This is a genomic window from Pedobacter sp. Leaf41, assembly GCF_001422545.1.
Taxonomy (GTDB): Bacteria; Bacteroidota; Bacteroidia; order Sphingobacteriales; family Sphingobacteriaceae; genus Pedobacter.
The window spans coordinates 172,802-288,144 of sequence record NZ_LMLE01000007.1 but is presented as its reverse complement, the minus strand read 5'-3'; the positions used below and the strand labels follow the sequence as shown (position 1 = coordinate 288,144).

Sequence of the window (115,343 nt, the reverse complement as noted above, 5' to 3'; positions counted from 1 at the left end):
TAAGTGATAAAACACCTTGGGCAGGAGCAAGAAAAGGAAAATTAGTTCAGCAAACCTGGGGAGTTTTTGATGATATTTTCACCCCAACAGATAATACGTTTACCTTTTTAGAAAATGTGCTGGATGAGGTAATTGCAATTTTCCCTTCCAAATATATCCATATTGGAGGAGATGAAGCACCAAAAACGTATTGGAAAGAATCGCCGTTTTGCCAGGCTTTGATGAAAGAAAAGGGCTTGAAGGATGAACATGAACTACAAAGCTATTTTATACAACGAATTGAAAAATATGTAAATGGCAAAGGACGTTCGATTATTGGCTGGGATGAAATTTTAGAAGGTGGTTTAGCGCCAAATGCAACGGTTATGAGTTGGAGAGGTGAAGCGGGGGGAATTGCGGCGGCTCAGCAAAATCACGATGTAATTATGACTCCAGGTTCGATGGGGCTATACATCGACCATAAACAATCGAATTCTCCTGATGAACCTGTTACCATCGGTGGTTTTGCACCTTACCAAAAAATTTATGCTTACGATCCGATTCCGAAAGTTTTAACAGCCGATCAGCGAAAATACATTAAAGGAGTGCAGGCTAACATGTGGACTGAATACATTAAAACACCCGAAAAAGCAGAAAATCATGCCTTTCCACGCTTATTGGCGCTATCAGAAATTGCCTGGAGTCCGGTTGAACGCAAAGACTTAAAGAATTTCTCGGAGGAGCGTTTACCGAAACATTTAGCTCGTTTAGATAAAATGAATATTAACCTTTGGGTGCCAACACCTATTGGTCAAAGTGATAAACCTCTAACTGGTGGCGATTTTACAATTGATCTAAAAGTTCCGATTACTGGCGGAAAAATTTACTATTCACTAGACGGTTCAAGACCGTCGGAAAATGCATTTTTGTATACTTCGCCAATTAAAGTAACTGTTCCACAAGGCGAAAAACGGGTGTTAACTACAATCGTTGTTGCGCCAAGCGGAAAAAGAAGTGTTACTACAAAAACAATTTTAGACAATGGAGCTCCAGCTGAAAAAGCTGAAGCGAAGAAATAGGGATCTGCGAATTAATAAAGAGTCAGGATTTTAAAACACATCATTGTAGAAGCTTTTAAAGCAGCATCTCTAGCTATTTGCAGAGATGCTGCTTTGTTTTAATATGCTATTTAGTAAATTGCGAAATGCAAGAAAATCGCAAATTCTCAGTAATAGACAGAATTAAAAGCTTTAAATATGCTTTTAATGGATTGCGGTTATTTTTTATTAATGATCATAATGGCAGAATTCATCTATTTGCAGCGCTAATCACCATTGGCTTATCGTTCTACCTACAGCTTTCTGCATCGGAGTGGATTGCAATTTCGGCTGTCATTACTTCGGTAATTGTAGCTGAAATAATCAATGCGTCGATAGAGAAATTAGCCGATGTTGTTTCTCCAGAATATCATCCTAAAATTAAAGTTGTTAAAGATTTAGCCGCTGCTGCGGTGTTAATGGCTGCTTTGTTGGCAGTGGTTGTTGGATTAATCATCTTCCTACCGAAATTATCGCGAATCATTGGCTAGGGTAGCAGCTCGAGATTCGGCCATTTTATCTTCAATAATTTTATCCCAACGTGCCTGCATTTTATGATTGCTACCGTGTTCGGTTTCCTCATCATAATTGCGTTGCATAGTGTCGAAATAATTGCTTAGTTCGTTCGCTAACTGAGAAATTTGAGCCTTATAATTTTTTATTGAATAGTTTCTGTTTTTTAGAACACGCTCCGCCTCTGAAAGTAAAATATATTGAATATTAACATGTCCTTGTTCGTGGTGAAGCAAGCTGGCACTCACATTCGGATCATTAATTTTATCCCACTTTACCCATGAGCGGTCTTTATCAATGCTTATTTCATTTTTAAGATTGATAGCTACTCGATTTCTATAGATGGTAGATTCGTAACTGTATTTCCACGTCATTGCCGTTAATGCAAAAAATGGGGAACGCGTATCAGGCTTTCCTTTAAAATAAGTTTCCCAATCCAGCTGAACGGGCTGGGTAAAATCTTGCTTAAAACCGAAAGTAAACGGTAGTATGAGTATAAGCAGTAAAATTGCAAGACGTGTTTTCATCACAAAATTGAATTGAAAAAACCGTGCCTAAAATGTTATTGCATTGAAATTTGTGCACTTATTCTTTCAAATTTTTCAATTAGTAGAGAGATACGCTCCTTTTCGCGTTTTATAACCGCATTTCTAAGAATTGTAGAGCAGAACAGAATCCAAAGAAATGTGAAACTAACCGCTACAATCGTCATGGTAATACTTAAGTGTGCAAGTATTTCGATGAAATAGAAAATCAGTCCAAGTGAGAGTGCGACAGTATAAAACCAATAAAGGGAATTGTATAGTTTATATCTATTCAACTGATATACTCTTAAATCACTGAGATATTCATTGGGGTGAAGGGTATAATCGCTTTTTGAAATTAACCGATGATCCCGGTATAAAATTAAAATATATACGCCTATCGCTAGCAAAGTAATGCTAATTCCTATATGTGTGGTCCACGATTCGAAATGAAAGAACACCCATAAAACGGCGATTGCAATAAACGATGCAAGCATGCCAAGGATATTTAAAGCAGATTTTAACTTCAAACCATTCACTTCTTTCTTTACTTGCTGTAGCATTTCATCAGCAGAAACCTTAACTTCTACATCGTGTTTTTGCCACAACTCTTGTATTTGATCAAACGCTTGCATACTGGTTATATAGTTCTGTTAATTTTTGTTTAATACGATGAATTTTAACCCTCAAATTGCCTTCACTTATTCCAGAGATGTCGGCAATTTCGTGGTATGGAAGCTCATCAAGCACCATGGTAATAATTAAACGGTCGTTTTCTTCAAGTTTCGATATGCATTTATAAAGCAGGGCTACCTGTTCATTCTTTTCTGAAAACTCTTCAATTTTGTTTTCAATAATGTTCTCTGTCAACTCGTCTTTTGCTTGTCTTTTTTCCGATCTGAGATAGGTAAGGCAAGTGTTGACGGCAATTCTATAAATCCAGGTTGATATTAATGATTTGTTTCTAAACTTGTCCAGATTCTGCCAAACCTTTAAAAAGGTTTCCTGTAGAAGATCATTAGCAGCATCGGTATCGCCCGTGTAACCATAACATAAATGGAAGATCTTTTTGGAATTCGAGTCGAAGATTTCTTTAAATAGCTTGTCTTTTTGTTCCATTTATGGGTTTGTAGATGTTTTTTAGATGGAGGTTATCGTTTTTTGTTACAGCGAAATTAGAAAATTAAATAATTTTTAAACACCCTGGCGATCAAAATTTGTTAGCCACGGTAAATATCGTAGTTTTACCAAATTAACAGAGCCACAAACTTTTTATATTCATGAAGAAAAACAAACTCACGCTGTTCATTTTTATAGCGCTGATTGCCGGAGTTGCATTAGGCTATATTCTGAACGTTAATTCGATTGATGTTTACAATCAGAAAATCCTAAACGCTGATGCGCAGGTAAAAAGCATAGAGGTAGCCATTAAAAAAACTACCGATACAACATCTGCAACTTTTACCCAGCTTAAAGCCGAAAGAAAAGCGAATGCTCAAATTAAAAAGGAGAATGAAGATATCCGGGAAAAGAAGCTTGAATATTTCACGCTTTTGAGTGATATTTTTCTTCGCTTGATAAAAATGATTGTGGCGCCCTTGGTTTTTACAACTTTGGTGGTAGGTGTGGCTAAAGTTGGCGATATTAAAGCTGTAGGCCGCATTGGCGGTAAAACTTTAGGATGGTTCATGGCGATGTCGCTAATGTCTTTAGTACTTGGATTAATTTTAGTTAACCTGTTCGAGCCTGGAAAACACATGCAGTTAACCTTGCCAGATCAAATGGTAAATACCGGCATCCAAAAGGCTGCTATGAGCGTAAAAGATTTTATCGCCCACGTTTTTCCTAAAAGTATTGCCGAATCTATGGCCACCAATGAAATTCTTCAAATCGTTGTATTTTCTTTGTTTTTTGGTGTAGCCACAGCTGCCATTGGCGACTTAGGCCAGGTAGTAATTAAAGCGTTCGACGCCATTGCGCATGTGATTTTGAAAATGACGGGTTATGTGATGAACTTTGCTCCATTAGCAGTTTTTGGTGCGATGACAGCCATAGTAGCCAAGCAAGGACTAAATGTGCTTAATACCTATGCTATTTTTATTGGAGAGTTTTACCTGGGTTTAGGTATTTTATGGGCAATGCTGATTTTTATCGGCTTTTTAATCCTTAAAAAACGAGTTTTCAAGCTAGTAAGCGATATGAAAGAGCCGGCAATTTTGGCTTTCAGTACAGCCAGCAGCGAGGCTGCTTACCCCAAAACCATGATGTTGCTAGAACGTTTTGGCTGCAAAGATAAAATTGTGAGTTTCGTATTGCCGTTGGGCTATTCGTTCAATTTGGATGGCTCCATGATGTACATGACTTTTGCATCGCTTTTTATAGCGCAAGCTTATGGCATTCATTTAGGTTTCGAACAGCAAATTTCAATGTTATTGATTTTAATGTTAACCAGTAAAGGTATTGCGGGTGTACCGAGAGCTTCATTGGTAGTAATTGCAGGAACCATTGCCAGTTTCAATATTCCCGAGGCAGGTTTAGCCCTACTGATTGGTATCGATCCGCTATTGGATATGGGCCGCTCTGCAACTAATGTTGTTGGTAACAGTATCGCAACTGCAGTAGTAAGTAAATGGGAAGGGGAGTTGAAAGATTCGTAATTGCGAGTTCTAGTCATCCATCAGACGTTTTTAGTTTAGTATGTATTTAATAAATGATTTTGGGATGTTTCGATGTTCACTAAATTTTCTAAACTTTGCATCGTTTTGGATTAACTCAAAATTTGATAGTCCAATAATTCAGTCATTCAAAATTCAATAATTAACTCAAGTGTCAAGTAGAGGAAAAAAAATATTCTTAGCCATTACCATCATCGTACCGATGATTATTTACTGCTATATCTATTACAAGCCCATTATTCAGAATGCACCATTTCGCAAGGCTGATTTTGTTTCCATGCAATTTAGCTACGGATTAAAAGATAACTTAGAAAATAAGTATGATTCAAAAACGGGTGTTTATCAATATGTAAACAATAGAGACTCGGTGATTACCAAGAAAGTTTTCTTAAAAAGCGACGATATTTTGTACATGCACAGAAAGGCGAATGAGATTGGTCTTTGGAATTTTCCCGATACGATTGGTCAAAAAAGTGCTAAATCGAAAGCAGTTCCACGTTACGATATCACCTTCAATTACAAAGAAAAATCGAAACATGTAGTGATATATGGCGATTTTGATGGAAACCCAAAGTTGTTGGATGCTGCCGTTCAAATGCGTAAAGTAATTCAGGAAACTTTAAACCAGGCTGAAATAAGATCTGGAAAGTAATTTTATTACAGAAAATATTAAAAGGCTTGATTGTAAACCTAAAATTTAGGGTTGCAATTAAGCCGTTTTTTTTAGGATGATTTCGTATATTTACGATATATTCGTAATTGATGGAGAAATTAACATTACAAGAAGAGGAAGCAATGCTTGCGGTTTGGCAAGTTGGCAAAGGTTTTATCAAAGATTTTATGGACACAATGCCTGAGCCTAAACCTCCGTACACCACATTGGCGTCGACCATCAAAAATCTGGAGAAAAAGGGTTATTTGATTAGTGAGCGCTTCGCCAACGCCAATCGTTACAGCGCAAAAGTAAAAGAGGTTGAGTACAAAAAGCGCTTCATGAATGGTTTTGTAAACAATTATTTTCAAAGTTCGTATAAAGAGCTGGTCGCTTTTTTTGCAAAAGATAAAAAGATAAGTGCCGAAGAATTGAAGGAAATTATCAACTTGATCGAAAACCCTGAAAAGTAATGTCATGCCACAATTTTTCCTTGTACTATTGAAAATTAATCTAGTGCTGATCTTATTTTCTGCTACCTATTATCTTGTGCTTAGAAGATTGACGTTTTATTCCTTAAATCGTGTTTTTCTTGTCTTTGGAATCGTTTTTTCATCAGCCTATCCGTTTATCAATTTAACAGATTTCTTTTCTGGAAAACAACCAATTCCTGGTTTCATTCCACAATTAAATCAAAATCTCAATCAAATTATTCAGGAAGACTCAGTTTCAGTCTTCTGGTATTCTTTAAGTGTACTTTTTTATATAGGCTTTTTTTTGATGGCAATAAGGCTATTGATTCAGTTTGTTTCACTACGCCAGATGCATAAAAAATCTGCTGTTGGTAAACTAAAAGATTTCAATGTTAGGATTTTGAATGAGGAAGTAAGTCCCTTTACTTTTTGGCAGACAATTTATATCAATCCAGCATTACACCAAGCTCAGGATTTGAACAACATTCTAGAGCATGAAAAAGTACACGTTGAGGAATGGCACACTTTGGATATCATTCTTGCAGAAGTTTGCGTGGTTTTTTATTGGTTTAATCCTGGTGTTTGGTTGATGAAAAAGGCTGTTAGAGAGAACATCGAATTCATTACTGATGCCAAAATATTGAAAAAAGGTATTGATAAAAAAGCCTATCAATATAGTTTATTAAATGTGGGTAGCTTACAGCCGTCTATCACGATTGTGAATAATTTTAATCTGTCAGACCTTAAAAAGCGAATTAAGATGATGAATGCTAAACGTTCGTCAAAAGTTGATCTTTCGCGTTATTTATTGGTTCTACCAGTTTTACTTTGCGTTACACTGGCCTTTACCATAGATGAGAAAAATGTTCAGAAAAAGATGGCGCCGCTGACTACAATAATTAAGAATGCTTTGCCAAAGCGTGATATTCAAGTGATCATCGAGAAGCCAGAGAAAATCAAACGAAAGGTTGATATTAAATCTACTCATGAGTTAAAGAAAGGAGTTGACTCCGTTGAAAAAATGACCTTCGTTTTTAAAACGCATTTTGAAACTACCGATACGAGCTATCAATCTATTTCAAGCGAGTTGGGTAGGCTTGTTGGCAAAGTGACTGATCTGCGAGCAACTGAAGGGGCAAAAACAAAAACAATGTTGCAGCATTTCACTTTTAAAGATAGCTCAAGAATTGATCCGAATATAATGGGTGTCTTTTTGCGAGATGTTGATGCACCAAATACTAACAAATCAATAAAAGCCACTGTTAATAAAGTTGTGCTAATAAAAACCCTCAGCAAAGTTTCAAATGTTCAAAATGGAACAGAAATAACGCCCAAATCTGTTGAGGAAACAGATTACTACATTAACGGGGCCAAAGCTACTCATGAAGATTTTAAAGGTATTGACCCCAATAATATTTTAGCTATTAAAGTTTTGAAGGGCAATAACCCGGCAATACAAATTACAACTAAGCCATAAAATTTTAATAAACTTTTCTCATTTTTTATCATGGTGAGTCTGTCTATATGCTTTAGATCAATTTATAATTTTCTTTTTGACAATCTCCATTGATATTTATTCTCCTTGCTAACCATCATTTTTAGCGAGCTCCAAAAAATTTTCGGACTTCTATTAGTTTAGTGATTTTTCCCTGGCTAATTTTGATAGCGATTTATCTAACGGTTAATCTTTTTGATTTAAACCAATTGCATCTATTTAAAAGCTGAATGTCGCTTTTAGCATCGCCACCCTTCCAGGGATAAGAAAAGTTCCTGTAGTTAAAGAATTTGCTGAAAGATAAATAGCGTCGAATCGTTTAATGTTTGCCAAATTCGTTACCCCAAATTCAAAATCTGTTTTAAACTTCATTATTTTGTATTTTACATTCGCATCGGCAAATAAATAATTCAGATTTGGTTGGCTGGCCTGGTGTGTAAATAAATGTTCAGCAGATAAATTCAGGTAAACATTACTAACGGTGGCGATGGCCACCGATGTTTGTTGCCTTAATTGCTGAAAATTGGTAGTGATTGCATTTGCAACCTCAGCTTTGTTATTGGTAACAGAGTAAATAGCATTGTACGACCAGTTCATAAACTTCGTCAACTTAGCTTCAATTCCTGCTTTGTACGATATTGTTTGGGTATTGAATGGTAAAAGTTCATTATTTTGCAGTTGACTATATCTACTTTCTGAATAGTTAAGGCTGGCATTAGCTGTGCTTTTCAAAGCGAAAATATATTTACTTGCGTTTGCAGTAATAAAGAGGTTTTTTACATGATTTTGTAGCGGTAATACCATTCGCTGTTGAATATTATTACTTAAGCTGTAAGAAGAAATTGTATTGAGTTTAGTGTTGTTGTAACCTGCAGAGGCGTTAAAGAAAAACATCTGCATGGCTCTCCTAAAGTTAAATTCGCCACGAAAGCTATGTGTCTCTGCTTCAGAAATGGGTGCGTTATTTGCAAATAACGAGCGATAATTTTTTAAAACTGTGCCACGGTATACGTCATCAATTCCCCCGAGATCGTTTTTATAGAAATAGTTTGCAGAAAAATAGTTTTCGATCCCTGTTTGGTATTTAATATTCAGGGATGGATTTAGAAAAAGTTTAGTCAAACTACTATTCAAGGAATTTACAGGATCGTTGTAATTGATATGGTTATAGCTAACAGGTAAGCTCAATCCCGCCTTTAGTTTATCATTGGTGTATTCGTAAGTGGCATCGGCATATGCTCGGCCTTTAAACCACTTCAAATCATTTACTGTATTCTGCGAAACGAGTTCGGAAGTTTGATCGTTCTGGATACGATAGAGTTCAGAGTTTAAATTCTGCTGCTGGAGATTAAAACCTACCTTGTAAGTTTGAGCGAAACCACCCTTAACAAAAGCAAATGAAAGGTAATTGTTAGTGTACCAAGTGGGCAATTTGACATATTGATTCAATCCAAGATAACTATTTCCATTATTAAGGATGTCGGCATTTAAACCTTGCGAAATATTCAAAGTTTCTGGTTGCGAGGTATTGTTTAAATAGGAGTAAAGGTTAATTACATTTTCGGATTTTAATTTCTTGCGGTAATTGAGCTCATTCGAAATATCGAAGGTTTTTTGCGATAAATATTGGTTCGCAGCCACATTATTGATAGAGAAAGCCGAAGTGGTTTTAAATGGCAGGTAATCTAAAGATAAATTATTGTTGAAGTAATCATTCTCTGCGTTCTTATTCAAATTAAACTGCGCTCTTAATTTCTGTGGGTTAATCTTGTTGTTCTGAAACTCGGTATAACTAATAATTTGATCTTCTAAATAAGTCTCCGAAAATTGATTGTATTGTTGCCTGCGGTTATCGTAGAGGTAAGAAATGTTTGCCCTTAACTGTAAATCCTGATTAAACTTATATAAATTGTTCAGGTTTACAACACCAGCCTTGTTGAACAGATATCTGCTTTGAGGCAATGAAGGCACTCCGGCTGCGCCGGTAGATAGTAAGCCATTTGGTTTGGTATTATCTAAACGCTTCTGGTAGTCAGAAAAATTGTGTGAGGTTAATTCTATACCTGGGTCAATGCCAATGTTGTTGCCCTTAATGTTGTTAATAAACTTCAATCTCTTGTTGAACAACATCGCGGTTAAGTTTTCATCAAAGCGATTCGGTGCTCCAGCACCTACGGTAGCGTCGCCCATTACCCTTAGTTTCGCCTCATCTTTAAGTACGAGGTTTAGTGCAACATCATCACTCATATTATTTTTTCGCATCATTTTAATCGGTTGATCATTTTGGATCACCTGTACTTTATCAACCGCATCTTGCGGGATACTTTTTGTGCCAATGTTATACTTGTCGTCAAGCAAGTTGTCGCCATCTACATACAAATTAGAGATGGATTTGCCATTATAGCTGATTTTTCCATTTTCTGCCACTTCAATACCTGGCATCTTTTTAAGTACATCGCCAATAGTTCGGTCTTGCTTATCCGCAAAATCGGATGTTTTATAGTTTAGTGTATCTCCTTTAGTTGTTAACAGCGGACGGTTTTTGACTGTGACCGTTTCTAAATTAGTTTCGCTTGCTTGTAAAACCAGATCCTGATTCCTATTAATATCTTTAATAGCAATGCTTTGTTTTTTATAGCCGATACTCGATGCTTCAATGCGATAACCAATAATCTGCTCACTTTTAACGGCTAGGTTAAACTCACCGTTTTTATTTGTTCTGGTAAAAATGATTATATTTCCTTCATTATCTTTTAGGTTCACATTTACAGATTCGATAGCCTTGCCTGTATGATCTTTCACACTTCCTTTGATGGTTTTTTGAGCAAAAGCTACTGCTACTCCAGAAAAATACATCAGTGTAATCAAAATGACCGCTCTCATTTTTTGTCAGGGATTTCTATAGGATTATTGATTTCAGCTTTAATTATTGGTTGACCCGTGGGCGTAGATACGCTTTTTTTAAAGGCTCCTTGAATGCCATTTGCAGCCATTTGAGCTTGCATAAATCCTTCAGGGTCCTTGTCGCGGGCCGCCTTTAGTTTGTCAAGTTCCTTTCGCGTTGTTTTTATCGCATTGGCAGGCAGTTTAATTTCCGACCCTAAGTAAGCGGTATTAGTTTCTATTCCTGCAATTCTCAGCGTTCCTGTTGAACCATTCGGCATGGTAATTTTCTGATCTCCATATGAAGCATTTTTCGCATCATCTGCGATTACGTTTTCAAGTCCGGCAAATTCAAATTTTACTTCTTTCTTTTCATCATAAGCCTCAATTATTAAACCTGGTAAACCATTTAGTTTCCACGGACCGCTTTGAAAAGGAATATCAGTAGCGTACCAGGCAATCCAGTTTCTGCCTTTAAAATTAGCCATGGCTTTTTGGCAAGGGATACCCGAAAAACTCATGGTATCTTTTGTTATCTTCCAATCTATTTGTGGCGCCGTTTCTTCAATCAAATAATGATTAAGCAGTTTTTCTTTGCTAAACATTTTACCTTCGTTGGCAAAAAAGAAATAATCTACAGCGGTGGTCGGCGACTTCGTTTCACTTTTGATTTCGATTTTCATGCTATTGCTGCCTGTTTGGTTTTTAATCTGCTCTTCAATTTGCTTTTTCGCATTTAAAGCTTGATTCAGTTTATCATAACTTGTATACACAGAAGCGTTTTTTCCAGTAACCAGTAACATGTTTTCTTTGTGCGGCTTGTCTTTTTGTGTGGTGTCTTGAATATGGGTATAGGTGTATCTCACTCTGGCAAGTGCCTTATCGGGATTTTGAGCAAATGTTGAAACGGCAAATAATGTCATCACTGAGGAAATGAGGGTGCTTTTCATAAATTTTGTGTTGTTAAGTTTTATTTAATTTTCGTAAATCTACGAAACTTTCGTAATAAAGAAAGTGGTTTAACATTTTTTAACTAATAGCAAGTTTTTAGTTTAAGCGTTTGATTTGAAAATGAATGTTTGGTTGTCTATTGCGGTATTCAATCCCGCTTTCACTGCAATCTTTTTAAACAACTTTTTTCATGCTGAGGCACGAAGCATTTGTTTATAGGTTGCAGATGCTTCGTGCCTATCATTGACGTTTTTAACTTTCCGTTATTGCCTGCCTGCGGCAGGCAGGCGATCCCGATTCTTTATCGGAGAAGCAATCTCATTTTTGTATTATTCTATTAAAAGAGATTGCTTCGTGCCTCGCAATGACGACCGTTCTTAACGTCATCTATATTGATTTTTATGAAATAAATTAACCCTCAGCATAACAAAAATATTTAAGGTAATGCAATAAAAAGTATTTTCGTTCAATTGGGTTTATAAACAAAGGCATGTTTTCTATAGCAGCGCATTTAATAAAATTGTTTGTAAAGTTTGAGGGTTGCTAACAACAGTTTGAAATACCGGCCTGGGTAAAATAAACCTAATGGTAATGAAAAGCCCGAAGCGCAGCGAGGACTTGTAATAAACAGCAGGGCAGATGTAACCTAATATATTCAGGTTTTGCTTTCCAAATCGGATCAAAAACATATTGTAACTCGATCTTAAAATCTGGTAATCCTATAAATCTTGGTTCCGGAGGATTATAGTTAAAATATTTTCGATATGTGTTTGTGTGTTAATTGAATTTGTTCTATATTTGCACCTCGTTAAATAAAAATTAAAAAACTAATATTTAAACAATGTACGCAATAGTAAATATAGCAGGGCAGCAATTTAAAGTTGCTAAAGACCAGCACCTTTTTGTACACAGATTGCAAGGAGATGAAGGCGCTAGTATTGAATTTGATAATGTATTGTTGGTTGATAATGGTGGTGCAATCACTGTAGGAGCTCCTGCGGTTAAAGGTGCTAAAGTTTCAGCTACTATCGTATCTCATTTAAAAGGTGATAAAGTAATCGTTTTCCACAAAAAACGTAGAAAAGGTTACAAAAAGAAAAATGGTCACCGCCAGTTTTTCACAAAGATTCAGATTTCTGATATCACGTTATAATTCATTAGTTAACCAATAATTCGCTTCTAGCGAGTTAAAAAATATAAAATCATGGCACACAAAAAAGGAGCCGGTAGTTCGAAAAACGGACGTGAATCGCATAGTAAGCGTTTAGGTATTAAAATTTTCGGTGGTCAGTTAGCTATCGCTGGAAACATTTTAGTACGTCAACGTGGTACAAAACACCATCCAGATAAAAATGTTGGTTTAGGAAAAGACCATACATTATTCGCTTTGATTGATGGTACTGTAGTTTTCAGAAAGAAGCAAGATAACAAATCTTATGTATCTGTTCTTCCTATCTCTGATGCTGAAATCGAAGAAGCATTAGCTAAAAAACCAGCTGTTAAAAAAGAAGTTGCTGCTGTAGAAGTTCCTGCTGAAGCTGCTGCTAAAAAAGCACCTGCTAAAAAAGTTAAAAAAGACGAAGCTACTGAAGAAGCTGCTGTTGCAGAATAATTAGTATTAATCGATATTTGAAGAGTCCTGATGAAAATCAGGACTTTTTCTGTTTATGGGATCATGTACAACTTATCATCTGCTACAATTAATTTTTATGAAATAAGTTAACCCTCAGCCTGACTGCGCATCTTATTACATGAAAGAGCATTTCTGTCTTCTATTCGCATTACGACTCCCGTTTTCACGGGAGTTACGATTTATGAAGTATTATTTTCTCTATTGAAATATAAAATTATTTTGCAATAAGCTCTTTTTAAACGAAGCGTTATATGTGTTAGTATTCTCTAGCCATTAGCTGATTAGTTAATGTGAGCAGATTGTTTTTTTGCTCAGTGCTCACATTAATTTGCTCAAAAAAGTTTAATGCCTTATCCAGGTAGTTATTCATCGTTTGTTTAGCAATATTTTGAATATCCAAAGTATTGTAAACGGAGGTTACTGTTGCGACTTTTTCCTTGATGTCGAAATCTTTATAACCCGTCCAGGTATCTAAAGACTCCTTGATATCACCTTCTGCCAGTTCAAATGCTTTTAGTAGTAAGAATGTCTTCTTGTTTGCGATGATATCGCCACCAACCTGTTTTCCAAACTTCTCAGGATCAGCATAAACATCCAGAATATCATCCTGTAATTGAAAAGCAATTCCGATGTTTTCTCCAAACTGGTAGATCAAATCAGCATCTTTTTCTGAAGCCCCTGCGATGATCGCACCTAACTTTAAAGCGCCACCCAGCAGAACTGCCGTTTTTAACCTGATCATGTTGATGTATTCTTCAATACTTACATCATCACGGCTTTCAAATTCCATATCGAGTTGCTGTCCTTCGCAAACGCCTTGAGCTGTTGCGTTAAAAGTATCTAGAACATCTTTCAGGAAGATTGGATTAACCTTGGCTAGGTTTTTATTTGCCTCAACCATCATCACATCTCCACTTAAAATAGCCGTATTGGTGCTCCATTTCTCATGTACGGTTGCTTTACCCCGGCGCAGAGGTGCATTATCCATTATGTCATCATGCACTAACGTAAAGTTGTGAAAAACTTCAATTGCCATGGCTGCATGGATGGAGTCGTGGGCATCCTTACCAAATAGTTCGGTTGCCATTAAAACCAGAAGTGGCCTAACGCGTTTTCCCCCCAGGTTAATGATATAAGTAATCGGATCGTAAAGCTGTTTAGGCTGATCAGGAAACTTTAAATTTTTTATTGCTGTATCTAAGATTTGTTGTAGTTGTTCTGTTGTATGCATCTTTTACGTAAACACGGTGTCTTTGGGCACGAATGTCTTATTTTAATCAGGAATAAGGGTGAAATCAATTTGGCGTTTAGAAAGGTCGACTTTCTTTACCCGAATCATCACTTCATCACCAAGTTGATATTTTTTCTTTTTTCTTTGGCCAACAATGCAATAATTTTTTTCATCGAGTACATAAAAATCGTCAGAAATATCACGCAAACGAATCATTCCCTCACATTTATTTTCTTCGATCTCAACATACATACCCCATTCGGTAACTCCAGAAATAATCCCTTTGTATTCAGTACCAATATTATTTTCGAGGTATTCGGCTTGTTTGTATTTAATTGATGCTCTTTCTGCATCGGCGGCACGTTTTTCCATTGCAGAAGAATGAGCGCATGCTACTTCGTAAAATTCTGCATCAGCAGATTTACCACCAGCTAAATAGGTTTGGAGCAGCCTGTGTGCCATTACATCGGGGTAACGACGAATTGGCGAGGTAAAGTGGGTGTAGTATTCAAAAGCCAAGCCATAATGACTCGTCTTTTTAGTTGAATAAATTGCTTTAGCCATTGAGCGGATGGCCAGTGAAGTTAATATATTCTGTTCTTTCTTACCTTCTACATCGGCCATTAAATGGTTCAGTGATTTGGCAATTTCCTTATCCGATTTAGTATTGATTTTATAACCGAAACGGGAAGCAAATGTGGCGAAAGAAGTAAGATTTTCCATATTGGGCGAATCGTGAACCCGGTAAACGAAAGTTAGTTTCTTCTCACCCTTTTGCTTTTTAGCCACAAATTCTGCCACTTTTCGGTTGGCTAGAAGCATATAATCTTCAATTAATTTGTGTGCATCTTTCCGCTCTTTTACATAAACTCCAATTGGTTTGCCAGATTCATCAAGCTTAAACTTTACCTCGGTACTTTCAAAACTAATGGCACCATTTTTAAATTTACGATCACGCAAAATATAAGCAAGCTCATTAAGTTTTAGAATTTCTGTGGCGTAATCACCAGCTTTATTTTCTATTACTTGCTGCGCCTCTTCATAGCTAAAACGTCTATCAGAATGAATGATAGTCCGCCCGTACCATTCAGCTTGAATATTGGCCTGCTCATCGAGTTCAAACACTGCAGCAAAACACAATTTGTCTTCATTTGGACGAAGCGAGCAAACACCATTACTTAAACGTTCTGGCAACATCGGGATTACGCGATCAACCAAATATACTGATGTAGCACGGCTATAAGCCTCCTTATCTAAATCGGTTCCCTGAATAACATAATGAGAAACATCAGCAATATGAACCCCAATTTCATGGTTTCCATTCGGAAGTTTCTGATAGGAAATGGCGTCATCGAAATCTTTAGCGTCTGCAGGATCGATGGTGAAAGTAAGTATATTCCTAAAATCTTTACGCTTTGCAATTTCTTCCGCGGGAATTTCCTCAGGGATTGCATTAGCCTCTTTTTCTACCTGCGGTGGAAATTCTAAGGGGAAACCATATTGAGCCAAAATGGCGTTCATTTCGGTGTTGTTTTCACCTTGGTTTCCTAATACATGTTTTACAATACCGATAGGATTCTTAGCGCTTTCCGGCCAATCAGATAAGGTTACCAAAACCCGTTGACCGTTTTTTGCATCCAACGTATCAGCCAATGGTACGAAAATGTCATGCATCATCTTTTTATCGTCAGCGATAACAAATGCAAATCGATCGGATATTTTAATTACACCAGTAAAATCTGACTTGGCCCGTTTCAGGATTTCTACAACCTCGCCTTCGTTTTTTCGTCCACTTTTTTTAGCAAAAACATAAGCTTTGACGGTATCGCCATGTAATGCATTTTTCAATTTTCTAGGAGCTACGAAGACGTCTTTCTCAAATTCGTCTTCCGGAACGATATAGGCAGAACCATCAGCGGTCATATCAACAGTTCCGATTATGAAATTTTGAAGATCTTTAAGCTTGAATTTTCCTTTTTCTGGTTCAAGGAAAATACCGGCGCCTTTGCCTTCTTTTAATATTTCCAGGATGGTTTCTCTTGATTCCTGATCGTTCAGATTTAATTTAGCCGAAACCTGTTTATAGTTAAGAACCTGATTGTTGTTTTTTTCAAATACATCACTAACCAATTGATTTAGAACCAATTTTATATTTGCCGATTTCTTCTTTGCCATACGCTAAAACTGAATTTACCGAAGATACAGAAAAGATATAAACGATGGTTAATGTGTGGTGTAAAATGGATGACGAATGACGTAAATAAACACGAAATTTAAGATAGATTAGGTGGGATTAATAAGGTTACGGTATAGCCGTTATTTATCTCACATCATTACATTTTCCATCTTGAGCCGAGGCAAATGCACTAAGATAATTTTATCTTGCCCAGACAGGCCTTCCACTTTTTCTTGATGAAAAGTGGAGCAAAAAACAAGGCTTGCCATTACTTCGGTAAAAATTCGTCAAACCACAACGAAAATAATCTGAAGCCTGCCTCTGCTTTTATGCCGCCACACGGCTAAAAATTATTTTGGACACTACAGTTTGAACGGTTTTGAAAGTGGTTTCAACGTTTCCTCAAAATAATGGCTAGGCCAATGCGCTTTTGGTTGTTGCAGAGATATTATCTAAGTACATCAATACCTAACGCTCAGTTGTAATACGTTCGCCCCTGCATCAAGAGCCCGGTATCGCCTCAATTAATTTTTTGGTGTAAGCTGCCTTTGGTGCATAGAAGATTTGTTCCGGAAAACCTTCCTCTTCAATTTTACCTTTATTCATTACTAAAATACGATCTGATATATGTTTCACCACCGCTAAATCATGTGAAATGAAAATGTATGTCAAACCGAATTCGCGTTGAAGATCTCTAATTAAGTTCAGTACCTGCGCTTGTACAGAAACATCCAATGCCGAAACGGATTCATCACAAATAATGAATTTTGGTTCTAAAGCCAAAGCTCTTGCAATGACCACACGCTGCCGCTGCCCGCCGCTAAATTCATGCGGGTAACGGTTAAAATGCTCCTCTTTCAAGCCTACCTTACTCAATAGTTCCAGCACTTTTTGCTTTCTTTCTGCATCATTTTTATACAACCGATGTACTTGCAAAGGTTCTAAAATTGATTGGCCAATGCTAAGTTTTGGGTTTAAAGAGGCGTATGGATCCTGAAAAATAATCTGAATATCTTTTCTTAATTTCCTCAATTCAGATCTGCTGATGTTTGTGATATCTTGACCGCTGAATATGATACTTCCTGATGTAGGTTGAATCAATCGTAAAATTGTTCTGCCAAGAGTTGTTTTACCACAACCAGATTCGCCGACCAAGCCTAAAGTTTCTCCGGGAAAAACCTCAAAATTAATCTGGTCTACTGCTTTCACGTAATCGGTGGTTTTGCCAAACAAACCATTGTGAATGGAATACCAGGTGCAAAGTTCTTTAACCTGAAGCAAAGGTTTTTTAGCGTAAAGTAATGCTCTACGTGAGACAATTTCTTCTTCCGTTAACTGGTTAGATGCATTCAAGTGTGCATTTGCATCGGCAATTTTTCCGGTTAAAAAATCGGCTACAACCGGCAGTTTCTTCAATTGCAGGCTAGGAGAAGGGCGACAAGCTAGCAAGCCTTTAGTGTAAGGGTGTTGAGGATTTTCAAATATTGACTTTGCAGGCCCTTGCTCTACAATTTCGCCTTTGTACATTACAGCAACCTCATCGGCGATTTCATTTACCACACCTAAATCATGCGAGATAAAAATCATGCCCATGTGTCGCTCTTCTTTCAGCTTTAAAAGCAGTTGAAGAATGGTTTTTTGAACAGTAACATCGAGTGCAGTTGTAGGTTCATCAGCAATTAAAAGTTTTGGGTTGCAGCTTAAAGCCATCGCAATCATCACCCTTTGTTTTTGTCCACCAGAAATTTGATGCGGGTAACTATCAAATATCTTCTCTGGTCGCGGCAATTGAACCTCATTAAAAAGGTCGATAGTTTTTTCTTTAGCCGTTTGTTTATCAACTTTTTGGTGAAGTATGATGGCTTCTGCCACTTGCTCGCCACAGGTAAAAACAGGATTCAATGAAGTCATGGGTTCCTGGAAAATCATTGAAATTTGATTTCCCCTTATCTGACGGATTTCATTTGAACTTAAGTTGAGCAAACTAACGTCTTCAAAATCAATATCGCCGGTAATTTTAGCTGAACGTTCGTCGTGCAAACGCATAATGGAAAAAGAAGTTACGGATTTGCCCGATCCAGATTCTCCAACAATACCCAAAACAGTTCCTTTTTTAACATTGAAACTGATTGTTTTAACTGCCTTAAACCAGGTTTTTTCTTCTTGATTGTAGAAGTCGATATTTAGATTTTCAACGTTTAGCATCAGGATACAATGGTAATGTTTTCTGCTGAAATAATATCCATTCCTTTAAATTTTAGTAACACTTGAGCGGTAGTCACTACATCTTTTTGACAATAGGTTACAATTCTATCCAGATTTTGCTCTTCATAATAAACCTGCCTAACCTGGCTTCCATCAATGTCGTCTTTTGGCGTAGGGATATTCAAAATTGTCGCTAATAAATTCAAGGAAGTGAAATGTTTATGGTCGCCAAACTTCCACATCTCCATAGTATCCAGGTGGTTAATTTCCCAGGGTTTCTTACCAGAGATATCTAGCTGAGTTGGAATTTCTAAGCCATTGATCAGCAATCGTCTGCAGATATAAGGATAATCAAATTCTTTTCCATTATGGGCGCAAAATGCCAATGTAGGCACTTGCCTGTTAATTAGCTTCGAAAATTCTGTTAAAATTTCTTTTTCGTCATGGCCATAAAATGATTTCAAACGTAAAGAATACGATTTATTTTGATAGCTGAAAATCCCTAAACTGATACAGATGATCTTTCCAAATTCGGCTAAGATGCCAGCTCGTTCGTAAAATTCGTCTGCGCTTTGATCTGTCGTCCGTTGAAAATGTGTTTTCTGCTCCCAAAGCTGTTGTAAATGCGGCGGAACTTCACTGAAGGTTGGATATTGAGGAACTGTTTCAATATCTAATACTACAACCTGACTTAAATCGAGCTTTTTTAGCATGAAACAAGATACTAATTTTATGATTAACCAAAAAGCAATACCGAATTTTCAGTGGGAACATCTTCAATTAATCAATCTAACAATCCGATAATATTTTTTAAGTTTGATTATGGCAAAAGGTAAATTTGAGCAATCGCTAGCAGATGGTGCTCACCAGAAACTAAAAAACATCGTCGGCAGTTGGAAAGGAACTGCCAAAACCTGGTTTGAAAGAGATGTTTTAGCAGATGAGTCTCCTGCCGAAGCTGAAATAACTTCGATTTTGGATGGGCGTTTCATTTCATACGATTATCAAAGTAGTTTAGACGGAAAGCCTTTGGAAGGCAAGATGATTATTGGTTTTGATATTCCATACCAGAAATTTACCTTCAGTTGGATCGATAGCTTCCACATGGGTACACAGATTATGCAAGCAACAGGCCAAGCAACTGAAAAAGGCTTTTCTATTTTAGGCTCATGGGGAAACCCCGAATATGGTGACCAACTTTTTGGCTGGCGTACAGAACTGGAAATTGTTAGTAAAGATGAAATTGTTTTTTCAGCGTATAATATTATGCCAGGAGAAGAAGAGGCGAAAGCAATTGAAGCGGTATACAAACGAGTTTAATACTCTTTCAGGAATGCTGTTTTATACAAGATTTTGTCGAATGATTTCAAGCAAATCATTCGATAAAATCTTAATATATTAGAATAATGTTGGGCCTGGAGTGTTGCCATTTCCCATTGTGGGTATTTTTAAATCTGTTGCTATAGTCTTATTTAGTTTTTCAATAAAATAAGCAGACAATAAAGGCGAAGCTAGTTCGATATTTTGGTGTACAAAGAAATACAAGTTTTGCAAACCTTGTTCTTTCCATTTAGCTATTTTTTCTACCCATTCATCTAACCGGGTATAATCACTTTCATGGTTTGCACCCACATAACGAATAAAAGCGGTTGGCGTTGTCAACCTCATGTGCAGCATGTCTCTTCTACCAGCGGTATCTACAATGATATTGGCCACTCCATTATCTTCGAAAAGTGTAGCAAACTCGCTGGCAATAGTCGGGTTAGAAAACCACTCTGCATTTCTTACTTCAACACCTAACGGAATTACCTTTGGAAACTCTTTCACCACAATTTTCAGTCGCTCAAAATCTTTCGGCTTGAAATTATCATGTAGTTGAAGAAAAGCCATGCCCAGTTTGTCTTCAAAGTTACTGATCGCATCAGCAAATTGTTCAACAGGTTCTTTAACGTTAATTAGCCTTTTGAAATGACTCACCGTATTGGTTAATTTAGGGAAAAATTTAAAGTCAGCAGGTGTTTTTTCCTTCCAGGTAATCACCTGTTCACTGCTTGGCATTCCATAGAATGTAGCGTTTAATTCAATCGAATTGAATTGTGTAGCATAATAGGTTAACTCATCTTTTGTTCCCTTCGGATAAAATCCTTTTAAATCTGCTTTATTCCATTTGGCGCAACCCACATAAGCCTGAAAATTTTGTTGAGGTTTATTTATTGCTAAGATTCCTGCTGTTTCAGGGGCATCTGCGGGGAGGGTGAAATCTATAATCGAAGGGTCGTCTACTTTACCGAATTGCATAATCTGTTGTGGGTTACAAGTTGTGTTTACCAGTTTGGCAATTTGTAAAATTAGAATATCCTTATGAATAAAAAAACTCGAAGCATATTTACTTCGAGTTTTAATTATGAATTTAAGATTTATAACCCGAAACAGGCAACCTATTTAATAACCCAATATTTTCAAAACCTGCTTGCTATTCTGTTCTTCACCAAAAACTTCGAAGTTGAAGCTTTCATCGCGGTTTCTGCGAATAAGCACATGTTTCGGACTAGGCAACAAACAATGATGTATACCGCCGTAACCGCTTAATACCTCTTGATAAGCTCCGGTGTGAAAGAAACCAAGGTATTGCACTTTACGTGTTTTAGGCATGAATACACTGTTCATGTGCGCCTCCTGATTATAATAATCCTGTCCGTCGCAAGTGATGCCGCCTAAGTTAACACGCTCATATTCAGCATCCCAGTTGTTAATTGGAAGCAAAATGTATTTTTGATTCAATGCCCAAACATCCGGTAAATTGGTAATAAAAGAACCATCCAACATCAACCAGCGCTCACGATCATTTTGTTGTTTTCTACCTAAAACTTTGTATAAAATTCCTGATGCTTCTGCAACCGTGTATTTACCAAATTCAGTAATAATATCTGGTTCCATCACATCATGAATGGCACAAATTTCTTTAATCCTTTTTACAATTTCGTTTACCATGTACTCGTAATCGAAATCGAAAACCAATGAATCTTTAAATGGCATACCGCCACCAATATCCAGGGTATCTAAATCAGGATTAATCTTTTTAAACTTACAATAAAGCGTTACGTATTTCTCTAATTCGTTCCAATAATATGGCGAATCCGTGATACCAGAATTAATGAAAAAGTGCAACAACTTCACGCGGAAATTAGGATTATGAACGATTTTGTTGTTATAAAAATCGATAATATCTTCCATCCGCACCCCTAAACGCGAAGTATAAAACTGCGAATCAGGCTGCTCTTCAGCTGCGATACGGATACCAAGATTACATGGCGTATCAATGTCAACCTCATCATCAAATAGGTTAAATTCCTCCTTATTATCTAAAACGGGGATGATATTGGTATAACCATCATGCAACATATCAATAATATATTGCTTGTACTGGTAGGTTTTAAAACCGTTGCAAATAATGGTTGTATCCTTAGTTAAATGACCTTTTTTCTCCAAAGCATCAACCATAGGCATATCAAATGCAGATGAAGTTTCAAGGTGAATATTATTCTTCAATGCCTCCTCTACAATGTGGCGGAAATGCGAACTTTTTGTACAGTAGCAATACTTATAGTCACCACGATAATTGTTTTTTAAAATGGCAGTTTGGAAAAGAATTTTCGCTTGCTGAATCTTCTTAGTTACCATCGGTAAGTAGGTGAAACGTAGGGGAGTACCGTAAGTTTCAATCATTTCCATCAGGTTTAAATCCTGAAAATATAATTCATCATCTATCACATCAAAGCCTTCTTGTGGAAAGCCAACGCTTAGATCGAGAAATTCTGAGTAACTCTGCATTTACTTTTAAATAATTTTTGCAAAAATGTAATTTTAAATCGAGAATTAATCCTTATTAAAAATATTTTTACTGTAGAGAAACGCTTTAGTTTTATACAGAATATTTCGGCAGTGAGTTTTTAAAATATGATTTTGAGAAATGTGTTCGGTTATTTTTCATAAGAGCTAATATTTTCCAGAAGATTGAGAGGATTTACGCAGATTTTAACTCATTTATTTTGCGAGAATTATTTTAAATCTACGTTAGTGAGCTTTTTTTGATTTGGAAAGCAAGACCTGATTTAATTTTAATCTTAGTCCAGCTTTCCGTTTTACTCTTCCGATAGAAGAATCAGGATTCGTGTTCACTTCAATCGGGTTTAGCACCAATCCGATTGTACAACTATTCAACTATGAAGGGGTTTTGCCAAGGAAAATCAAGGTATCAATCTAAGTATTGTACCATATTGTTTTTCCTTTATTTCAGTCTCAGATAAAATTTCGAAATTAAATTTCATCTGATCAGTGCTTATTTTTAGATTCTTGCCATTAATTTTATACGTACCCCTATAAATTACATCCCCACCTGGTGCAATATCAACTACACCATCAGGTTTTAATGTTACTCCCCAACCTCCATCATAAGGATTTGAAGGGGCAGGTTTGAAACCCACTTCCGCAAACCGCTTCTCTTCATTTATTGTTAACTGATCCTTTTTGCAGCCACAGAAGAATATAGATAACGTTAAAATGAAAGCTGCGATGGGCAATATAGTGATTGAGAAAAATTTAGATTTCATGATTTTAGGTTTAATTCATAATTAAAACGATCACTATCGTGTGAATGCTACATTCTTTGTGAGATTAATTTTAAGTGCCATGGAATCAACAAATTGAAATTATTTACATTTATTTTAAAGTAATTCTAATTCTCATTCGTCTCTAATCCTGAAAACCTAAAATTTTACTTAAGAAATTGCCCTATGATCTCGATTTTTAAAACGAATATTCAAACAGGAGTTGAACTCAATAAAATTGCCCAGCATCTAAATAACTTACTCTCTGGAGCAACCTGGAGTGTTGATCTATCAGACGCTGATAAAATCCTTAGAATAGATTCAAGCATTGATAAAATTGGAGATGCGGTGTCTCTACTTACCAAATTCGGTTATGATTGCGAAAACTTGCAAAACTTTTATGCCCCGCCGGTTTGGTAATAATCAATCAGCCATTATTTTTTCCATGTGATCAAATAAGCTGTAATCCATAACCGTTTTACCGGCATCATTGTGGTAATGCATAACCTTAAATTTTGCATTCCATTCAATGTCTTCATCCTGATAGCTGGTACGGGTATGGATTGTTTGCGCAAAAGTATCGTCGAATGCTCTTAAAATCACAAAAATTTCCACTTCGGCTAGTTTTAGTTCATCTAATTTTTTTTCAAAAATGGGGCTGTCTTCATTTATAGGATGTACCAAAGTCCAGTTCAACGAAAGAAAAGCAATTTTACTGCGCTCCAGTTCTAATGGATAAAAGCTACGTTTGAGTTTTCCATCAACGGTTTCATTAAAAGTCATAAACATTTGCGCTTCTACATCTATTAAAGAATTCTTTCTGAGGTTGGCAAGCCGACACATTAAACCTAGACCGTTTTGGTAAGGTGCGATAACCATTTTTTTACTAAAAGTTACTTTCGAAGTAGGCCTACTAAAACGGCCGTAAAGCAATCCGGTAGCCAGTGCGAAAGCCAACAAACCCAACATACTTTCGAAAGCAGCCAGAACGCTGGTAATAAAACCTTGCGGAGAAATATGTCCATAACCGACCGTAGAAATGGTTTGTGCGGAAAAGAAGAAGGCATCAAAGAATTGATCGCGGAGGGTTTTGCCATTTGCTCCATTCAAATTTTCGATTCCAATAACGTTGTAAGCAACAGCGAATAAAGTATTTACAATAAGATAGGCAATGAGTATCACCAGAAAAAAACGAGGCCAACTCATGGTAACTAACCGAGTATACGTATCATCAAATTTAAACCAGGGCAAACCTGTACGTTCAATATTCGGCGTACCATCGGTATTTAGGACGCGTTGATTTTTGATTACGGGGCTCGAGCCAAAACCCAAATCATCATTAAACTGTACTTTTCGCTTAAAAAATGCCATAGATTGTTAAAAAGGTTTTGGAAATATAAAAAAGTATATCAATATTTGTTCTATATAAACATGATAATTAAAAACTTAAATAACAATTGGTGGTGGCATAACGAAATTCGTTAGGCAAATTCTGTTGTTATATATTTTAAAATATTTTATAAACGATAAAAAGGATTGCCCAAAAAGCAATCCTTTTTTTATGGGCTTTCGTCATGCTGAGTTTATTTCAGCATCTGATAAAAAAAGATTCTGAACCAAGTTCAGAATGACGAACGAGGGAAAAAATAAAAAATGAAAAAGATCTTAAATCATTTATTCGACAATAAAAGTTTCAGTAGGGAAGAGGCAAAAAATATACTCATTTCCATTACACAAGGTGAATTTAATTCTTCGCAAATTGCCGCTTTTATTACTGCTTATGCCATGCGTAATATCACGGTTGATGAACTTCAGGGTTTCCGTGATGCCATGTTGGATTTGGGTATTAAAACAGATTTTTCTGAATATGAATTAATTGATCTTTGCGGTACCGGTGGAGATGGAAAAGATACCTTTAACATTTCTACGCTTTCCTCTTTTGTGGTAGCTGGTGCGGGGCATAAAGTAGCAAAACATGGTAATTATGGCGTTTCTTCAGGTTGTGGTTCATCAAACGTAATGGAATATTTGGGCTATAATTTCACCAATAATCAGGATATTTTGAAACGAAATCTTGATGCCGCTGGAATATGTTTTTTACACGCTCCTTTATTTAATCCAGCAATGAAGATTGTGGCACCGATACGGAAAGATTTGGGCATCAAAACCTTCTTTAATATGCTGGGGCCAATGGTTAATCCATCACAACCCAAATATCAAATGGTTGGGGTTTTTAGTTTGGAACTCGCCCGTTTGTATAATTATTTATATCAGGATACTACCAAAAATTACACAATTGTGCATGCGCTTGAGGGATATGACGAGATCTCGCTCACCTGCGATGTGAAAACTTTCAATAACAAAGGTGAAAGTATTTTGACATTAAACGAGATGGGTTTTGAAAAGGTTGCAGTAAATGACATAAAGGGTGGAGATACGGTAGAATCATCTGCAAAAATATTTATGAATGTACTAAATGGTGAGGCTACTGATGTACAAAATAATGTGGTGCTCTGTAATTCGGCATTAGCCATCAAAACAATCAAACCAACCGCCAGCTTTGCAGATTGTTTTTACGAAGCCGAAGAATCATTGTTGAGCAAAAAGGCTTTGGAAAGTTTTAAAAAACTAGTAGCCTGATGAGAAGTTTAAAGCTAAAGGTTTGCGGGATGAAGTTTGCAGCGAACATTGCTTCTGTCGCTGCACTACAACCAGATTATTTGGGCTTCATATTTTATGAGCAGTCGCCGAGATTTATTTCTGATGTATCTGCCGAATTGATAAAATATGTGCCTCCTCAAATTAATACTGTTGGCGTTTTTGTAAACGAAGAACTGGAAATTGTTAAGAAAAAAGTAAATCTTTATCAGTTAAAAGCTGTTCAGTTACATGGCAATGAATCAGCTAAATACTGTGCCGAACTGAAAGAGTCATTTAATAGTTTGGAAGTAATTAAAGCTTTCGGTGTAGAGGAAGAGTTTGATTTTTCTGTTTTGAATGTTTATGAAGATGTAGTCGATTTCTTTTTATTCGATACAAAAACAAAAGCGCATGGTGGTTCAGGGAAAACTTTCGATTGGAAGATTTTGGAGAATTATAAGTTAAATAAGCCTTATTTTTTAAGTGGAGGAATAGATTTAGAACATGCAGCAGCGATATCAAAAATTGAGGATTCGAGATTATATGCTTTAGATATTAATAGTCGGTTTGAGATTGAGGCAGGAGTTAAGGATGTACAGAAGATTGGAGAGTTTTTTGTAAAACTCGGCCATTAGTTTTTCCTTATGCTATCCGTTTGGAGTGGATTGTGTTTTGTCCTAGCCGGACGGGCTCTTTTCTTCTTGATGTCAAAAAGACCTGCGAAGCAAGCTTGAACACCGATAAAAAATATAAAATTGTGAAAAACAAAAAACACCGGCTTAAAATTTTTCTATTAAAGTTAGTGGTTTGGCTCGGATAATGCATTCCGAGAAATTTGTTAGGCCGGATTAGAGTGAAACGGAGATGTAGTGGCAAGGCTTTGCAGGATGGAATAATAAGTGACGAAGAAATAAAAGATTGAAAATTCATTCCGTCGGTTTTAACCGACGCAATATTGATTAAAGATATTATGAAATACAAAGTAAACGAAAAAGGATATTACGGAGATTTTGGTGGAGCATACATTCCGGAAATGCTCTATCCAAACGTGGAAGAATTGCGTCAAAACTACTTGAAAATTATCGATGATGCCGATTTTCAAAAGGAATTTCATCAACTTATGAAGGATTATGTGGGTCGCCCGTCACCATTGTATTTGGCAAATCGTTTATCAGCAAGATATGGGGCGAATATTTTCTTAAAAAGAGAAGACCTGAATCATACTGGTGCACACAAAATCAACAACACCATTGGTCAAATTTTACTGGCCGAAAAGCTTGGAAAGAAGCGAATCATCGCCGAAACAGGTGCTGGTCAGCATGGCGTTGCAACGGCTACTGTATGTGCCCTGCGCAATTTGGAATGTGTAATTTATATGGGCGAAGTCGATATCGAACGTCAGGCACCAAACGTTGCCCGGATGAAAATGTTGGGCGCTAAGGTAGTACCGGCAAGTTCTGGAAGTAAGACACTTAAAGATGCTACTAATGAAGCCATGCGAGACTGGATCAATAATCCGGTTGATACCCATTACATCATTGGCTCGGTGGTTGGGCCACATCCTTACCCGGATATGGTTGCCATTTTCCAGTCTATTATCTCTGAGGAAACTAAAAAACAGTTAATTGAGCAAACCGGAAATGATCAACCAGATTATGTTTTGGCTTGTGTTGGTGGTGGAAGTAATGCAATGGGGATGTTTTATCATTTTATGGATGATGAAAATGTGAAATTAATTGCCGTTGAAGCGGCTGGAAAAGGTGTTTCAAGCGGTTTTTCTGCAGCAACAACCTATCTCGGGAAAGAAGGAGTTTTACATGGAAGCCGGAGTATTTTAATGCAAACAGATGATGGCCAGGTGGTGGAGCCACATTCGGTTTCTGCTGGTTTGGATTATCCAGGTATCGGTCCACAACATGCCCATTTATTCAAAACTGGTCGCGGGAAATACGTCTCCATCACTGATGAGGAAAGTTTGGATGCTGGCTTATTACTAACACAATTGGAAGGCATCATTCCGGCTATTGAGAGTGCCCATGCTTTGGCCTATTTAGAGAAAATGGAATTTAAAGGTGGCGAAAATGTGGTGGTTTGTTTGTCGGGCCGGGGCGATAAGGACTTAGATACTTACATTAAATATTTTAAATTATAAAGTTAAGTCGTCATTTCGAGATACGAAGAAATCTTAATGCTTTGGGTTATAAACCTTACTATCATTTTAGGATTGCTTCGTTCCTCGCAATGACGAAAAGTTGAAAACAATGAACAGAATCAAACAACTCTTCGAAGAGAAAAAAAATATATTGTCAATTTATTATACCGCTGGTTTTCCAAATATTGGCGATACGATTCAAATTGCTGAAGCTTTAGAAAAATCTGGTGCTGATATGCTAGAGATTGGATTCCCGTATTCAGATCCTGTTGCTGATGGTCCGGTAATTCAGGCCAGTAGTAAAAAGTCGCTAGATCAAGGGATGAACTTGAAGCTACTGTTTGAGCAACTTAAGGATTTGCGTAAGAACGTGACTATTCCTGTTTTGTTAATGGGTTATGTAAATCCTGTTTTGCAATTCGGTGTAGAGAACTTTTGTAAAGCTTGTGCTGAAGTAGGAGTAGATGGTTGCATTGTACCCGATTTGCCCATGGTAGAATACGAAGAATTTTACAAAGGCTGTTTCGAAGAACACAATCTGAGCAATGTATTTCTGATTACTCCACAAACTGCTGATGAGCGTATTCATAAAATTGATGGCTTAACAAACGGGTTCATTTATCTGCTTTCTTCGTCAGCAACGACGGGTAAAAATCTTGAAGTAGGCGATACCACGGAAAATTACTTTAGCAGGATTAAAAACATGAATTTAAAAAATCCAACTATGATCGGATTTGGTATTAGCGATAAGCAAACTTTTGATAAAGCCTGTTCTTATGCAAATGGGGCAATAATCGGCACTGCCTTTGTGAAAGCTATCGAGAATGGGGATATCGAAGAGAATGTGAGTGAGTTTATGAAGAAGTTTAAAGGTTAACGTTTTTGACCAATTCTGGTCGTAGCGTCTCGCTACGATCTTTTGTTTTTTTGTCCTGCCAGGACTGGCTTTTTTCTTTTGACCGCAAAAGAAACAAAACTCCCGGCTGAAAATTTTTCTTTTAAAGTTAGTGGTTTGGCTTGGATCTGCTAACCCGAAAAATTTGTTAGGCCGGATTAAAGTAGAACGGGGATGATGTGGTAAGGCTTAGCTGGATGGGAGGATGAGTTGTATAAGCAGATTTTGATAAATAGTCTTTTCGACCACAGGGGAGAAATCTTTCAAATGAGTCGGTGGAAGATTCAAAGATTTCTCAATTGCGCTGTGCTTCACTCGAAATGACGATAAGTTGCTTTCCAAAAAGAAAAACGTCTGCTTGTCACGATTTTTGTGAGCTACTAAAATTCTTCAATAAAATTAATTACTTCTAAAATCCTTGCTTAAACTATCTGCAGGCAATAGTTACCATGTCCAAATTTCATTTGACAATTCAATGATTGTCAATTTCTGAAATGGTTTTACATTTGCTTAACGGTGTTAGATTATTTACACTTAATAAATTCCAGTCATGGGAAGCAAAGAAAGAATTTTACGTTTAAAAGAAGAAACCAGAACCAGTATTCTGGATGCAGCCTTGAACATTGTTCAAACGGAAGGTTGGCAAGCTTTGAGTATGCGTAAAATTGCCGACCAGATTGAATATACAGCGCCGATCATTTATGAATATTTTCCTAATAAAGAAGGTATTTTACTTGAATTAACAAGAAGAGGTTATCAGATTTTGGGTAAAGCGATTCGTGAAGCCCGTGATGATCACGAAAAGCCTGAAGATAAAATGGAAGCCATGTGGGTAGCCTATTGGAACTTCGCTTTTTCTCACAAAGAATTTTACCAGTTAATGTACGGTGTTGATATGGTTTGTTGCACCGTGAAAAATTCCATGCAAGAAGCTGAACAAGTTTCTGCCATGCTAGGCGATGTGATTGAATCTCTATTTAAAAACAAACCAGTAACTGAAGATGATATCTGCATGAAGTATTACACCTATTGGTCAATTATTCACGGCCTAATCTCTATTAACCTTGTGCGCCCAAATGGAAGAACTACAGACGAACTTAACCAACAAATTTTAAAAGACGCCATTAAAGGCATTACGCTATCCATTAATAGCTAAAAATTTTTTAATCTATCATTTAACACTGTTAGATTATTTATACACCTTAAATCCACAATAAATTATATTTCATATGAATGCTATCCATCGCCTATTTATCCTTCTTAACACTGTTAAACAGCTTAATGATGTTAAGTCAATGTTGATTTTATTTACACTATCTGTAGCTTTAGTAAGTTGCAAGTCATCGCCTAATCAAGCTGCAGCTGTACCACCACCCCCTGTTTTGCCTGTAAGCATGGTTAATGAAAGTACCGAAACTACTTTCATCGAATACCCAGCATCTATTCAAGGTGCTGTTGATATTGATGTTAGACCACAAGTTAGTGGCTATTTACAAAGTGTTTTGGTTAACGAAGGCGCCTTTGTTTCTGTTGGGCAAACGCTTTTTAAAATCAATGAAAACCCTTACCGTGAAGCACTAAACAATGCAAAAGCAAGTTTGCATGCAGCGGAAGCTGCCATTCTTAATGCGCAATTGGAAGTTGATAAGCTAACACCACTTGTTCAGAATAAAGTTGTTTCTGATTTCCAATTAAAAACGGCTAAAACGGCTTATAAAATTGCTCAGGCAAATGCCGAGCAAGCTAGAGCAAGCGTTGCTTCAGCCAAAATTAACTTGGGTTACACCAATGTTAAAGCAACTGTGAGTGGTTACATCGGCCGCATACCTAAAAAGCAAGGAAGTTTGGTATCGCCAACCGATCAAACTGCTTTAACACAATTATCTGATATCCACGAAGTACATGTTTACTTCGCCCTTGCAGAAAATGATTTCAACAGTTTCAATACAAATTATCCGGGTAAATCTCCTGCAGATAGAATTAAACATCTGCCAGCAGTTGAGTTGGTTCTTGCCGACAATTCTATCTATCCGATCAAAGGAAAGATTGATATGATTGATGGTCAGTTTGATAAAAATACTGGTGCAATTACCTTAAGAGCAAGTTTTCCAAATGCCAGTGGAACTTTACGTTCGGGCAATACAGGCAAACTTCGCCTCGGTTTGAAACACGATGATGCCATTTTAATCCCCCAGTCGGCTACTGTAGAAATGCAGGATAAAGTTTTCGTGTTCGCTTTGAACAAAGGCAACAAGGTGAGCAAAATGCCTATTACTGTTATCGGTAAGAGTGGAAACAACTACCTGATCAAGGACGGCGTAAAATCTGGCGACCAGATAGTGTTAAGTGGCTTAGATCGTTTGCAGGAAGGACAGGTGATTACCCCTGAAAAAGCTACTGACAAAGCAGCGAGCTTAAAAAAATAGTCTTGAGTCGAAAGGCTTGAGTAGGGAGTTTGGAAGAAAATCTCTTGATTTCGAGACAAAAAACTTAAAGCATACAATAAGAACAAAAAAATAAATAAAAAACAATGTTCAAGATATTTATACAAAGGCCGGTACTGGCAACCGTAATCTCCATTTTATTGGTGATATTAGGTGTACTTGGTCTCACTAAGTTGCCTTTGCAACAATTCCCTGATATTGCGCCGCCATCGGTTTTGGTTACGGCTGTATATCCGGGTGCGAATGCCGAAACGGTTTTGCGTTCGGTTGCACCATCGTTAGAAGAATCTATCAACGGGGTAGAAAACATGACTTATATGAGTTCTACTGCAAGTAACGATGGCTCTTTAGCCATTACCGTTTTCTTTAAATTGGGTACAAATGCAGATCAGGCTGCGGTAAATGTTCAAAACCGTGTGGCCCAGGCTACCAGTCAGTTGCCGACCGAAGTGGTACAACAAGGGGTAACCACCGCAAAACAGCAAAACAGTTTTATCATGGCCATTGGTTTATACACTGATGACGAGAAAAAATATGATCAGACTTTCATTGCCAACTATGCCCAAATCAATATCATTCCTGAGATCAAACGTATCCCTGGGGTAGGTTCGGCCGCTATTTTTGGCGGGGTAAAAGATTATTCGATGCGAGTTTGGTTAAATCCAACCCAAATGGCTACTTATAAAGTTACGCCAAACGAAATTATGAAAGCCATTCAGGATAAAAGTTTAGAGGCAGCTCCAGGAAAATTTGGCGAAAAAAGTAAAGAGGTTTTTGAGTATGTAATAAAGTATAAAGGTAAACTAACTAAACCCGAAGAATATGAAAATATAGCTATACGTGCAAATGCCGATGGTTCTATTTTGCACCTTAAAGATGTAGCGAGGATAGAACTTGGGGCTTATTCTTACAACAGTATTACCCGCATCAACGGTAAAAAAGCGATCGTAATGGGGATTATCCAGTTGGCGGGTTCCAACTCGAACGATATTCAGGTTGCGATTAACAAGCTGATGGATAAACAGGAGAAAAGTTTTCCAGCCGGAATTAAAAAGAATATTTTCTACAGTACTAAAGTTTCTTTAGATCAATCTATTGAGCAGGTAGAGCACACCCTTGTTGAAGCCTTTATATTGGTATTTATCGTGGTATTCCTGTTTCTGCAAGATTTCCGCTCAACCCTGATCCCAGCCATTGCTGTTCCGGTGGCCATTTTAGGTACTTTCTTTTTTATGCAGTTGTTTGGATTCTCCATCAATCTGTTAACCCTTTTCGCCCTCATTCTGGCCATTGGTATTGTGGTTGATGATGCGATTGTAGTGGTGGAAGCGGTGCATGCGAAGATGGAACACAAACATTTAGGGCCGAAGGCGGCTACTCATGAAGCGATGCATGAAATTACTGGTGCCATCATTTCCATTACTTTGGTTATGGCAGCAGTATTTTTGCCGGTCGGTTTTATGGAGGGTTCAACAGGTGTATTTTACAGGCAATTTGCCTTTACCATGGCGATCGCCATTGTAATTTCTGCAGTAAATGCGTTGACGTTAAGTCCGGCATTAGCGGCCTTGTTTCTAAAAGATAATCATTCTAACCATAGTGACAAGCCAGCTGTTAAACTAAACTTTAAGCAAAGGTTTTTCAACGGGTTTAACCACAGTTTTAACTCCTTAACTAACCGTTATGTTGGCGGATTGAAGTTTTTGGTTCGACACAAATGGTTGAGCATGGGCGGTTTAGCGTTAATAACACTTGTAACGGTTTTCATGGTTAAAACTACTCCTGGGGGCTTTATTCCAACAGAAGATCAAGGTTTTATTGCCATTGCAGTGAATACGCCTTCGGGAACATCATTGGATGGAACGCAGAAAGTAATGACACAAGCAGAGGATTTGTTGAGCAAGCTTGACGCCTCAAGAGATGTTACCGCCATTTCCGGCTTCAACCTTTTAACTAATTCTACCAGTCCATCATCGGCTGTAGTGTTTGTACTCTTGAAACCAAATGAAGAACGGGGTGCTGTAAAAAATATTGAAGAGATTATGAACCAGGTTCGTGGTCAATTAGGTGCCATATCTGGTGGAAGTTTCTTTGTATTTAGTTTCCCAACGGTACCAGGATTTAGTAATGTTGAAGCGCTGGATATGGTGCTTCAGGATAAAACAGGCGGTAAACTGGATAAGTTTAGCGGCATTTCGCAAGAGTTTATTGGCGAGTTGATGAAACGTCCGGAGATTGCTGTAGCTTTTACCAGTTTTAAAGCAGATTATCCACAATTACAACTGGATATTAATGATGAAAAAGCTGATCAGTTGGGCGTGAATGTGAAAGATATTCTGCAAACGATGCAAACCTATTTCGGGAGTGCACAGGCATCAGATTTCAACCGTTTTGGTAAGTATTATCGTGTAGTTGTTCAGGCTGATGTTCAGGACAGGGCAGACCCATCGACCATTGACAGGGTATTTGTGAAAAGTAACCGGGGCGAAATGGTACCGATTAACACGCTGGTGAAATTGAGCCGTATTTATGGTTCTGAAACTGCGTCGAGATATAATTTGTTCAACTCTATCTCTATCAATGCCATTCCAAAACCAGGCTTTAGTTCAGGACAAGCGATTAAAGCTATTGAAGAAGTTGCAGAGAAACAATTGCCTGCCGGTTACAGCTATGAATTTTCAGGACAAACCCGTGAAGAGATTTCTTCAGGCGGACAATCTACCGTGATATTCCTGTTGTGTCTGGTATTTATTTACTTCCTGCTTTCAGCACAGTATGAGAGTTATATTTTACCATTGGCGGTAATTTTATCTATTCCTGCCGGAATATTTGGAGTATTTGTTGCGATTGGGTTGACAGGAATCCAAAATAACATTTATGTACAGGTAGCATTGATTATGTTGATTGGATTGCTCGCCAAAAATGCCATTTTAATTGTGGAGTTTGGTGTTCAACGAAGGAGGGCAGGACAGCCATTAGTGGCTGCGGCTTTAGAGGCTGCAAAATCGAGGCTACGTCCGATTATTATGACTTCACTGGCTTTTATTGTTGGTTTAATACCGATGATGGGGGCAACTGGCCCATCGGCGCAGGGTAACCATTCGATTAGTATCGGCGCTGCCGGAGGTATGGTTTCGGGAGTAATCTTAGGTCTGTTTATCATTCCAGTACTCTTCGTCATCTTCCAGGCCATCCAGGAAAAATTTTCAAAAAAATCACAAGAGGAGGTTCCACATTATTATGAAGAAGCTCCTATAAATCATGAATTATATGAAACGGTTTAATATTCTTACCGTCCTGCTCCTTGCTTTAATCTGGAGCGGATGTTCAGTTTCCAAAGATGTTTCCTTGCCAAATGTTGTGCCGGGGTTATTTAGAAACGCCATACAAAAAGACTCTTCCAGCGTCGGAGATTTGCCTTTGAAAAGCTTCATTAACGACCTTACGGTTCAAAATTTAATTGATACTGCTTTGGTTAAAAATGTTGATATGCAACTTGCTTTGAAAAACATCGATGCTGCAGAAGTTTTGTTCAAACAGTCGAAGCTGGGTTATTTACCCGAATTGAAGTTGCAGGTTGCCGCGAGTTCAAGTCGCCCATCTGATAATAGTTTGAACGGATTAAGCTTGAACCAGTTTACCGGCTCAACCCATATTGAAGACTATACGGCCAACCTTGGCGTACTTTGGGAAGCCGATATCTGGGGTAAAATCCGCAATCAAAAAGCTGGCGCTTTAGCCAATTTTTTGCAAACCGAAGAAGCCCGTAAAGCGGTTCAAACCAGATTAGTAGCCAATGTTGCACAAGGCTATTATAATTTGTTGATGTTGGATGCGCAACTGGAAATCGCCAGGAAAAATTTAAAACTAAACGATAGTACTTTGCGGATTATCAATTTACAGTTTGATGCCGGGCAGGTGACTTCACTGGCCATTCAGCAGGCAGAGGCGCAACAGTTAAATGCAGCGCAGCTGATTCCAAGATTGGAGCAAAATGTTACTTTACAGGAGAATGCTTTGAGTGTTTTGATTGGCACCTTGCCAAAGGCGATAGATCGTACGAGCCGTTTGGATAAAATGGCTATTCCACAGGATTTGAATGCGGGCTTTCCATCCTCACTGTTAAGCCGCAGACCCGATATTAAATCTGCTGAGCTGGCGCTGAATGTGGCCAATGCCAAGGTTGGGGTGGCTACTGCGAGCTTATATCCTTCTTTAGTGATCAGCGCAAGTGGTGGGGTGAATTCTTTCAAAGCAAGCAATTGGTTTAGTATGCCGGCATCTTTGTTCGGTTTGGTTTCCGGAGGAATTACACAGCCGATTTTCCAACGGGGACAGCTGAAATCTAACCTGAAACTGGCAAAGATTGATCGCGAAAAAACGGTTATTCAATTCCGCCAGTCGGTCATTATTGCGGTAGGTGAGGTTTCTGATGAGTTAACAAAAGTAGAAAAGCTGAAAGCACAATACAGCATTGCAGCGAAAAGAGCACAAACCCTTCAACAAGCTTCGAAAAATGCGAGCTTATTGTTTAAAAGCGGTATGGCCAACTACCTGGAGGTAATCACCGCCCAGGGAAATTTATTGCAAAGCGAACTGGAGTTGACCACCATTAAAACAGAGCAGTTAAATGCCGTGGTGGGGTTATACAGAAGTTTAGGCGGAGGTTGGAATTAGTCCCCATCCTCCCTGCGGCACCTTCCCCCTGAAAGGGGAAGAATAGCATGATTTAGAACAGTGAGCTAGAGGGATTGTATGTTGATATTGGCTATATCCTAGAAGAAATTAAACACTCTATTTCTCACTTATCAACAAAGAATAAAAGCACAGCGAATGCTGATTATTATGATCAGTTTCTCTGTGCTTTTTTGTAAAATGTAAGTTTCAAGTGTCTCTAATATTTTAAACTGACTTACATTTTTTTAACCAAAGCATTGCTTCATCTGCAGAATGGAAGAATTCAATTTCTGAAGTTTTTTCTTCATTATCCACACTTTTTTGTGCTGATAATTGGCTGAAGACACTGGCAGAGAAGATCCAGGCGAAGAATTCCAAGCCTGCAAGTTCTATTTCTGGCAACCAGGTTTCTGCGGCCCAATCAGATGCTTCAGACCAGGTTCCTAAAACCAGGCGATTGTCGTTAAATACTTTTGAACGGGGATTCGCTTTTAAGTATTCAATCATCAATGCGCCTCCATGTTTAACCGAGCGCATGTCTTGATGGCCCACCCATTCGACGTACATGATGTCATCATTTTCGGGGCAGGAGATGGTCAGGTATTGGTCTTTATAATGATTTGAATTTTTGATTTCCGGTACAATCGGGCGGCCAGGGTCTAAGGGTAATTTAAAGGAGAAAACAGAACCTTTTCCTAGCTCGCTTTCTATCCAAAAACTTCCACCATGACGTTTGATGATTTCTGCAGAAATAAAAAGGCCTAAACCCAAACCATCGAAACGGGCAGAAGAATTGTCGGCCCGATAATAGCGATCGAATAATTTACCCAGGTGTGCTGTTTCGATGCCTATCCCGAAATCGGTTACGGAAACGATCACATTTCCGTCTTTTAAAGCTGTGTTGACCATCACGCGATCTGCATCAGGTGAATATTTTACCGCGTTGGATAGAAAATTCTGTACCACTTGTTCTAAGCGGTAATGATCGCCCTCAAACTGAAGATCGAGCTGGTTATCCAGAATAATCTTGTGATTTGGCGAAAGTTGCTGCATGGCGGTAATGGCTTCCTGCAACATCAGCGAAAAATTGAAACTTTCGATATTCAAGAGCATTTTTCCCGCATTTATTTTACTCACATCCAGCAGATCTTTAATCAATTTTTCAAGTCTGCTCAGCTGCCCTTCGGTACGCAAAAGGTAGGCTTTAATGGCTTCGTCTTCCACTTTGCGAAGCAACATCTGGTTATAACCTTTTATGGAAGTGAGCGGCGTTTTGAGTTCGTGGCTAGCAATAGAAATAAATTCATCCTTGCGGAATTCGATGTTTTTATGGTCTTGTATGTTGGTATTGGTACCCACCCAAATGTTGGCTTTGCCTTCGCGTTTTACCAGTACGGCCCTGGCCAGGTGCCAATAATAGTGGCCATCGGCAAATAGCAAACGGAATTCTGTGGTATATTCTTTTTCTGTTTTGAGCGATTCGTGCCAGATGTGTAAGCTTTCCGGAAGATCTTCGGGATGTAAAAATGATTCCCAACCGCTTTCGATGATGGTAGATTGTGCATGACCAAAATCACGACAAATGGTATCATTTACATAATTGATGATACCCTCGGCATTTGCTGTCCAAACCTGTTGCGGAAGCGCATTCAGGAGCAGCAGTGAAGTGAGGTCGTCCCCATTTGGATTGAAGTTTTCGGGGAATTTTTGCGCCTCATCCGGTATATCACCAATGTTTTTCATCTTCAAATTTAACGAAAGGGCTAAAAATAAATGTTTCTTAATTAAAAAAATATAGTGTGGCTATAAATTACTATTTTAATGAAGGCAGTGTATTTATGCTTCTGATCTGGTTTTGAAAACATGGATCTATTTAATTTCTTCCGCAGGATGCATCTGGTTCATTGAGCGAAAGAGGAGGAGAAAAGCGAAAAAATTACCCTTTACCCACTTTATCTTGTTTAAATAGCTTTATTTTTGCGGTTCGAAAAGGAAACATGAATAATCAAGATACCATTATTGCTTTATCTACCCCATCCGGATCGGGCGCCATTGGCGTAATCCGCTTATCTGGACCGGATGCGATTGAGCTTACCAATGCTGTTTTTGCCGGTAAAAACCTGGCGGAACAGGCTTCGCACACTTTGCATTTTGGTTTAATTAAAGATGGCGATCATATTGTTGATGAGGTGGTAGCTGGGTTATTCGTTGCGCCGAAATCGTATACTAAGGAAAATGTGGTCGAAATATCCTGCCATGGTTCCAATTATATTATTCAGCAAATTATCAACCTCTTGATTGCCAAAGGCGCAAGAGCAGCTAAACCGGGCGAATTCACTTTGCGGGCCTTTTTGAACGGCGCTTTTGATCTAAGTCAGGCAGAAGCCGTAGCCGATTTGATTGCCTCGAATTCGAAAGCTTCACATGATGTGGCCATGCAACAGATGCGTGGTGGTTTTGCCAATGAGTTGAAAGCTTTGCGGGAACAATTGATTCATTTTGCTTCGATGATTGAGCTTGAGCTGGATTTTGCTGAAGAAGATGTAGAATTTGCCAACCGGGAACAGCTTACCACATTGGTCAATAAAATCAACCATGTTCTGAGGCGTTTGATTTCTTCGTTCGAGATGGGGAATGTAATCAAAAACGGTGTTCCGATTGTGATTGCCGGTAAGCCTAATGTAGGCAAATCGACCCTTTTGAATGCCTTATTGAATGAAGAGCGGGCCATCGTTTCGGACATTGCAGGTACTACCCGAGATACTATTGAAGATGAATTGACAATAGGTGGCATTGTTTTCCGCTTTATCGATACTGCCGGCATCCGGGATACTGCCGACATTATTGAGGCTTTGGGCGTAGAAAGGACGCTGGAGAAAATGAAGCAGGCGAAGCTGATTATATATATGGCCGACGCTGCCCAAAGCATTGCAGAAATTGAAGAGCAGGTGAGGGGACTTATCCAATTGGAGATTCCCTATCTGGTTCTGGTTAACAAGGCCGATTTAATCAGCGACGATCAGCGAAAAGGCTATGGGGATATGAATGTTGTTTTTATCTCAGCTAAAGAAAAGCAAGGGATAGACGAGTTGAAAAACACTTTGTTGGAGCAGGTTAATCTGCATCATATCAACACGAGTGAAACTTTAGTGACTAATATCCGCCATGTAGAAGCTTTAAAACAAACTGAAAATGCTTTGCAACGTGTGCTGAACAATGTAGATAATCCGGTTACCTCTGACTTCTTGGCTATGGATATTAAACAGGCTTTACATTATTTAGGAGAAATTACGGGTACGGTTACTACGGATGATTTGCTGGAGAATATTTTTACTAAGTTTTGTATCGGAAAGTAACCATTTTAATTACTTCCTTCATTTTCAAGCCTACCTTCATTTCTTCTTATCCTTTACTTGAATCGTTTTGCGGAGATTAATTTAGTATTCTCCGCAAATTATGCGTAGAACACTAAATTATTTTATGCGGAGAATAGCTTAAATTTGATTTATTTATATCCATCAACTTAACCAGTGGCCTAACTTTGCTTGGGATACGTCGACTTTAGCATTGTTGCTTAGCGAAGTACACCTTAAGCAAGGTAAGTTGTTGGGTTAAATGGAACAGTTAGGTTTCGATCTGCAAAATGAAGCCGTGTTGCAAACACTAACCAAGGATGTAGTCAAAACTAGTGAGATTGAAGGGGAAAAGCTAGATAATGACCAAGTGAGATCCTCTATTGCCAGATGGTTGGGAATTGAGATAGGTGGCTTAAGACCATCTGATCGAAATGTTGACGGTATTGTGGAGATGATGTTTGATGCTACACAAAATTACAATGACAGCACATGTAGCGTTTCCTATTGCGAATAATACATTAAAAAGATGCATTACTTATTATTCTGATTTTATAGAATATTACCCGTTTATCACTATAATGCACTTTCGCATCAAATAAACCGCCTAAACCCTTTCTTTCTTCCGCGTCTTTACGTTGCCCTGCCACATTTACTCCTTATTCTTCTCCGCTACAGGTTCCTGCATTTTTTCCATTTGCGCTGCCTGCATACTGTCAGGCGTGATGTTACCCATGGCTACCGTCATTTTGTTTTTGAAACCTGAAACCACCATATCCTGGCCAGCGAGCAGGGCTTCGTAACCATCTTTTGCCACTTTTGCAGCATCATCTAGATTACCCTCTTGCACAATTTTGGATTCAAGCATGTCGGCTTTGTTGAAGAAATCTGTATCAGTTGGGCCAGGTAGCAATGAAGTAACAGTTACGCCGGTATCTTTTAATTCTCTTCTTATCGATTCACTGAAAGAATGTACAAATGCTTTTGTACCATGATAAACCGCCTGATATGGCCCTGGCGCCTTACTCGCAATTGAGGCTACGTTCAAGATTTTGCCAGTTCCACGGGCAACCATGTCTGTTGCATAATATTTGGTAAGGGTAACCAGCGATGAAATGTTGAGTTGTACAATGTCTAATTCGCGTTCCAGATCATTCTCAATGAACTTTCCATAAACTCCCTGGCCGGCATCATTGACTAATACATCCACCTCATATCCTTTTTGTTTAATTTCTTTGTATAAATCAGTCGCTGCATCTGGATGAAAAAGATCTTTACTAATACTCCAGACTTCGATACCATTTTGTTTTAGGAAGCTTTCAGCTGCGGCTAATTTCTCTTCTTCTCTTCCTACAATAATTAAATTTTGGCCATCTTTGGCAAATAGCTTTGCCAACTCTAAACCGATGCCGCTACTGGCTCCGGTAATTAGTGTGAAAAGTTTTGTGTATTCCATGTCTCGATTGTTGATATTAATTCAACATGGTGAAATAAAAAAAAGTTTTATCGGATTTTTTTGAGGAGATCAATGTCGGTAGCATCCAGCGGTAATCCTTGAACTTGACATTTGATTCAAAATGCATTTAAACCCGCAATTAGGGAGAAAGCTGCAATAAAACTATAATGCTTTAACCACACGGTGTCTGGCAATCATTGATTTTATTTTTGGCCAAATGTTATCGGCTATGATTTGATAACCTGCTGCCAGGGGATGAACCCCGTCAAACATATTGAGGTATTTTTTCCCTTCTACACCTTCCAATAAAAATGGGACCAATTCGCAATTATTTTCCGTTGCAAGTTCCTGATAAATGGTGCGGTAGCCTGGAGCACGGTCCTCCGGAATCCATGCTGGAAGCCTCATCCCTAAAATTAAAATGTCTGTATTGGGGGAGTTAGTTTTTACTTTCGTTAGGATTTGCTGCATATTGCCTTTCAGTATATTGGCTTGGTGACCTCTGAGTAAATCGTTGGCACCAAGCTCTAATATCAAAATGTCGATTTGTTGATTCAATACGGCGTTAATCCGGTTTAAACCGGTGGTGGAGGTATCGCCACTTAGTCCGGCATTGATAACCTGGAAATTCCAGTTTTCTGCGGCAATTTTCTCGCTGATCCGTGCGGGTAAAGATTCCCGCAGCGGATCTTTTAAGCCGTATCCAGCGGTTAAGCTATCGCCAAAAAATAAAATTACAGGCATTGTTTAACGTTTAGATTTATTCAGTAGCATAATTCCAGCAGTAAGGGCCAGTACACCGAGAGAGAGATATTTATGATGGGCTCGTGGTTTACCAGGTATTCCCCAGCCGCCATGTACAGCGTTGCCATATTTTACCGTATTAAAAATATTTCCACTAGTAGCTGGCAGCTCAGCCGCATTTTTTAAATATCTTGATATTACATAACCGGCTATTCCCCTTGTTAATCCTGGGGCGAGTGCATAGGCATAACGCAAAAGAATGGCTGTACTGCCCATCATCGTTGAAGGTTTCGGGTGGCGTGAAATTTTCAAAATGTCTGCAGCAATCCGGTTGGGATCGTACACTGGTGGTGCAGGTTTTAGCTGTCTGCCTGTATAATTTGCGGCATGCTGGATGCCTGGAGTATCAAGAAAGGCAGGGAAGGCATCACATATATGAATGTTTTTGAAAGCAGAAAGTTCCGCTTTCAGTGCGGCGCTAAATCCACGCAGGCCGAATTTACTGGCAGCGTAACCCACCCCATAAGGAACAGGTAAAAATCCACCTATTGAAATATTATTGATCAAGATGCCGTAACCTTGTTTTTTGAAGTAAGGGAGGATGGCATGTGCACCATTCATGTAGCCCAACAAGTTTGTTTTTATCACCTGCTCGGTTACTTCCATTGGAGTTTTATCAAATTCGCCCACGGCAAGCACGCCTGCGTTGTTAATCCAGACGTCAATCGTATCTCCAAAATCGGCCGCTGCCGCTGCCAGATTAATCACATCATGATATTGAGCGGTATCGGTTTGGATACATTTAACTTCGGCCCCAAGGGTTTCACATTCTTCCGCAAGCTCTTGTAAGGCAGCCATATTTCTTGAAGCCAGGATGAGTTGATCGCTATTCGCCGCGAAAGCAAGGGCAATAGCTCTCCCCGCACCAATTGATGCGCCGGTAATGACAACAGTTCTTTTTTTATCAGTCATATTATTACAACCAGTGGCCAATATAAATTGTTTAGAAAATGGCTGCTACGGCATCAAAAAGCAAGAATACTTTGTTTGATTGAAAGCTTTTGATGAGGGGAGATTAGCTTAATCCATCTATAGTGCGAGAAATATTATTGGCATTTTAAAGCAATAGCCCCATACATTTGTTGTCCATTTATGGTGATGCTATCAGAAATATCGAAAACCATCTTAGCTGAGGCGGATAAACGTGGACCAGATAAAAGTACCTGCCCTTCGGAAATTTCCCGGATGCTTTTTGGTGATGACTGGCGAAAGGAGATGGGAAAGGTGCGGGAAGTGGCCATTGGTTTGCATCGGGAAGGTAAGGTAGTGATCACACAGAAAGGAGTACCTATCGATGTGGACCATATCAAAGGGCCTGTACGCATCAAAATTAGCCAGAACGAAAATAGAAGCGACTAATGTTTGTTCGCGATTATTCTCTGCAAAAAGCAAAAGCTTCGTCCTTTCGGAGAAGCCTTTAATGGTTGAAAAACTATAGTAATCGGTTTTTTAATTAAAACCTATTACATTAATTCATCAAAGTGAATAGGTAACTTATAAATTCTTTTGCCAGTCGCATTAAAAATTGCATTTGAAATGGCTGCAGGCATTCCCACCAGACCAATCTCACCCACACCCTTGGTACCGATTTCGTTAATTAATTCATCTTTTTCTTCTACAAAAATCACCTCCAATTGGCCGATATCGGCATGTACAGGAATATGGTATTCGCCGAGATTAGTGTTCATATACTTGCCGAGATTATGGTCCATAAAGGTCTCTTCGTGCAGTGCTTTACTGATGCCCCAAACCATTGATCCAGAAATTTGACTGGCAGCAGTTTTTGGGTTAATTATCTTTCCGGCGGCTACCGCGGTTACCGCTCTGGTTACCATTACGGTGCCAAGATCCTGATCTACCTCTACCTCAACAAAAGAAGCGCTATGGGTAGCCAAACTGTATTTCCGAAGTTTTAACATGTGCGGTTTGCCCATGTTGGTAGTTTTAATGGGTTTGCTATTGTTAAAGGCAATAATGTTTTTTAGGGACACGAACACATTGGGATGATCTTTTAAATGCATGTTTCCTGCACTAAAAAATACCTCCGTATCTTCCAAATTTTTAAACCGAGAATCTGGCATTTTTGCCGCTTTTTTCAACAATTTTTTACGCAGTGCTTTTGCCGCTACCACGATGGCTACTCCCGTAGATGAGGTAATGGACGAACCACCCTGGAACATCGAGAATGGCTTTTGGCTGTCGCCATAGTTGAAATCTACTTCTTCCAGCGAAAGACCAAGCTCATCTGCTGCAATTTGAGTCATCACTGTTAGTGTACCTGTACCAATATCGGTTGTGGCATTGTTTAGCACCATTCTTCCCTCTTTGGTAATCATGGCTTCCACCCGGGCAGGAAACTGAAAGGCATCCCAGATTCCTGTAGCCATCCCATAACCTACCAATTTATTTCCACGCTTCGTAGATCGAGGTTCGGGATTTCGGTTGCTCCATCCAAATTTCTCTGCGGCCTGAAGATAGCAGTCGCGAAGGGCTTTGCTGGTGTAAGGTTTGTTGCTTGATGGATCGATCTCTGAATAATTAATTAAGCGAAGTTCTAAAGGATCAATTTTAAGCTTGTGGGCCAGTTCGTCCATAGTGCATTCGATGGCATGCATGCCTGTGCTTCCACCCGGTGCCCGCATGTCAAGCGGCGTATACACATCAAGGGGAACTACTTTATGATCGAAAAGCGTATTTGGAGCAGGGTAAAGTTTATGGCTCCAGTTGGCAATCGCTTCTGTATAGTCTTCAAAATTGGAGGTTTCAGAAAAAACGCTATGGCCCAGGGCGGTAACGTTACCTTCTACATCACTGGCGAAGCGCAGGTTTTGTTTTACCGGGGGGCGATGGCTAAAAAAGAACATTTGTTTACGCTCTAATACCACACGCACATTTCTTTTAAGGTGAAGGGCAGCCATTACACAAAGGAAAAGCTGGTATTGTGGACGAAGGCCTGAACCAAAACCACCACCAACGAACGGAGCCAATACCCTTACATCTTTATAGTGTAAACCGAAAATGTTGGCCACATAAAGTTGGTTATTGATAGTGCCCTGTGTTTTATCGTAGATCGTTAATTTCCCTTTTCCTTCGTATATCGTTGTTGTGGCAAACAGTTCGATGGGGTTGTGGTGCTCTGTACCATGCTGAAAAGTTGCAGCAACTTTTACAGGTGCCTGTTCAAAAGCAGTCTGGAAATCGCCTGTTGGTGGTGGTGGAGGCGGTTTCAAAGCTGTGGCAAATCCTTTTTTTGCAGAACGGCCATTTGGAATATTGCTTTCCAGATCGGTTTGGAAAGTTTCCTGCTCATACTCAAAAATAACTTGCGTGGAGGCGTATCTAGCCGTTTCGTAGCTCTCGGCCACTACCAAGGCAATAGGTTGTCCGTTGTAAAGAATATTTTCATCGGCAAGTGGCTTAAAAACAGTTCCTGGCGGCGCATCCATATCGGTATATTGCAAATCAAACCAGGCCAGTTTTGTACGGTTTTTATGTGAAAGCACATCTACCACACCGGGGATAGCCATTGCTTGAGTGATATCGATATTGATAATCTTCCCTTTGGTTATCGGGCTGCTCACTACATAACCATGAAGCAAGTTATCTGCTTCATATTCTGCGGCATATTTTGCCTGGCCCGTCACTTTTAGCTTTCCTTCTAAACGGCTAACGGGCTGACCAACATTTTTGTTAAAATCCATTTTTGTTCATTTGTAGTTTAAGCAGATGGTTTTGCTCCTGGAAGCTGCGATTGAGGGTTTAACGCCATGAGGCCATTGCGAATAATCGCTTTTTTAGCGAGGGCGATTTTAAAGTCGTTATGGCCATAACCTTTTGCATCTCGTAAAATAATATCAGCCGCGGCGGCAAAATTGAATTCATTTGCGCTTTTACCCATCAGGAAATTTTCTGCTTCTGTTGAACGCCAGGGTTTATGTGCTACACCACCAAGTGCGATTCTTGCGTCTTTTATCCTATCTCCATCCAATTCTAATGCGGTAGCAACTGAAACGAGAGCAAAGGCATAAGAATGTCTGTCGCGAAGTTTGAGGTAAGAATAGTTTTGAGCAAAACCTTTATCAGGAAGATCTATTGATGTGATGAGTTCGCCAGGTTCGAGGTTATTATCCAAATCCGGCCGATCAGCTGGCAGGCGATGGAAATTTGCGAAAGCAATGGTTCTTTTTCCTTCGGGTCCTTCTACATTAACCAACGCATCTAAGGCGGCGAGCGCTACGCACATATCCGATGGGAAAACCGCAATACAATGATCACTCGTTCCTAATATTGCATGGATTCTGTTGTATCCCTCTTTCGCAGGGCAGCCCGAACCGGGATTTCTTTTGTTACAAGGCACATCAGGATCGTAAAAATAGTAACAACGGGTGCGTTGCAATAAGTTACCACCATTACTTGCCATATTTCTGATTTGAGCAGATGCGCCGGCGAGAATAGCTTTAGAGAGTAGGGGATATTTGTTCTCAATAATGGGATGATAGGCGGTATCTGCATTTTTGAAATTGGCGCCAAGTCTAACTCCTCCATTCGGCAGTTCTTCAATCTCTGCGAGACCGTGAATGCGGTTGATGTCTACCAGTCCGCTTGGGTTGGTGATGTTATATTTCCAGAGGTCGAGTAAATTGGTGCCACCAGCTAAAAACTTTGTATTATCCTGTTTATTGATAAGGTTGACGGCTGTAGCAACATCTTCTGCTTGCTTGTATTCGAAGTTATTCATGGCCGCCTCCTGCTTTTACCTCCATAATGGCATCAATGATCCCAACGTTAGCACCACAGCGACAGAGATTTCCGCTCATCAGCTCTTTTACTTCCTCTCTGGTTTGTGCTTTTCCTTCTTTAATCAGTCCAATAGCGCTGCAAAGTTGGCCGGGAGTACAGTAACCACATTGAAAAGCATCATGATCGATAAATGCCTGTTGTATCGGATGCAAATCATCGCCATGGGCGATCCCTTCCACAGTAGTAATCTCGGAGCCGTTTTTCATTACAGCAAGGGTAAGACAGCTTAAGATTCGCTTATCATCGCATATAATTGTACATGCCCCGCATTGGCCGTGATCACAACCTTTTTTGGTCCCTGTTAAATTTAAATGGTCTCTCAAACCATCCAAAAGGCTTACCCAAGGTTGCACCTGAAGAATTTTTTGTTCACCGTTAACGGTCAGGTTTACCGTACAGTCGCCTTGCTTTAAATGGTTGAGGTTTTGCGTTTCGCTTCGCATCATGCTGAATTGTTAGTGGTAGGTACTCATTTGCTAACATTCAAAAACGCGGATAAGTTTGAGCTTTTTAAGTTTCTTTAACAATTGTATCCTTCCCAGGTAAATTCTTCGTATGAAAAAATTTTTTAAAGCAATTTATCTGGAGTAATCGGAAGTGAACGAACCCGTTTGGCAGTGGCATTAAAAACAGCATTTGCTACAGCAGCGGCTACCCCAACAATGCCCACTTCACCAATTCCTTTTACGCCCATTTTATTTGGAATGAAATCCTTCTCATTGATAAACATAGCGTCGAGATCACCAATATCAAGGTTAGTAGGCACGTGGTAATCGGCAAAAGAACGGGTTGCAAAATTTCCATATCGTGGATCGATGATGGATTCTTCGGTTAATGCCATACCAATCCCCCAAACAATACCGCCAATAATCTGCGATCGGGCAGTTTTAGGGTTCAAAATTTTTCCAGCACCTGTAACGGCTAAGAAACGCGTAACCTTCACCATCCCAGTCACGCTATTTACCCTTACCTCGGCGAAGTTGGCATTAAAGCTATGGGCAGAATACTTTTCTGCTTCGGCTGGTGCTTTTGAGTCTGACCGGGTTTGAAAATCGGCTATATTTTCTGAAATCATCAGCGCTGCTGCTGTCGGTCTTACAAAAAACTGTTTGCCAGATTTCGCCAATAATTCATCGGTAATTTTAGTGCAGGCATCGTTAACAGCGTTTGCAAAACTCGATGCTCCTACAGAACCTACCGATCCTGCTGCGGGCGGCAAATCAGAATCACCAAGTTTCACACTGATTTGCTTTACCGGCAAACCCAATCCATCGGCCGCGGTTTGTGCCAATATGGTATTGGTTCCTGTTCCTAAATCTGAGGCGGCAATTTCTATAGTTGCATACACTAATTTATTTTTTAAACTGAGTTTGATTACGGCTGAGCTATCCCTTTGCCTGGCCGGATAGGTACCGCAGGCTACGCCATAACCGATCAAATCATCACCAATTTTATTTGTACCGGGTTCAGATTTTCTTTTCGCCCATCCAAAGGCTTTTGCACCTTCCTGCAAACATTTTACGGTTGTTCTGGATGACCACGGTTTTCCGTTGGAAGGGTCTTTTGCGGGTTCATTTTTTATTCTCAATTCAATGGGATCCATCTTTAACGTGTACGCCAATTCGTCTATTGCCGATTCGAGCGCAAAGCTTCCTGTCGATTTTCCCGGGCCACGGGTATAAGTGGGCAAGATGAGGTTCATGGGAACCACGCGGTAACTGATTAAGCTGTTCGGAACTTCATACATCACTTTTGTACAATCTCCGCAGGGCTCGATATATTCACTATCTACCGCAGTGTGTGAAATTGTTTCGTGTGCGAGCGTGAGCAGCTTGCCTTCTTTGGTTGCACCTATGCTTAGTTGTTGTATGTTTCTTTGGCGTAAACCTACAGAGTTGAACATTTGTTGCCTGGTAAGCGCCAGTTTTACTGGCCGGCCAACCATTTTAGCGGCTACAGCTGTCAGCACTAAGTTTGCCCATTGTCCGCCTTTCGAACCAAAGCCGCCACCAATAAATGGCGAAATGATTCTTACCTGTTCTGGTTTGATATTTAATGTGGCTGCCGCAGCGGTTTGGGCACCGTTTATAATTTGCGATCCATTGTATAACGTTACTTGGTCGACGTCCCATACCGCCACTGTAGCATGTGGCTCCATCGGATGGTGGTGTTCAATTGGCGTTTCGTAGCTCGCCTCTATTTTAACTTCGGCATCTGCAAGTGCTGATTTTCCTGCCCCCCGTACTAAATCGGCCAATTCCTTCCCCTTAGGCATTTCAGGTTTTTTGGCAAGGTTATCAAAGTCGATTTTATCTTCCTTCTGATTGTATTCTACTGTAATTAAATGAGCAGCTGCAGTAGCCTGTTCAAAAGTTTCGGCTACTACTATTCCGATATGCTGGCCATGAAAAGTAATTTCTGGACTTTGCAACAGCGCACCACCCCGCAACCCTCCTTTGGTATTTAAGGGCAGAATATTCTCATGGGTAATTATTTTGATCACACCAGGATATTTCTGCGCTTTTGTACTCCCGATACTTTTTATTTTACCTGCAGCAATGGTACTTTTAAACAATACCGCGTAGGCCATATTCTTCTTGGGATAATCTGTGGCATAAGTGGCTTTACCTGTAATTTTCAAAATCCCGTCTATGCGGTTTATCCCTTTGCCAATGGATTTGTTGCTGTCTTCCATATTTTACAATTAAATATTTCCTTTGAAAGCTGTTTCCAGCGCATTGATTAAAGCTTTTTTACCCATTTCTATTTTAAACTTGTTGTGTGCTAAAGGCTGTGCCAATGCCATTTCGGCTTCGGCAGCTTTGGCAAAGTTGGCAGCAGTTGCTGCTTTGTCTTTTAAATAGGCTTCCGCATTTAGTGCTCTCCAGGGTTTATGTGCTACGCCACCCATTGCAATACTGGCGGCCTGGATCGTATTCCCATTTAATGTTAAACCTGCAGCAACGGAAACCAAAGCAAAAGCATATGAATTTCGATCGCGTATTTTAATGTAGGCTGAGTGTTCTGCGAAATCATTTTTCGGTAATTCAATAGCTGTAATAAGTTCACCATGTTGGAGGCTATTGTCTTTTTCGGGGTGGGCCCCTGGAAGGATATGAAAATCTTGAAAAGGAATAATGCGTTCCCTTTCACTGCTTAGCACTTTAACATTGGCGTTTAAAGCAGAAAGGGCAATGGACATATCTGAGGGATAGACTGCTACACATTCTCGTGTCCAACCAAAAATGGCATGCATCCTGTTAAATCCTTCAAGCGCAGCACAGCCGCTTCCTGGATTCCTTTTGTTACACGGCGTAGCGATATCATAAAAATAGCTGCAGCGGGTTCTTTGTAATAGATTCCCGCCATTCGTAGCCATATTTCTAATTTGCGCAGAAGCACCAGCGAGTATCGCCTTGCTGAGCATGGGAAAGTTTTTACGGATAAGCGGATGGTTTGCCGTCGCGGTATTTTTGGCTAAAGCACCCAAAGAAATCCCTGAAGCGGTTGCTTTAATTTCTTTTAGCGAGAGGTTTCCAATATCAATAATTTCATTTGGGAGGGCAACATGCTCTTTCATTAAATCGAGCAGATTGGTTCCTCCGCCCAAAAAAGCAGCATCGGTATTTTTGTTGATTAAGGTAATTGCCTCAGCGGGATTATTAACTGCACTAAATTTAAATGATTTCATAACTGCGTCGGATTAATCGGTAAATAGCCAGTTTTGCGGAACATTTTCGCCAGTTTGTGCTTCCTTTATTGCGGCAACAATGTTTGGATACGCACCACATCGGCAAATATTCCCCGACATACGCTCTGCAATTTCCTCGTCGGAGAGTATAATTGATTTTGGATCGGTACTTATATTTTTTGTTGCAAAGCTTGCCTGTCCTTCTTTAGCTTCTTTCATCAATGCTACGGCAGAGCAAATTTGTCCCGGTGTACAAAAGCCACATTGAAAACCATCGTGTTTAAGAAAGGCAGCTTGCATGGGGTTGAGTTCGTTATCTTTTGCAAGGCCTTCAATGGTAATTACGGATTTTCCCTGGCAGGTTGCAGCTAAAGTGAGGCATGACAGAACGCGTTGGCCATCTACAATTACCGTACATGCACCACACTGGCCATGATCGCAGCCTTTTTTTGAGCCGGTTAAACCTATTCGTTCCCGAAGTGTATCCAGCAAGGTCATTCGCGAATCGACAAGCACATTGCGGGCAGTTGAATTAACTTTGAAGTTTACCGTAACGCCATTTTCAATTGCTTCGGGTATCAAGTCAGGAATATCTTCCATTTCTACAGCCCTGGCAAAAAGTTGTTCGGCTCCAAGGGCATAACTTGCCAATAAACCAGCTGTGGCCATGCCCATTAGTTTTACAAAATGACGGCGGTTAAATCCGGAGTGAAGTACATCTTCTAACTCTTCGGGCATAAGGTCGCCAAAAAGTCGGTGCTCTTCGGGGGTTAGCTTTGTTTTGTTGTTTTTCATGTTGCTGTTTTCAGGTTAAAACAGTTGATATAGCGTTGATAAGACAACCCCATTGAAGTTTAAACAGCAGTGTTGGATTATGGTTTTACTTCCGATAAAAAATGTTCAGTACTCTTAAGGCTGAAGTAATGTTGATGCCTAACTCTGTGAAGAAATTAGCTGTGGTGCAAAATGCTGATAATAAGCAAGCAATGTAATGGAATAATATCATGCCATAACGGAATGAAGTTAGGTTTTATTCTTTTTGGATTATGTTATAACAGTTCAAAAAAAAACTCTTCTCACAACCTGGAATTTAACGGTTGCAAGAAGAGGTTCGAAACTTGAAAAGTTTAACTGGCTTTAAGGTTGCCCTCCGCCGCCCATAGCGCCGTAAATTTGGCCAGTCGAGTAACTTGCGCTATTATCAGCCAGCTGAACATAAATTGAAGCAAGCTCCGCTGGTTGCCCAGGTCTGCCCATTGGGGTTGCTTTTCCAAATTCCTTTAATTTTTCGTTGGTGGCGCCGCCTCCAACCTGTAATGGTGTCCATATTGGTCCGGGTGCTACACCATTTACCCGCACGCCTTTTGGAGTTAAAAATTTTGCTAATGAACGTACCGTACTGGTGTTGGCTGCTTTGGTTTGAGCATAGTCAAATAATTCTGGTGATGGATCATTTGCCTGTTCGGAGGTAGTTACGATGATACTTGATCCGGGTTTAAGATGTGGAATTGAAGCTTTAAGCAGCCAGAAAGGACCATAGATATTTGTCTTCATTGTAGCATCAAAATCTTCGGTACTAATATCCAGGATCGATGGTTTTGTTTGTTGGCGGGCGGCATTGCTCACTACAATGTCTAATCCGCCTAAGCGTTTTACACTGTCATCCACTAACTTTTTACAGAAAGATTCTTCTCTTAAATCGCCAGGAATGGCAAATCCTTTCCTGCCAGCTTTAGTAATTAGATCGATTACTTCTTTGGCATCTTCTTCCTCTGCGGGCAAATAATTAATCACTACATCTGCACCTTCGCGGGCAAAAGCAATGGCTGCGGCTCTACCCATCCCCGAATCGCCACCGGTAATGAGTGCTTTTCTTCCTGCTAAACGTCCTGAACCTTTGTATGATTCCTCGCCATGATCTGGCCTTGGATCCATTTTGCTGGCTAAACCTGGAAAAGGTTGCTGTTGTGGTTTAAAAGGCGGACGTGGATACTTTGTCGTCGGATCTTGAAGTGCAGCTGCTGCAGCGCCAGTTAAAGGAACTCCGTCGGCACCAAAGACTGGCGAAACGGCCAGTCCGGCTAAGCCAACGCCAAGACCGGTTACCGCCTGGCGCCTTGTTATTAATTCGTTTTTCATGTGATATGTTTTAGGTAGATGTTTATGTTTTCAAATAGATTTCTGTACACTTAATTTCTAAAATTTCATTGCATTGGATTTTATATTAATGACACCGACTAATTGAAAAAGGTTTTATAAATGAAGCTGTAATTCATTCCTGGTTGGAGTGTAAGGAGCTTTTAGCTATTTGCAGATTCAGATTAGCGTTGATTATTGCAGTGTTGGGAAAGCCTAATTAAAAGGTAAAGGTAATTTTTACGCAAACCATAGGAGGCTTTATTTGTTTGTTACCAAAATTACCTATGAAGAAAATCGACCTACCCAAATGGACAATTGCGCTCCCAATAATTAGTGTCATCGTATATTTATTTAGCGGTAACGATTCAAGTGTCTATCTAAAAGTCGCTTTGGCCGCATTGTTAATAGGTAGTGTTCTAGCATCAGTTCATCATGCAGAAGTAATCGCTCATAAAGTTGGCGAGCCCTTTGGTACCATCATACTTGCCCTGGCCATTACTACCATTGAGGTTGGCTTAATTGTTTCTTTAATGCTTGCCGGTGGCGAACAAACCCGCTCTTTAGCGAGAGATACCGTTTTTGCCGCCGTAATGATTATCCTTACCGCTATCGTGGGCATTTGCTTACTGCGAGGAGGAATCAAATTCAAAGAGCAACTTTACAAATTACAGGGTGTAAATGCCGCTTTAATTACGCTGGCGGCTATTTTAGTGCTCACCTTAATTCTTCCAAATTATACCATTAGTGGTGCAGTAGGAGAGTATACGGTAAGTCAGCTGGTGTTTGTTTCCATTGTTTCGCTCGTTTTATACGGTGGTTTTATTTTTATGCAAACCGTGAGACATCGGGATTATTTTTTACCCAAAAATACCAGCTCGGAAGATGAGCATGTGGAAGCGCCAAATGGGATCACCGCAGGTAGCAGTATGGTTTTACTGGTGATAAGTCTGGTCGCCGTGGTTTTGCTGGCTAAATATTTATCGAAAGATATAGAAGTGATGGTCATTAGTTTAGGCGCTCCTCAATCTGTTGTCGGCGTAATTATTGCGGCAATTGTGCTTTTGCCAGAAGGAATGGCTGCTTATCGGGCAGTAAAATCTGATCGTTTGCAAACCAGTTTAAACCTGGCTTTGGGATCTGCCTTGGCGAGTATTGGCTTGACCATCCCTGCAGTAGCTACCGTTTCTATTGTATTCGGAATGCCCATTACCCTCGGTATCGACATGAGTTCGACGGTTTTACTTTTACTGGCCATGATTACCATTATGTTTTCGTTGGCTACCGGCAAAACCAATGCCCAGCAGGGTGTAGTGCTTTTGGTGATCTTTGCTTCCTATTTATTTTATACCATTGTTCCTTAGTTGTTGCTGTAAATGCATTATATTCATTTAGAGTAGGGATCCGTATTAATCAGGATAGAAATACGCAGAACTTTATCGTTTCCATCATGTTGTAAATCTGACACTAAGAATTTACACCCTTTATGGATTCCATACTTCATCTAAAGTCCGAACTCTGCTTTCCCGAATCTCCAAACCCGTCCTTGCGATTATCTGTAATCGTTCCGGCAAAAAACGAAGCACAATTCATTACTTCTACGCTTCATGCGCTTCGAAAACAATTCGACGATTTTGGAAATCCTGTTTCGCATCAGCTTTATGAAGTTTTGGTGTTGGCTAACAACTGCAGTGACGAAACATTCGAGATTTGCAAAAGGTATCAGCAGGATTTTCCAGGGTTTAATTTATATGTTCAATGCTTAAATTTGGATAAGGATATTGCTCATATTGGTACGGCAAGGCGGCTTCTGATGGATGCTGCATTTTCTCGTTTGAATCAGGTTGTCGGAAAAAAAGGCATCATCGTGTCAACTGATGCCGATAGTGAAGTTGACGGCTGTTGGATACATCATATCCTGACTGAAATGGAGCAAGGAGTAGATGTTGTAGGAGGACGAATTATTCCAAGCGATACACCCAGCTTATCAAAAATTCATCACTTGAGAGATGTAACCTATCGGTTTTTGAAAACGAGGCTGGAGGCAGAAATTGATCCTTGTGTTAAAAATCCCTGGCCAAGGCACTTCCAATGTTATGGTCCGAGCCTTGCCGTTACTTGCGATATTTATGAAAGGGCTGGCAGAATTCCGGCTATTCCCTTTTTGGAAGATGAAGAGTTTAGAAAGGCACTTAAAAATGTAGATGCCATTATGCGCCATTCGCCAAAAGTTCGCGTTTATACTTCTTCACGCTTGCAGGGCAGAGTAGATTTTGGGTTTTCCGTTCAGCTTCAGCAATGGGAAAATATGAGTTTAAAGAGAGAAGAACAAATGGTAGAATCGTTGGAAACGGTTATGACTAAGTTCTCCTTCAAAAAGGAATTAAGGCAATTGTGGGAAAGTGCCAAAGCGGATAGGCAGGTTATCCGTGATATTAATTTAATCGCTTTTAAACTTCATTTCGATAGCGACGCATTACTGGCATTGATTAATGAACATCAATACTTCGAATCACTCTGGGAGCTAATGGAACAGCATTTAACCGAAAATTTTCCCGATTTATTAGTGTTGATCCCGGTATCAGAAGCAATAGCAGATTGCAGAAATTATTTTGCAGCACAAAGCACTGTTGATGGTGAGGAAACTGAACTGAATGATATAGCCATGGCAGTTTAAAATGAGTATATCTGTTTTAACCATAGTAAAGGGCCGAGCCGGTGCGTTGAACAATTTGATTAAAGGATTGGCTGCGAATACCATTTTTCCTGACGAGCTTGTTGTTGTATTTATGAATGAGCCTGAGCGTAACCTTCCAGATGCGCCGTTTATTATTAAGCAGTTTTCTTTTTCACATTGTGAGGATTTGCCTTTGGCCGCGGCCAGAAATTTTGCGGCTAAAAATGCAGTAGGAGATAGGTTGATTTTTTTGGATGTGGATTGTATTCCTTCATCGTTCCTCGTAGAAACGTATCTCAAAAACTTTGAATCGGAATTTTTAGTAAATGGTGAAGTTCGTTATTTACAAAATGGCTTTGATAAGCATACAGATTGGTTTTCGGAGCTTGAGGCAAGCAGTGAACCAGACCCCATAAGGTTTGAAATGGCAATACTACCACACGAACTATTTTGGTCGCTTAATTTTGGATGTTTTGCAGCAGATTACTGGAAAATTGGGGGTTTTGATGAAAGGTTTGCAGGTTATGGAGCAGAAGATACTGACTTCGCCTTTACCGCCCGGGAACAGACAATTGGTATGAAATTAATAGCTGCAGTAGCGTATCACCAATATCATGAGCAGTACAAACCACCGCTTAATCATTTTGATGATATCGCTCGCAACGCAAAAGTATTTTTCGAAAAATGGAAAAAATGGCCCATGGAAGGGTGGCTGCGAAGCTTTGTTGATTTGGGACTCATCACTTGGGATAACGATGAACTTCACATCCTCAGAAAGCCTAATCAAAAAGAAATATTAAACGCTAGAAAAGTTTAAGATTTAAAGAATTTGTTCCCGGTGTTCACAATGGCTTTGGCCATATTATCGATGGCGTTTGGTAAAATTAGATCGCTCCAATCTGGTTCCTCTCGAATAATTTGTTCAAAAATATCCTGCCATTTTGTGCGCCACAAGTCATCTCTACAAACAATATAAATTCCTCGTCGCCCGGCTACTGCTTCTGCTTTTCGTTCTTGTTCTGCAAAAGGCCTCGATTCAGGAATGCCGATAAAGCGTTTATTTAAGGTAGCCACTTCCATCACAGTGTTGTGACCGGTATTGCCAATAATAATACTGACAGATTCCAATAACGTTTGTGGATGATCAACTCTGCCATGCCAGAAAATGTTGGCGTTTTCATCATTATGTATCTCGTCCCCAATAACATGGAAAATAAGAGTCGGAGATTGTTGAGCAATGTGTTTAATGAAATTGGCATTTATAGAAGTGCCGCCAGCCCCGATGAGAATGGCGATTTCATTTTCCTTCAATTCATGTCTTCCATCAGGAATAAACCTGGAAAATCCACCAGTGAAAAATGTTTTATCGTATACCCAATTCCGCTCACCAACATAAAGTGATTCAGAAAAAGGTGCGAGGATCAACGCAGCACTTTGAAATGCCATTAAGTGTGGCAAATCATTTCGGTTTCCATGCTGCGCCATTACGATAGTAGGGATGCCGCACAAACGGGCCAATAAAGTAATTTCTACGGAAACATCCACCACGAGTAGCATCGGTGATTCTCTTTCAAAAATGTTAGCCATTATGGCCATCCTAGTTTTTATACCTGGTACATTCAGTGGCGCATAGTGAAAGGTGTCGGGGATCGTATCTTCAAGCCCTTCGTCAATATTTACATCATTAAAATCTAGCGGTAAATGAATGAGCGTTACGTTTGGTAAACTAGCAAGATCTACCGTTTGTAGAGCGCTTCCAAACAAAATGATTTTATAATTAGGAAGTGCTTTTACAATTTGTAGGGTCCGCATCAAGTGGCCCGAGCCATGATGGTGAACATAAAATGCGATGGTGAAAGGCATTAGTTTAATTTTTTTAACACGTCTAATCGATAATCTTTTGTGGCGCTGTGGTGTAAGCGAGAAAATCCCTGGTCTATAAAGCAATTGTGTACTTCATCTCCAGTTAACGGATAATCGGCCACAAAATGGGTCCAGTGGACCAAAACCAGGATGCCATTCTGATTTAGGGCATTTGATATTTTTGCTCGGGTAAGGAGAAGATCTTCCATAGAGAGATAATAACCTACCTCACTCATTAAGATCAGATCGAAATTCCCTTGTGGAAAAGCTGTAGGGATGCCGCCCAATCGAAATTCGACATTAGAAGCAGATTTAAGGCGTTCTTTTGCTTGAGTTAAAGCCGTATTGCTGATATCAATTGCCACAAGATGGTTGCAGAATGTTGCAATTTTTCCGGTTAAAACACCAATAGAGCAGCCGATTTCTAATGCTTGATTATAATTGCCAACTGGAATAGCTGCAATGGTAGCATTATATTTATATTCTTCATATTTACTTGTTTCAAAATTCCATGGATCCCGATTTTTCGAATACAGCTCTTCAAAATAATTTTCGGATAAGGTGGCTTCCGGATTGATCTTTTTACGCTCCATGAAATACTCTCGCTCCGTTAAAAAATTGTCTATCACTTCTGGTAATAGGATAAAACCATTTGGATCGTCATCGATTAAGTGGCTTACCTGCGATTGGTGCGCATTGATACATTTCACTTTAAGCGGTAAATAATTGCTCACTTCAAGGGCTAATAATTCCCCTTTATCGAGCTTCGGTATGTCTTCCGCAATGGCATGTTCATAAAGCCAAATGGGATATTCCCAAATTCTGGGGCGACCGATTTTCGATTGTTCAAGCGCAGAAATAAGCAGTTGATGCGTTGCTCTATGGTCACAGTGTGGATCCAACTCATAAGGAACCAGGATCAGGTCGGGTTTAATTTGTATTAAATCTGCTCCTAACCGATCAACTAAGTCTACAAATCCGGGCATTCCTTTTCCGGGCATTGATGCATCTTCAGCACCATAGAACCGCCAGTTTTCTTCTTTTGTACCTAATAAATTTAAGGCATTTTTAAGCTCTGATAGCCTAAGTTCAGCCAGTTTTTCTGCTGGATATTTTTGTGAATTTGGATGCGACTTGCTTCCATCTGTGGTGAGTATAACAAAAACTTCAACATTGAGGTTAATCAAGGTAGCAATGAGTCCGGCGCAAGCTAAAGATTCATCATCGGGATGGGGAACCATGACCAGGCAAGTGGTATAGTTTTTTAAATCTTGTGGGGCTATGGAAATGGCAGTTTTCCAAAATTTTTGTTTATCGAACGGTTTATTCATGAAAAGCTGATGGATTATTGATGAAAAATTTTGCAACATTAAGTCGGGTCGCATCTGGTGCTGGCTGCCTTAAATAAAAGGTTAGGTCGCGGAAAATCCGACCTAGATTTCCAGTTTCCATCAAACCCCTTGCCCCAACACATCTGTTGCTGTTATCCATCACGGTGAGGCAAATTTCCTCCATATTTACCCTTGTCATGTTCGCAAAGGCGATCAGGTCTTCATCATGATTACCTTCGTTTACCCAGCTATCGAAATATTTACCAGCTTGCTGCAGCCACAAACGACCCGACATTACCGCTGACATGATGCATGAAAGTCGTAATTGCTGGAAAGGATCGTCGGTTCGATTTAACTCTTTGAGGTAGTTAGTGGTGTATTCCGCGATGGCTTCGGCTCCGCCCAGTTGTACGGCGGCAAAACGAATAGCTCCTCCATTAAAATAAGGCTGTTTTAAATAAACACCGGGTTCGCCCAATAGTTCCGAATCATCTAACTGGTATCCACTAAAATCTACGGTATAACTCCCCGAAGCTTTCATTCCAAGGGGTTTCCAACTCTCTTTATCTATTTGATCCTTGGAAATTCGATCCATATCAATAATAGCCATCTGCCAACCATCTCTTTCAACAGTCTTGATGTTGCCGGTAATAAGTGCTTTATTAACCAGCATTGCACCTGAGCAAAATGTCTTACTGCCTGCTATTTCCAGCTGGCTATTTGTTTCAGCGTACTGGATTCCATTCTGATTTTGCGTATTCCAAATGCCAAAAATATCGCCGTTTTCTATTACTCCGTTAAACCATTTATGGCGCTGCTTAGGAGTTGCATATAAGTGAATAAGGTACAAAGTATTGATATGACCTTCAAAAATTCGACCTACGGACAGGTTTGCTTTGCCAATATCATTTAGCAATTGCAATAAGGCTGGCGTATTTGTACGATTAAAATCCAGGGCATGATCTGGTAAAACCAGCTTCAGTGCACCGCAGTGATGTAACAACTGAAATTCTTTTACAGGGCCGTTGGGGTCATTTTCAGTTTCAGCCGCCATGGCTTCAATTTCGATGAGAACTTGTCTAAACCGTAACCAATCAAAAGTTTTATGTTCTGCTAGGGTATCATTCTCAAATTTCATCCGGCGTATTTTAGGTTTTTCTTTTTATCGGCTACTTTTTCCATAAAGCGCACATAATTTGCTATCATTTTATCGAAACTAAATTTTTCATTGGCATACTCATGAATGTACTTTCTATCTAGCTTCGTCACATTTTTTAGCGCTTCAGCTAATGCCTCAGTATCGCCAAAATCAACTAAAATGCCCGTTTCTGGAGCAACCAACTCAGGCAATGCGCCCATTTTAAAACCGGCAATAGGAGTACCACAGGCCATAGCTTCTGCAACTACAAAACCAAAGGGTTCTTCCCAACATGGCGTAATCAGGCAAGCGCTGGCCTGACAAATTTCTTTACTTAATTGCTCATGATTCAATAGTCCAAGCAATTTAATATCATCACCTAGAAGCGGCTTAATTTCTTTGTCGAAGTATTTTTGATCGGCGATGCCGCCTGCAACATGTAGTGGCATTCCGGCATTTCTCGCTGAGGCAATAGCCAGATGCAATCCCTTATCAGGATGGATTCTTCCGAACCAAAGTGCATGTTTTGCTATGGTGGTGCTCGGATTAAAAGGCCACTCAGTTAACTTAATTCCATTTAATATTACGGCACAGTCTGATACTACATCACTCCAATTTCGGGCATTTTGCTGCGATACGGTGATGTAATCAATTACTGGTTGGCGGCGCTCTGCTTCGATTGCCATTTTCAGTTCGTAAAAAGGTGGCGTGTGTAATACCGTTATCATCGGCGTTTCCAGCGTAGCAGCCATGGTGATGGGAATGTAGTGGAGGCTATTGTTAAAAATAACGTCGAGTTCATAATCATCGATATGCATCATCAGGTTAAAATAAGCGTGGTGTTCTGCTATATATTCTGATGGAAGATCCTTTTGCTTTTTTCTAACTTTAGTTTTTTTATCGTAATGTTCATCAGAATAGATGGGTTCTAAAGGCAAGGTTTGATCTGATGCATCGCTGGCAAAGAGTATAACTTCATGCCCCAGGGCTTGCAGGCTTTTGGTAACTTGATGGGTGAAAACTTCAAGGCCGCCAGCAAAGGGCGCAACAATAGGATGCTTGAGATGCGCAATGATTCCAATTTTCATAAATACAGGACACAGTTAATGTTTTGTATAAAGACTACATGAATAAAGAAAGAAAGTTTTCCATTTGGCACAATATCTTAGATACAAACATTTGAGGAATATATTGAAACTGTTTGTTTGGTATAAGTATCGTGTATTTTACTAACTGCAAATCAATTTTGCCATAAACGATGTTATATCGCTATGATGAACCCGATGATTTCGCAAAATAAACGCAATTTGCAATTTCAACCAGGCTTAGCTATACTTGAAGCGCTTTTTTATCATTACGGAGGTGAAATCAGTTCCATCCGGTTTCAATCGCCTAACCTTATTTCGCTTCATTTCAGATTCCTGATAGCACACGGAGTTGATGAGCACATAAAAAAAATTGTCTTCGACATGCAGTTGAAAGCAACAAATAACTTTACTTTCGCTATTTACCAGGCGGAGGTTTTTCGTTTTCAGTTTTCAATTAATAATTTTGGTGATTCGGTTTATGATTTCGATACTTATCTTCCCAAAACAACTTATTTTTAGGGGAGAAGAATGCGCATGTTAATTGATTCGCCTATTTATCAGTTGGAGAAAGCAGATTGGAATCCAAATTGGGAAAGCACCGTCAATACTGCTCTAAAATCGAGCACCAATAATCCTAAACTCCCCAAAGCCACGGTTGGATTATTGGTTTTTTTTGGCTTACTAAAATTTACGCTTCATGTATTCTTTCTTCCGCGGTACGGATTACATGCCGATGAGTTGTACTACATCCATTTAGGGAAAGATTTTCAATGGGGATTCCCAGATATTTCGCCATTGGTTACCTGGGTAGCGGGCCTATCGGCAAAATTATTTGGCGATAGTGTTGCGGCATGGCGCATTTTTCCCACGTTGTTTTCTAGTTTAACGGTAGTGCTCACTGGTTTAATAGCACATTACTTAGGTGCTAAAAGGCTAGGGATTATTGTCGCTTGTTTGGCAATAATCTGGTCGCCGTCTTTTTTAGCAACCTCTTATCTGTTACAACCCGTAGTTTTTGATGAATTTTTGTGGACGCTTTTTGCGTTTGTGCTTTTACGTTATTTCCAAACCCAAAAACCGACTTACTTATTACTCTCTGGTGCGGTAATTGGCATTGGGATGTTAAATAAGTACACCATCTTCATGTATTTGGTAACGCTTGGCTTAGCCTCACTGATGGTTTTTAAAGGGCGTTTAAAGGTGGGATTTCCTGCTCTGATTGGTGCGGCAATCCTTTTCCTGGTAATGATGATGCCCAATATTTTATGGCAGGCACAACATGGTTTTCCTGTTTTTAATTTTTTAGGCTTAGTTGGTCAACAGGCTTTTGCTTTAAACATCCCTGATTATTTATTTCAGCTCGTATTTTTTCATGGTGCCGGTGTCTCTGTGTGGATGGCGGGTTTTCTATACCTGCTGCTATCCAAAAAGGGTGGGCGGTATTTGTTAATCTGGCCTATATCAACATTGCTTCTTGTACTGGCTTTGGCCTTGTTAAAAGGCAAACTGTATTATGGCTTAGGCATGTTTCCTTTTCTATTTGCTGCGGGTGGATATTGCTGGGAAATCATGCTAACCAAGTTGAGCCGAGTGAAGAAGACCATCTTTTTGTTGATGATCTCATTATTTGGAATATTAAGTTTGCCTTTGGTCATTCCGATCTTATCGATGGGGAATTGCCGAACATATATTAGGCAAATGGTGGCATTAACCAGTTTTTCTCGGCCTATGACTTGGGAAGATGGTTCTCAGGGCTCGATACCACAATTTTTTGCTGACATGTCTGGCTGGGAAATCGCTGCAAATAAAGTAGGTTTAGCCGTAAATGAAATCGAAAATCAACCTGCAAAATATATCCTAACTGATGATTACGCTATTGCAGGCGCCTTGAAACGATATGTAAAGATCAATAACTTGCAGATTATTTCGGCCAGCAATAGTTTCATTTTAGAATCTCCACCCGAGTTGGTTGGCACTTCGTTGATTTACCTTTCTAAAGAACCCATTTCAAAAGTAAAGAAAATGGCCCAGAGGGTTAGTTTTATAGAAGCATTGGATGTGGAGAATTCACATTTGAAAGGGATTAATATTTACGTTCTAACTCGTGTAAACGAAAATTTTAATGAAGTTTACCAGCTGAAAAGAAATCAATTTTATCCTTATGCAGCTGGAAAAAGTACAAGCCTCTATAAGCCCAACCTTGGCTTTTGGTTTACGGTTAACAATTGGTTTACCGACTAATCGATTGTAAGTACCGATAGAGAAGCGTGGCGCAATGGCTCACTGTTGCAGAGATGATTTCTGATTTATTGCCGTCGAATTTTATTCGATCTGCAAAAATGCGCTCCCCCTGAAAACTACCATAGATAAACATGGTGCCTACCGGTTTACTTTCACTTTCGCTCCCACCAGGACAAGTTAGGCCTGTTACCCCAATATGAATGTCGGCTTTGATAATTTTACTTAAGCCATAGGTTATCGCTTTCGTAACCTCCATACTTTCTGGTGTAAATTTTTGAATAAGTTCGTGATCAACATGAAGCATGTCTTCTTTGATGCAGGCATCGTAACAAACTACACCACCTTTTAAAAATTTTCCAGCATCTTCAATTAGAGAAAAATCAGCTGATAATCTTCCGGCAGTGGCGCTTTCAGCAAATGCAATGGTAAAATCATGCGCTATTAACAGTTCGCCAATCTTCTCGTATAAATTTTTATTGTCCATTTTTAAGTCTGAAAATATTCTTTCAAATTAAAAATTAGTATTTCTTAACAGAATCGCGATTATCTAAATTGGTAGGTTTTTTGAACCGAATCTTTCTTAAGCGTATCCTCTGTATCTTTATAGTGATTTCCTTTCTCAGGCTTGTAGTTCGTGCAGGCTGTTAATATTGCTACTAAACACAAAGCTACTGTCGATTTTATTTTCGTTTTCATAGTCGTATAAGTTGTCTTTATAAAATCCCATTGGTTAAAACTTTGTTTTGTTTTTTTAAAATTATTGGATTTTTTGGCACTCAAACTTTAGCGGTTTTTTTCATAGGATGACATCATATCTGCTATCGCAAAAATGAATTAACTAAAACATTCTCTAAAATAGGAGGGTTGTTTTTGAGTAGGATTGATGAAACACCTCAGCTAAAGAAGATCATTTTATGAAACAAGTCATACTCGTTTTTACATTAATCACATCGGTAAATTTCACTTTACTAGCGCAGGTACCTACAGGAACCAGGCAACGAAGCACGAATGATACTTTGATAAAGAAACCTGTGCCTAAAGCAGGTAAGTATAATCCCAAAGCGACGAAGTGGCCAAAACGCGACAGCTTAAAAGCAATAGATAAACGGCAGGACTCTTTGAAACGTAAAGTGGCCAGAAAAGATTCAACTAAAATACGTCCTATTAAAAATTAATGCTGATGAGTGGAGGAAAACATCTTAAACACTTTGTCTTACTAAAATTCACGTCGTTGGTCTGGGCTATTATTTTGCTCTTTGGCGCCTGTAAGCAAGATCACAAAAAAATCTCAGCTGAAGTAGCACCAACATGGTACAGAAACAGTATTATTTACAACTTGGATATAGATATTTTTAAAGATAGTGATGGAAATGGTATTGGAGATTTCAAAGGCCTCACACAAAAGTTGCCTTACCTCGATTCTTTAGGAGTAGAAGTCATTTGGCTTTCGCCATTTCAGCCTACTCCGGATCATGATGATGGCTACGACGTTACAGATTATTATGGAATTGACCCAAGACTTGGTAACATGGCCGATTTTGAAGCTTTTATGGTCGCCGCCAGGCAACGCAATATCAAAATCGTGATGGATATGGTATTGAATCATACTTCAATTGAACATCCCTGGTATATCAAAGCCCGCACCGATAGCACAGGCAATTTTCGATCCAGATATGTATGGTCTGCAACTAAGCCCAAAGATTTTGATAAGGGTATGGTGTTCGAAGGTTTTCAATCTCAAACCTGGACTTATGACGAAATCGCAAAAAAGTACTACTTCCATCGTTTTTATGATTTTCAACCAGATTTAAACTATCAAAATAAGCAGGTTCAACAAGAAGCAATTAAAATTCTTCGCTATTGGTCGGCAAAAGGCATAAAGGGTTTTAGGTTAGATGCCGTACCCTTTATCATCGACGTACCTGAATCTGGGGCAGCAAAGCCAGCAAAAATGTTTGGTGTATTAGATTCGATTGTAACAGCAGCAAAATCTATAGACAAGGAAACGGTATTGTTAGGTGAGGCAAATGTTTCACCTAAAGAAAACATTGAATATTTCGGTGAGAAAGGCGACCGTTTACAAATGATGTTTCATTTTTATGCCAACCAACATTTGTTTTATGCAATGGCCGATGAAAATGTTTCGACGTTTAAAGATGCCTTACATGAAACCCGAATAAAGCCCGAGCCTTCACAATGGGCTTATTTTCTTCGTAATCATGATGAAATTGACTTGGGCAGATTAAGTAAAGCGGAACGGAACAAAGTATATGAAAAATTCGGGCCCGAACCCAACATGCAGCTTTATAACAGAGGCATTCGGCGACGACTGGCGCCAATGCTAGGTAAGCCAGAACAAATAAAAATGGCATATAGTGTATTGTACTCGCTTCCGGGGGCGCCAGTTATCCGCTCGGGAGAAGAGATAGGCATGGGCGATGATCTTACCCTTGCCGAGCGCCTTTCAGTAAGGACACCTATGCAATGGAACGCATTGAAGAATTCAGGATTTAGCACCGCTTCTAAGACAATAAGACCGGTAATTTCCTATGGAGATTATGCCTATCAAAAGGTAAATGTTGAAGATCAATCTAAAGACCCAAACTCGCTTTTAAACTTCATTAGGAATCTCATTTCGTTAAGGCGTTCACTACCCGAAATTGGCACCGCCGATTGGGAACTGTTGGAAGTAAAAAATAATTCGGTGCTGGGCATAAAATATGTTACTCCTGAAAGAGAAATCATTGTTTTACATAATTTCAGCAACAAAGCTCTAACCGCTTCTTTTCCACTAAAAGGCAATGAAAAGGCATTGATTGGTAATTTTAAGGTGGTCAGCAAAGACAAAATTCAATTCGCTCCCTATGCTCAGCTGTGGTTGAAGATAGAACGATAGGGAATTGATCCCTGGGTCAATTCTATTCATAGCCAAAGCTCATTCTAGGCTGTTGGTCGATTGCATAGGATCGAAAATGTAAAAAGTGATCTTTCAATAAAAAGGTTGCATTTATCTGCTTTCGTTTATCTTTGCAAAATCATTTAAAATTATAATTGTGATTAATGTAAATAACATTTCCGTTTCCTTTGGCGGAACAACTCTTTTTAGCGACGTTACTTTTTCTATCAACGAAAACGATAAAATTGCCCTAATGGGTAAAAATGGTGCAGGTAAATCGACCATTTTAAAAATCATTGCCGATGTTTCTAAACCTACTACTGGCAATGTGACTGGCCCGAAAGAAGCGGTAATCGCCTACTTACCACAACATTTGCTTACACAAGATAAGGTAACTGTTTTTGAAGAAACAATGAAAGCCTTTCAAGAGGTAAATCAGATGCAAAAAGAATTGGACGAGCTAAATGAGCAACTCACTATTCGCACCGATTATGAGAGCGATGATTACATGAAGCTTATTGAAAGGGTATCAGAATTAAGCGAAAAATTCTATTCCATTGAAGAGGTTAATTATGATGCGGAAGTAGAGAAAGTTTTAAAAGGATTGGGCTTTGAGCGTAAGGATTTTACGCGGCAAACTTCCGAATTTTCTGGAGGTTGGCGCATGCGGATCGAACTGGCAAAAATACTGTTGAAGAAGCCGGATTTGATTTTGCTTGATGAGCCTACCAATCACATGGATATAGAAAGTATTCAATGGTTGGAAGATTTTTTAATCAATTCGGCCAAAGCGGTAATGGTTATTTCGCACGATAGGGCCTTTGTAGATAACATTGCCAATCGGACCATTGAAGTAACCATGGGCAGGATTTATGATTATAAAGCTAAATATAGTCACTACCTCCAGCTAAGGGCTGATAGAAGGATTCATCAGTTGAAAGCTTATGAAGAACAGCAGCGTTTTATTGCAGATAATCAGGAATTTATTGATCGGTTTAGAGGCACCTATTCAAAAACGCTCCAAGTACAATCAAGGGTTAAAATGCTCGAGAAACTGGATGTTATTGAAATTGATGAGGTAGATACATCAGCTTTGCGATTGAAGTTTCCACCTTCACCGCGTTCAGGCCAATACCCTGTAATGGTAGAAGAGCTGACCAAAAAATATGGTGACCATGTGGTATTTGAAAAAGCATCGATGGTGATTGAAAGAGGCGAAAAGGTAGCTTTTGTAGGAAAGAACGGCGAAGGTAAATCAACCATGATTAAAGCAATTATGGGCGAAATTGATTTTGAAGGTTCTTTAAAAGTTGGGCACAATGCCAAAATCGGTTACTTCGCTCAAAACCAGGCCGCTTTGCTTGATGAAAGCTTAACTGTTTTTGAAACCATTGATCAGATTCCGCTAACGGATGGAACCATTAAAATTAAAGATTTATTGGGCGCATTTATGTTCAGTGGCGATGATACCACTAAAAAAGTAAAAGTGCTTAGTGGTGGGGAAAAAACACGTTTAGCCATGATTAAGTTATTGCTCGAGCCTGTAAATGTGTTAATTCTTGATGAGCCTACCAATCATTTGGATATGAAAACAAAAGACATTATTAAAGATGCTTTGAAAGATTTTGATGGCACTTTAATCTTAGTTTCCCATGATCGTGATTTCTTAGATGGATTGGCGACAAAAGTTTTCGAATTCGGAAATAAGCGGGTAAGAGAGCATTTCGAAGATATCAAAGGATTTTTAGCTAATAAAAAGATGAGCAGCTTGAAAGAAATTGAGCAACGCTAGACATAAGTTTGATTCAATGGGTTAAATTTTTCAAATCCATTGGATCCTCTCTTTAAAACCTCAACATCGTATTTTTGTTGCTCAGATCTTTCCGCCTTATTTATCGAAGTTAATAGAAAGCTGTTCTGTAGCTACGGCCCCATCTTTATAACATTCGTAAAACCAATTTCCTCTTTTCTTGAAAATGATACCCGTTGTGTTAACTGTATTGGCAATAAAAACATCTGTTAAAGAAGTTTTTAACAGGGTAAATATCTTTTTTGATGTGGCATCTAATAAATCGAAGCCAAGCGCATTGGCTTGAGGAATTAGCGTGGCCGCCGACGGTTTGTTTTCTTTGGCTATAGCTGGCGAGGCTTCCTCTTTTACTGCCTTTACAGGTTCCGTTATCACCACTGCTTTTACAGGTTCGGCTGGAGGTGCAGCGGCAATAGGTTGGGCCTCAGTTATTGGCATTTTGCTAAAATCAGGGAGCGATGCAAAAGCTGCGTTCAGCGCCTCAGTGTAAGAAACCTGGTAATCTTTTTCTCTGCTTTTCCCTTGCTTGCTTTTTAAAACTAAAGCGCCTTTACAATCTTTTAGTAAAAGGGTGAGGTTGGTAGAGAACATGCTGTTATTCTCTTCAATATCAATAGTTAAAGCCTTGCATTTATCGCTGGCAATTTCAGTTGGTAACTCTAAATTATCGTAATAAACGGTGAAACCTCGTTCTTCGAACAAGCTTTTCGTAAGTGCATTTAAATTGTATTGATTAACCTTTTTTAAGAAGCTAAACCTTTCAGGCACAATGATATATTTACAATTATTCATGAGGGTTTGTGCCTGCAAGGATAATGTGCTGGCTAAAAAAATGATTAGCAGAAATCTTTTCATAGGTTATAATACTTTAACACTGTTCTCAATTTATGCAAAGCAAATCAGAAAATCAAATTTGATGCATAAAGATTAATTATCCGGAAAATAGATCACTTGAAAGCGTTAATGTTGACCAATGGATTTTAAAAAACAATCAAATGACTACGAATTGTAATCGAAACCCAGCGAATTATAATTGGTGCTAGTTAAAACAGCAGATTATGGATATGTTTAATCCATAATCTATTCCATCATTTTACACAGAATAGCAATATGATAATCTTCGGAACAAGATCAAAAACTTTAACAGGTAGTAGTACCAAGGCGAATTGCCACAATTGTGGATCTACGCAAACTGTGAGCTTAGTTTTTGCGGTTAAATATTTTCACATCTTTTGGATTCCCATGTTTCCATATAGCAAAGTTGGGGCGAGCCAGTGCAGCCATTGCAAACAGGTTTTATATAATAACGAAATGCCTGATGGATTGAAAACGGTTTACGAGCAGGAAAAGTCCCGAGCAAAAACACCATGGGTATACCGCACCGGCTTAATTTTAATTGGTTTGTTTATGGCATTCGTTATTGGCGTTGTTGTTTTTGGTGGGGCTAGCAAAGCTGATATTGAAACACCCATTGTTAATGATGTTTATCAAGTAAAAGACGGAAATAGAAACTATGCTTTGTATAAAGTAATTGCCGTAAACGGTGATACGGTTACTGTTGTAAAGCACAATGAGGTTGCACGTAAGGCAAGTCAGCTTGATCAATTAATGAAGAATGAAGCTGATAATTATTCGAAGAATGAAACCAAATTTACAAAGAGTGAATTAGAGCAGATGATTAGCGATCGAAAACTGATCGATGTTGAAAAAGCTGAAAAATAATTTTTGAAATCATTTTATAAATAAAAATCAAGAACGATGTCAAACGTAACATTCTTTTTTGCCAATAAGGAGCGATTAAAATTCTTGCTTAAATGCATTGCTATTGGTATGCCGATATTATTGTTATCAGCCTGGGCTATAAATTCATTTGAGGATAAAGAAGCAGAAAAAGGGGAAGCCAATGATAAAGGTGGTATGAATTATTATTACCGCGAAGGTTCGGGGGCCGATAAATATCCCGAACCGGTGGCCAAACTATTACAAATGTATCCAGGTAGCCAGGCTACTTATATAAATGTATCAACCGATAAGAACAATGAATTGGAAGGAGATATCTATTCCTTTACAGCTGATGATATCAGTAAAGTTTATTCCTTTTATAAGAAGGGTGCAAAAGTTATTGATGATACTCCAGAACGGGTGGAATTGGAAAAGAACGGTCAGAATTTTGTGATTACCAAAGAAAAAGTTTTGGAAGACGACCCTATAAAAGGAGAAACAAAATTCGGTATTACTTTTTATAATAAGGCAACGGTAAATAAATATAAAACCAACTAATTGTAGGCAAGCAATATGACACGATTGATAGCCTTAATGGCAATAGTATTTATCGCATTTGGTTGTAAAAATAAACCTAAAACACAAGATACCGAACAGTTAAAAGCTGATACGCTAAAATCAATTGTGGCGCATGTTGATGAACCAAAGCAAATGGTAGATACAACTACTACGGCTACGCCAGTAACGGATAACGAAACAGTTGAAGCTAAGCCAAACTATTGGGATGCTATAAATTTTGAAAAATATGCTTTAGGAGCAGATAAAAACTTTACAAAAGCTCCCTTAAATTGGGCAGATTACCCAGAAGCGAAAGATTTTAAAACGAGAATTACCGAAGCCTATGAGCGAGATGAAGTTGATTTCGCAGGGCATTATATTTTAGCAACTTTTGGTTGTGGCACCAGTTGTATTATGGGTTTTATGATGGATGTACGGGATGGGAAAATTTACGATTTGCCTTTGGGCGAAGAAAACTCATGCCTTTTTGCCGAAGATCGTGTAGTTTGCAAATCTACCAGCCGGCTATTTGTTGCTGGTATTTGTAAGGAGAAAATGGATGACGAGGCTGTTTATTACAAATCGTATTTATGGGATGAAGAAGAAAAGGAATTCAAAACCATCGACGCAAAAGAGTTTTTAAAGAAGCCCTAAGTAAGTTCTACGGTTCTGTTTAAGGCTCAATAAACCTGAAAGCAGCTAACCCAAATTAGATTTACCGAGTTAAGCGAACGGTTTCGAAGGAGTGCGACTGGAGAAGCGTTATAGAAATCGTTAGAAAATGAATATTTATTTTAAATAAATCATAAAACATGCACATCAAATTAAAAACAGGCCTCATCCTATTTCTCGTTCTCGTTTTTAATATTTCGTTTGGACAAACGAGAAAGCTGGTTAAGCGTTTTAAGCTTGATAAGGTAAGTTATCAGTTGTTTGAACAGAAGGTGGCGGCGAAGCATCAAAAAGACACTACATTTTACCAGCTTTTTAGGGTTGGAAAATTGAAGCCAATAGCTAAAGAAATCAAGACGGTTTATGATAAAAGCAGTGGTGATACCATCGCATCAGCAAGCTTTAAAATCAATCCAAATTCTATTGTTTTTTATCAATCGGCATCAAATGCATTTTATCATAGAATTTATACCCAGCAAAAAAGTGGTTCACTAACCTTTAAAAATAATTTTATAAAAACAATTAGGGAAAAGCGATTTCTGCCAGCTGCCTTACCTTCACCTGTGTCTGGCCCTATTACAGACGGCTCTGATAAGCCTGATAATGTTGATTTTCCTGCAGAATTTCCTGGGGGGATAAATGCCTTACGGGCTTATATTGCCAACAATTTGCAGTATCCCGACGATGCAAGAGAAGAGGAAATTGAGGGAAAGGTATTTGCCTCATTTGTTGTGGCTAAAGACGGGGTAGTTACCAATATTCAAATCGATAGAAAATTAGGTCATGGTTGTGATGAAGAAGTGATTAGGGTTTTGAAGAGAATGCCAAAATGGACACCTGCCAAGTTACATGGCAAACCTGTAAATTATCGCTTCAGGATACCGGTAACATTCTCTTTGCAGTAACATCAACCCGAATACTATGGTTAAGAAGATTCTTAAAGTTGTACTTATTCTCGTCGGGATTGTGATAGCAATCTGTCTGTTATTGTTCGGGATGATCTGGGCTTCGATGGAATGGAATAGATATGCAAAAGCAAAGGAAAAAATTCGTTATCAAAAAGAGGTTTGCGATACCATTACGACTGTAAACGAAACACTTCAGTTGAAGATATTTGGCTTTAAAGAAAAGGAATTAAAAAAGGTTCATTTTTATTTACAGCAGGGAAAGTTATTAAAAAAAGATACCATAATGAAGGTAGATTTTAATCCGAAATATGCTGCACAAGATGTACTCCTTCCTTTTAAATATTTTGATAAAAAAGACCGCGTGATCGTAAAAGTAAGTGATAGATATTTTGTCTTATCTGGAATTAGGTACTATGCATCCTACAATTACGGAATGTTTGGTCCGGTTGGCAGCTGCGATTGTGGGATGGGGAATTTCGAATTCATCAATGGCAAAAAGGATAATTCTGCTATGCTGACAAAGGAACAAGGTTTACTGAATGATCCGCTTCCAACAAAATAATGAATGGTTTCAGCAGAGAAGCTTTTGGGAAATATTTATGATTAAAATGAAGATGCAATAGGGGGGATTTGAAAACAATGAAGACTAGAAAGCCTTTTTTAATTTTTTATATCCTAATTACTCTATCATTATTGGTAGATGTAATGATGGTGCAGAAATTTAAAATAAGTCTTGCGGGCTATTGGAGCGACAGGGTTTTATTTTGGTTTTGGGCAATAAGCACCGTGGCTTTTTTAGTTGTTTTTTGGAAAAATATATTCACGAAGATTTACTTCGGCTTGATTGTTTTAGGATTCATTATAAGCATAATAGCAATGATGTTGCCATTTTGGGCCATTAGTAGAAGTGATGTGGCAATTTCTGCTGATGGCAAATATAGGCTACAGGTGGTTAGAACCGTTATGACGAGACCTGCCTTAGAAATAATAGAAAACAATGGATTACTTGAAAAAGTTATCGCAAAAAATGATATTGAATTTCAAAGAAATGATCGGCTCAAAGTTGGTTATGAAACGATTAGTGAAGTTAAGTTTGTTAGCGAAACATCAGATAGTTTAACATTTGATGTACGAACACCCTGGCGCTCAAATCTGATTAGCTTTAAAAAGGGTGGGGATGAACAATAAATTGAAATTAGGCATTTGTTTTTTAGTAACTGCCTGGTTATTTACGGGCATAAAATGTGATGATGAGTTTTATGAATACAGCGTGTTTTTAAAGTATCGGCCAACTTTTCAGTATTATTTCGAATCGCGTTTGGGTATGCAAGATATGCCTGAAAACTACCCTAAAGAATTAGCAATAAAAGAAGCTCTTTACGATGAATTTATAAATGAAAAACATTGGAGCGTCAATAAATTTCTAGAGATAAGTGTGTGTGGGATCTTAATATTAGGCTCATTATATTTTTTAACCTCAGGACTGATTAAACAATTTAACCATGATAAATAAAGCACTAACGATAACCGGAGTTTTGGCTTTGGCTTTGTGTTCAATTTGCGCTTGCCGAAACGAAAAGAAACAGCAGACTATCGATACCATTTCGATCGTTAAGACTAAGGTTGACACCGTAAGCGTAAATACGAAACCTGATAATAAGCTAACATATCCGGAACCCGATTTTCCTACAAGTGGGAATAAAATCGAAGAGTTAATTCCCCAATATTTCGACATCGATATGGAAGCAAGTGGCGATTTAAATCATGATGGATTGGAAGATATGGTTCTTGTCTTAATTAATACGAGGGATACTACCGCACTTCGGCCAACTCTGGTGGTGTTAAAAGTAGGTGACGCTTACAGTGTTGATGCGAAATCTTTTGCGGTGATAGAGCCAAAGTATCGGGAAGATGGTTATCAGAATTACGATTTTGAAGACGTAACCATTGATAAAAACGGAGATATTCTTTTCTCCCAGCAAGCAACAGGACCTAACGGAACTTTAAATAGCACGTTTAAGTACATCAATAACGAGCTGGTTTTAACCGAGGTAAGCAGTTTTGCCATGGGTGCTGGCGGGCAAACAGCACTCAAATTAGATTTGCTGAAGGGTATTTTTGAACAAACCGATATCAATACCATGAAAGAGGATATGCCCAGCAAAACAACCACACAAAAATATAAGTTAGGTAAAGTTTTGTTTGCCGACAGCGATCCAAGGGAAATTATAATAAAAGCTTTTCAGGATAATGGCAAGTAGTTTTTTAATGCATAGCTTAATAATTGGTCAGATTATTCTTGAAAAATTTAGAACTTATGATCTATCAATGATTCGATCAGTTTTAAAAATCTGCGGCAGATGAATACAGAACAACATGCTTTTTTAGCGCATTTTATGAGGAAGAACCAATTTGTTAAAAAGCTCATATTAATTTGCTGCTTGGCAATTTGCATAATTGTTCCATTGGTTTTTTTTATTTATAGCGTTAACGAAACCAATGGCTTCGGAAAAGAATTATTGGGTGCTGAAAGATATAACGACCGCATGACAGATAGCTATTTATATGCTGCAGTAATGTTCATTGCTCTTTTGGTTGTGATTTTTCCATTTGCACTTTTGCTACATCAGTTTTTTAATCGATATCTGATCATTTTAAACTCACTTGAGGCTAAAGATGTTGATAGGCTCAAAAAACTAACGGCTAATGTTGGTATGATGGAAAAATATAATCCCTCTTGTATTTTTAGAAAAAATACAGTTACTTTTTTCACGCTCTTTAAAACACACACAGTTTCTTTTTTTGATATCAACCGGATAAATATCACCCGAGTAAGTTATAAAGGAATCAGTTATGTAATTGCCATTGAAACGGTATCTGGGAAGCTCAATTACAGGTTTGGCGATTTAATGTTAACAAGAAGTTTGATTGAAGAGGCTTGTTTGGCAAATCCAAGAATAGCCACCAATTCCTACAACAGTTGGAATTTTTAGCGGCGTAACTGTGCTTATTGGTATAAATAAACGATCACTCAAACCCAGCGACTTGCAAATTCTTTTATAGCGTTTAATTTAACAAAAGTACTTTCAGTATCAATAAAAAATATTGTAAAATCAGTCGTTGCAAATTCAAATATCACAGAGAAAGAACCATACACAATGAAAAATTATCTATTGATTTTAATCTTTTTAACTGCAACACCAGCATTCGCACAAATCGAAAATAATATGAAAAAAAATACTTCCGGCATGTACGGACAAGGGAGTCAAGGGGGCATTTACGTTTACGATGATGGTACTTTTGCGCTATTCGGTTATGCCACGCTCGTAATGGGAAAATATACGCTAACTGATAACCACATCAACTTCATTCCCGATATTCCAAAACAAGCATTCACCGTTTTGGGTAGAAAAAATCCAAATATCAAAAAGGGTGTAAAGTTTACTTTTACCCGAGCGTTTTTAGATGATGGCCCAACTTACCTCAAACTCGATAATGATAGTTTGATGAATACTTTTGAGGAAAATTATGATGGTGGAGCCTCAGATTATGTAAGCAACTTACCTTACCATCCGAAGACGATAAGCTTAGCACAAAACACGGTAAACCACTTATACAGATACAACACCAATAGCTTCAAGCTGGATAGCGCCCACAACGATTTTCTGCTTTTTTACCACCGAACGATTAGCGAGCAAAGGCCTTTTTCGGCAACCATTAAAACCGAAAAGGGTAAAACTGTACTTGAATCTCATTGGGGTGAATTTAGAAAATATGAATCGGGTAAGGATACAGAGTTCGAAACGTTTTTAAATAATTATAAAAAGCAAGCCCTTAAAGATAAGGATGTTAAAGTGTTTTACTTTAACGATCAGCTAAAAACAGCTAAAGGTTTCAATCACCTCTCAGAAGAATTTTCCATCTTCGATATTAATAATTATGTTTTAGATGAGGCTTCGAATAAATTTATCCGTAAGGATATTTATAAAAAAGGAACGGATTACAGCAATGCTTTGGTTAGCGATTATCATGACGAAAGTTACATCTTGAAATATGACAATATCGATGTAGATGAACAAACATTAACCGATTTTGGTAAAGTAAAAGTAGGTACGCAAGCACTTTTTAAAGTTGCTGATCAGAACAAACAAACAGATGAAAATGGATTGGATGAAAACGTTTCAGCGCCTAAACTGATGCAAACTACAGAAGTTCAAGGACAGCAACCCACAATAGTAGCACCTGCAAAAGTTGAAAAGCCAAAGTTGAAAAAGAAAAAGCAATCGAATAAATAGATAAGAAGCCATGAAACTTGAGAATGATACTATTTCAACCTCATCCAAATCATAAAACAGAATGGCGAATTGGCATTTTGACTTGTTATGAATAGCTTGGTGATTTATGGCTGATCAATTTCGTTATGGAAAGGTTAATAATTAAGTTGGGAAATAAATGAATCTGGGCTAAATAGCTTTACATTCATTAAGCTTATAAAACAATGGAGTTAAGAAGAGAAATTGAACCTGATTACGAAATAAAAGCTAACAAAAATTGTAAAGTGAAAGAAATTTTTTGCGATTTAAGACGAAGCCGATGAAAGCTTGCAATTACACCTAAAATAACATGCAAATTAAAGAAATAGGATTAAAAATTGGCTGTCTGTTTATCTTAGGCATTGGTTTGGTGTTATTTTTAGGTTTAACTTTTAGTCGCATTCTCATTCCGTTATTGCCCCCACTTATAAGTATTTTTATATGGTACGTTACCAAAACGCAACGCAAATTAGTACGAACGGAAACAACACCTATTTATCAGATTGCCGAAGGTTGGGTTAAAATACAAGGCAACGTGAGCGCAACCAAAACTTTCGTAACCCCATATTTTAAACAAGAATGTATCGCTTACACTTATGAAGAAGGAAATATAAGTTACGACAGTGAAAGTGGCTCGGAGCATGTTACCAAAACTTCGTCAAGAAAAGAATTTCAGGATTTCCATTTAAGCAACGGGACTGGTAAAATCAAAATCATAATAAAAGACTTAAATTTAACGCTTTTAGAAGCCAAATCGGATACAAAACATAGCATCAAGTATGCTGTTGATGATATTCGCTATACGGAGAGAACCTTAAAAAACGGCGATTTGATAAGTGTTTTGGGCTACGCAGTAAAAAATGGTAACTACGCTTACGAACTTACAGCGCAAGCCAATCAACCCTTAGTTATTGCCACTCCAGATTTCGAAGATAAAACCATTAAATCCTTCCGAGTTTTTAAATATTTGATGCCTTATTTGGTTCTGATGTATCTGTCTGTAAATTATTTTTTGTTTTTAGCACCCGCGAGGCCACATGAAGAACAAAATACAGCATTTGCACTTTTGAGCTTTTTTGGTATCCCTATTTTAGGCGTTTTGTTTGGCGTTATTGGCGCCAAACTTTCAGGTTTTGGCAAAGATTTTTTCTCTTGCCTTGGTGGCATTTGCTTCTTTGTTGCATTATTAAGCTTCCCCTTGCTTTGCCTTTTATACATGGTCGAAACTAACCAATCTACCATTATTCGAGTTTGGGCAAGTATTTTTATCTGTACTAGCTTGGCGATGGTACTAAATTACAGAAAGTTAGAAGGTGCTTTCGATAAAGATTAATCAATCTAGTTGCCTTTCATTTTTTGTTAGTTTGACTTAGCTTTTGTATTCGAAATCATTTCAATCTGCGTTACCTGCGTAATTTATCATCATAGAATCTACAATTACGAGTCCCTCATCTAGCCCGGCTAGACAAGCATCTCAAGAAAACCTTTCTCAAAAGCTGCCGAAACCAATTATATTGTTCCTTCCAAAATCGCAAAAAGTGGTTCTTCATCTACGAATTATAATTCATCCCCAGCGAATTATAATTGGTTCACTTTAATGTTATTCGCTAGCGCTATAATTGCAGATCAAACAATTAAACAGAAAATTTCATCTAAGAAAAAATTCAAGGGTTTTTCGGATTGCTTATTATCAATCAAAATATAACTAAATGAAAATATACATCAGCATTTTACTGCTATTGGCAATGGTGGGCAAAGTTAGCGCACAAGATACCGTAAAACTTGCCGAAAAGGATTTCTATAAAATGTCTACCACTGCTTTTAGTAACGCAATTGTGTATAGTCAAAACAATGTACAACTTAAAAAAGCAGGTAACTACAAAGCAAGCACTATGGATGGCGATTTTAGCTTCACGTTGAATAAAAACTTTTATGTTGATGGGCCTTCTTCGAGAGTTTATAAAAATGGAAACTCTTATAAAGAAACTTATAAAAATGGCATCTTAACTTCGTCTATCGGGATTAATTCTTATCGTACAGAAAGCAAAAAGGTTGATGTAAAAAAGGAGAAAAACGATTACCTGATTACCATAACCCAAACTTTTAGAAGAGAGAAACGAAACGACAGTACCATTATGGTTTACCTAAATGAAGAACCTTTGCTTAAAGAAAAATTTAGTGATGGAACATTGATTTTAAGGAATGATCGTAAAAAGGAAACGGTAAACATTTATGATAAATATGGCAATCTGGAAGAAAAGCATTTCGGCGATGTTGAAGAAAAATACCTAAGCAATGGCGAGGTTTATTTCAAGAAAATACTTCTTAAAAATAGAACAGAAGAATATCGGTCTGGTAAATTGAGCCGAACTTTTGATTTTGTTGATAAGCCAAATAGTAATGATTTAGATAAAATAATTGTGACCGACTACGACAAAGCTGGGAACAAAATTAAAGTTGAAGAAAGAATGCCTTGGGATGAAGTGGCGCCTGAATATATGATTTTTAAATTAAACAAAAATGAACTAGAAGGCTATAAGGCGATTGTTGATGTGGGAACTGTAAAGACTAAAGCTCAAAGATAAAATTCAAAACCCATCAAGTTTTTGATTCAAAGAAGTACCGTATTGATTATTGAAATGAGATAGCCTCAATTCGGAAATTGACAATAGAATATCATGATGTTTATTGATAAACGATGAAGCAAGCAAATAAATGGAAATGGTTTTGGCGTATTAACTATGCCATCAGTTTTTATATATTTTTAAGTTTGGTTTGCACTGGTTTGCAGTTGGGAGGTTTAGATACTAACTGGTTAAATGCCGTTTACAAAATTTTAAATCCAATTTGGATGCACTATTTTGGGCTTTACATTTTAACTTTCCAGCTGATTTTATCAGTCTTGCTTACCATTATTTTTAAAAGAGAACGAACCGATTTCTTCAACTATTTGTACATAAGTTTATTAGTCTTTACCGGGATATCACTCATTGGATTGAACATGATCCTTGGCGGTGTAGTAGGTTGACAAATGTTCAGTTTAGCAAATTTTTAGTAAAAGGCTCAAAAAAAATAGTTTTAAAGATTAAAATCGAAAAATGAATAGACTAATTGTAAGGTGTTTTTTATTTCTTGCATCATCAGCTTCGTATGCACAAGAAAAATTAGTCAAGGATTTAGATTTTGATGGCATTAAGGATACCGTTTATTTTGATACGGAGAAAAAGGTAATTATAGCGAAGCTTTCGTCCACAAAATTTAAAGTTATATCAAGCAAGCCGATAAATATTGAATATTCATCAGATTATGGCATTCGCAACAATCGAAATGGCTTCGAGTTTTTTATCAATTATAGTCGCTACGGTAGTGTAAGTCAGTTTAAATTCGAAAAGAAGACCAACATAATTAGGCTTATCGGTATGCGCCATCGCGAAAGCGGTTTAACAGAATACGATGCCAACGGAGAGGCGAGTGTAAATTTGCTTCTTGGAAATTACATTGGTAACTGGGCATATAATGATGTAAAAAAAGAAAACTATCTGATCGAGATTCCAACATTTAAGACAAAAATGCCTTTTAAGAAAATATATTTAACCGATTTCAGCGAGCGTATTTATGATAGCTTTTTGAGCAAATCTTCGGCCCTCTTTGTTAAGCATAAGGAAATTGCGATCAGTAAACAAAATTAGTTTTTATGAAAAAATACCTCATCATATTCGCGATTCTAGTTTCTTATAATTCAGCTTTTTCACAGCAGAAATTGGTTAAACACATCGATTTTGATGGCATTAAGGATACGGTTTATGTGGATGTGAAAACTTCAAAAATCGTTTGTCGATTATCCACTTTGAAATTCAAGAAAATTACAAGTAAAGGCAGCGAGACATCTACAGAAAATTCTATTATTGAACCTACAAAAAATGGCTTTGAGTACCGGGTCGATTGGATTCGTGCCGGTTATGCCAATCAATTTAGATACAATAAAAGCCTAAAAAGGGTACAGTTGATTGGCATGAGCCGATATGCTTTGGGTAATGCTGCTAATGATGGGAGCGGCGAAAGCAGTGTAAACCTGCTTACTGGAGATTACATTGGTGAGTGGAACTATTTTGACCCCTTAGCTAATAAGAAACGTGGTGCATTAATTAAACTACCAGCCATTAAAACGAAAATGAGTGACAATAAAATTTTTCTGGAAGACTTCAGTGATGCCATATATTATAGTTATGCAGATAAGTGTAGCGAATTATTTGGATTTGCTAGGGCAAAAAGAAAAAAGTTTAGAAATAATGGAAAATCCTAAACTTTACCTCATACTATCGATAGCCGCGGTAATTTTATCATGGCTTTCTTACTTTACTGAGCTTTCAGCTTTCAGTTTAACCTTATCCATTCTTGTTTTGGTGCTAACTAACAAAGAGTTAAAAAATGCAGGTGGAGCAGTTTACGCCGCAAGAATTTCAAAATCTAAAAACGGCCAAACGGTTATCTATTATTGGAATAGTGATTTCGTCGCTAATCATTATCTATCTACTAATCATATTAATTGTAATTACAATGGGCTTTTTTAGTTGGTGAAAATGCGTGTTTTTTAATTTGATCAGGTGGTTTTAAACGAATTATAATTTATCTCCAGCGAATATCAATCGGAACGATTTATATGTTACTTTTTACTCATATTTAGGGATGAAGGTTCTAATTTTTACCGTATTCATGATTTTAAGTAAATTGGTTTTCGCTCAAAATACCATCACAGTTAGTGGTGTTTTTAAAGAAAATTATCGGGCAGTTAGGCTTAGCAATGAAGTAAATAGGTTACTCTTTATCAAAACCAAAGGCCATTTAAAACTTCCAGAATATGGTAACGGTTATTTTCTTAATCTCACCAAAGAAGATGCGGCTAGAGTCGGTTTCGATGATATTTTGGTCATTCCTTTAAGATCAGAAATTTATCAAAGCGATAAAAATTTGGTGAAGCTAGATTTGGTGCAGTTAAGTGAAAATGAACCCTCGGTTTTTTATACCAAACAAAGTAAGGCTGATAGCGAGGCAACCTACGGGACTAAAATATTTGAAAATCCTTCGTTAAAAGATACTGTAGATTGGAATGAGATTACCCAAGCTGATTTGCTATATACCAAACAATGGATTGATAATCTAGATAATGAGAAGCAGGTAATGCTAAAAAGTTATATCCTTTACGATACCGATAAGGGCAGCGGTTCATCGGTACAATTCGCGAAAATAATGATGAAAGAATTAGCGAAAGAACGCTTACATCGTGTTAATAATTTATTTACCGGAGATAGACGAGAGTGGACTAAAAAGCAATGGCAAGTCTGGTTTCAGAAAACCATTAATTATCAAGAACCAACACTTAAAGACTGCAACCCAAACCAACACAGTATCAGCCAAATTTATAAATATAATGATGGTAATACCATGATATTTGGTACAGATCATAGTAGTGGTAAAATTATTGGGGCACAAATGTTATCCTATAATGTAGATCGATATCAAGGTAGACAAATGGTTGTGATTGATAGTTCAAAGGATGCTAAATATGATTATTACACAGGGCTACAGAAGCAGGTTTATAACATCAGAGCATTTGAAAGCGTAGATAAAAACTTATACTTTTTTGACTATTATGGGAATTGGAGCTTTTTTGAGTTCTATACTGTTGAAAATCATTATGTTTTTAAAGCGAAAAAAGAAATCTCCATTCCAGAAAGTGCAGGCAGAAGAGCCGATAGTTATGTCGAACAGCTACAAACTAGTGAGAAGTTAACTTATGCCATCACAAAAAATGACAAAACAAAGGAATTTTATGCCCTTGTTTTAAAAACACAAACCGGAGAAAACCTAATAACGAGGTCTTTGAAAGATATATTAGGCAATACTGCCATTAACTATAGGAAAAATTTTGAGCTGGTTGATCTGAAATATGGGTTAAAAAGCAGTAATGACTTTGTTTTCGGTATTAAGCAGGGCGATGAATATTATCTGGTAAAAACCGATGAAAAACTGGAAAATGTAAAATGCATTAAAACGACGAAAGCCTTGCGCCATTCTACTTTATTTGTTCATGATAAAACCATTGATTTATTGAAATCAGATCACAATAATTTGTTGAAGATATCCTTTGATAAAGGTTTAACAAATCAATTAAGCGAGCAACATAAATCGATAGAAAATTGGTATTATGATGAAGATGGTTTAGTGGTTTATGATGGTTCGAACTATAAATTGTTTGCGCCATTGAAGCTCGAACAACATTCTGGTATCGAACTGCTAACCTTAAGCAGTGATTTGGAGATTACAAATAAGCAGTGTGTTTATCAATTTCTTCCGCTAGAAGTACCTGAATATACCAACATGATGCACTTACAATATGCAGCAAAGGTGAATAATAATTGGTGGTTACTGTTTCGGCAGGAGAGTAGTTTGAAGTATGTAAAGATTAATTGAGATTGTTTTAAAGCTAATAAAAATGAAATTAAGGGTGATAAATTGGAAATTATATCTATTGATTGTTCCGGCAGTCGTAATTATTTCGTGTAATGAAAGAAAGAAATCAGAGCAAAAAACTGTTGTAGATACTTTAGAAAATAGGCCGAGAGTAAAGGAGAAGGGAGCTGCAAATTCGAAGAAAGATTTTAGCCGCATCAAAAAACAATCTTTTGCGATTAGTTGTGGCTCTGGTTGTGCAATGACTTATAATGTAAAAGATGTTTATCAACTTAATGCAACATCAATTAAGGTGGTATTTGAAGTTGATACCTACATCGATGAGGAGCAGACAGAAAATTTCGTAGAAACCTACATTTTCGACTATAACAATGAACATAACATAGAAAAAATTACCCGTGAGGGTGAAAATGAAAATGTTTTGGATAACTTAATTGGTGGTGCACAACAAACTTTCAAAGAGTTTGCGGCAGAACTAATTAAATAAAACTGGTAATGAAAGCGTTTAAAATTCTGCTCATATCTTATGCAGCCTTCCTGTTTCTTTTGCTGGGATTGTTTTGTTGGCTAATTGCACCAGAATATTTCGCATGCGAGAAAACAATGTTTGAAGGTGAGCAAGGGTTAACCATTTTTGGAGATAAGGTTGACTGCTCTGGTGAAAATCAAGCTTTTGGTGAAGCTATCTTTCAGGCATCGTTGCTCGTTTTGGTTATTGGGTTTTTATTTCTAATTGTTGGTTGGTACTTCTATTCAAAGGGGAAAAAGAAAATGCTGATTAGCAAGTCTTCTCCTACAAAACAAAGAAAATTACTAAGTCAAAGGCACCCATATTTGTATTTTTTGGCAACTTGGACAAGGCGATTAAAACGCCGTTTGGAATGGACTTTCGATGACAAAAAATATGCGAAAACGAAAACGGAAGATAAATTGCAATTCAGGATCAAAAAGCATCAATCGGTATTGCTAAAAAAGCTTGGTGAAAATAATGAGCAGTTGCAACTGAACAAAATTACCAACCTCAAAATTGCTGCTGCGCAAATCAACGGAATTGTCATTAAGCCTGGCGAAACATTCTCTTTTTGCAAGCTGGTGGGGCTACCTACAAAACGTAAGGGGTATTTGCCAGGAATGGAACTTTCATTCGGAGAAGCAAAAGCAGGTATTGGCGGTGGAATTTGCCAGATTTCCAACCTTATCCACTGGTTGGTTATCCATAGTCCGCTTACGGTTACAGAGCGACGCCATCATTCTTTCGACCCATTTCCAGATGATGGGAGAGTTTTACCTTTTGGCAGCGGAGCCACAGTTTTTTACAATTATCTAGATTACCAGTTTATCAACAACACAGAACAGATTTTTCAAATTAATTTATGGTTTAGCGATAAGTGTCTGGAGGGCGAATTACGCATCAATTCCGAATTAAACTATGCTTATCATGTCATGGAAAAAGAACATCGATTTTTGAAAATCGACGGTCAATTCTATCGGAAAAATGAAATTTGGAGAGATAAACTGATGAAGTTTGAGGGCGGTAAAATTGTTGAAACAGAATTGATAATGAAAAATTTTGCCCGTGTTACTTATGAACCAGAAAGCTATGAGGAGCATGAGAATGATGAGAAAATTCCGCATTGAACTGGCGCTAAAAAAAGAAAGGGCTTGTGAAAAAATATCTAATTACCTCAAAAATAGAAACAAATGGCAACAGACGGAGTAAGAATTATTAATAGTGATTTGGCTGAAGACCTATATGCTCACTTTATGAATAGTTTTCAAAAAGGCAGGAATGTTAACCAATTGAACAATCAATTTTTGTATAGCAAAGCTAAGTTTTCTGAGAACACGAAAGAGTATGAGATTTGTGTTACCGTTTATGGATTAGCTTTTTGGGAAATTGGCGCTTTAACAGAAATTACTCTTCAAGAAGTGGAAACGGTCATCAACCAAAAAAATACGGTTAATTATTGGGAAAAAGAAGTTGGAAAAGAAACTGCGGAAGCAAGACAAAAAGAACTAGATGAGCTTCTTGAAAAAATAAGTAAGCCCAATCTTAATCCAATTAAAAGGATAAAAAAGCAGCCGAAACCCAATCTGTTCAATATTGGTGACGTACTATCATTTCAACATCTTGATAGAAATTATGGAACAGCTTTTATAGTAGATATTTCTAAAATGTCTGGCTTCAGTCTTTACTCCATTTGCCGAACCTGTGATACCACAGTACATAAGCCAACCATGCAAGATTTTTTGCAGAGTACATTTTATGTATCAGGAACACCAACAGTAGATGATTTAGGTGCATTGACTACCAAACTATCCGTTTGGATAAATCAAGCTGAAAGAAAAGAGTTGGAAAAATTTTCCGGATGTTTCAGTAAGATTGGAAAAATTGATTTTCCGTTACCATGTGGGCAACCAATCATTACCAATGATTATCGAAAATTTTGTGATAATTCGATTTACGAATCACAAATTGCCTACTCAAATAGCTTAGGCAAAGCTGTAAATCAGTTTAAAATAGCTGAATATGCACAGGTTCTTGAGTAACAAACACCTTATTCAGATTTTTTCTTCCAGATTGCGGAACATACTCTAAAAACTTAACTTCAACTTATCAAAGTTTGCGCATACATCGCTTCGGTGCCAATAGCTGGCGACGTTAATTCAATCTATTTCTCAACGAATTATAATCCAAACCCAGCGAATTATAATTGGCGAAGATTTTTTTTCGACTAAATGGTATGTTTATATAAAACATCGCATTTTATGAAGACAAAAATATTTCTGTGGGCAGTTTTATTGTTTTCGGGTTTGATCAGCAAACTTAATGCACAAGATTTTTATCCAACAAATCTGACGGCTATCATTTATACCGATGAAAAAAATGTAATTAAGATCAATGATAACTACGTTAACCACAAAGGCTTTTTATGGTTAAATGATAGTACATATGCAAAAAAAGATTTGTCTGGAGTGATACAAGTGACAGCGAAAAACAGCGATAAATCTTTAGAAGTTCAGGTGAATTATTACCTCACAAACAACAATTTGGACCGCTTTGTAAAACGTGCCGCAAACAGTGCCCTAGATAAGACTGGTGTAGATAAATTCGAAAAAACCTATAAAGGGATTTATTATAAAATTGAGATTAAAAGAGCAGTCTCCTTCCAAAATAAAACATACAATTTAATCAGTTTTACACAGCGTAATGAGTCAGATTCTGCAAATCTAGATAAAAATCAAGAGCCTAGAAAAAGGTTTGAATATGTTGAGAGTTACCCATTCCAGAACACCGTATGGTATTTAGATACCAAAAAAACTGAGGTTAAGAATAAAAATGAAGATATAATTAAGTACGTAATCTCACTCACAGAAAATAAAACTACAGATGTTAAACTCGAGTTTCTGGATGATTTTAATATGAAATTAACCTACGGGCCTCCTCAAAAAAGACAGTATCTTTTAGGTACTTACCATTTTTATAGAAACTCGATTGGTCATGGTCTTTATGAAAACAAAGTGCAGTTTGAAATGGCACCTGCAGTTCAAAAAACAACCAAACCTGGTTATAAAGTGCCTGAGTTGGTAGGCATGGTTGAAACTGCTCCAAAAAATACAACAAATTATTTTAGATATTGGCTTAGTTCCTTTGATTATGAAGTTAAGTGGGGAAAAGGGAACAGCTTTAACCTGACTAGACAAGTGGATAATAATCCGCCAGTATATGCTGTTCCAGCTCCTAAAAACTAACAAACTAGTGATGAACTTACTCTTAAAATATTTCAGCGGATTAATGTTGCTACTCTCGCTTTCAAAAATGGCTTTGGCTAGCGAATGTTATAACAATGGTACCAGCCCCACCTTTAAAATTTTGAAAAAAAGTGATGGTATTTACTATCAGTTTACGGAAAAAGATCAAAATGGATTCAGCTATGTAAAACAGCAAAATGTGCTGCTGAAAGGGATTGATGCCTTAACATACAAGGCTACGGGCGAAGATGAACAAACGCTAATGTTTGGCGATAAAAATGGTTTTTATATTCTTCCGAAGAGAGAACAATACGATAAAAACACATCGGTTTATTTTAAAATTCTTGGTGCAAACCCCAATCACAAACATATAAATGGCAGGCTGTTTTTATTAAATGGAAAATGGACTTACCTGGATGCATGGGAAAAGAGCATCACTAAAATTGTGTTAAACGAGTTACCGCAAAACATCACTAACATTAAAAGTTATGCCTATGGTTTTTATGTTAAAAGCGATAAAAATGTTTTTGTAGTAAGTGTCGATCAAGCCTCGTCTCCAAAATACAAGGTGGCTATCGTTCCTGATTTAAACCCTGCAACAGCAGTTTATTATGCTTTTAACCCATTAAATAACGAAGATTTTCTTGCTGATGCGAGCCATCTTTATTCGATTAGGAGAGAGGGATCTGCAGATAACCTAACGCCTCAAATGCTGGCCTTGGGACTGAAAACCGATATGAATATACTTGCAATTATCGATGCTAATTTGCCAGCATGGTATTTAAATGGTCAACTGCTAAAAAAACGAGAGGGTACATCCACCACAGGTAGAGATCCAGTAGCAAATGAGGAAATCGATATTGATTACAGTTTTTCTTCAGGCAAAATTTTGCAGCCACTTTATGGTAACAGTAATTACTCGCTCTTTCGTGGTAAAATTTATCCTATTTGGGATGATCATTTTAGTCAGCCTTATGATGTGAAAACTAATGCAAAGAGCTTAAACCTAATTGAAGGGAAACTATTTAGAGGGGATGACTTTTATTATATCGAAGGGGATGACGATTTCAAAATCATCAGTACCAATATCTCAGCCGATGCAAAATTTTTTCCAAGCATTGGAAGCTATCTTAATTATTTGCCAAAAGCTTTAGTTGATGATAAATACATTTATTTTATTGGCGATAGGTTTAATATCCACATGGAAAATAAAAAGGCGCTAACCAGTAAAATTGTAAAGCAGTTGGGAATGTTTTATTTGTTTAACCACTCGCTATATGATGGAGAAAAATTGTATCCAATTACCGCTGATGAGGAAACCTTAACTTATTTAGGTTCATTTGTCGAAGTGATAAATGAGTGCGCTGACAGTATGCCCAATTCACCATCGGTTAAGGTTAACTACCATAATTTTTTTAAAGATGCCAATCATGTTTATTATTTCGACAATGAGAAAAATCACTTGCAAATTATACAGACTGCCGATGTAGAAAATACAAAAATAGATGACTACGAAACCCTCCAGTCACTTTATAAAATTAAGGATGTGAAAGGTTCGGTTAAAAAAAAAGTTAGCGAACCTTTGAACTATTATTTGATTGCTACCTGCGTGATGTTAGTGTTAGGAATTGGAGTTTATATCTTTAAAAGAAGAGATATTCATTAGAATGGATAGAAACAGCATATTTCACCTGCTAAAACGCATTCTTATTCCGATCATAACTTTCGGGATTTTGCTTGTTTTTATTTTGATTTTAAATCCAAATCTGTTCGATGTAAGCCCCAGACATAAACATGAACTTGTGCCTTCCAATACAAGTCTAATACTCAATTTATTGGCATTTTTTTATGTTCTATATTTGGCAGTAGAGATGGTTTTGCTTTTCGTGAAAAACAAGAAAACATTGGCAGTTTGCAATTTCTTCATCTTGGTGTTATTCGCAATTTCATCATTAATGTTCCTTAATTTTTAACCAGAATGGAAAACAGAAAATGGTTTTTAATTGCTTCTGGGATAACCTTGTTAGTAAGCCTTTGCGTTATTTTTCCAATAGAAAAAAAGAGTGAGTTTATTTCAGATCTGGTTTACACCTTTATAACATTAGGTATTGCAATGCTTCTAGGCATGTACGGCTTAATGGGAAAAAAAATCCTCGGCGGATTATTAATTCTTCTAATGAGCGTAATCATCAGTTTTATTAGTTGGTATATAGTTTTTTACAATGATTTTTGGGGGATAATACCTGCTATTTATGGAGGCATTCCATCAGGCATAGTTGCTGGGTTACTTTTTCTAATTACAGATGCTAATTTTTTAGCTGATGATAATAAATATAAACGCTTTATTAAACGACTTTCAACCTATTCGGTTCTTCTAATTATCATTTCCGTACTATTTGCAAAAGGTGGCGACTGGATTTTCGAGATTTCAGAATATTTTAAAAACAAAGCAGGGCGATGAAAAAACTAATTTACATAGCTTTCTTTTTAATTATTTGTGCAGCAAAAGTTTTTGCTCAAAAAACAGATAGCACAAAAATAAAATTGGTGGCTAATTGTTACAAATTAAATAAAGTACAAAAGGAAGTCGCTCAATTTTATTTAATGTCGTTAAGATTTTCGTTAACAGGGTTATATAGAAATTATACGGCAAGGCCACAACTGGTTGGCATTGGCAAAGATGGCGAATTGTACAGTTTTGAGCGATACAAAACCCTTTATGAGGATGCGAAAGAGTATCAAGAAGATTTCAGTATCAACCTGTTTTATATGGAAAATGTACGCACTAATGAAAAGGGCGAAATTTTACTTGCTTACACTTTGTTAGAACCCCATTGGGATGATGCCCCAGAAGTTAAAAGTTATATCGGTAGAATTGATTTTGGTATTGAAAACAATGATTTTGAAGATTTAAGACAAATACATCGCCCGCAAAAAGTGAAAAGGCTGGGTAAAACATTTATCTTCTTCTATTTTAATAATTATGATTAGGAAAGACCAACGTAGAGAAAAATTTAAATGATATGAGGAGTTCTAAAGTCTTACCTGTATCAATCGCAATATTACAGCTGCTGAGTTTGGCACATTTATATTATAGTTATAAGTACTGCAGCAGTCAATTCCCGGTAGCATTTATCGAGCTCAATATTTTGGCGTTGGTTAATCTACCTATATTAATTATGGCTTTGATTTATGCCAATAAGTCGAAGCAGAAATCGACAATATGGTTAATATCAGCAACGCTGGCTTTTATTGTGGTTTTGCTGCTTACTATTTGTTATATTGTATTGCTGGCAGATAAATACGATTAATCAGGATCCAATGCATAAAAAGATCATTGCAATATTAGCGGTTTCCCTGCTCTGTTTTATTTTAGCCGTTGTTCTGATGTTTTCTACCAGCTGTAGATATTACCAAACTTTCAGTCCGGATAGGCAGTATTCTGTTTATGCCTCCAAATACTTTTACGAACGTTTTTTATTTAAAATGCCTGGCGGCTCTGGCGATGCTTCGGGGAAAGTTTACCTATACGATGAGATAAAACAACAGGTGATTAGCAGTGCATCTGTAGCTATTATGTGGACCATAACCGATATCCAGTGGGAGGACAATAAAGCCTATTTTATAGGCGAAGATGCTCCAACCATATCAAATCCCTGGCTTTTGCCACGCCCTATAAAAATGCCTTACACCAAAACTGATGAGTCAGACACGATAAAAACAATAAAGGAATATAGTTCATTTGATAAATTACAGTCTATCACCATCCTTAAACCCATCAATTCTTGCTGGAAACCATTAAGTTATCAAGCATTCGATGATAGGGGTAATAAGCTCTCCAGCTGGGCAAAGCGTTATTTTCAATCATCAAATAGCACTTGCGATTTTACGCCATATTTTATGCATGCTTTAGAATCTGACAAAGGGGCATTGGTTAAAGAGTATTCGTACAATGCGGCATGCGATGATTGCGAAACCTCTCCCTGTGGCACAGAAAGTACTTGGGATCATGATGGAAAAGTGATTGCTAAAAAGGTTTACAAAGGTTGTGAGATATTGAAAAGCAAACCTTAATTAATCCTTTTCATTTAATGTATTCACGCATTATTTTCTTTCCGAATAACAGTCAAAAGCCAGCGAATTATCATTTAACTTAAGCGAATTCACATCAGCTAAAATACTTTAATGCTGAAACTTTATTTTTAGAATTAAATTGAAATTAGCGAATAAAAGAATGCAATCAGCTCATGTTAAAAAATCGAGAATAAAAAAAACACTAAAAATTGTTGGCCTATCTTTCATAGGTCTAGTTATTATCATTATTGGTATAGAATTTATGTACAAAGACAGTGTAGAAAGTCCGATGTATAAGGTACAGCAATATTTAACCTACAGTAAAGAAGATTGGGCTAATTACGAAAATATGAAGCGTATGCAGGCCGAAGCAAACACAAGGCCGGATATGGTAGATGTGTTGATAGAGGCACCTCAAAGTCCTGAAGATACAACGATTTGGACGAATGCCATCAAAAATAAGGATTTTATTCCTGAGGGTGTATTGGAGGATATCAATAGGTACAAAAAGCGAGATTTCTCTAAGCTCAAAATTGCCGAAGATAAACCAAGCGATGATGACGCACAACAGGCAATTGTTAGAAATTATCAGAATGAAGTGACAAGCTTACTCTCAAAATATAAAGCCCATATAAAAATTGGGGCTTGTTATGCTGCTCCTTTACAAAAACTGGATGGAGATACAGAAATAGCCAGGGTTACCGCAATGGTTTCGGCATTTAATAAAGAGCAGGGAAACCTGGGCAATATTCAGGCACCTTTAAATGTGATTTATGATTTTGTAAAGTATCAGTCAGACCCTACAACCTGGCACCTGGCCGATTTTAGCCAGAGCATTCCATATGATTATGTATTAAATAAAGATAAATGGTAAGATTTTCAATCCTTTCTTTGCTGATTTTGTCATCGCTTTCTTGCACTAAAAAAGAGCAGGATCAAGCCAAGAAAACCCTGTATTTAACCACCAGCGCAAATGATGTATATGCATTTAACCTGGCAGACAAGAAGTTGTTGTGGCATGCTGAAGCGTTTAATAAGGCAGAAAATGATGAGGTTAACTTTTTTACCGTTGACGAAAAACATTTGACCAAAGCTTATATCGACGGCTCAATTATACAATACGATAAAAAAACGGGCAAGAAAGTGTGGGAAATAAAAGATACTGATGGGCCAGACGCAAAGCTCTATAATTTTGATTTCAATGAGGTAGCATTTCGATTGTTTTACCAATACCCTTTAGTGGTTAACGGCAATATTATTTTTGCCAACAGCCACGGTGAAATAAAGTCGATCAGTATGGCGACTAAAAAAGTGAATTGGGTATATCACAATCCCAACATCATTTATTCGAGCCCTAAAGTGGTAAAAAACTTAGTATTAGTCAGCTTAAACGGGAGTATGATTGCCATTGATATCAAAACTGGCAAAAAGGTTTCATCCGTTAATTATGACGAAAACGAACCTGTTACCAATGAAATGGTGATCGATGGTGGCAATATTTTTACGCTTAGTCAGAACAATTTGTTATCATACTTCACACCTGAGTATAATTCTATTTGGGATTATAAAGCGGATAACACTTCGCAAAGTTCTACCCACAACATTTTAATTACCGATGATGCAGTGTATTTTGGAGGCTCCACTTTATTTGCCGTAGATAAAGAAAAAGGGGAGTTGCTTTGGAAAACAGAATTGTATAAAGATGACAATGCATTGCTTAGTGTATCCAAATGTGATGACGGCGTTATGGTGAGCACCCGAAAAGAGTTATTAAAGTTAGATGACGATGGTAAAATTATAGCTCGTAAAAAACTGGCTAGCGAAGCTTATGGCATCCTTTATCTAGCCAATAACAACTATTATTATGTTTGCCAAAACGGTGTAATATATAGCATTGATGCGGGCTTGCAGCATGAAGCGGTTTTTTACAAAGGCATTAATATAGATCCCGAACACAGGGTGGATAATACCTATATGTTTGCAGAATAGGATGCTGGAATTCTAACAGCCTAATTCAATTATAACAGATGAAAAACTATATTTTGATAATTGCCTTACATCTACCTACCTTTTGCAATGCCCAGGAAGGGCCTAAACTTACTCCAGCCGAAAAAAAGGAACTTCAGGACTTTTTTGGTGTAAAAGAAAATGTGAAGGAGGTAAATACTAGCATAGATGCCTTAACAACGCTGGGTAAAAGACAATTTACTACAACTACAACGTTTTACAAAAACGGAGCGCCAAAGGAAACCAACATGTTCGAAAATGGTAAATTGAAAAGCACTGAACCTTGGCGGGCGAGCAAAAAAAACGACGACAAAGGGTGGGAATTCATTGAGAAATTTGATGATAAAAAACGCGTAATAAAAACGATTAAATACAATTCTGGAAAGATTGTTTCTGAAATTGACTTTAAGTATGATGCCTCAGGAAATAACGTTGAAGAATTTGATAAAGTCAGTAATGTCAAAAAGAAACTTAGGTATAATAGTTTCCATAAGATAGCCGAGGAAGTAGAATATCAGCAGAACGGTGAGTGGTACTCGAGAAAAAAATACAACTACGACGCGAAAAAAGACAATGTCGAAACCTTTGTTTACTACTATCCTGAAGAAAAGGTGCCGAACGGCAGACTAGTTTATCAATATGACAAAAATGGCGACATGATTAAATGTGTTACCTACGATAAAAACAATGAAGTTATTGAAACTAAAATTCGAAAAATATCATATTATTAAGAGAATATTAGGGCAGGTTTGGGATGAGTTAAGTTTCAAATTAGTCTCTTTAAACCTGTATTATAAAATATCCCCAAAAACATATTTGAATTTGGGGATATAAAATCTATGCAGCATGTACTACTTCGAAGCCACCGTACATGGCCATCTCTGCAGAATGCTTAACGGTTAATCTTAGTTTCATTTTTTCTATCAATTCTTTAGCTGCGGTGATACTTCTGTGCACATCGTTATTGCCTCTTATTTCTATCCCTCTGCTCAATAACTTAAACTTACTTGGTTGAAATTTTTCAATAAATTGTTGAAGATCGTTTGGTGGAGTAGTTGTCTTTTGCATATTATTCGTTTTTAGATAACAGTTAAAGGACTTACCTTAACATTTGTTTGATTGATTTTTTCAACATCATCGGGTTTTTAACATTTAGATAAGAATGTGCTTGATTGCCTGTGATTTACTTCATTTGTATTTTTTCTATTTTATTTTTTGAAAACCTTATTCTTCCGAACACTGTTTTTTATTAAAAATCTATTGTTATGAATACAGATCCAAAAGACAAAAGTCAGCGTGGTGATCAGGATGATCAGCATAAAGAAACAGGCTATAAGCAAGAGACGAATGAAGACAACGATGTTCAGGAGGGGCTAACAGGCGAGACAGATGAGGATGAAGATGTAGCTGGAGATTTAGCTGGTAATGCAGCAGGAAATCCTGAAGACTAAATTTAATCTTCCATTATTTACAACGTTAGTAATATGAGAATAAAGTTAGCTATGGCTGTCAGTGCCTTGGCTGGCTTTATTAATTAGGCTCCAGGCAAATAGAGTCCAAATACAAATTACTGTACTAATTCCCAATTCAAAATCTGAAATCTTTTGTGAAACGAATACTGCAGCAGCAGATATCAGAGATGAAAATAAGAAAAATAGGAAATTTTTCATAATGATCTGATTTAGTTGCCGTTAATTATGGTGAATATAGCAAATTGACTTTTCTTTACAAAATATTTGATAATATATTTTATTAAGAACTAATTATTTAGCTATATTTTAGGCTAATTTCGAGAATTTTCACTGTTGTATTTTAATTTTATCTAATATCTACAGCTTTAGTGCAAAAAAAAGGTGCACCAGAATACTTTCTGTTGCACCGACTAAATAAGTTTTGGAATTTTTTGTTATTAAGATTTATCTATGCGATACAATCTTCCACCGTCAGTTATTGCATATAAGCTATTATCGCTACCTTGCGTAATATCCCTAAACCTTTGATTCTCGCTCGCCAGCAATCGCTCTTCGCCAATTACCCTATTATTTTCGATGACCAGACGGACGATATGCGTACCGCTTAAGGCAGCAATAAACAAACTATTTTGCCATTCAGCAATTCTATTGCCAGTGTAAAAAACCATACCGCTTGGAGAAATAACTGGATCCCAATAATAGATGGGTTGTTCCAGGCCGTTTTGCTGTTGTATGGCACCGCCAATAGCGGCTCCACTATATTCTATTCCATAAGTAATTGTTGGCCAGCCGTAATTTCGTCCGGCTTGCAACCTATTGATTTCATCACCACCACGCGGGCCATGTTCACTTTGCCAAATTTCTCCGGTAGTCGGATGAAGGGCCAACCCTTGAGGATTTCTATGTCCAATGCTGTACAGCTCTGGCAATGCTGCACTGTTCGAGAACGTTGGATTTCCAGATGCAGGTTGTCCACTGGTATTAATACGGATAATTTTACCAAGTCCTGCAGTTACAGACTGTGCAAGTGGTCTTGTTGCCAGGTCTGACCGTTCACCTGTACTTACAATCAAATTCCCTGTTCTATCGAAAAGGACTCTGCCTCCATAATGAAGAGTTCCGTTATAGGCTGGCCCAGCTCGATAAATTACTGTTGCGTTTTCGATTGACTGTTCATTCTGTGCAAGTCTTCCTTTTGCAACTGATGTTTGTGTGCCACCGGTAACATTTTCTGAAAATACCCAGTATACCATTCTGTTGCTGGCAAATTGAGGATCGATACATACCCCAAGCAATCCACCTTGCCCAGCTGGATTAACTGCTGGTATAACAGTGATGGGTCCGCTGAGCGTACCAGTTGTGGTTGCAATGCGCATCGTTCCGGCTTTTTGAGTGATTAATAATCTTCCGTCAGGAAGTGCTGCTATTCCCCAAGGGGCATTTAGTCCTGTGCTGATGGACGTGCCTTGAAATGCAACTGTTGTCCGCACAGCTTTTACTCTGGTTTGGCCTGCAAAAGCAGGAGAGTAGCTGGTGTTTGGAGCAGCAGTTTCAACACCCGGCCCATCGATAATATTAGGATCAACTGCTTCGAAATCTTCATTCTTCGTGCAACTAGATAAGATCAATAGGCAAAATCCTATAAAAATGGAGTTAATTGTGAATCTCATAAGTTTGTATTTAGTTTCCTGTTATGATTAACAGAGCAATAACTAATTGGTTTGCAAATATTTAAAAACTCCATTAACTGGTATATGTAGAAAGCTATTTTCACAAAAAAAAGATCAGGCTTGGGGAGTCCTGATCTTTTGCTGTAGGTTGATATCAATTTATACCGCGGTGTATCCACCATCAGTAATAATGTATGCACCTGTTGTAAACGATGATTTATCAGAACTTAAAAACACAACTAAATCGGCAACTTCCTGAACGGTTCCCAATCTATTGATGGCACTTTTTGCAGCTATCGCTTTTAAGCCTTCTTCATTCAAATTTGCAGTAAGTAAAGGGGTTTCTATATAGCCCGGGCCTACAGCGTTACACCGAATGTTTTTCTGGGCATATTCTATTGCAATATTTTTAGTTAAACCTACCACAGCATGTTTGGAAGCTGTGTAAGCTGGACTATTTGGTGCAGCTACTTGTCCGTGAATGGAAGCGATATTAACAATGGAACCACCTCCATTCTTTTCCATTTGAGCCAGTTGATATTTACAGGCATAAAATACACCATTCAAATTAAGATCAATTACCTGATCCCATTCCTCTGGCTCGTATTCAGCTGTTGGTTTAGCTGGTCCGCCCATGCCTGCGTTGTTACACGCAATATCCAGGCGACCGAACCTTTGAACGACCTCATCTATCAGCTTTTTGCTTTCTTCAGCTTTGGAAGAGTCTGCTTTTACTGCAATTGCTTCGCCGCCAGTATCTGTAATTAATTTGACGGTTTCAACTGCATGTTCCTCGTTGATATCAGCCACTACCACTTTCGCACCCTCTTGTGCATATGAAATGGCTATTGCTCTGCCAATTCCTGAGCCGGCGCCTGATACCAAAGCCACCTTGTTTTTTAGACTTGCCATCTTATTTTTATTATTATACAAAAATAACGGTTGTCTAAACTTTATGTTTGTCAGCAGAAAGTGTTTTATAAAATCTAATGGATAAATGATCGAATTATTTAAGATTCTAGATCCCTCAGCTTGAAATTATAGAAGTATTTTTCAATTAATAAAACATTAAATGAACGATGTTGTTGTAAATCCATCTACCAATTATAGAATCATAATTTACTATGGAAAATCAAGAAAAAACAGTTGAGGTATTAAATGACCTTATTCAAATTAACAACGACAGAGCAGATGGTTTTGATAAAGCATCGAAAGATTTAAGCGATGAGAACATCGATTTAAAAGCGACTTTTGATAAACTTTCTTCAGACAGTAGAGACAACGTGACCGAACTTGCAGGTCTTGTGGGTAGGAATAACGAAGATCCAGATACTGGAAACACTATCTTAGGTACATTGCACAGAGCTTGGATCGATATCAAAGCAAGCTTTGGTGGTGATGATCGCCATAGCATTTTAGCAGAATGCGAAAGAGGTGAAGATGCAATCAAAAAAGCTTATAGAGATGCACTTCAAGAAAACGAGTTGGGCGAAAATGTAAGAACTGTTTTGTTAAAACAACAAGACGGGATTAATATTAGCCATGATGCAATTAAAGCATTAAGAGATGCACATAAAGCATTATAAAATTTAATTTGAAAGCCCGCTGAAAGATCTTCAGCGGGCTTTTTTTTGTCCTCTTTTTTGGATGAGGGTTTCTAAGTTTACTCAGCGAACTTGATTCGCTGTAATAACAAAAATCTATCTCTCGTGGTGTCGCGTTCTATTTCGACTTTACTTGGCAAACCAATTCGAAGATATTCTTGTTTTGCCCCCACTTTTTGTTGCGGCCAATTCACAAGCGTTACCTCTTTGCTTCCTATATTTGGATTACTATTATGAATAAAATTTGAAAAATAAGCCTGCATTTGTTCCGAGACCTGATAGTCTGCCGGCTTCCATGCATAATTTTTTTGCACTTCTAAATTACCTAAAGCATATTCAATTTCAGCTGCGTGAAAAGCAGAACCTGTAATGGCTCTATTAATCAATTTTTTAAGCAGCACCTGAAAAACATTGCCATCTTTAATGGTTTTTGGTGTTAATCCAGGGTGGGGTTGATCAAATAAGTAACGATAAACAGGTGCTGTGCTCTTTGCATGAAGTTCTGCCAATCGCCAGGTGCCAAAATTAATAAGCCAATCGCTACCTACTTTTGCGCCTGCTATTTTTGCCTCTTTCTTCGTTTTTACTGGATAATATTTTAATACCTCGGCTGCATCTTCTCCATAAATTTTTCGCACTCTCTTATAAAAGTTTTCTGGTGTCGCCCTTTTTAACCTATAAAAAGCCAGGGAGGGTACTTCATCTGCATTCCAGCCCACAAGCAATGGAACTTTGGCTTGTTCACCAGCTTCGAAAACCTCCGTTGGGAATTTAGGTAGAAAGTAACCATCAACCGTTGGCTTAAAGCGCCGTGGATCTCCTTTAGATGCAAGCTTCAGCAAAGTTTTTTCGTCGATGGATCGCATTTCGGCAATGGAGGTACTTTTGGTGAAAGTGGCAAAGTCAGTTCCCAGCTTTTCTGATGCTTGTTTTGATCTGATTAGTCTTCTTGAATCGAGTAGAGAACTGCTTTGTGCGATGGCCGCAGAAAATAATCCTTTAGATAACGGCGAGGCCATATGAGCGCTTATGGATTGAGCGCCAACAGATTCGCCACCTATAGTGATGCGTTTCGGATCTCCACCAAAAGCACTAATATTTTCTTTTATCCACTTCAATGCAGCAACCTGATCCAGCAAACCATAATTGCCCGATGCACCAAATTGATTTTCTTTACCCAAATCAGGGTGCGCTAAAAACCCAAAAACACCTAATCGGTAATTGATGGAAATATAAACGATACCCTTTTTCGCCATGCTTTCGCCATCATAAGCGGGTTGAGATCCATCTCCATGAATAAATGAGCCACCATGGATAAACACATAAACCGGATGCGGCTTATCGTCACGTTTTGCAGTCGACCAGATATTAAGATAAAGACAATCCTCACTCATGGTTTCTGATCGAAACTCATATAAAATACCAGATTTTTGAACGGGACGGGCACTGAAATCTCTCGCTTTGCGTATGTCAGACCAGTGGGCTAGCCGTTGAGGTGCTTTCCAACGTAATGGCCCAACCGGTGGCGCAGCATAAGGCACACCTTTAAAAACAAATACACCGTTCTCAATTCTGCCCTGTAATTTTCCTTCATTAACCGTTACATAAGCAACAGATGAAGGTGAAGACTGAGCAAAAGATTTATTTAACGTAGTGACGAAAATGAGCAGGACGATACTTACTTTAAGTATATAATTGGGCTTGATGCGGTTATTCATTTGTATCACAAAGATAGATAAACTCACCCTCAGCAAGAGCGTAGAAACGCAACAATCTTATTATCAATTTGTAATCATTATCCATCTAAACTGAACCTGCCTCGCAACTTTTGCTCTTTGAAAACCGGTAGGCATACAACGGCAGTTGCACCTGTTAAATCTGCTCCAGATCGCAGCGTAAAGCTTGCACAATCATTATACTGTTTATTAATCATTTTGATTCTCTCTTTTATAGATGCCAGTCCTAATGATTGTTCTTTTATATCAGCAAATCTCGAAGGTTTTTCTTTGTAATTCAATCCTACTCCATTATCTGCTACCATAATACAAATCCCGTTTTCAATCTTTTTAATGTTTACAGATAAATGGCCATCTTTTTTATCACCTTGTATTAACCCATGTAAAATAGCATTCTCTATCAAAGGCTGAATAAGCATAGGTGGGAGGTAAGTTCTTTTTAACTGAATATTCTCATCAACTTCAAAAGCATAAGTAAACGCACCAGCATATCTCATGGCTTCCAATTCGGTATATAACATTAAGGCTTTCCATTCTTTATCTGCCGTGACTAAGCTTTTGGTCGAGTTTTCCAATATCAATCTGCTTAATGCAGCAAATTTTTGAATTAGGCGGGAAGCTGTTCTTTTATCATTTTCCATGATATAAGACTCTATGGAATTTAATACGTTGAAAATAAAATGCGGGTTCATTTGCGAACGAATTGATTTAAGTTCGCTCTCTGAAAGTTGGTATTGGTGCATTAAATTGAGCGCATTTTGTTCAGCTTGTTTTTGTTGTAAGGTGTTTTTATACCTCAACTGCCTAATGCGGTAGATGCTGAAAATAAAAATTATAATAGCAATTGAAGCAATTAATAAAATGAGAAAATTTCGTTCTTTTTGGCTGGTTTTTACGTTCGCAAGCACCAATTTTTGCTTATTGATAAATAAACTGTCTTGCTTCTGGCGTAGCTCGTATTTTGCACCCATCTCAGCAATGGCGTTACCAATACTTTTGGTATTGATTTTATCCTTCGTGATATTTTCTAAATTTTTGAAGTAATATGCCTTATCGAATTGTTGTTGTTTGCCATAGACGTAAGCAAAATTGTGGTATAAAACAGCTTTGTTTGCGTCGGTAATGTAAGGTGATAGATATTTCTCTGCCTTTGTTAAATTTTGAATACTCTCATCAAATTTATTCTGTTGCATTAGGCAATCGCCAATATTTGCGTAGGCAGCATATAGGCCGATACTATCTTTAGCCAATGCTAAGCCTTTAATGGCTTGCTTGTAATTGGCTAAAGCACTATTATAGTTCTTTTTTAAAGAATAAATATCAGCAGTAAATAGTAATGCCGTATTTTTAGAATTATTAAATTTCGACGGATCTTGCGTCACTTTGTTAAAGTAAAAAAGTGCACTATCGAGTTTATTTAAGCTTTTGAATGACAGCCCAATATTATTTAAGTTATCAAATAAGTAGGTGCTATCTTTTAAGATTTTGTCGTAATAGAGCTGTTTCTTAAAGTAGCTAATTGCAGTAGGATAACGCTTTGTAAAGCTTAATTCGATGTTGCCTAGCCGACTGGATAAAAATGATAACGCAGGATAATCTTTTTTGCTTTCACAAAATTTAATCGCTTCACCATAATAGAATACGCTCGAATCTATTTTGCTTAGCGATTCATAATTGTTTCCCAAATGCATGTTAATTCTTTCAGAGTAGTTTTTATCTATTCCTTTAAGTGCTTTGGCTTTAAATAAGAGGTTAATTGCATCTTGATATTTGCCACTTTGAGTATAGAACCTTGCAGAATCTACCAATAGCTTGTACTTACTTTGAGAAAACCCCAAGAAATGAATTAATAATAAACTGGCAACTAAATAATATCTCGGGGAAAGCATCGATAGCTAAAGTTTTATCTGATTAGCTTGTTTAAATTCAATCGTAGGGATAGGAGGTGGAGTTGGTTTTGGTTTCACTAGAATTACCTGCTCGCTTATAGGCACACCTTTCAAAAGAAACTTAGTGACAATATGATTACCCTTGAAGGTGATTCTAATTTCACAATCATTAAAATCTACATCTTTTCCTACTACAAACTGGATTTTTTTTGCCTGATTTAATTTCTCGAATAATTTTGGTTTCGCAGTTTTGCCAGCCACTGAAGATTTGCCAATGTTAGCGTTTTTTTTAGGTGCGTTCATCTGAATTTAGGTTAAATTTTTGTAGTAAATTATTGTTTCTTATCTCTGCAACTTTATACGTATAAAACTGTGCAGATTTATTTATACCTAAATTAGAATAATAAATGTAAAAAGGAATGAATGTTCAATCATTAATTCTCGTATTCCAATCATTTTAAATGCCCTTTTATCAGTAGGTTAGTATTGATGTTCCAATAAGGAAGCTAATTATGCGGTGGTAGGATATTATTTCTATGATTTGTGACTAGGAGATATAGCCCAAGTGAAAAGTGGAATTTAGTTTGCCACTGGGTTAATGAATGTAGCAATTAGGATTAAACGGGTTTTTACCCAGGTTTTCATATAAATCTCAAATCCCATACCTTTTACTTTGCACTTTTCCTTCTCGCATACTTAACTCTATTATTCAATTTTTTTCTTTACTCATTTTAAGCCTGTATTCACTCATCAACACTACTCCTGCAATCATTAACAGAAAATGTGAAGAATAAGGGTTATAGGTTTACAGAAAGGCATCTAGCGTATCAATCTCGGTCAGATTATCCGAATATGTTTAACTACCTTTCTATTAAATTTTGTTTACAAAAAATAAATGCCCGAAATTTAGCAAAAATGATAAATCGATGTTAAGAGCAGCAATTTTAGACGATGAAATTAGAGGAAGCAAGTTGCTTGCGCACAAGCTTGATGTTTTTGAAAGTGAATTGCATGTGGTTGGCGTATTTAATGATGCTACATTAGCTATTGATGCTATTGCTAAACTAGATTTAGATGTGCTCTTTTTGGATGTTGAAATGCCAGGAATGAACGGCTTCCAGGTTTTGGAACGTCTGGGTACATTCAGCTTTGAAGTAATTTTTACCACTGCTTATGATAGTTATACTTTGGAGGCGCTTCGTTTAAGCGCTGTTGATTATTTAATGAAGCCTGTTGATGAGGACGAGTTGAAAACGGCCATTAACCGACTTAAGAAAAGAGTATTCGAAAAAGCTTATAGCAAAGTTATTATACCAGAAAAAAAAACCAAGAATAAACTGGCCTTGCCCACTGCTGAAGGGATTTATTTAATTGATAAAGTAAATATAGTGCGGGTTGAAGCCATGAGTAATTATAGTGTTTTTATACTTGCTGATACCAAAAAAATTGTGGTCTCGAAAACATTGAAAGAATATGAACCTGTTTTGGATGATGCCCAATTTATGAGGGTAAACCGTTCGGTGATTGTTAATTTAGATTACGTGGTAAAATATCGAAAAGGAGATGGAGGGACACTAGAATTATCAGATGGGACAGAGATAGAGGTCTCAGTACAAAAAAAGGAAATGTTGATGCAAAAACTTTTTTAAGATTAATCTTCAGCATCGTTAGAAACTTCAAACCCAATATAAACCTTCTAAGCAGAATAAGATTTACCACCTTGTATCTTTCGATTTTTGTTTACATATGTCAATTTTCTGCTCTATAACTAAAACAATTTTGCATATTGGTGGTTTCACACAGTGAATACGCAATTGCAAACTATTTTTGACTTAGAATTATATGGGTAAGAAAATATGCCTGCTCGAGGATGATCAGGGTATTAAGGAGATTATTGAATTGATTTTAACTGAAGAGAATTATGAAGTTTTTGGATTTTCGAATGTAAAAGAGTTCATGGCCTTTGATGATAAAGGCTCTCAAGATTTATATTTGTTAGATGTAAAACTTCCGGATGGCAATGGAATTGATGTGTGCGAAATGCTTAAAAAAGATCCTGAAACTAAGAATATTCCCATTATGATGATGAGTGCACATGCTGCGCTTAGCGAAATGAAGAAACAATGCGGGGCGGAAGATTTTATAGCAAAACCATTCGATATATTCGATCTTTTGCAAAGAGTGGGAGGGTTTGTCGGTCAACATAATTAGCCAACCGACAATAAAAATTGCTAAGTTAAAGGCTATCAGATGCCATAACTTCCTTTATAATTTTTCAAGTACTTTTTAAGTTCTATACGTGCCTGATGAATGTGTGTTTTTACCGTTCCGATAGGTATCCCTAACTCTTCTGCGATTTCGTGGTATTTGTATCCCTCAAAATAACGTTGGAAAGGGATGCTGTAATTTTGCGGAATACTGGCGAGTGCTTTTTGAATATCACCCATGATAAACTTCCCTTCAGATGCGTTTTTGGAAGCACTTTTTAATAAATGGGCGCTTGAAATATCTTCTTCTGTCGTAATTAGTTCGTTCCTTTTCTGGTCTTTCCTGTAATTATTGATAAAAGTATTCCGCATGATTACGTATAGCCAACCTTTAATATTGGTGCCCTCGTCAAAATTATGGCAGAATCTAATTCCCTTCATCAGCGTGTCTTGTACCAGATCTTTGGCTTCATCTTCATCTTTGGTAAAACGTATCGCATGCGAATATAAGGATGTAGCATGCCGATCGGCATTGTGGCTAAATTCTATTTGATCCATATTATAAGGATTTGGTTAAATATCTTTATCAATCACATGATTGATAATTTTCTTTATCAAATATTATAACATGAATGTTAGAACATGGTTTGCGACTTGGTACCAGAAACAGCCGTATTGATATTAATTACGTAATAAATACGGTTAAATTTTGTGGTTAATACAACTGATTCTCTATTTTTTGGTTTAAAAGCTGCATTGACACACGTAAAAGTCTAAGCTGGGAATGAGAAATATTTTAAATTAACCGGTAGCTGAAAGCTGTTGATGATTATTTTCAATGGCTGTTAAATCGTATCTTTTATATTCGTAAGCTATAGCCGTTTTTCGAAGATCATCTATCTCTGAAGATAAAAATATCGACTGGATATTGGTGTTTTCAGAGAGTTGTTTAAGTCTTGCTATAACTTTTTTGTAGTCTTGGTCGTTTTTTATTTTGATCATTTGGTAGGTATTGAGTGGCTAATTTCCGGATGACAACAAGATACAAGGACAAAAAGTTTTCGATAAATATTAATAAACAGCAGCCTTGTAGCATCGAACTTTTTTCCAGCAAGAAGTTTAACTTAGAAACCTTTGCAACAGGAGTTTGTTATGGAAAGATGAAAAACAATACTTCAAAAAATATCGCCAGAATCATTTTAGGTACCGGATTGATTATTGCCGGCATTGGGCATTTAACTTTTGCCCGGAAAGAATTTCACGCACAAGTACCAGATTGGGTTCCGCTGAAAAAGGATGACACTGTTATTTATTCGGGCTTAGTTGAAATTGCAATGGGAACCGCATTGGTTTTTGCTCCAGTAAAATACAGAAGTACAGTTGGCCTTTTAGCAGCATCATTGTTTGTTGCCGTTTTTCCCGGTAATGTTTCTCAATACTTGAATAAACGTGATGGTTTTGGTTTGGATACTGATCAAAAACGATTGATGCGATTATTTTTTCAACCTGTACTTGTTTTTTGGGCAATAAAAAGTACAAAACAAAAGCGGTTAGTGGCTTTGTAATGTCGATGAATATTTTTATTTTCAATCTTACTTCGGAAATAAAACTCACGCTCCATGTTTAAAGACATTTTCTCTTTTTACGGTCGAATTCGCCGTACCGAATACTGCATTACTTTTCTTGCCTATTGGCTATGTCTTTTTATCATTAGCGCTCTGGCTGAAAGCCCAGGGACGGAATGGGCAGGTATATTTGTTCTTTTGCCAGTCTTTATTTTAATTTCTCAAGGAGCAAAAAGATGTCATGATTTAGGCAATTCTGGTTGGTATTTGCTTATCCCATTTTATATTTTCGTAATGCTGTTTGGTGCTGGTGATTACGGCGCTAACGAATATGGCGACAACCCCAAAGGTGAAAGGAATGAAAGGAATGTAGATCCTTTTGGTTATGATGTTACAACAGGAACCTTTGCTGAACAGCAAACCACTCCAGATCATTTTCTTTCGAAAAGTGATGATTCATTTACCAGCTAAAAGCGAAGCCCCTCAAACAATGAACCGCTTTCCTCGTTTTACTGCTGTAATCACTTAACATGAAACACTACGACGTCATTATCATTGGAGCCGGACAGGCGGGAATTCCGCTTGCTAAAAAACTAGCAAATGCTGGAATGAAAACAGCACTTGTTGAGAAAAGAATTGTGGGTGGTACCTGTATTAACGACGGTTGTACACCAACTAAAACAATGATTGCCTCAGCCCGGGCAGCATTCCAAGCCAAAAATGCCGAGAAACTTGGTGTTGTAATTGGAGACATTAAAGTCGATCTTAAAGAAATCAAAAAGCGGAAAGACGGAATTGTAAAATTATTTCAAGAGTCTGCTCAAAAAGGAATTGAATCAACGAAGGGTTTGAAGCTATATATGGGAGCCGCGACTTTCATAGGGAAAAAGGAACTCAAAGTGGAAATGAATGATGGAGGAAGCGAAAATTTATCGGCAGATTTAATTTTTATCAATACTGGTGCGAGTACGGTAATTCCAGAAATTAAAGGTTTGAATGAAGTGGAATATCTCACTTCAACTTCGATATTAGATTTAACTGAAATTCCAGAGCATCTTGTTATCATTGGTGGCAATTATATTGGTTTGGAGTTTGGCCAAATGTTTAGCCGCTTTGGCAGTAAAGTAACTATTCTCGAGAAATCATCCCATGTTTTAGCAAGAGAAGATCATGATGTTTCTGATGAGATTTGCAAAGTTTTAGGGAACGAAGACATTAAGTTCTTGACCTCAGTAGAAGTGTCTGAAATTAAGAAAGTGAAAAGCGGGTTAACAATTAGTCTAAAGCAAAAATCAGAAAATAAAAGCATTACTTGTACTCATATACTGGTTGCGGCCGGTAGAAAACCACAAACCGAAAATCTGGGTCTAAACTATTGTGGGGTAAAAACCAATGAGAAAGGTCATGTGATCGTGAATACGAAGTTAGAGACTAATGTTAAAGGTATTTATGCTTTGGGCGATGTTAACGGTGGTCCGGCATTTACACATATTGCTTATAACGACCATGTAATCATTTACCAAAACCTGGTAAAAAAGAAAAACATTTCTACAAAGGGGCGTCCGGTTCCGTACTGCATGTTTACTGATCCGCAACTGGCAAGGATAGGAATTTCGGAAAACGAAGCAAAGGAGCGAGGTTTAAATTACAAAGTTGCCCTGTTGCCAATGGCTAATGTTGCCCGTGGTATTGAAACCGGAGAAACATTTGGTTTGATGAAAGCTGTGGTTGACACTAAAACCAAGAAAATTTTAGGAGCTACAGTAATTGCTGCGGATGGGGGCGAAATTATGTCGGTTTTGCAAATGGCTATGCAAGGCGGTATCACCTATGATAAAATTCGATATGGCATTTTTGCCCACCCAACCTATACAGAATCATTGAACAATCTTTTTATGAGATTAGATGATTAGTGTTAATGGAATAAGTAAAAGTTTTGGCGGCAATGAAGCCGTTAAAAAGATTTCTTTTGAAGTATTGCCAGGAGAAAGCTTGATTCTGCTGGGCACAAGTGGCTGTGGTAAAACAACTACCCTTAAAATGATTAATCGACTGATTGCACCAGATTCGGGACAGATAAACATTAACGGCAAGAATATTGCGGGAGAAAAACCAGAGATTTTGCGTCGAAGCATTGGTTACGTGCTGCAGAATAATGGCTTGTTTCCACATTACACGGTGGCAGAAAACATTGCCATTGTACCCAAACTTCTGGGCTGGGATAATAAAAAAACGATATTACGAACTCAGGAAATTTTAGAAAAGCTCCATTTATCAGAACAGTATTTATCTATGTTTCCAAATGCATTAAGCGGTGGACAACAACAACGCGTTGGCTTAGCCAGGGCATTGGTAACCGATCCATCTATTTTATTGATGGATGAACCATTTGGCGCTCTTGATAATGTAACCCGAACCAGCATCAGAAAAGAATTTAAGGCTTTGGAAGAACTTAAACGGAAAACCATGGTGATGGTGACGCATGATATTCATGAAGCTTTTGAACTTGCAGACCGCATTTGTTTGATGGATAGAGGAAAAATTATCCAGATAGGAACACCAAAAGAATTACTTTTTAAGCCCGTAAATAAGTTTGCAAAGGATTTTTTGGCAGGCGAAAAGTTATCATTAGCTTTTAAAGCTGTTTCATTAGAAGATTTATGGGATTTTTTACCAACAACAGATACACAGACACCCAACGCTATTCCATCTACCGAAAGCATGTGGGATACAATGGAAAAGCTGCAAACACAAACCAGTGTTGAGGTTAAAAATAAATCCGGTAGTTATAAAAATATCGATTTCGATAAATTAACCGCGGCATTTAGTTTATATCAAAAAGGGAATCGCCATGAATGAGAACCAGCAAAGCCTGTGGCAATTTATGGCAGAACAGTCAGATAAGCTATTCAATCAAGCCCTCCAACACTTGGGATTAACTTTTATTTCGCTGTTTTTTGCGGTTTTGGTTGGTGTGCCTTTGGGCATCTTGATAGCCAGAAAACGGAAACTGTCAGGGTCGGTTTTGGCTTTTGCGGGTGTTTTGCAAACTATTCCGAGCATTGCCTTATTGGGATTTATGATTCCATTATTAGGAATTGGCGCGAAACCTGCTATTGTTGCGCTGCTCATCTATGCGCTTTTGCCTATTATCCGAAACACTTATACGGGCATTGTTGGCATAGATGCTAATGTACGTGAGGCTGCGAAGGCGATGGGAATGAGTGCGAAACAAATTCTGTTTAAAGTAGAGCTTCCGCTAGCTATGCCTGTAATTTTAGCTGGAATACGAACAGCTACCGTCATCAATGTGGGCGTCGCAACGCTGGCATCGTACATCGCTGCGGGTGGTTTGGGTGAATTTATTTTCGGCGGAATATCATTGAACAATACCAATATGATTCTCGCTGGTGCAATCCCGGCAGCAGTATTGGCCATTTTATTAGATGCCTTATTGGCGCTACTTCAAAACCTAAATATCAAGAAACTAAAGCGGGAATTAATCATTCTTCCTATTGTGATTTTAACTTTGAGTGGCTTTTATTTGCTGCCTAAAGCTTATGGAAGTTCGCTTACTGCTGGTTTTACGCCAGAGTTTATGGGTAGACAGGATGGCGATTTAGGGTTAAAATCCGTTTACGGTTTAAAAATCCATACGATTGTAATTAGTGATGCGGTAATGTACAAAGCAGCTTTTGAGAAAGAATTGGATGTAATTAGCGGATATTCTACCGATGGAAGATTGAAGGCATTCGACCTGATCATCTTAGAGGATGACAAAGGCATTTTTCCACCTTATTATGCAGCACCAATTGTTAGAACATCTTCCCTAAAAAAGTTTCCTGAATTAGAAAAAACACTAAATCTTCTTGAAGGCAAAATTAACGATTCAATTATGACTGATCTTAATTACAAAACGGATCAATTACACCAAAGTCCGGAGCGGGTTGCAAAGGAGTTCCTGATAAGTCAGAATTTGTATAAGTCGCCGCTAAATGCTAAGGGAAAAACGGTACGCATAGGTTCTAAAATTTTCGGCGAACAGTACATTCTTGCAGAAATGTATAAAATGCTTATCCAGGGAAATACCAATTATCAGGTGGCTACTAAAACGGGTTTGGGCGGCACAAAAATTTGCTTCGATGCATTAGTTAACGATCAAATAGATTTTTATCCTGAATATACAGGAACCGGATTGTTGGTTTTGCTAAAACCCAATGCAGATTTTGCAAAGAAAATTGCTCATGATAAAGATAAAACCTACGACTACGTTAAAGATGAATTCATCAAGAAGTTCGGAATTAAATGGTTAACTCCAATTGGTTTTAATAATTCTTATGCTTTAATGATGCGTAGAAAACAATCAAAAGAACTTGGTGTTTATTCTATCACAGATCTGAAGCAATATCTAGACAACAACAATAACAATAAATGAATTTAAGCGAAGAATACTTGCTAATTAGAAAGCATTCTGAAGAAATATGTGAGCCTTTGCAAACGGAGGATTATGTAGTTCAACCGATAGTTGACGTTAGCCCTCCAAAGTGGCATTTGGGCCATACCACCTGGTTTTTCGAAACCTTTATTTTGAAACCCTTCTCGCCAGAATACCAGGAGTTTAATCCAGATTATAATTACGTTTTTAACAGTTATTATGAAACCGTTGGCACAAGGGTAATCCGTACCGATCGTGGTAATTTAAGCCGGCCAAGCGTGAACGAAGTTTATCAATATCGTGCTTATGTAGATGAAGCCATGGCTAAATTACTTTCTTGCCCTGTTGATGAGAAGTTAACAGAATTGCTGCTTTTGGGTTTTAATCATGAGCAACAACATCAGGAACTCCTGCTAACCGATATCAAATATATTTTAGGTAATAATCCGTTGTTTCCAGTGTACGATATAAACTGGAAAGATAAAAGCTTACCGTCATCTGAACCACAAATGATAGCTGTTCCGGAAGGCGTTTATGAAGTTGGATACAGCGGTAATGGCTTTTGCTTTGATAATGAACTATCGAGACACAAAGTATATCTTCAGAATTTCGCCATAAGTACCGCTTTGGTAACGAACGGAGAATATTTGGATTTTATTGAAGCTGGTGGTTATAAAAATTTTAGCCTGTGGCACGCGGAAGGTTGGGATTGGGTAAACAACAATCAAATTGTAGCACCCATGTACTGGAGCAAGATAGATGATGCCTGGTTTAACTACACGCTTAATGGCTTGCAATCGATCGACCTCAAAGCACCCGTAACCCATGTAAGTTATTACGAAGCTTATGCCTTTGCCAGTTGGAAGGGTTTGCGTTTGCCTACCGAATTTGAGTGGGAAATAGCAGCACAGCAATTGAATTGGGGGGCAAGATGGGAGTGGACCGAAAGTGCTTATTTGCCGTATCCCGGTTTTAGTAAAGCACCAGGTGCACTCGGAGAGTATAACGGCAAATTTATGGTAAACCAAAAAGTGCTTCGTGGTGCATCGGTTGCCACACCTCAAGGACATGAACGCAGCACTTACCGCAATTTTTTTCATCCACATTTAAGGTGGCAATTTACAGGCATAAGATTAGCAAAGTAACCTATGGATTCTATTATTACCAATCAGATTGCGCCAGTTGGTACATCATTTTTAACTGATGTTTTACAAGGATTGCAAAGTAAACCTAAGTTTTTAAGCTCAAAATATTTCTATGATGAAAAAGGCGATCGCATATTTCAGCAAATCATGGATATGGATGAATACTACCTTACTGATGCAGAGATGGAGATTATGGAGCAACAATCTTCAGAATTAGCAAGATTTATTGCGGTTGATAATCAACCCTTTGATTTGATTGAGCTTGGAGCCGGCGATGCGACAAAATCTATTCATCTATTAAATGCCTTGTTAAAACAACAGCTTACCTTTACCTATTTTCCTATTGATATTTCAACGCATGTAATCAACGATCTGGAAGAAAATCTACCTAAAAAACTACCTCAGTTGAAAATGGAGGGACTTAATGGGGATTACTTTAAGATGCTTAAAAAAGCAAAGGAGATTTCTAGTCGCCGGAAAGTTGTTTTATTTATGGGCGCCAATATCGGTAATATGAACTTAACCGACGCCGAACAGTTTTGCTGTGATTTACGCAATGAGCTTTCCCAAAATGATTTGCTAATTATCGGATTTGATTTAAAGAAAAATCCGAAACAGATTTTGGCAGCTTATAATGATTCTGCGGGGATTACCCGCTCATTCAATTTGAATCTTCTGGATCGGATAAATAATGAATTAGATGGTGATTTTGATGTTTCAAAGTTCGATCATTACGCATCATACGATCCAGAAACCGGAGCTTGTAAAAGTTATTTAATCAGTTTGCAAGAGCAGTGGGTAAACGTAGGCGATGAAACCATTCACTTCGACGCAAACGAATTTATCTATATGGAGATCTCACAAAAATATTCTCTCGAAGATGTAGATGCGTTGGCTAAAAAATCTGGCTTTAACCCGATACATCGTTTTTTCGATCATCAGGAATATTTTACAGATGCCGTTTGGAAAGTAGATTAACTTTTGCCATCAAGCACATCAAGCAGTTTCTGTAAATCATCTTCAGTATTATAAAAATGAAACGAAAATCTCGTTCCAGCGCCCCTTGCTGAACATAGAATGTTAGCTCCAGCTAGTTTTTGCACTAATTTTTCCTCCAAAGGTAAGCTGATAATGGTTGATTGGCTTTCTCTTTCTGTCATCCAAACTGGGAGTAAGCCTCTCTTATAAAATTCTAATCTGGCCTTTTGGCAAAGCAACTGGTTGCTTTTTTCGATTTGCACAAACCCAGTAGATTGTAAGAAGTTAAGGCTGTGATAAAGCGAACCGAAATTTAAGGTATCTAAGTGGCCAGGTTCAAAACACATATCCAAATGACTTTTTCCGATTAAAAATGGCGCTGTTGGAAGTTTTTTATTCACCCGATCTTGATAGAGTTCGCCAATTAATTGTTCTGATAACAAAGTGAATCCATTTCCAAATCCAGAAAGCAACCATTTATAGCCGCTCGAAATGAGTGCATCTAAACCTGATTGTTTAAAGTTAAAGGGCGTTGTACCGCAAAACTGGGTTCCATCGGCCATCAACAAAATCTGGGGATAGGTTTGCTTGATTTTCTTGATGAAGTCTTCTGATAATTTATAACCACTAATATATTGCACCATACTGAATGCAAAAGCCGTAGGTTTAAAATCTTCAATTGCTTTAATAATATTCTGTTCAAGGTTTATATCAATATCAACTTCTGTAAATTCAAAACCTAAAGTTTTTACTGGATAGGCAAGGGAAGGATAATCTTCTTTTAGAAGCAAAAATCGATGGTTTTGATCTAGCCCATTCAGCAAGGTATTAAAACCAAAAGAAAAGTTTGGGGTTAAAAAGATATTTTCTGCCTGATAAATTTCAGCAAGTTTCCTTCTTAAATCTTCGGTTATCGTAGCCTGGTTTACCCTAAAATTGCTTCCTTCATTTAGATACTCAACATCGTGTTTGTTGCGCCATTCTAATAGCGGTTTGCTTAGAATGCCAGAATAAGCAGTATTTAAGTAGGTGCTGTGATTTAAAACTGGAAATAAATCTTGAAAGTTCATGATCAAAAGTAATAGAAAATAACCACCCAAACCATAAGCTTTCTATTTTGTTAATTCTTTACTATACCCTTTACCACATGGAAAATCATACTTCAATTTTAATTAACGAACTTAAAAAATTATTAAAGGGCGGAGGAGCGCATGTAGGTTTGAAAGAAGCACTTGCAGATTTAACGATTGAGCAGGTTTCAAAAAAGCCTGATCTCCTGCCTTACAGCATCTGGCAATTGGCAGAACATATCCGTATAGCTCAATGGGATATGCTTGAATTTAGTAAAGATGGCAATCATCAATCTCCGAAATGGCCTGAGCAGTATTGGCCGGAAGAGGTTGCTCCAGAAAGCGAAGAAGCCTGGAATAAAACCATTGCCCGTATAGAAACTGACCTAAAAGAGTTTATTGAATTAATGGAATCGGCAGATCTTTACAGCCAAATTCCACATGGGCAGGGACAAACACTACTTCGCGAAGCGCTGCAAATTGCCGATCATAATGCCTATCACACTGCAGAAATAGTAGTAATAAGAAGATTAATCGGTGCCTGGAAGAGTTAACTGATACAAGCGCTCCAAATATTGTTTTACTATTTTTTATATCATCATGTTACAAACAAGCAAAACATTTAGTTCATTCTCTGTAAAGAACATTGAAGAGGCAAAAGCATTTTATGAGTTAATTGGTTTGAAAACCAAAGTGGGAGAGATGGGGATATTGGGGTTGGAACTGGAAGGAAATGAAAACATCATGCTCTACCCAAAAGATAATCATGAACCGGCAACTTTTACTGTATTAAATTTTCCTGTTAACAATATTGATGAAGCTGTAGATGATTTGATTGCTAAAGGAATAAAATTCGAACAATACGATTCAGAATATCTTAAAACTGATGAGAAAGGCATCTCGAGAGGGGAGCAAGGGCCGAAGATTGCCTGGTTCAAAGATCCATCAGGAAATATTCTATCGGTTTTGGAAGGGTGAAATTGAATCCATCAATCAGCTCAAAAAAGCTGATTGATGGATTTTTAATTAGGCCAATAGCCCAAAACATTGGTGGGCAATTTCGTATTCTTCATTGGTTGGGATCACCAGAATTTTCACTCTGGATTCATTGGTACTCACCTCTGCAATTCCGCCCGAATAATTTGAGTTACTTTCGGCATCCATTTCAATACCGAGATAATTCAGCTCATCGCAAACGGAAGCACGCATTAATTTGTCGTTTTCTCCAACACCGGCTGTAAATACGATAGCATCAAGGCCATTTAAAATTGCCGCATAAGCACCGATAAATTTTTTAATTCTGTAAGCATAAAGCTGGAGCGCTAAAATTGCACCATCACTACCTTCAGTAGCCAGCTTTCCAATGTCACGCATATCGCTCGAACCACCTACGCCCAACAATCCCGATTGTTTATTAAACAATGTACTCAACTGATCAAGGCTATAACCCGCATGTTCTATTAGATGAAAGATCACCGAAGGGTCGATATCGCCGGAACGCGTACCCATCATTAATCCACTTAAAGGGCCAAAACCCATACTGGTATCTATCGATTTTCCATTTTGAACGGCAGTCATGCTGCAGCCATTTCCCAGATGGATGGAGATGATTTTCGAATCTTTTTTATCCAGCCATTTAATCGCTTGCTCACTCACATACTTGTGGCTGGTTCCATGAAATCCATATACACGAATGCCGTGTTCCTTGTAGTACCGATTTGGAATAGCATACCGAAATGCTTCCTGTGGAATGGTTTGGTGAAAAGCGGTATCAAAAACCGCAATTTGTTTAGCTTTAGTAAAGGTTTGTTCGGCAACTTCTATGCATTTCAAATTAACAGGGTTATGGAGTGGGGCCAGAGAAAAAAGTTTTCTAATCTGCGCCTTCACTTCTTCTGTTATTAACGTAGGTCCAGTGAAGTGTTCACCTCCATGCACCACACGGTGCCCAACAGCAGCAATATCATCCGGACTAGCAATAACCGCTCGTTCGCCCTCGCTTAGCAAAGCCAAAACTTGATTCAAACCTTCGCCGTGATCGGTAATGAAACCATTTTTTTCGGTTACAAATTTCTCTCCGCCTGCGTAAACCGTATGTTTAATGAAAGAGCCTTCAATGCCAATGCGTTCAACCAATCCGCTACCAATTGGCGCTTTTTCAGGCATTTTAAAAAGTTGATACTTTAGGGAACTGCTCCCAGAATTTATAACTAAAATATTCATGTTATTTTTTTATAGGTCTTGACATTGTATCGCGGTAATTACTACCGTATTAAAAATATCATCAACAGTACAACCCCGACTGAGATCGTTGATAGGTTTATTTAATCCCTGCAACATTGGCCCAATGGCTAATGCCCCTGTTTCTCGTTGCACAGCTTTGTATGTGTTGTTTCCAGTATTTAAATCCGGGAAAATCAAAACACTTGCCCGGCCCGCAACTTCCGAATTCGGCATTTTTTGCTTGCCAACTATAGGATCTACAGCGGCATCATATTGGATCGGTCCTTCGATTTTAAGCTCAGGATATCTTTCCCTAACAATTGCGGTAGCTTCCCTCACGCGTTCCACATCTTCACCCTCTCCAGAAGTACCGGATGAATAAGATAGCATGGCAATTCTTGGTTCAATGCCAAATTTTGCGCTACTTTCTGCTGATGAAATAGCAATTTCTGCAAGTTGTTGTGCGGTTGGATTTGGGTTTACAGCGCAATCGCCAAAGATGGCTACCCGTTCGGGTAAACACATAAAAAATATTGATGACACTACGGAAACGCCTGGTCTGGTTTTCACAAACTGTAATGCCGGGCGGATAGTATGTTGAGTGGTGTGCACTGCGCCAGAAACCATTCCATCGGCATCGCCCTTATAAACCATCATCGTTCCAAAATAAGAAACATCTGTCATCATATCCCGAGCCATTTCCAGATTTACATTTTTAGCCTTTCTCAACTCGTGCAAAGTTTCTACATAGGAATCGTATTGCTCGGAAAGCGCAGGATTGTGGATATGAATGGTGTTCAGGTCCAGATTTAAGCCAAGTCGTTTGATAGAATTACTAATTTCCAATGGATCGCCCAGCAAAGTAATGTCAACAATATCCTGGGCAATCAATTTCTCAACTGCTTTCAAAATTCGCTCATCATTTCCTTCGGGAAGAACAATGTGTTTCTTTTCTCTTTTGGCCCATTTTACCAGTTGGTATTGAAACATGTGCGGGGTGATGCCCTGATAACTGAATGTGATAATTTTATCATCAAGCGCTTTTAAATCAACATGTTTTTCAAAAATATCTATGGCTAACTCAATTTTCTTCTTGTTATCTATCGTGATTTTAGAATGAATAGAACCAATGGTTGTAGTGGTTTCAAATGTTCCCTTTTGAACTGCAATAATTGGGATAATGGTTTGCAAACCTTCGATAAGTTTAATCATTGGTTCATCGGGTAAACTTCCTGCTGTAAGTACAATTCCGGCAATTTTAGGGTAGTTGGCAGATAAGTTGGCTTGTAACGATCCGATGATAATATCGCCCCGGTCACCAGGGGTTACAATGAGCAGATTATCTTTAATGTGCCTTAAAAAGTTCGGCAGCATCATCGCACCGGTTACAAAATTATCAACTTGATTATCAAGCAAATCGGCACCAAATAAAATATCAGCATCAAGCGCAGCTGCAATTTCTTTCATAGTTGGGCTTTGCAAACCACTTTCAATAGGAATTACGGCTATTAATAATTCTGGCGGTAATTGATTGGTTAAGGCCTGTTTAATACGTTCTGCTTCTTCAGGATTAACCATGTTGGCCACCACACCCAAAACCTGCACATCTCTTAACAAAAAGTTGCGGTAAATATTGATGGCGCTTTTAAATAACTGACTTGCCGTTTTTCCCTTTCCTGATACCA

Annotated in this window: 112 protein-coding genes and 1 pseudogene (2 of these 113 running past the window's edge); 71 read left to right on the top strand and 42 right to left on the bottom strand. The window is 38.0% G+C overall.

Annotated elements, in window-relative coordinates; translation table 11 throughout:
• Positions 1-1,058 carry the 3' portion of a beta-N-acetylhexosaminidase gene (locus tag ASE92_RS11640; protein WP_056850271.1) on the top strand. The gene continues 853 nt to the left of window position 1, outside the view, so only the last 1,058 of its 1,911 coding nucleotides appear in the window; the start codon falls outside the window, past its left edge; its stop codon occupies positions 1,056-1,058.
• A 125-nt stretch (positions 1,059-1,183) separates the two neighbouring features.
• On the top strand, positions 1,184-1,567 hold the full coding sequence (locus ASE92_RS11635; protein WP_056850270.1) for a diacylglycerol kinase family protein: 384 nt from the start codon (positions 1,184-1,186) through the stop codon (positions 1,565-1,567).
• Here ASE92_RS11635 and ASE92_RS11630 read toward each other — a convergent pair.
• Genes ASE92_RS11630 through ASE92_RS11620 form a run of 3 tightly spaced genes read right to left on the bottom strand, consistent with a single transcriptional unit; the run spans position 1,547 to position 3,232 of the window.
• Positions 1,547-2,116 carry a DUF922 domain-containing protein gene (locus ASE92_RS11630; protein WP_056850269.1) on the bottom strand — a complete coding sequence of 190 codons (570 nt, stop codon included), beginning with the start codon at positions 2,114-2,116 and terminating at the stop codon, positions 1,547-1,549. The two genes, ASE92_RS11635 and ASE92_RS11630, sit on opposite strands and share 21 nt — an antisense overlap.
• A 35-nt stretch (positions 2,117-2,151) precedes the next feature.
• On the bottom strand, positions 2,152-2,748 hold the full coding sequence (locus ASE92_RS11625) for a hypothetical protein (protein ID WP_056850268.1): 597 nt from the start codon (positions 2,746-2,748) through the stop codon (positions 2,152-2,154).
• Entirely contained in the window at positions 2,735-3,232 is a 498-nt protein-coding gene (locus ASE92_RS11620) for an RNA polymerase sigma factor (protein WP_010601992.1), read from the bottom strand. Before ASE92_RS11620 ends, ASE92_RS11625 begins: the two co-directional genes overlap by 14 nt.
• Before the next feature lie 161 nt (positions 3,233-3,393).
• On the opposite strand from ASE92_RS11620, the gene ASE92_RS11615 reads away from it, so the two are divergent.
• The 4 genes from ASE92_RS11615 to ASE92_RS11600 all read left to right on the top strand — a co-directional run bounded on the left by ASE92_RS11615 (position 3,394) and on the right by ASE92_RS11600 (position 7,390).
• A complete protein-coding gene (locus tag ASE92_RS11615; protein ID WP_056850267.1) occupies positions 3,394-4,770 on the top strand; it encodes a dicarboxylate/amino acid:cation symporter in 1,377 nt (458 codons plus the stop codon).
• Positions 4,771-4,939: 169 nt separating this feature from the next.
• Positions 4,940-5,440, top strand: coding sequence for a hypothetical protein (locus tag ASE92_RS11610; RefSeq protein WP_056850266.1), 501 nt, complete (start codon positions 4,940-4,942; stop codon positions 5,438-5,440).
• Between the two features lie 110 nt (positions 5,441-5,550).
• On the top strand, positions 5,551-5,913 hold the full coding sequence (locus ASE92_RS11605; protein WP_056850265.1) for a BlaI/MecI/CopY family transcriptional regulator: 363 nt from the start codon (positions 5,551-5,553) through the stop codon (positions 5,911-5,913).
• 4 nt (positions 5,914-5,917) lie between these two features.
• Positions 5,918-7,390: a M56 family metallopeptidase gene (locus tag ASE92_RS11600; protein ID WP_056850264.1), complete on the top strand. Its 1,473-nt coding sequence runs from the start codon at positions 5,918-5,920 to the stop codon at positions 7,388-7,390.
• Positions 7,391-7,627: 237 nt separating this feature from the next.
• Here the strand turns inward: ASE92_RS11600 and ASE92_RS11595 are convergent, their stop codons facing one another.
• On the bottom strand, positions 7,628-10,291 hold the full coding sequence (locus ASE92_RS11595; protein WP_082455040.1) for a TonB-dependent receptor: 2,664 nt from the start codon (positions 10,289-10,291) through the stop codon (positions 7,628-7,630).
• Complete coding sequence (locus ASE92_RS11590) at positions 10,288-11,241, bottom strand: GLPGLI family protein (RefSeq protein ID WP_056850262.1); 954 nt, start codon at positions 11,239-11,241, stop codon at positions 10,288-10,290. Before ASE92_RS11590 ends, ASE92_RS11595 begins: the two co-directional genes overlap by 4 nt.
• A gap of 842 nt (positions 11,242-12,083) precedes the next feature.
• On the opposite strand from ASE92_RS11590, the gene rplU reads away from it, so the two are divergent.
• On the top strand, positions 12,084-12,395 hold the full coding sequence (rplU, locus tag ASE92_RS11580) for a 50S ribosomal protein L21 (protein ID WP_010601215.1): 312 nt from the start codon (positions 12,084-12,086) through the stop codon (positions 12,393-12,395).
• Positions 12,396-12,446: 51 nt separating this feature from the next.
• Positions 12,447-12,854 carry a 50S ribosomal protein L27 gene (rpmA, locus tag ASE92_RS20940; protein WP_082455039.1) on the top strand — a complete coding sequence of 136 codons (408 nt, stop codon included), beginning with the start codon at positions 12,447-12,449 and terminating at the stop codon, positions 12,852-12,854.
• Between the two features lie 277 nt (positions 12,855-13,131).
• Here the strand turns inward: rpmA and ASE92_RS11570 are convergent, their stop codons facing one another.
• The 4 genes from ASE92_RS11570 to ASE92_RS11555 all read right to left on the bottom strand — a co-directional run bounded on the left by ASE92_RS11570 (position 13,132) and on the right by ASE92_RS11555 (position 19,200).
• On the bottom strand, positions 13,132-14,106 hold the full coding sequence (locus tag ASE92_RS11570; protein ID WP_056850260.1) for a polyprenyl synthetase family protein: 975 nt from the start codon (positions 14,104-14,106) through the stop codon (positions 13,132-13,134).
• 42 nt (positions 14,107-14,148) lie between these two features.
• Positions 14,149-16,281 carry a ribonuclease R gene (gene rnr, locus ASE92_RS11565; protein WP_056850259.1) on the bottom strand — a complete coding sequence of 711 codons (2,133 nt, stop codon included), beginning with the start codon at positions 16,279-16,281 and terminating at the stop codon, positions 14,149-14,151.
• A gap of 502 nt (positions 16,282-16,783) precedes the next feature.
• Entirely contained in the window at positions 16,784-18,487 is a 1,704-nt protein-coding gene (locus ASE92_RS11560) for an ABC transporter ATP-binding protein (RefSeq protein WP_056850258.1), read from the bottom strand.
• A complete protein-coding gene (locus tag ASE92_RS11555; protein ID WP_056850257.1) occupies positions 18,487-19,200 on the bottom strand; it encodes a 3'-5' exonuclease in 714 nt (237 codons plus the stop codon). Before ASE92_RS11555 ends, ASE92_RS11560 begins: the two co-directional genes overlap by 1 nt.
• Positions 19,201-19,309: 109 nt before the next feature.
• Here ASE92_RS11555 and ASE92_RS11550 point away from each other — a divergent pair, with 109 nt between their 5' ends.
• Positions 19,310-19,807, top strand: coding sequence for a DUF1579 domain-containing protein (locus ASE92_RS11550; RefSeq protein WP_056850256.1), 498 nt, complete (start codon positions 19,310-19,312; stop codon positions 19,805-19,807).
• Between the two features lie 78 nt (positions 19,808-19,885).
• Here ASE92_RS11550 and ASE92_RS11545 read toward each other — a convergent pair whose 3' ends face one another.
• The 3 genes from ASE92_RS11545 to ASE92_RS11535 all read right to left on the bottom strand — a co-directional run bounded on the left by ASE92_RS11545 (position 19,886) and on the right by ASE92_RS11535 (position 23,097).
• A complete protein-coding gene (locus tag ASE92_RS11545; protein WP_056850255.1) occupies positions 19,886-20,785 on the bottom strand; it encodes a DUF72 domain-containing protein in 900 nt (299 codons plus the stop codon).
• A gap of 144 nt (positions 20,786-20,929) precedes the next feature.
• Positions 20,930-22,318 (bottom strand): arginine decarboxylase, encoded by a 1,389-nt coding sequence (locus tag ASE92_RS11540; RefSeq protein WP_056850254.1) that lies wholly within the window; start codon positions 22,316-22,318, stop codon positions 20,930-20,932.
• A 416-nt stretch (positions 22,319-22,734) separates the two neighbouring features.
• A complete protein-coding gene (locus ASE92_RS11535) occupies positions 22,735-23,097 on the bottom strand; it encodes a hypothetical protein (RefSeq protein ID WP_056850253.1) in 363 nt (120 codons plus the stop codon).
• A gap of 183 nt (positions 23,098-23,280) precedes the next feature.
• Here ASE92_RS11535 and ASE92_RS11530 point away from each other — a divergent pair, with 183 nt between their 5' ends.
• Complete coding sequence (locus ASE92_RS11530; protein ID WP_056850252.1) at positions 23,281-23,514, top strand: hypothetical protein; 234 nt, start codon at positions 23,281-23,283, stop codon at positions 23,512-23,514.
• 3 nt (positions 23,515-23,517) lie between these two features.
• On the opposite strand, the gene ASE92_RS11525 is transcribed toward ASE92_RS11530, so the two are convergent.
• The gene (locus tag ASE92_RS11525) at positions 23,518-24,465 is read right to left on the bottom strand and encodes an ion channel (protein ID WP_056850251.1); all 948 of its coding nucleotides are present in this window, start codon (positions 24,463-24,465) and stop codon (positions 23,518-23,520) included.
• Positions 24,466-24,747: 282 nt separating this feature from the next.
• On the opposite strand from ASE92_RS11525, the gene trpD reads away from it, so the two are divergent.
• The 8 genes from trpD (at position 24,748) to ASE92_RS11485 (ending at position 35,902) form a co-directional block, all read left to right on the top strand.
• Positions 24,748-25,734, top strand: coding sequence for an anthranilate phosphoribosyltransferase (trpD, locus tag ASE92_RS11520; RefSeq protein WP_056850250.1), 987 nt, complete (start codon positions 24,748-24,750; stop codon positions 25,732-25,734).
• Positions 25,734-26,369, top strand: a complete 636-nt coding sequence (locus ASE92_RS11515; protein ID WP_056850249.1) for a phosphoribosylanthranilate isomerase — start codon at positions 25,734-25,736, stop codon at positions 26,367-26,369. The genes trpD and ASE92_RS11515 overlap by 1 nt, the downstream gene beginning before the upstream one ends.
• 335 nt (positions 26,370-26,704) lie before the next feature.
• A complete protein-coding gene (gene trpB, locus ASE92_RS11510) occupies positions 26,705-27,886 on the top strand; it encodes a tryptophan synthase subunit beta (RefSeq protein WP_200926404.1) in 1,182 nt (393 codons plus the stop codon).
• Between the two features lie 109 nt (positions 27,887-27,995).
• Positions 27,996-28,763 (top strand): tryptophan synthase subunit alpha, encoded by a 768-nt coding sequence (gene trpA, locus ASE92_RS11505; protein WP_056850248.1) that lies wholly within the window; start codon positions 27,996-27,998, stop codon positions 28,761-28,763.
• Positions 28,764-29,331: 568 nt separating this feature from the next.
• Entirely contained in the window at positions 29,332-29,937 is a 606-nt protein-coding gene (locus ASE92_RS11500; RefSeq protein ID WP_056850247.1) for a TetR/AcrR family transcriptional regulator, read from the top strand.
• A 139-nt stretch (positions 29,938-30,076) separates the two neighbouring features.
• Positions 30,077-31,207, top strand: a complete 1,131-nt coding sequence (locus tag ASE92_RS11495) for an efflux RND transporter periplasmic adaptor subunit (protein ID WP_369817413.1) — start codon at positions 30,077-30,079, stop codon at positions 31,205-31,207.
• A 104-nt stretch (positions 31,208-31,311) separates the two neighbouring features.
• A complete protein-coding gene (locus ASE92_RS11490; RefSeq protein ID WP_056850245.1) occupies positions 31,312-34,509 on the top strand; it encodes an efflux RND transporter permease subunit in 3,198 nt (1,065 codons plus the stop codon).
• Positions 34,496-35,902 (top strand): TolC family protein, encoded by a 1,407-nt coding sequence (locus ASE92_RS11485; RefSeq protein ID WP_056850418.1) that lies wholly within the window; start codon positions 34,496-34,498, stop codon positions 35,900-35,902. Before ASE92_RS11490 ends, ASE92_RS11485 begins: the two co-directional genes overlap by 14 nt.
• Before the next feature lie 225 nt (positions 35,903-36,127).
• On the opposite strand, the gene ASE92_RS11480 is transcribed toward ASE92_RS11485, so the two are convergent.
• Positions 36,128-37,645, bottom strand: a complete 1,518-nt coding sequence (locus ASE92_RS11480; protein ID WP_056850244.1) for a PAS domain-containing sensor histidine kinase — start codon at positions 37,643-37,645, stop codon at positions 36,128-36,130.
• Positions 37,646-37,899: 254 nt separating this feature from the next.
• On the opposite strand from ASE92_RS11480, the gene mnmE reads away from it, so the two are divergent.
• On the top strand, positions 37,900-39,258 hold the full coding sequence (mnmE, locus tag ASE92_RS11475) for a tRNA uridine-5-carboxymethylaminomethyl(34) synthesis GTPase MnmE (protein WP_056850417.1): 1,359 nt from the start codon (positions 37,900-37,902) through the stop codon (positions 39,256-39,258).
• 151 nt (positions 39,259-39,409) lie between these two features.
• Positions 39,410-39,772, top strand: a pseudogene (locus tag ASE92_RS11470) (DUF4172 domain-containing protein).
• 135 nt (positions 39,773-39,907) lie between these two features.
• Here the strand turns inward: ASE92_RS11470 and ASE92_RS11465 are convergent.
• The 3 genes from ASE92_RS11465 to ASE92_RS11455 all read right to left on the bottom strand — a co-directional run bounded on the left by ASE92_RS11465 (position 39,908) and on the right by ASE92_RS11455 (position 42,427).
• Positions 39,908-40,711 (bottom strand): SDR family oxidoreductase, encoded by an 804-nt coding sequence (locus ASE92_RS11465; protein ID WP_056850242.1) that lies wholly within the window; start codon positions 40,709-40,711, stop codon positions 39,908-39,910.
• A 162-nt stretch (positions 40,712-40,873) separates the two neighbouring features.
• Positions 40,874-41,455 carry an arylesterase gene (locus ASE92_RS11460; protein ID WP_056850241.1) on the bottom strand — a complete coding sequence of 194 codons (582 nt, stop codon included), beginning with the start codon at positions 41,453-41,455 and terminating at the stop codon, positions 40,874-40,876.
• Positions 41,456-41,458: 3 nt separating this feature from the next.
• Positions 41,459-42,427, bottom strand: a complete 969-nt coding sequence (locus ASE92_RS11455) for an SDR family oxidoreductase (RefSeq protein WP_056850240.1) — start codon at positions 42,425-42,427, stop codon at positions 41,459-41,461.
• Between the two features lie 186 nt (positions 42,428-42,613).
• Between ASE92_RS11455 and ASE92_RS11450 the strand changes: the two genes are divergently transcribed.
• Positions 42,614-42,874, top strand: coding sequence for a DUF3253 domain-containing protein (locus ASE92_RS11450; RefSeq protein ID WP_235527350.1), 261 nt, complete (start codon positions 42,614-42,616; stop codon positions 42,872-42,874).
• A 104-nt stretch (positions 42,875-42,978) separates the two neighbouring features.
• Here the strand turns inward: ASE92_RS11450 and ASE92_RS11445 are convergent, their stop codons facing one another.
• The 7 genes from ASE92_RS11445 to ASE92_RS11415 form a co-directional block, all read right to left on the bottom strand.
• Positions 42,979-45,216, bottom strand: a complete 2,238-nt coding sequence (locus tag ASE92_RS11445; protein WP_056850238.1) for a xanthine dehydrogenase family protein molybdopterin-binding subunit — start codon at positions 45,214-45,216, stop codon at positions 42,979-42,981.
• A gap of 17 nt (positions 45,217-45,233) precedes the next feature.
• Positions 45,234-46,253, bottom strand: a complete 1,020-nt coding sequence (locus ASE92_RS11440) for a xanthine dehydrogenase family protein subunit M (protein WP_056850237.1) — start codon at positions 46,251-46,253, stop codon at positions 45,234-45,236.
• Positions 46,246-46,761, bottom strand: coding sequence for a (2Fe-2S)-binding protein (locus tag ASE92_RS11435; RefSeq protein WP_056850236.1), 516 nt, complete (start codon positions 46,759-46,761; stop codon positions 46,246-46,248). The genes ASE92_RS11440 and ASE92_RS11435 overlap by 8 nt, the downstream gene beginning before the upstream one ends.
• A gap of 122 nt (positions 46,762-46,883) precedes the next feature.
• Positions 46,884-49,010, bottom strand: a complete 2,127-nt coding sequence (locus ASE92_RS11430) for a xanthine dehydrogenase family protein molybdopterin-binding subunit (RefSeq protein ID WP_056850235.1) — start codon at positions 49,008-49,010, stop codon at positions 46,884-46,886.
• 9 nt (positions 49,011-49,019) lie between these two features.
• Positions 49,020-50,006, bottom strand: coding sequence for a xanthine dehydrogenase family protein subunit M (locus ASE92_RS11425; protein ID WP_056850234.1), 987 nt, complete (start codon positions 50,004-50,006; stop codon positions 49,020-49,022).
• Between the two features lie 12 nt (positions 50,007-50,018).
• Positions 50,019-50,801, bottom strand: a complete 783-nt coding sequence (locus ASE92_RS11420; RefSeq protein ID WP_056850233.1) for a (2Fe-2S)-binding protein — start codon at positions 50,799-50,801, stop codon at positions 50,019-50,021.
• Between the two features lie 342 nt (positions 50,802-51,143).
• Entirely contained in the window at positions 51,144-52,145 is a 1,002-nt protein-coding gene (locus tag ASE92_RS11415) for an SDR family oxidoreductase (protein WP_056850232.1), read from the bottom strand.
• 284 nt (positions 52,146-52,429) lie between these two features.
• On the opposite strand from ASE92_RS11415, the gene ASE92_RS11410 reads away from it, so the two are divergent.
• The 3 genes from ASE92_RS11410 to ASE92_RS11400 all read left to right on the top strand — a co-directional run bounded on the left by ASE92_RS11410 (position 52,430) and on the right by ASE92_RS11400 (position 55,636).
• Positions 52,430-53,506, top strand: a complete 1,077-nt coding sequence (locus ASE92_RS11410) for a calcium:proton antiporter (protein ID WP_056850231.1) — start codon at positions 52,430-52,432, stop codon at positions 53,504-53,506.
• A 122-nt stretch (positions 53,507-53,628) separates the two neighbouring features.
• Positions 53,629-54,819, top strand: coding sequence for a glycosyltransferase family 2 protein (locus ASE92_RS11405; RefSeq protein ID WP_056850230.1), 1,191 nt, complete (start codon positions 53,629-53,631; stop codon positions 54,817-54,819).
• Between the two features lies 1 nt (position 54,820).
• The gene (locus ASE92_RS11400; protein WP_056850229.1) at positions 54,821-55,636 is read left to right on the top strand and encodes a glycosyltransferase family 2 protein; all 816 of its coding nucleotides are present in this window, start codon (positions 54,821-54,823) and stop codon (positions 55,634-55,636) included.
• On the opposite strand, the gene ASE92_RS11395 is transcribed toward ASE92_RS11400, so the two are convergent.
• Genes ASE92_RS11395 through ASE92_RS11380 form a run of 4 tightly spaced genes read right to left on the bottom strand, consistent with a single transcriptional unit; the run spans position 55,633 to position 60,239 of the window.
• Positions 55,633-56,682 carry a hypothetical protein gene (locus ASE92_RS11395; RefSeq protein WP_056850228.1) on the bottom strand — a complete coding sequence of 350 codons (1,050 nt, stop codon included), beginning with the start codon at positions 56,680-56,682 and terminating at the stop codon, positions 55,633-55,635. The genes ASE92_RS11400 and ASE92_RS11395 overlap by 4 nt on opposite strands.
• The gene (locus ASE92_RS11390; protein WP_056850227.1) at positions 56,682-58,013 is read right to left on the bottom strand and encodes a bifunctional PIG-L family deacetylase/class I SAM-dependent methyltransferase; all 1,332 of its coding nucleotides are present in this window, start codon (positions 58,011-58,013) and stop codon (positions 56,682-56,684) included. Before ASE92_RS11390 ends, ASE92_RS11395 begins: the two co-directional genes overlap by 1 nt.
• Positions 58,006-59,151, bottom strand: coding sequence for an acyl-CoA dehydrogenase family protein (locus tag ASE92_RS11385; protein ID WP_056850226.1), 1,146 nt, complete (start codon positions 59,149-59,151; stop codon positions 58,006-58,008). The genes ASE92_RS11390 and ASE92_RS11385 overlap by 8 nt, the downstream gene beginning before the upstream one ends.
• The gene (locus tag ASE92_RS11380; protein ID WP_056850225.1) at positions 59,148-60,239 is read right to left on the bottom strand and encodes a glycosyltransferase family 4 protein; all 1,092 of its coding nucleotides are present in this window, start codon (positions 60,237-60,239) and stop codon (positions 59,148-59,150) included. Before ASE92_RS11380 ends, ASE92_RS11385 begins: the two co-directional genes overlap by 4 nt.
• Positions 60,240-60,422: 183 nt before the next feature.
• Between ASE92_RS11380 and ASE92_RS11375 the strand changes: the two genes are divergently transcribed.
• The gene (locus ASE92_RS11375; protein WP_056850224.1) at positions 60,423-60,758 is read left to right on the top strand and encodes a hypothetical protein; all 336 of its coding nucleotides are present in this window, start codon (positions 60,423-60,425) and stop codon (positions 60,756-60,758) included.
• Positions 60,759-60,767: 9 nt separating this feature from the next.
• Positions 60,768-62,480, top strand: a complete 1,713-nt coding sequence (locus ASE92_RS11370; RefSeq protein ID WP_082455037.1) for a glycosyltransferase family 39 protein — start codon at positions 60,768-60,770, stop codon at positions 62,478-62,480.
• Here ASE92_RS11370 and ASE92_RS11365 read toward each other — a convergent pair.
• The gene (locus ASE92_RS11365; RefSeq protein ID WP_056850222.1) at positions 62,470-62,964 is read right to left on the bottom strand and encodes a CinA family protein; all 495 of its coding nucleotides are present in this window, start codon (positions 62,962-62,964) and stop codon (positions 62,470-62,472) included. The genes ASE92_RS11370 and ASE92_RS11365 overlap by 11 nt on opposite strands.
• 59 nt (positions 62,965-63,023) lie before the next feature.
• Positions 63,024-63,176, bottom strand: a complete 153-nt coding sequence (locus ASE92_RS21175) for a hypothetical protein (protein ID WP_157255723.1) — start codon at positions 63,174-63,176, stop codon at positions 63,024-63,026.
• Between the two features lie 218 nt (positions 63,177-63,394).
• Here ASE92_RS21175 and ASE92_RS11360 point away from each other — a divergent pair, with 218 nt between their 5' ends.
• The 3 genes from ASE92_RS11360 (at position 63,395) to ASE92_RS11350 (ending at position 67,168) form a co-directional block, all read left to right on the top strand.
• Positions 63,395-63,655, top strand: coding sequence for a hypothetical protein (locus tag ASE92_RS11360; protein ID WP_056850221.1), 261 nt, complete (start codon positions 63,395-63,397; stop codon positions 63,653-63,655).
• Positions 63,656-63,660: 5 nt separating this feature from the next.
• A complete protein-coding gene (locus ASE92_RS11355; protein ID WP_162237759.1) occupies positions 63,661-65,376 on the top strand; it encodes an alpha-amylase family protein in 1,716 nt (571 codons plus the stop codon).
• Between the two features lie 157 nt (positions 65,377-65,533).
• The gene (locus ASE92_RS11350; RefSeq protein WP_056850219.1) at positions 65,534-67,168 is read left to right on the top strand and encodes an ABC-F family ATP-binding cassette domain-containing protein; all 1,635 of its coding nucleotides are present in this window, start codon (positions 65,534-65,536) and stop codon (positions 67,166-67,168) included.
• A gap of 96 nt (positions 67,169-67,264) precedes the next feature.
• Here ASE92_RS11350 and ASE92_RS11345 read toward each other — a convergent pair whose 3' ends face one another.
• Positions 67,265-68,041: a hypothetical protein gene (locus ASE92_RS11345; protein ID WP_056850218.1), complete on the bottom strand. Its 777-nt coding sequence runs from the start codon at positions 68,039-68,041 to the stop codon at positions 67,265-67,267.
• A gap of 255 nt (positions 68,042-68,296) precedes the next feature.
• On the opposite strand from ASE92_RS11345, the gene ASE92_RS11340 reads away from it, so the two are divergent.
• The 29 genes from ASE92_RS11340 (at position 68,297) to ASE92_RS11200 (ending at position 92,395) form a co-directional block, all read left to right on the top strand.
• Positions 68,297-68,908 (top strand): zinc-ribbon domain-containing protein, encoded by a 612-nt coding sequence (locus ASE92_RS11340; RefSeq protein WP_056850217.1) that lies wholly within the window; start codon positions 68,297-68,299, stop codon positions 68,906-68,908.
• Between the two features lie 36 nt (positions 68,909-68,944).
• Positions 68,945-69,466 (top strand): hypothetical protein, encoded by a 522-nt coding sequence (locus tag ASE92_RS11335; protein ID WP_056850216.1) that lies wholly within the window; start codon positions 68,945-68,947, stop codon positions 69,464-69,466.
• 15 nt (positions 69,467-69,481) lie between these two features.
• Positions 69,482-70,120 carry a hypothetical protein gene (locus ASE92_RS11330; RefSeq protein ID WP_157255722.1) on the top strand — a complete coding sequence of 213 codons (639 nt, stop codon included), beginning with the start codon at positions 69,482-69,484 and terminating at the stop codon, positions 70,118-70,120.
• Positions 70,121-70,278: 158 nt separating this feature from the next.
• A complete protein-coding gene (locus ASE92_RS11325) occupies positions 70,279-71,043 on the top strand; it encodes an energy transducer TonB (protein ID WP_056850214.1) in 765 nt (254 codons plus the stop codon).
• A 16-nt stretch (positions 71,044-71,059) separates the two neighbouring features.
• Positions 71,060-71,608: a hypothetical protein gene (locus tag ASE92_RS11320; RefSeq protein ID WP_157255721.1), complete on the top strand. Its 549-nt coding sequence runs from the start codon at positions 71,060-71,062 to the stop codon at positions 71,606-71,608.
• Between the two features lie 77 nt (positions 71,609-71,685).
• A complete protein-coding gene (locus tag ASE92_RS11315) occupies positions 71,686-72,234 on the top strand; it encodes a hypothetical protein (RefSeq protein ID WP_056850212.1) in 549 nt (182 codons plus the stop codon).
• Entirely contained in the window at positions 72,224-72,559 is a 336-nt protein-coding gene (locus ASE92_RS11310) for a hypothetical protein (RefSeq protein ID WP_056850211.1), read from the top strand. The genes ASE92_RS11315 and ASE92_RS11310 overlap by 11 nt, the downstream gene beginning before the upstream one ends.
• Positions 72,549-73,307, top strand: coding sequence for a hypothetical protein (locus ASE92_RS11305; protein ID WP_056850210.1), 759 nt, complete (start codon positions 72,549-72,551; stop codon positions 73,305-73,307). Before ASE92_RS11310 ends, ASE92_RS11305 begins: the two co-directional genes overlap by 11 nt.
• Positions 73,308-73,406: 99 nt before the next feature.
• Entirely contained in the window at positions 73,407-74,039 is a 633-nt protein-coding gene (locus tag ASE92_RS11300) for a hypothetical protein (protein ID WP_056850209.1), read from the top strand.
• 165 nt (positions 74,040-74,204) lie between these two features.
• Positions 74,205-75,341, top strand: coding sequence for a hypothetical protein (locus ASE92_RS11295; protein ID WP_056850208.1), 1,137 nt, complete (start codon positions 74,205-74,207; stop codon positions 75,339-75,341).
• A gap of 328 nt (positions 75,342-75,669) precedes the next feature.
• Positions 75,670-76,692 carry a hypothetical protein gene (locus ASE92_RS11290; RefSeq protein ID WP_056850207.1) on the top strand — a complete coding sequence of 341 codons (1,023 nt, stop codon included), beginning with the start codon at positions 75,670-75,672 and terminating at the stop codon, positions 76,690-76,692.
• Between the two features lie 376 nt (positions 76,693-77,068).
• Entirely contained in the window at positions 77,069-77,944 is an 876-nt protein-coding gene (locus ASE92_RS11285) for a hypothetical protein (protein WP_056850206.1), read from the top strand.
• A 113-nt stretch (positions 77,945-78,057) separates the two neighbouring features.
• Positions 78,058-78,387 (top strand): hypothetical protein, encoded by a 330-nt coding sequence (locus ASE92_RS11280; protein ID WP_056850205.1) that lies wholly within the window; start codon positions 78,058-78,060, stop codon positions 78,385-78,387.
• A 70-nt stretch (positions 78,388-78,457) separates the two neighbouring features.
• The gene (locus tag ASE92_RS11275) at positions 78,458-79,048 is read left to right on the top strand and encodes a hypothetical protein (protein WP_056850204.1); all 591 of its coding nucleotides are present in this window, start codon (positions 78,458-78,460) and stop codon (positions 79,046-79,048) included.
• A 5-nt stretch (positions 79,049-79,053) separates the two neighbouring features.
• Positions 79,054-79,662 carry a hypothetical protein gene (locus tag ASE92_RS11270; protein ID WP_056850203.1) on the top strand — a complete coding sequence of 203 codons (609 nt, stop codon included), beginning with the start codon at positions 79,054-79,056 and terminating at the stop codon, positions 79,660-79,662.
• Complete coding sequence (locus tag ASE92_RS11265; RefSeq protein WP_056850202.1) at positions 79,649-79,930, top strand: hypothetical protein; 282 nt, start codon at positions 79,649-79,651, stop codon at positions 79,928-79,930. Before ASE92_RS11270 ends, ASE92_RS11265 begins: the two co-directional genes overlap by 14 nt.
• A 142-nt stretch (positions 79,931-80,072) precedes the next feature.
• A complete protein-coding gene (locus ASE92_RS11260) occupies positions 80,073-81,830 on the top strand; it encodes a hypothetical protein (RefSeq protein ID WP_157255720.1) in 1,758 nt (585 codons plus the stop codon).
• 22 nt (positions 81,831-81,852) lie between these two features.
• Positions 81,853-82,317: a hypothetical protein gene (locus ASE92_RS11255; RefSeq protein ID WP_056850200.1), complete on the top strand. Its 465-nt coding sequence runs from the start codon at positions 81,853-81,855 to the stop codon at positions 82,315-82,317.
• A gap of 8 nt (positions 82,318-82,325) precedes the next feature.
• Positions 82,326-83,468, top strand: a complete 1,143-nt coding sequence (locus tag ASE92_RS11250; RefSeq protein ID WP_235527348.1) for a VanW family protein — start codon at positions 82,326-82,328, stop codon at positions 83,466-83,468.
• A 63-nt stretch (positions 83,469-83,531) separates the two neighbouring features.
• Positions 83,532-84,380, top strand: a complete 849-nt coding sequence (locus ASE92_RS11245; protein WP_056850199.1) for a hypothetical protein — start codon at positions 83,532-83,534, stop codon at positions 84,378-84,380.
• Between the two features lie 219 nt (positions 84,381-84,599).
• Positions 84,600-85,583, top strand: a complete 984-nt coding sequence (locus ASE92_RS11240; RefSeq protein ID WP_056850198.1) for a hypothetical protein — start codon at positions 84,600-84,602, stop codon at positions 85,581-85,583.
• A 10-nt stretch (positions 85,584-85,593) separates the two neighbouring features.
• The gene (locus tag ASE92_RS11235) at positions 85,594-87,249 is read left to right on the top strand and encodes a hypothetical protein (RefSeq protein ID WP_157255719.1); all 1,656 of its coding nucleotides are present in this window, start codon (positions 85,594-85,596) and stop codon (positions 87,247-87,249) included.
• A gap of 312 nt (positions 87,250-87,561) precedes the next feature.
• A complete protein-coding gene (locus ASE92_RS11225) occupies positions 87,562-88,044 on the top strand; it encodes a hypothetical protein (protein ID WP_056850195.1) in 483 nt (160 codons plus the stop codon).
• The gene (locus tag ASE92_RS11220) at positions 88,041-88,574 is read left to right on the top strand and encodes a hypothetical protein (RefSeq protein ID WP_056850194.1); all 534 of its coding nucleotides are present in this window, start codon (positions 88,041-88,043) and stop codon (positions 88,572-88,574) included. Before ASE92_RS11225 ends, ASE92_RS11220 begins: the two co-directional genes overlap by 4 nt.
• Positions 88,575-88,606: 32 nt before the next feature.
• Positions 88,607-88,894 carry a hypothetical protein gene (locus ASE92_RS21170; protein WP_157255718.1) on the top strand — a complete coding sequence of 96 codons (288 nt, stop codon included), beginning with the start codon at positions 88,607-88,609 and terminating at the stop codon, positions 88,892-88,894.
• A 10-nt stretch (positions 88,895-88,904) separates the two neighbouring features.
• Positions 88,905-89,657: a hypothetical protein gene (locus ASE92_RS11215; RefSeq protein ID WP_056850193.1), complete on the top strand. Its 753-nt coding sequence runs from the start codon at positions 88,905-88,907 to the stop codon at positions 89,655-89,657.
• Between the two features lie 160 nt (positions 89,658-89,817).
• Positions 89,818-90,531, top strand: coding sequence for a hypothetical protein (locus ASE92_RS11210; protein WP_056850192.1), 714 nt, complete (start codon positions 89,818-89,820; stop codon positions 90,529-90,531).
• On the top strand, positions 90,525-91,646 hold the full coding sequence (locus ASE92_RS11205; protein ID WP_056850191.1) for a PQQ-binding-like beta-propeller repeat protein: 1,122 nt from the start codon (positions 90,525-90,527) through the stop codon (positions 91,644-91,646). The genes ASE92_RS11210 and ASE92_RS11205 overlap by 7 nt, the downstream gene beginning before the upstream one ends.
• 38 nt (positions 91,647-91,684) lie before the next feature.
• Positions 91,685-92,395 carry a hypothetical protein gene (locus ASE92_RS11200; protein WP_056850190.1) on the top strand — a complete coding sequence of 237 codons (711 nt, stop codon included), beginning with the start codon at positions 91,685-91,687 and terminating at the stop codon, positions 92,393-92,395.
• Between the two features lie 106 nt (positions 92,396-92,501).
• Here the strand turns inward: ASE92_RS11200 and ASE92_RS11195 are convergent, their stop codons facing one another.
• On the bottom strand, positions 92,502-92,732 hold the full coding sequence (locus tag ASE92_RS11195; protein WP_056850189.1) for a hypothetical protein: 231 nt from the start codon (positions 92,730-92,732) through the stop codon (positions 92,502-92,504).
• 197 nt (positions 92,733-92,929) lie between these two features.
• Between ASE92_RS11195 and ASE92_RS11190 the strand changes: the two genes are divergently transcribed.
• Positions 92,930-93,115 (top strand): hypothetical protein, encoded by a 186-nt coding sequence (locus tag ASE92_RS11190; protein WP_056850188.1) that lies wholly within the window; start codon positions 92,930-92,932, stop codon positions 93,113-93,115.
• 458 nt (positions 93,116-93,573) lie between these two features.
• Here ASE92_RS11190 and ASE92_RS11185 read toward each other — a convergent pair whose 3' ends face one another.
• Positions 93,574-94,806: a PQQ-dependent sugar dehydrogenase gene (locus ASE92_RS11185; RefSeq protein ID WP_056850187.1), complete on the bottom strand. Its 1,233-nt coding sequence runs from the start codon at positions 94,804-94,806 to the stop codon at positions 93,574-93,576.
• Between the two features lie 159 nt (positions 94,807-94,965).
• A complete protein-coding gene (locus tag ASE92_RS11180) occupies positions 94,966-95,718 on the bottom strand; it encodes an SDR family NAD(P)-dependent oxidoreductase (protein ID WP_056850186.1) in 753 nt (250 codons plus the stop codon).
• 212 nt (positions 95,719-95,930) lie between these two features.
• Here ASE92_RS11180 and ASE92_RS11175 point away from each other — a divergent pair, with 212 nt between their 5' ends.
• Positions 95,931-96,392, top strand: coding sequence for a PA2169 family four-helix-bundle protein (locus ASE92_RS11175; RefSeq protein ID WP_056850185.1), 462 nt, complete (start codon positions 95,931-95,933; stop codon positions 96,390-96,392).
• A gap of 77 nt (positions 96,393-96,469) precedes the next feature.
• Here the strand turns inward: ASE92_RS11175 and ASE92_RS11170 are convergent, their stop codons facing one another.
• The 3 genes from ASE92_RS11170 to ASE92_RS11160 form a co-directional block, all read right to left on the bottom strand.
• Complete coding sequence (locus ASE92_RS11170; protein WP_056850184.1) at positions 96,470-98,128, bottom strand: carboxylesterase/lipase family protein; 1,659 nt, start codon at positions 98,126-98,128, stop codon at positions 96,470-96,472.
• Between the two features lie 77 nt (positions 98,129-98,205).
• The gene (locus tag ASE92_RS11165) at positions 98,206-100,035 is read right to left on the bottom strand and encodes a histidine kinase (RefSeq protein ID WP_056850183.1); all 1,830 of its coding nucleotides are present in this window, start codon (positions 100,033-100,035) and stop codon (positions 98,206-98,208) included.
• 6 nt (positions 100,036-100,041) lie between these two features.
• Positions 100,042-100,338: a hypothetical protein gene (locus ASE92_RS11160; protein ID WP_056850182.1), complete on the bottom strand. Its 297-nt coding sequence runs from the start codon at positions 100,336-100,338 to the stop codon at positions 100,042-100,044.
• Positions 100,339-100,961: 623 nt separating this feature from the next.
• On the opposite strand from ASE92_RS11160, the gene ASE92_RS11155 reads away from it, so the two are divergent.
• Both ASE92_RS11155 and ASE92_RS11150 read left to right on the top strand, forming a co-directional pair.
• A complete protein-coding gene (locus tag ASE92_RS11155; protein WP_056850415.1) occupies positions 100,962-101,684 on the top strand; it encodes a LytTR family DNA-binding domain-containing protein in 723 nt (240 codons plus the stop codon).
• Between the two features lie 193 nt (positions 101,685-101,877).
• Positions 101,878-102,246: a response regulator transcription factor gene (locus ASE92_RS11150; RefSeq protein WP_056850181.1), complete on the top strand. Its 369-nt coding sequence runs from the start codon at positions 101,878-101,880 to the stop codon at positions 102,244-102,246.
• Positions 102,247-102,281: 35 nt separating this feature from the next.
• On the opposite strand, the gene ASE92_RS11145 is transcribed toward ASE92_RS11150, so the two are convergent.
• Both ASE92_RS11145 and ASE92_RS11140 read right to left on the bottom strand, forming a co-directional pair.
• Positions 102,282-102,800 (bottom strand): RNA polymerase sigma factor, encoded by a 519-nt coding sequence (locus tag ASE92_RS11145; RefSeq protein WP_056850180.1) that lies wholly within the window; start codon positions 102,798-102,800, stop codon positions 102,282-102,284.
• A gap of 243 nt (positions 102,801-103,043) precedes the next feature.
• Positions 103,044-103,244, bottom strand: a complete 201-nt coding sequence (locus ASE92_RS11140) for a hypothetical protein (protein WP_056850179.1) — start codon at positions 103,242-103,244, stop codon at positions 103,044-103,046.
• A gap of 29 nt (positions 103,245-103,273) precedes the next feature.
• Here ASE92_RS11140 and ASE92_RS11135 point away from each other — a divergent pair, with 29 nt between their 5' ends.
• From ASE92_RS11135 to egtD, 7 genes are read left to right on the top strand one after another with little or no spacing between them, the layout of a single operon-like run.
• Positions 103,274-103,807 (top strand): hypothetical protein, encoded by a 534-nt coding sequence (locus tag ASE92_RS11135; protein WP_235527347.1) that lies wholly within the window; start codon positions 103,274-103,276, stop codon positions 103,805-103,807.
• 54 nt (positions 103,808-103,861) lie between these two features.
• The gene (locus tag ASE92_RS11130) at positions 103,862-104,278 is read left to right on the top strand and encodes a DUF805 domain-containing protein (RefSeq protein ID WP_082455035.1); all 417 of its coding nucleotides are present in this window, start codon (positions 103,862-103,864) and stop codon (positions 104,276-104,278) included.
• Between the two features lie 59 nt (positions 104,279-104,337).
• A complete protein-coding gene (locus tag ASE92_RS11125; protein WP_056850178.1) occupies positions 104,338-105,720 on the top strand; it encodes a mercuric reductase in 1,383 nt (460 codons plus the stop codon).
• Positions 105,713-106,666 (top strand): ABC transporter ATP-binding protein, encoded by a 954-nt coding sequence (locus ASE92_RS11120; protein WP_056850177.1) that lies wholly within the window; start codon positions 105,713-105,715, stop codon positions 106,664-106,666. The genes ASE92_RS11125 and ASE92_RS11120 overlap by 8 nt, the downstream gene beginning before the upstream one ends.
• On the top strand, positions 106,659-108,242 hold the full coding sequence (locus ASE92_RS11115; protein WP_056850176.1) for an ABC transporter permease/substrate-binding protein: 1,584 nt from the start codon (positions 106,659-106,661) through the stop codon (positions 108,240-108,242). The genes ASE92_RS11120 and ASE92_RS11115 overlap by 8 nt, the downstream gene beginning before the upstream one ends.
• A complete protein-coding gene (egtB, locus tag ASE92_RS11110) occupies positions 108,239-109,387 on the top strand; it encodes an ergothioneine biosynthesis protein EgtB (RefSeq protein WP_056850175.1) in 1,149 nt (382 codons plus the stop codon). Before ASE92_RS11115 ends, egtB begins: the two co-directional genes overlap by 4 nt.
• A 3-nt stretch (positions 109,388-109,390) precedes the next feature.
• Complete coding sequence (egtD, locus tag ASE92_RS11105) at positions 109,391-110,365, top strand: L-histidine N(alpha)-methyltransferase (RefSeq protein ID WP_056850174.1); 975 nt, start codon at positions 109,391-109,393, stop codon at positions 110,363-110,365.
• Here the strand turns inward: egtD and ASE92_RS11100 are convergent.
• Complete coding sequence (locus ASE92_RS11100) at positions 110,362-111,435, bottom strand: aminotransferase class V-fold PLP-dependent enzyme (protein WP_056850173.1); 1,074 nt, start codon at positions 111,433-111,435, stop codon at positions 110,362-110,364. The genes egtD and ASE92_RS11100 overlap by 4 nt on opposite strands.
• A gap of 77 nt (positions 111,436-111,512) precedes the next feature.
• Here ASE92_RS11100 and ASE92_RS11095 point away from each other — a divergent pair, with 77 nt between their 5' ends.
• Both ASE92_RS11095 and ASE92_RS11090 read left to right on the top strand, forming a co-directional pair.
• Positions 111,513-111,989, top strand: coding sequence for a DinB family protein (locus ASE92_RS11095; protein WP_056850172.1), 477 nt, complete (start codon positions 111,513-111,515; stop codon positions 111,987-111,989).
• Between the two features lie 46 nt (positions 111,990-112,035).
• Entirely contained in the window at positions 112,036-112,413 is a 378-nt protein-coding gene (locus ASE92_RS11090) for a VOC family protein (protein ID WP_056850171.1), read from the top strand.
• 48 nt (positions 112,414-112,461) lie between these two features.
• Here ASE92_RS11090 and ASE92_RS11085 read toward each other — a convergent pair whose 3' ends face one another.
• Both ASE92_RS11085 and pta read right to left on the bottom strand, forming a co-directional pair.
• Entirely contained in the window at positions 112,462-113,658 is a 1,197-nt protein-coding gene (locus ASE92_RS11085) for an acetate/propionate family kinase (protein WP_056850170.1), read from the bottom strand.
• Between the two features lie 9 nt (positions 113,659-113,667).
• Positions 113,668-115,343, bottom strand: the 3' portion of a protein-coding gene (gene pta, locus ASE92_RS11080; RefSeq protein ID WP_056850169.1) for a phosphate acetyltransferase. Its footprint extends 412 nt past the window's final position; only the last 1,676 of its 2,088 coding nucleotides appear in the window; the start codon falls outside the window, past its right edge; it ends in the stop codon at positions 113,668-113,670.

Bases quoted from the DNA above. Each gene is read 5' to 3' on its own strand.
- ASE92_RS11635 (WP_056850270.1), top strand. From the start codon at position 1,184: ATGCAAGAAAATCGCAAATTCTCAGTAATAGACAGAATTAAAAGCTTT.
- ASE92_RS11630 (WP_056850269.1), bottom strand. From the start codon at position 2,116: ATGAAAACACGTCTTGCAATTTTACTGCTTATACTCATACTACCGTTT.
- ASE92_RS11625 (WP_056850268.1), bottom strand. From the start codon at position 2,748: ATGCAAGCGTTTGATCAAATACAAGAGTTGTGGCAAAAACACGATGTA.
- ASE92_RS11620 (WP_010601992.1), bottom strand. From the start codon at position 3,232: ATGGAACAAAAAGACAAGCTATTTAAAGAAATCTTCGACTCGAATTCC.
- ASE92_RS11615 (WP_056850267.1), top strand. From the start codon at position 3,394: ATGAAGAAAAACAAACTCACGCTGTTCATTTTTATAGCGCTGATTGCC.
- ASE92_RS11605 (WP_056850265.1), top strand. From the start codon at position 5,551: ATGGAGAAATTAACATTACAAGAAGAGGAAGCAATGCTTGCGGTTTGG.
- ASE92_RS11600 (WP_056850264.1), top strand. From the start codon at position 5,918: ATGCCACAATTTTTCCTTGTACTATTGAAAATTAATCTAGTGCTGATC.
- ASE92_RS11595 (WP_082455040.1), bottom strand. From the start codon at position 10,291: ATGAGAGCGGTCATTTTGATTACACTGATGTATTTTTCTGGAGTAGCA.
- ASE92_RS11590 (WP_056850262.1), bottom strand. From the start codon at position 11,241: ATGAAAAGCACCCTCATTTCCTCAGTGATGACATTATTTGCCGTTTCA.
- rplU (WP_010601215.1), top strand. From the start codon at position 12,084: ATGTACGCAATAGTAAATATAGCAGGGCAGCAATTTAAAGTTGCTAAA.
- rpmA (WP_082455039.1), top strand. From the start codon at position 12,447: ATGGCACACAAAAAAGGAGCCGGTAGTTCGAAAAACGGACGTGAATCG.
- ASE92_RS11570 (WP_056850260.1), bottom strand. From the start codon at position 14,106: ATGCATACAACAGAACAACTACAACAAATCTTAGATACAGCAATAAAA.
- rnr (WP_056850259.1), bottom strand. From the start codon at position 16,281: ATGGCAAAGAAGAAATCGGCAAATATAAAATTGGTTCTAAATCAATTG.
- ASE92_RS11560 (WP_056850258.1), bottom strand. From the start codon at position 18,487: ATGCTAAACGTTGAAAATCTAAATATCGACTTCTACAATCAAGAAGAA.
- ASE92_RS11555 (WP_056850257.1), bottom strand. From the start codon at position 19,200: ATGCTAAAAAAGCTCGATTTAAGTCAGGTTGTAGTATTAGATATTGAA.
- ASE92_RS11550 (WP_056850256.1), top strand. From the start codon at position 19,310: ATGGCAAAAGGTAAATTTGAGCAATCGCTAGCAGATGGTGCTCACCAG.
- ASE92_RS11545 (WP_056850255.1), bottom strand. From the start codon at position 20,785: ATGCAATTCGGTAAAGTAGACGACCCTTCGATTATAGATTTCACCCTC.
- ASE92_RS11540 (WP_056850254.1), bottom strand. From the start codon at position 22,318: ATGCAGAGTTACTCAGAATTTCTCGATCTAAGCGTTGGCTTTCCACAA.
- ASE92_RS11535 (WP_056850253.1), bottom strand. From the start codon at position 23,097: ATGAAATCTAAATTTTTCTCAATCACTATATTGCCCATCGCAGCTTTC.
- ASE92_RS11530 (WP_056850252.1), top strand. From the start codon at position 23,281: ATGATCTCGATTTTTAAAACGAATATTCAAACAGGAGTTGAACTCAAT.
- ASE92_RS11525 (WP_056850251.1), bottom strand. From the start codon at position 24,465: ATGGCATTTTTTAAGCGAAAAGTACAGTTTAATGATGATTTGGGTTTT.
- trpD (WP_056850250.1), top strand. From the start codon at position 24,748: ATGAAAAAGATCTTAAATCATTTATTCGACAATAAAAGTTTCAGTAGG.
- ASE92_RS11515 (WP_056850249.1), top strand. From the start codon at position 25,734: ATGAGAAGTTTAAAGCTAAAGGTTTGCGGGATGAAGTTTGCAGCGAAC.
- trpB (WP_200926404.1), top strand. From the start codon at position 26,705: ATGAAATACAAAGTAAACGAAAAAGGATATTACGGAGATTTTGGTGGA.
- trpA (WP_056850248.1), top strand. From the start codon at position 27,996: ATGAACAGAATCAAACAACTCTTCGAAGAGAAAAAAAATATATTGTCA.
- ASE92_RS11500 (WP_056850247.1), top strand. From the start codon at position 29,332: ATGGGAAGCAAAGAAAGAATTTTACGTTTAAAAGAAGAAACCAGAACC.
- ASE92_RS11495 (WP_369817413.1), top strand. From the start codon at position 30,077: ATGTTGATTTTATTTACACTATCTGTAGCTTTAGTAAGTTGCAAGTCA.
- ASE92_RS11490 (WP_056850245.1), top strand. From the start codon at position 31,312: ATGTTCAAGATATTTATACAAAGGCCGGTACTGGCAACCGTAATCTCC.
- ASE92_RS11485 (WP_056850418.1), top strand. From the start codon at position 34,496: ATGAAACGGTTTAATATTCTTACCGTCCTGCTCCTTGCTTTAATCTGG.
- ASE92_RS11480 (WP_056850244.1), bottom strand. From the start codon at position 37,645: ATGAAAAACATTGGTGATATACCGGATGAGGCGCAAAAATTCCCCGAA.
- mnmE (WP_056850417.1), top strand. From the start codon at position 37,900: ATGAATAATCAAGATACCATTATTGCTTTATCTACCCCATCCGGATCG.
- ASE92_RS11465 (WP_056850242.1), bottom strand. From the start codon at position 40,711: ATGGAATACACAAAACTTTTCACACTAATTACCGGAGCCAGTAGCGGC.
- ASE92_RS11460 (WP_056850241.1), bottom strand. From the start codon at position 41,455: ATGCCTGTAATTTTATTTTTTGGCGATAGCTTAACCGCTGGATACGGC.
- ASE92_RS11455 (WP_056850240.1), bottom strand. From the start codon at position 42,427: ATGACTGATAAAAAAAGAACTGTTGTCATTACCGGCGCATCAATTGGT.
- ASE92_RS11450 (WP_235527350.1), top strand. From the start codon at position 42,614: ATGCTATCAGAAATATCGAAAACCATCTTAGCTGAGGCGGATAAACGT.
- ASE92_RS11445 (WP_056850238.1), bottom strand. From the start codon at position 45,216: ATGGATTTTAACAAAAATGTTGGTCAGCCCGTTAGCCGTTTAGAAGGA.
- ASE92_RS11440 (WP_056850237.1), bottom strand. From the start codon at position 46,253: ATGAATAACTTCGAATACAAGCAAGCAGAAGATGTTGCTACAGCCGTC.
- ASE92_RS11435 (WP_056850236.1), bottom strand. From the start codon at position 46,761: ATGATGCGAAGCGAAACGCAAAACCTCAACCATTTAAAGCAAGGCGAC.
- ASE92_RS11430 (WP_056850235.1), bottom strand. From the start codon at position 49,010: ATGGAAGACAGCAACAAATCCATTGGCAAAGGGATAAACCGCATAGAC.
- ASE92_RS11425 (WP_056850234.1), bottom strand. From the start codon at position 50,006: ATGAAATCATTTAAATTTAGTGCAGTTAATAATCCCGCTGAGGCAATT.
- ASE92_RS11420 (WP_056850233.1), bottom strand. From the start codon at position 50,801: ATGAAAAACAACAAAACAAAGCTAACCCCCGAAGAGCACCGACTTTTT.
- ASE92_RS11415 (WP_056850232.1), bottom strand. From the start codon at position 52,145: ATGAAAAACGAATTAATAACAAGGCGCCAGGCGGTAACCGGTCTTGGC.
- ASE92_RS11410 (WP_056850231.1), top strand. From the start codon at position 52,430: ATGAAGAAAATCGACCTACCCAAATGGACAATTGCGCTCCCAATAATT.
- ASE92_RS11405 (WP_056850230.1), top strand. From the start codon at position 53,629: ATGGATTCCATACTTCATCTAAAGTCCGAACTCTGCTTTCCCGAATCT.
- ASE92_RS11400 (WP_056850229.1), top strand. From the start codon at position 54,821: ATGAGTATATCTGTTTTAACCATAGTAAAGGGCCGAGCCGGTGCGTTG.
- ASE92_RS11395 (WP_056850228.1), bottom strand. From the start codon at position 56,682: ATGCCTTTCACCATCGCATTTTATGTTCACCATCATGGCTCGGGCCAC.
- ASE92_RS11390 (WP_056850227.1), bottom strand. From the start codon at position 58,013: ATGAATAAACCGTTCGATAAACAAAAATTTTGGAAAACTGCCATTTCC.
- ASE92_RS11385 (WP_056850226.1), bottom strand. From the start codon at position 59,151: ATGAAATTTGAGAATGATACCCTAGCAGAACATAAAACTTTTGATTGG.
- ASE92_RS11380 (WP_056850225.1), bottom strand. From the start codon at position 60,239: ATGAAAATTGGAATCATTGCGCATCTCAAGCATCCTATTGTTGCGCCC.
- ASE92_RS11375 (WP_056850224.1), top strand. From the start codon at position 60,423: ATGATGAACCCGATGATTTCGCAAAATAAACGCAATTTGCAATTTCAA.
- ASE92_RS11370 (WP_082455037.1), top strand. From the start codon at position 60,768: ATGCGCATGTTAATTGATTCGCCTATTTATCAGTTGGAGAAAGCAGAT.
- ASE92_RS11365 (WP_056850222.1), bottom strand. From the start codon at position 62,964: ATGGACAATAAAAATTTATACGAGAAGATTGGCGAACTGTTAATAGCG.
- ASE92_RS21175 (WP_157255723.1), bottom strand. From the start codon at position 63,176: ATGAAAACGAAAATAAAATCGACAGTAGCTTTGTGTTTAGTAGCAATA.
- ASE92_RS11360 (WP_056850221.1), top strand. From the start codon at position 63,395: ATGAAACAAGTCATACTCGTTTTTACATTAATCACATCGGTAAATTTC.
- ASE92_RS11355 (WP_162237759.1), top strand. From the start codon at position 63,661: ATGAGTGGAGGAAAACATCTTAAACACTTTGTCTTACTAAAATTCACG.
- ASE92_RS11345 (WP_056850218.1), bottom strand. From the start codon at position 68,041: ATGAAAAGATTTCTGCTAATCATTTTTTTAGCCAGCACATTATCCTTG.
- ASE92_RS11340 (WP_056850217.1), top strand. From the start codon at position 68,297: ATGATAATCTTCGGAACAAGATCAAAAACTTTAACAGGTAGTAGTACC.
- ASE92_RS11335 (WP_056850216.1), top strand. From the start codon at position 68,945: ATGTCAAACGTAACATTCTTTTTTGCCAATAAGGAGCGATTAAAATTC.
- ASE92_RS11330 (WP_157255722.1), top strand. From the start codon at position 69,482: ATGACACGATTGATAGCCTTAATGGCAATAGTATTTATCGCATTTGGT.
- ASE92_RS11325 (WP_056850214.1), top strand. From the start codon at position 70,279: ATGCACATCAAATTAAAAACAGGCCTCATCCTATTTCTCGTTCTCGTT.
- ASE92_RS11320 (WP_157255721.1), top strand. From the start codon at position 71,060: ATGGTTAAGAAGATTCTTAAAGTTGTACTTATTCTCGTCGGGATTGTG.
- ASE92_RS11315 (WP_056850212.1), top strand. From the start codon at position 71,686: ATGAAGACTAGAAAGCCTTTTTTAATTTTTTATATCCTAATTACTCTA.
- ASE92_RS11310 (WP_056850211.1), top strand. From the start codon at position 72,224: ATGAACAATAAATTGAAATTAGGCATTTGTTTTTTAGTAACTGCCTGG.
- ASE92_RS11305 (WP_056850210.1), top strand. From the start codon at position 72,549: ATGATAAATAAAGCACTAACGATAACCGGAGTTTTGGCTTTGGCTTTG.
- ASE92_RS11300 (WP_056850209.1), top strand. From the start codon at position 73,407: ATGAATACAGAACAACATGCTTTTTTAGCGCATTTTATGAGGAAGAAC.
- ASE92_RS11295 (WP_056850208.1), top strand. From the start codon at position 74,205: ATGAAAAATTATCTATTGATTTTAATCTTTTTAACTGCAACACCAGCA.
- ASE92_RS11290 (WP_056850207.1), top strand. From the start codon at position 75,670: ATGCAAATTAAAGAAATAGGATTAAAAATTGGCTGTCTGTTTATCTTA.
- ASE92_RS11285 (WP_056850206.1), top strand. From the start codon at position 77,069: ATGAAAATATACATCAGCATTTTACTGCTATTGGCAATGGTGGGCAAA.
- ASE92_RS11280 (WP_056850205.1), top strand. From the start codon at position 78,058: ATGAAGCAAGCAAATAAATGGAAATGGTTTTGGCGTATTAACTATGCC.
- ASE92_RS11275 (WP_056850204.1), top strand. From the start codon at position 78,458: ATGAATAGACTAATTGTAAGGTGTTTTTTATTTCTTGCATCATCAGCT.
- ASE92_RS11270 (WP_056850203.1), top strand. From the start codon at position 79,054: ATGAAAAAATACCTCATCATATTCGCGATTCTAGTTTCTTATAATTCA.
- ASE92_RS11265 (WP_056850202.1), top strand. From the start codon at position 79,649: ATGGAAAATCCTAAACTTTACCTCATACTATCGATAGCCGCGGTAATT.
- ASE92_RS11260 (WP_157255720.1), top strand. From the start codon at position 80,073: ATGATTTTAAGTAAATTGGTTTTCGCTCAAAATACCATCACAGTTAGT.
- ASE92_RS11255 (WP_056850200.1), top strand. From the start codon at position 81,853: ATGAAATTAAGGGTGATAAATTGGAAATTATATCTATTGATTGTTCCG.
- ASE92_RS11250 (WP_235527348.1), top strand. From the start codon at position 82,326: ATGAAAGCGTTTAAAATTCTGCTCATATCTTATGCAGCCTTCCTGTTT.
- ASE92_RS11245 (WP_056850199.1), top strand. From the start codon at position 83,532: ATGGCAACAGACGGAGTAAGAATTATTAATAGTGATTTGGCTGAAGAC.
- ASE92_RS11240 (WP_056850198.1), top strand. From the start codon at position 84,600: ATGAAGACAAAAATATTTCTGTGGGCAGTTTTATTGTTTTCGGGTTTG.
- ASE92_RS11235 (WP_157255719.1), top strand. From the start codon at position 85,594: ATGAACTTACTCTTAAAATATTTCAGCGGATTAATGTTGCTACTCTCG.
- ASE92_RS11225 (WP_056850195.1), top strand. From the start codon at position 87,562: ATGGAAAACAGAAAATGGTTTTTAATTGCTTCTGGGATAACCTTGTTA.
- ASE92_RS11220 (WP_056850194.1), top strand. From the start codon at position 88,041: ATGAAAAAACTAATTTACATAGCTTTCTTTTTAATTATTTGTGCAGCA.
- ASE92_RS21170 (WP_157255718.1), top strand. From the start codon at position 88,607: ATGAGGAGTTCTAAAGTCTTACCTGTATCAATCGCAATATTACAGCTG.
- ASE92_RS11215 (WP_056850193.1), top strand. From the start codon at position 88,905: ATGCATAAAAAGATCATTGCAATATTAGCGGTTTCCCTGCTCTGTTTT.
- ASE92_RS11210 (WP_056850192.1), top strand. From the start codon at position 89,818: ATGCAATCAGCTCATGTTAAAAAATCGAGAATAAAAAAAACACTAAAA.
- ASE92_RS11205 (WP_056850191.1), top strand. From the start codon at position 90,525: ATGGTAAGATTTTCAATCCTTTCTTTGCTGATTTTGTCATCGCTTTCT.
- ASE92_RS11200 (WP_056850190.1), top strand. From the start codon at position 91,685: ATGAAAAACTATATTTTGATAATTGCCTTACATCTACCTACCTTTTGC.
- ASE92_RS11195 (WP_056850189.1), bottom strand. From the start codon at position 92,732: ATGCAAAAGACAACTACTCCACCAAACGATCTTCAACAATTTATTGAA.
- ASE92_RS11190 (WP_056850188.1), top strand. From the start codon at position 92,930: ATGAATACAGATCCAAAAGACAAAAGTCAGCGTGGTGATCAGGATGAT.
- ASE92_RS11185 (WP_056850187.1), bottom strand. From the start codon at position 94,806: ATGAGATTCACAATTAACTCCATTTTTATAGGATTTTGCCTATTGATC.
- ASE92_RS11180 (WP_056850186.1), bottom strand. From the start codon at position 95,718: ATGGCAAGTCTAAAAAACAAGGTGGCTTTGGTATCAGGCGCCGGCTCA.
- ASE92_RS11175 (WP_056850185.1), top strand. From the start codon at position 95,931: ATGGAAAATCAAGAAAAAACAGTTGAGGTATTAAATGACCTTATTCAA.
- ASE92_RS11170 (WP_056850184.1), bottom strand. From the start codon at position 98,128: ATGAATAACCGCATCAAGCCCAATTATATACTTAAAGTAAGTATCGTC.
- ASE92_RS11165 (WP_056850183.1), bottom strand. From the start codon at position 100,035: ATGCTTTCCCCGAGATATTATTTAGTTGCCAGTTTATTATTAATTCAT.
- ASE92_RS11160 (WP_056850182.1), bottom strand. From the start codon at position 100,338: ATGAACGCACCTAAAAAAAACGCTAACATTGGCAAATCTTCAGTGGCT.
- ASE92_RS11155 (WP_056850415.1), top strand. From the start codon at position 100,962: ATGTTAAGAGCAGCAATTTTAGACGATGAAATTAGAGGAAGCAAGTTG.
- ASE92_RS11150 (WP_056850181.1), top strand. From the start codon at position 101,878: ATGGGTAAGAAAATATGCCTGCTCGAGGATGATCAGGGTATTAAGGAG.
- ASE92_RS11145 (WP_056850180.1), bottom strand. From the start codon at position 102,800: ATGGATCAAATAGAATTTAGCCACAATGCCGATCGGCATGCTACATCC.
- ASE92_RS11140 (WP_056850179.1), bottom strand. From the start codon at position 103,244: ATGATCAAAATAAAAAACGACCAAGACTACAAAAAAGTTATAGCAAGA.
- ASE92_RS11135 (WP_235527347.1), top strand. From the start codon at position 103,274: ATGACAACAAGATACAAGGACAAAAAGTTTTCGATAAATATTAATAAA.
- ASE92_RS11130 (WP_082455035.1), top strand. From the start codon at position 103,862: ATGTTTAAAGACATTTTCTCTTTTTACGGTCGAATTCGCCGTACCGAA.
- ASE92_RS11125 (WP_056850178.1), top strand. From the start codon at position 104,338: ATGAAACACTACGACGTCATTATCATTGGAGCCGGACAGGCGGGAATT.
- ASE92_RS11120 (WP_056850177.1), top strand. From the start codon at position 105,713: ATGATTAGTGTTAATGGAATAAGTAAAAGTTTTGGCGGCAATGAAGCC.
- ASE92_RS11115 (WP_056850176.1), top strand. From the start codon at position 106,659: ATGAATGAGAACCAGCAAAGCCTGTGGCAATTTATGGCAGAACAGTCA.
- egtB (WP_056850175.1), top strand. From the start codon at position 108,239: ATGAATTTAAGCGAAGAATACTTGCTAATTAGAAAGCATTCTGAAGAA.
- egtD (WP_056850174.1), top strand. From the start codon at position 109,391: ATGGATTCTATTATTACCAATCAGATTGCGCCAGTTGGTACATCATTT.
- ASE92_RS11100 (WP_056850173.1), bottom strand. From the start codon at position 111,435: ATGAACTTTCAAGATTTATTTCCAGTTTTAAATCACAGCACCTACTTA.
- ASE92_RS11095 (WP_056850172.1), top strand. From the start codon at position 111,513: ATGGAAAATCATACTTCAATTTTAATTAACGAACTTAAAAAATTATTA.
- ASE92_RS11090 (WP_056850171.1), top strand. From the start codon at position 112,036: ATGTTACAAACAAGCAAAACATTTAGTTCATTCTCTGTAAAGAACATT.
- ASE92_RS11085 (WP_056850170.1), bottom strand. From the start codon at position 113,658: ATGAATATTTTAGTTATAAATTCTGGGAGCAGTTCCCTAAAGTATCAA.